The following is a 113,424-nucleotide window of genomic DNA, read 5'->3' as shown; positions in this document are numbered from 1 at the left end:
CGCGGGTCAGGCTGGTGCGGACGTAGGCCCGTGCCTCGGCGGACAGCGGCGCCGGAAGGTCCAGCAGGAAGCTGCTGGAGCGCGGGGTGCGCAGGCCGGCGTCGGCGAGGAAGGCGGGCCAGTCCTCGATGTCGTCGGCCGAGCCGGGCAGCGCCCTGCGCATCTCGGTGAACCACTCCTCGGTGACCGCGTCGAGCCGGGACTGCAGCCCCGGGCGGCCGATGCCGATGTCGCGCGGCAGGTAGCGGGGGGCGAGGCCGCCCTCGGCGATGGCGAGGAGTCCGCCGGGCCGCAGACGGCCGGCGAGGGCGGCGACCGCGGCGCGCTGGTCGCCGACGTGGTGCAGGGCCTTGCTCGACCAGATGAGGTCGGCGCCGCCGAGGGCGTCGAGCCCGTCCGGGAGTTCGGCGAGGTGGGTGTGGATCCGGTCGCCGAGTCCGAGGCGGACGGCGCGGGCGCGGGTGCGTTCCAGGAGCGGCTCGGTCGCATCCACCGCGACCACCTCGGCGTGGGGGAAGGCGCGGGCCAACAGGCCGGTGACGACGCCCGGTCCGCTGCCGATGTCGAGCACCCGGCGCACGCCGTCGGGTCCGGAGCCGGCTGCGCCGGTGAGCAGTTCGCGCAGCCAGGCCGCGGCCTGTTCGTAGAGGGGGGTGTGCAGCTCGGCGCCCTGTTCGAGGAGCGGGCCGAGTTCGGCCCAGTCCAGCTGCGCGCTGTCGTGGGTGTGGTGGCTGTGCCCGTGTCCGGGGCGGTCGTGAGTGGTCATGGATCGAGCCTCCGTCAGCGGTGGCGCGGGGGGCAATCTTTGTTGCGGATCCGGCAACCCCAGCTTCTGGCGGGAGAAGGACGGACCGTAGGGTCGTGGCTTGTGGCTACTCCGGGATGGATGCCGCCGACGGATATCGAGCGGCGGCTGTGCGAAGCGACGGCGCGTGGTGACGTGGACGGACAGGTCGCGGCGATCGCCGGTGAGGATCTGTATCTGGCGGTACCGCAGCAGGGCCCGGACCCGCTGCCCGTTTACGACGACCCGGCGACGGGTGGTAAGTGCATTCCGGTCGTGACGCGCGGGATGCTGCCGCCGTGGCAGCCACAGCAGTTCTTCGACCGGGTGTCGGTCGAGGAGCTGGCGCAGGACTGGCCGAACGACAAGTGGCGGCTCGCGGTCAACCCCGGGACGCCGTGCGCCGCGTATCTGGCCGCGACGCCCGCGCACCGCGCCGGCTGGCTGCGGATCCGCGCCCAGGTCGGAGTGCGGCCCGGCGGGCTGCTGGTCACGCACTTCGGCGGTCCGCTGCACGGCCCCGTCGCACAGGGGCTGGCGTGTGGTGCGCCGCTCGCGGTGCACCACAGCCTGCCGTGGAACGAACTCGGTACGGCCTTCCTCGACCACGCGTCGGACGCGCAGACCCTGCGCGAGCAGTGGTCGGTGGCCGACCCGGCCACTTGGCAGCAGCGCCTGGACCAGCTGCTCGGCGGGCAGTTCGTACCGGCCGATACGGAGTCGGCGCTGCGCGCACGGGCCCGCGGCCGGGACGCGGCGGACAAGGAAGAGGCGCCGGAGGCGGCCGGCTCCGAGGGAGCCGCGGACGCGCCCGCGGTCCCGGAGCTGGTGACCAAGTACGAGGAGCGGTTCCGAACCGACGGTCTGCTGCCCGCGGACGGCCGGGTGGTGTCCCTGGTCGCCCTGGATTACGCGCATGCCGTCGCACTCGTCCGCTGGGGTCTGGGCGCCCGGTTGTGCGCGCCGCAACAGGCCGAGCAGGCCGTGGCGCAGGCCGGCGCGCGGGCCAGGGAGGCGTACGGCTCGTGGGAGGAGTTCGCCGCGGGCTATGCGCTGGGCCGGCTGCTGGCGTCCGACAACGGCTGGTTCGGGCCGCAGTACGCGGAGACCGTGCACCTCCACCGGGTCCTCACCCAGGACCCGGCCTCGCCGTGGCGGGGGCTGCCGTTCGCCTGACGGGCGCGGTGCCACCGTGCGCTCGCGGCGCCCTGGTTCGGTGTAGACGTAGGTCATGGAAGCCGCGATCTGTCTGTTCAGCTCCGATCTCCGGCTGCACGATCAGCCGGTGCTGCATGCCGCGCTGCGCTCCGCGGCGCGCGTGGTGCCGCTGTTCGTGGTCGATTCGGGGATCGCGGACGCCGGATTCATGGTGCCCAACCGGGCCGCGTTCCTGGCCGATGCGCTGGCGGATCTCGACGCGGGACTGCGTGAACGGGGCGGTTCCCTGGTCATCCGTACGGGGGATGTGGTCGCGGAGACCTGCCGGGTGGCGACGGAGACCGGGGCCGGGCAGGTGCATCTCGCGGCCGGGGTGAGCGGCTATGCGCTGCGCAGGGAGCGGCGGTTGGGCGACGGGCTGGCGGCGGCGGGGCGGGCGCTGGTCGTCCACGATGCGGTGATCACGGCGGTGCCGCCGGGCGCGCTGCTGCCCTCCGGCGCGGACAAGGACCACTTCGCGGTCTTCACCCCGTACTTCCGGCGGTGGCAGGCCGAGGGGCCCCGGCCGGTGCTGCCCGCGCCGCGGTCCGTACCGGTTCCGGCGGGGGTGCGTTCCGAGGACGTGCCGTCGGCGGCGGTGCTGTGCCCCGGCGGGAAGACGTCGCCCGTGCTGCCGGAGGGCGGCGAGCGGGCGGGGCGCCGCCGGTTCGGGGCATGGCAGCGGTCGGGGATGGCCGATTACGAGGACCGGCAGGACGATCTGCCGGGCGATGCCACCTCGAGGCTGTCCCCGTATCTGCACTTCGGATGTCTTTCGCCGGTGGAGCTGGTGCACAAGGCGGCCGACCGGCCGGACGCCGGCGCCGAGGCGTTCGTACGGCAGCTGGCCTGGCGGGACTTCCATCACCAGGTGCTGGCCGCCCGCCCGGACGCGGCGCACGCCGACTACCGCACCAGGGGCGACCGCTGGCGGCAGGACAGCGCCGAGGTGGCGGCGTGGAAGGAGGGCCGTACCGGCTTTCCGGTGATCGATGCGGCGATGCGGCAGCTGCTGCACGAGGGGTGGATGCACAACCGGGCCCGGATGCTGGCGGCGAGTTTTCTGACCAAGACGCTGTATGTGGACTGGCGGGTGGGTGCGCGGCACTTCCTGGATCTGCTGGTGGACGGCGATCTGGCCGACAACCAGCTCAACTGGCAGTGGATGGCGGGCACCGGCACCGACACCCGGCCCAACCGGGTGCTCAATCCACTCGTCCAGGCCCGGCGGTTCGATCCGCACGGCGACTATGTGCGGCGCTGGGTGCCGGAGTTGGCAGGCCTCGCGGGCGCGGCGGTACATCAGCCGTGGCGGCTGACGGGGCCGGAGCGCGCGGCGTACGCCTATCCGGAGCCGCTGGTGGACCTGGCGGACGGGCTGGTGCGGTTCCGGCGGGCGCGCGGGCTGGAGTAGCGGACGGGGCCCTGGACGGTCACCGGACGGGGCCGGCCGCGGCCGGGCTCCTGGTCGTCGGCGGTCGCTCCGCCGGGGGATGATGCAGACGGATCGAGCGAGAGGACGGATGCGACATGGGCGGGAGCGATATGCGCCGTGGGCTGGACCGTACGCTGCTGGACCGGGCGCTCGGGGCGGTCGGGCCGAGGCAGCCGGCCGTGCCGACCTGGGCACAGGTCCGCACCGCGCTGCGCCGTACGCCACTGTCCGTGTGGCACGACGATGTGACGGACTGGGCGGCGAGCCTGACGTACTACTCCGTGCTGGCGCTGCTGCCGTCGCTGATCGTCACGGTGTCGCTGATCGGTCTCGCCGACCCGGCGGCCACCGAGCAACTCATCAACCAGATCAGCTCGATCGCCCCGGCCCAGTCGGGCCCGACCGTGCACCGTGCGCTGCTCGGCATGGCGCACCAGCGCACCGCCGCGTGGGTGGTGGTGGGCGGCGCGCTGGTCAGTGCGCTGTGGTCGTCGTGCAGCTATCTGGCCGTGTTCCGCCGGGCGCTGCACGCCATGCACCGTACGAAGGACGACCGGCCGCCGTGGCGGAAGGCGCCGCGCATTCTCGTGACGGCGCTGCTGCTGATGGCGCTGCTGATCAGCAGTGCGGTGGCACTGCTGGTCAGCGGGCCGATCGCGACCGCGCTGGGCCGGGCGGTGGGGCTGGGCGAGGCGGGCGAGGCGACCTGGAATCTGCTGAAGTGGCCGCTGCTGCTGCTCCTGGCCACGGTGCTGGCGATGGTGCTGTTCCGTTCCGGGCCGCCGAGTTCCCGTGGGGTGCGGCGGGCGGCGCCCGGTGGGGTGGTCGCGGTGCTGCTGTGGCTGGTGTCGTCCGCGGGCTTTGCGCTCTACGCCTCGTACGTGGGCACCTTCAACCGGCTGTACGGCTCGCTCGCGGGGCCGGTGGTGTTCTTGATCTGGTTGTGGTTCTCCCATCTGTCGCTGCTGTCCGGTGCCCAGTTCAATGTGGAGCTGGCGCGTGCGGGACGGGTGGTGAAGCCGCGCGTCGGCGACTGATGTCCCCGCCTGGCCGGTGGCGGCTCGCGTGGGGTCAGCGGGCGCCGTGGGCCGGGGCGATGTCCTCGATACGGCGGGCGAGGCCGAAGTCGAGGTGGGTGATCCGGCCGCCGATGCTGTGGGTGTTCACCGCGACGGCGAGCCGGTTGTAGCCCAGGGTCAGGTCGGCGTGGTGCCCCAACTCCTCCTGGATCTGGGCAATATGGATGACCATGGCGGCGGCGGGGAAGTGCCCGTGGAAGGCGTAGCTGCGGCGCAGCAGCTCGCCCTCGGCGGACCAGCCGGGCAGCTCCGCGAGGCGGTCCTCGATCTCCTTGTCGCTGAGCGGTTCCACCTGAGCGTTCATGGCACTGGCCTCTCGCCGTACGTCGACTGCCGGACAGTTCCAGCGTGGCACGCCGAGGACACTTTCGCGCCAATGTACGGACGGTGAGCCGTCGGCCTTCCCTGCGTCGGGCGGCCCTTCTACGCTCCTGCGCCTGACATGCACCGTTACCGACGGTAAGTAGGGGCTCAGGACATGGACAGTACCGGCACAGACGAAGGCAACGGCGCAGGGGCGGGCAGCGGCGAAGGCGCGCACGCAACGGGTGACGCCGGCAGCACACGGCGCGGCTTCGTCCGCGGGGCGGTGGGCGGCGCGCTCGCCCTCGGCGGTACGGGCGCCGGCGGTGCCGCGGCCGCCGCGGCACCCCGCCCCACGACCGCACGGGCCGGACGGACGGGTCGGGCCGCCCGCACCGTCGCCGTCCTCGGCGGCGGGGTCGCCGGCCTCACCGCCGCCCACGAACTGGCCGAACGCGGCTATCAGGTCACCGTCTACGAACGAAAGCCCAAGGGCCTCGGCGGCAAGGCCCGCAGCATGGACGTCCCAGGCAGCGCCCGCGGCGGCCGGAAACCGCTGCCCGGCGAACACGGTTTCCGCTTCATCCCGGGCATCTACCACAACCTCCCCGACACCTTGCGCCGTATCCCCTTCCCCGGCAATGCGCACGGCTGCCACGACAACCTGGTCGCGTCGACCGAGGTGATGCTGGCCCGCACCGGCGGCCGGGAGAACATCCGCTTCCCGTTCTCCTCGCTCGGCACTCCCCCACCCGTGCTGACCCCGGACGCCCTCCTCCGGATGCTGACCGGCCTGCTGGAAACCGTCACCCACCTCCCCGCCCACGAGATCGCCTACTTCGCCAACCGGCTGCTGGTCTTCTTCACCAGCTGCGAGCAGCGCCGCCTCGACGTCTGGGAGCACACACCGTGGTGGCGCTATCTGCGGGCCGACGAGATGTCCGCCGACTACCAGCGGCTGCTGGCCATCGGCATGACCCGCAACATCGTCGCGACCAAGGCCGAGATCGCCTCCACCAAAACGGTCGCCACCTGCGGCGAGGCGTTCCTCTTCAATCTGCTCGGCCGGGGCGCGGACGGCGAGCCCGACCGGGTACTGAACCTGCCCACCAACGAGGCGTGGATCGACCCCTGGGTGGCCCATCTGCGCTCCCTGGGCGTGCAGTTCCGGCTCGGCTGGTCCGTACGCGATCTGGCCCTCGCCGACGGCAGGATCACCGAAGCCGTGGCGACGGACCCGAACGGTGCCCGGAAATCCATCACCGCCGACCACTTCGTCCAGGCGATGCCCGTCGAGCACGCCCGCGCGACCTGGAACGCCTCCGTACGGGCCGCCGACCCCCAACTGGCCCGCTGCGACGCCCTGCAGACGGACTGGATGACGGGCATCCAGTTCTACCTGACCGAGCCCACCCCCATCCTCCACGGGCACATCAACCACATCGACACACCCTGGGCGCTGACCGCGGTCGGCCAGGCCCAGTACTGGAAGAGCCGGGACGTCCCCGCCGACTACGGCGACGGATCGGTCGCCGACTGCCTCTCCGTGGACATCTCCGAATGGAACAACCCCGGGATCCTCTACGGCAAAACCGCCAAAGAGTGCACCAGAGAGGAGGTGGCCCGCGAGGTCTGGGCCCAGATGAAGTCCGGCCTCAACGACACCGGCACCGCCGTACTGCGCGATGCCACCCTCCACTCATGGTTCCTCGACCCGGCCGTGGACGGCCTCGGCACACCGCACCCCACCAACGACGAACAGCTGCTGATCCACCCGACCGGCACCTGGTTCCACCGCCCCTCCTCCCGTACGGCGATCCGCAACCTCTTCCTCGCCGGCGACTACGTGGCCGTGGACATCGACCTGGCGACCATGGAGGGCGCCAACGCCTCGGCCCGCCAGGCGGTCAACGCACTCCTGGAAGCGGACGGTTCGCCCGCCGCCCCCTGCACCCTCCACCGCCTCTACCGCGCCCCGGAGTTCGAGCCCTTCAAAACCGCCGACGCCACCCGCCACCGCCTCGGCCTGCGCAACGTCTTCGACTTCGGCTGAAGCACCTGGCTGGGCACGTCGCCGGCTCGCCGCCCGTACGGGCCGGGGCACGGTCCCCCTCCCGTACGGAAAGCCGACCCCCCATCGACTACCGTCCCTCCCATGACGACTGCTGCGGCGCCCTCGCCGGGAACAACAACGAGTGTGGGCACACTGTTGCGCGAATGGCGCGACCGGCGCCGGATCAGCCAGCTGGAACTGGCGCTGCGCGCCGACTCCTCCGCCCGGCACATCAGCTTCATCGAGACCGGCCGCTCCCGCCCCAGCCAGGAGATGGTGCTACGGCTCGCCGAGCACCTCGACATCCCCGTACGGGAACGCAACGCCCTGCTGATCGCCGCGGGCTACGCCCCCACCTTCCCGGAGACACCGCTGGACGACCCGTCCATGGACGCCCTCCGCTCCGGCATGGAACGGCTCCTGACCGGCTACGAACCGTTCCCCGCCCTGGTGGTGGACGGCATGTACAACGTGCAAGCGGCGAACCGCGGCATCACCATGCTCCTGGAGGGCGTCGCCCCGTCCCTCCTCCAGCAGCCGCTGAACGCCATGCGGATCACCATGCACCCGGAGGGCCTGGCTCCCCGCATCCGCAACTACCTGGAGTGGCGCGCCCACCTCCTCTCCCAAATGGAGCGGCAGTTGGCCCTCCTGCGGTCCTCACCCCTGCGCGCCCTCTACGACGAGGTGAGCGGCTACCCCCTGCCCCCGGGCGGCGACGAGGTGGCGGCCTTCGGCGAACACGCACCGTTCGCGCTCCCCATGATGATCGAGCACCACGACACGGTGCTGTCCTTCATCTCCACCATCGCCACCTTCAACACCCCGATGGACGTGACCGTCTCCGAACTGGCAGTGGAAACCTTCCTCCCCGCCACCCCGGAAACAGCCACCTACCTACGGAACCTGGCCCCGTGACAAACGCACCGGGCCGGCTCACCTCACCGACGCACACCGTCGGTCCACATCGCTGGTCCACATCACCGACTCACAACGCCGGCTCACACACCGGGCACCCGATCCAAAAACCCGAGCACAGACCGGATCCGGCCGTCCTCACCCAGCCGCACCACATCAAAACCGGCCACCGGCGCCGAACCGTCCGCCACACTGACCAGCTCCCACCCGAACCGCGCGATGTCATGGTGCCCGTCCACACCCGGCAACGGCCGGAACACAAACCCGGGGAACTGCGCATGCGCCCCCGCGATCGCGGCCCTCAGCCCCTCGTGCCCCGCGACATCCGCCAACGGGTCGGTATAGGTGGCCTCCTCATCGAACGCCGCGGCAACGGCCTTGCCGAGCGCCCCCTCCTCGGTGGCATTCCACGCCTCGAAGTACCGCGCAACGGCCACCGCATACCGGTCGTCCACCGACGCGCCCTGCTGAACGGCCTGCTCCTGAGCACTCTGCTGCTGATGCTGCGTCATCACATACTCCTCATAAGGTCCGAACGTCACCACCGAAACCGGTCCACGGGCCGGAGTGCGCCGGCCCGTGCACCGACACCCTCACTCTGCCGCGCGGTGAACCAGCGGTCGATTACGCCGGAGGTAATGGCGGAGGGGCCTGCGCACGTGGCTGCGGTGCAGGTCAGGGGGTGACCTGCAGCGCAGCCACGGTTCAAGGGGAGCCGAACAGGGAGTCACGGGCCAGAGAGATCAGGCGTCCAAGCTGGGTCCCGAGGCGCCAGAGCCCTCTACTCCAAAGATGTCGTCGGTCGCTCCGGCTCCCTCCATGATCACAGGAGGCAGCTACCGGCGGGCAGTTCGCTCTGCCCGCGCTCGCGACGGTGCGGGACGACCAGCCCGGTGCCGCGATAGCCGCCGTCAGCAATCACCGTGGTGTCCCCGACGGTGCCCTTGGCGCCGGACAGCTCCCACGCCTTGCAGTCGTTGCGGTTGCCGGGCAGAGGCCGGCCCAACACGACAACGAGGCAGGTGTCGGCGTCGATGACGACCTGGTGACTGGTCGAGTACCGATAGTTCATCGACTTCTCGGCCACAGCGTGGTCACGGGTGGGCACCAAGGTGCCCTCCACAATGAGCACGGAGTCCTTGCGGAACCGCTTGCGGGGCCGCAGCGCCGGCAGAGCTCACGGCACGGGCTCAGCCCGGCGAACGGGGCTGTCCAGGACGGCTCCAACGCCGTGATCACACCAGCCACCCCGAGCTCATTTCACCGTGCCCAGCAGCTACGGGACGGCTGAATGCGGTGTCTCACGACGTTGGTTCCACGGAAGTCGTCGAGGGCGAGCTGAGCCGTCCGATCACTCATGGGCCCGGCCCGCCGCGGCATCGCGCAATAGTTGCCGGACTCCGCGAACAGGTCGGTAACCGAACGCGTTTGCGGCGGCAGTCGAGTCGTACACCCGGTCCGGGCGATCGGGCACTGGCCACCCCTGGTCGCGGAATGCCTGGAAGACGTCCGGAACCCGTTCGGCGAGCACCGCGCCCGCATCGCGGGAAAGGGCAAGGCAGTCTTCTCGGTGAAATGGGTGCGGCCCGGAGATATTGAACCTTCCGGTCACGGTGGAGTGCGTCACGGCCAGGACCCCCACCGCTGCTACGTCGGCCACGTCGACTGCCCGGTGCAGCAGGCGGCAGGCCCGCACAGGCAGTGGCTCCGGAAAGCATCGCGATATGCGCAGCGTGACCGAAGAAACGGCGCAGGCGGCGACCAGCTCCTCTGCAGCCAGTTTGGTCTCGTCGTAGATGTCCCTGGGAAGCGGCGTGAGCTGCTCGTCCACCCAGACCGCACGGTCGGTGGGCACCAGGGCATGTCCGTACACACTCGTACTGCTGATGTAGAGAACCCGCCGGGCGCCGAGGCCGGCAGCATCGTCGAGCAGGCCCGCAGTCGCACCGACGTTCACGGCTCGGAACTCTTCATCGGCCAGGCGCCCGACGTGCGGGGCGTGCAGCGCGGCAGTATGGACCAGGGCATCGGCCGACTGCAATGCGGCGAGCCGCACGGGCCGGTCTCACAGGTCTCCGATGACACTCGTCCAGCGGCCGGGAACCCGGTCCACGCCGCGGACCACCCAGCCAGCTGCGTCGAGTGCCGCAGCCAGGGCCGCTCCGACCAGGCCCGAACTTCCCGTAACCGCAACCAGCCCAGCAGGGGCTCTTTTCGTCGCTCCGTGCACGCGTCCGACTGTACTGCGTGGAACCGATCTCCTGAGATGGCACAACTAAAAGGGAGGACTCAGCTCGCAGTTGCGGTTCGAATCCCCAGGGCGATCAGCACGGCTCCCGCCAGACGGCTCATCCCACATCGGAACCGAGGTGTGTTGATCGTTGTGCGCGCGGCGGCGACCACAGACGTCCAGAACAGCAACCACACCAGCACGACGGCCACATGCGCGGCCGCGAGCGTCGCGATCTGTGGCGCGATGGGGTGGCTGGACGTGAGGAACTGCGGCACCAGGGTGAGATAGACCGACGCCGCCTTCGGATTGAGGACGTTGGACCACAGCCCCTGACCAAAGCCCCCGAGCCGGGCCCACGGCAAGCGCCATCGCCTCGCTGCCGTTGGTTCGACGCTTCGTCGCGTTGAGCGCCACGTAGTCACGCCCAACCAGATGACATAGATGCCGCCCAGAAGCTTCACCGCCGTCAACGCCCGAGCCGACGACATGACCAGAGCCGACAAGCCAACCGCGGCAAACGTTGCGTGCGCCAAGAGTCCACACGCTGAGCCGAATGTGGCGCGCACGCCATCGGACCGCGAACCCGCGATCACCTGCTGCGTGACGAGGGTGAAGCTGGTGCCAGGAATCAATGTGAGGGGTGTGACTGCGGCTACGAAGCCGAGTACCTGATGCCACTGCACACAACGAGCCTACGCAACAGGCACACGCCAAGCCACCGGTTCCCCCGTCCTGTTCGGGGCAGGCCAGATCCGGACCAATCGCGCCCACATCGACTAGAAGATCATTTATGGACAGCCCTTAGTGCCAGAAGTTCGATGCAGTTCGCGTTCCAAGAAACACGCCACGGCCTGCCCAACCAGTCCCTACCATGGGTTCATGGCCAGAGAAACGCGGGCGGAAATCCGTCAGAAGTTCGCGGAAAACGAAGCACAGTACCAGGATCTCAGGACCGAGATCCTTTACTGCCTAAAAAAGGCACTTTCCGCACCTGATTCGGTAAAGATTCATTCAATCACCGCCCGGGTGAAGTCCCTGGACAGCTTTCTTGAGAAGATAGACAGAAAATTATACACATCCCCATTCGATCAGTCCGAAGATCTCGTCGGGGCACGGATTGTCTGCCTCTTCCTGGCCGACTTGTCAAACATACAGCGCATACTTCATGAAACCTTCGAAGTCATTTCAGAGGAGGACAAGGTAAACGAGGGAGACGCATCCTCCTTCGGATACATGTCCCACCATTACATTTGTCGACTTTCATCGACGCACTCGGGCCCTAGATATGACGCCATCAAGAGAATCAGTTTCGAAATCCAGGTCCGCACGATCCTGATGGACGCCTGGGCGAACATCTCCCACTACCTGGCATACAAGAACGAAGAAAGTATTCCGGGCGACCTGGTGCGCGACTTCCACGCCCTGAGCGGTCTGCTTTACGTAGCGGACAGGCAGTTTCAGAGTCTGAACCGAGACGCAGCACATTCGGCAGCCCAGGCGGAGAAGGAAGTTTTTCAGAGCGAAGAGATCCAGAGCTCCGCAATCAACACCGATACGGTGAGTGCCCTGTTTCGGCGGCAATACCCGGACCGCACCCACGTCGGAGAAAAGCAAATTGCCGAATTCATCGCCGAGTTGGCGTGGATCGATCTGTACGACCTTCGAGAGCTGGCAGATATCCTTCGAGATAACCATGCCGGAGCACTCGATTATGAAGAAGAATATCCGCCCGGAAGGGATGCTGACGGCATCTTTGGGGATGTAGGGCTGGCTCGTACCGCTCTGGCAATCCACAGCCCGGCCTACGCGATGCGCAAATACCCTAAGCGTGCGTTTCAGAGGCACTCAAAATTTCGCAAGAACTCTGACGATCAAAAGTAATCTGCTCTGCGAAGAGTGACTGTGACTCATCATCGAGCTCGCCACAACGGTGCATGACGGTTGTCATTTGGCGCAGGACATCGGCATCAAATAGGTGGCACGCCATCAGCCTCAGGCGCCCAGGACATCCTGAGACTGCATCAGGCTGATGGATGGGCTCCCTCATGCGGACAAAGCGCGGCGGTGGGCTACGCCGCGCAGAACATCCGGGTCAATGCCATCGCTCCGGCCGCCACGCTGAGCGAGATGCTGGAGAAGTGGCTGACGACCGACGAGGCCAAGCGGGCGATGGCCGCGCAGACCCCGCTGAACTTCATCGCGCTGCCCGATGACATGGCGCGGGTGGCGCTCTTCCTGCTCTCGGACGAGTCCCGCTGGATCACCGGCACGGTGCTCCCCGTGGACGGCGGCGCGCGGCCGCCTGAGCCCGGAGCGCCTGTGGCGGCGGCTGCGCCTCTTCCACGACGTACCGTCCGGAGGCCAGTTCCTGGTGCAGGTCCTGGCGCCGTTTGACCTGCAACTTGCGGTAGACGCACGTCAGATGCTGCTCGACGGTGCTGACGGCGATGAACAGTTCACCGGCGATTTCACGGTTGGTGCGGCCGCGGCCGGCCAGGACGCACCCTCGGCGTTCGGCCTGCGCACCGCGCAGGGTGCCCTTGCCGGAGAGCACGCGGTTCACCTGCGCGACCGGCATCGACTGTCGGTGAACGCTGTCAACTCGGCGCTTCGGTAAGACTCGTGGAACGTACCGCGATGATCAGGGAAGATCAGCGGGGTGTAGAGATAGGCACCGTCGATGTCCAGAGGTTCCATGGATGTCGTCCTCGGGTTCCCAGCCGGGCGGTGGTGGACGGGGGCCTTGGCAACGTACGGCACCGGACGCTCCCTCCAGTACGCCTATCAGCACCGGAGGGGTGCCCCTACATGGGGCAACGGACCGATTCAGGGGGCGCGGGGTGTCCCGCGGCCGTCGAGGGGCAGGCGTCACCAGACGCGAAAGGGATGACGGGTAAAGATGGCAGCAGAGCGCAACAGCACCTGGACGAGGCGATTCCGGCCGGCGCCGGACGCGCCCTCCCATCTGGTCTGCTTTCCGCACGCGGGCGGATCGGCCGGGTGGTATCTGTCAACCGCCCGGGCGCTGGCCCCCGCCGTGGACGTACTGGCCGTCCAGTACCCCGGCCGGCAGGACCGGCTCCGTGAGGCCCCCATCGGGGACGCCCACGCCCTGGCGGATCGCATCACGGAGGAGCTCCGCGCAGGGTGCGACCGCCCGGTCACCCTGTTCGGGCACAGCCTCGGGGCCACCCTGGCCTTCGAGGTGGCCCTGCGGCTGGAGCGCGCCGGCATCGCACCACTGGGCCTGATCGTTTCCGGCCGGCGTGCCCCGTCCCGCCATCGCCCGGGGCAGATCCACACACTGGACGACGCCGAACTGATCGCCGCCACGGAACAGTTGGGCGGCATGGACACCCGTCTGCTCAACGACCCGGAAATCCTCCGGCTGGTCCTGCCGTCCCTCAGGAGCGACTACCGCGCCGCGGAGACCTACCGCTGGCGGCCGGACACCGCGCTGCGCTGTCCCGTGCTCGCCATGACGGGCGACCACGACCCCCAGGCGCCCACCGAAGACGTGCAAGCCTGGTCGGCGCACACGTCCGGAACGTTCACCCTCAAGACCTTCACCGGAGGCCACTTCTACGTCAACGACCACCTGGAGGCGGTGCACCGGGCCATCATGGCGTTCATCGACAGCCGGGCACCGTCCCGGATCTTCCGGGACGCCTAGGGCACGCTGACACCTGCCCCGGGGCGCTTCGGGGCGGCCGGCGCCACCGGCTCGACCGCCCCTCCCTGACTGTATGTTCGGAGTGATCATCGTCGCGGGGGCGGGATCGCGGAGGACGAGGGGACGCATGGACACGGCTACCGTCACGGCACGGCTGGATCAGGCCCGCACTGCCGACGCGCGCGAGCGCGACCGCCTCTGCGACGAGGTGGTCGCCGAGTTGCTGGCAGCAGGCTCCCCGCCCGCCTTCGAGGTGCGCTCGGCCGACCTCGACTCGGACCCGTACTTCATATGCGCCGACCGCTACTGGCGCCGTCGCTTCCAGGACCGGCCGACGGTCCGTACGGCCCTGGAGTGCGCCCATTGGATGACGGACCATGCGACGGACGGGAGTTGGGGCGCGGTCGCCGAACAGTGGGGGCTCGGCAACGGGTTCCTCAACCGCGGGAGTGTGGAGTCGGCGACCGAGCTCGCGGCGGTGGGCGAGGCGGCCACCGGTGCCGCGGGCGAGCGCATCGCGTTCTTCCTCACCCTCTTCCACGTGGGCAAGCTGCGGGCGAACTTCTGCTTCGACGAGCTGCACACGGTCCTGGCCTCCTCGCCCCTGGCCCTGGCTGCCGGATCCCTCCGCCAGGAGCCCGTCTTCGTGGCGCTCCAGGCCTTCGCCGCGTTCGGCAGCCGGGCACTGACCGTCGGGTACGCCACCGACCTGCTGGAGCGGGCCTGGTCGGCGCCGGGGCGTAGCCGCCACACCGTGGACATCTGCCTCAACGGGCTGGCGTTCGCCGCTCCCTTCGAGGGCCAGGGTGAGCTGCTGCGCATCCACGCGGAGGAGGCGGTGCGGGCTTATCCGCGCGACCATATGTTCCACGCCCGGCTCGCCACCGGGCTGCATATGTGCGGACGGCACGATGCCGCGCTGGAGAGCATCGACACGGCCCTCACGCTGCTGGCGGCGAGCGCCACCGCCAGTCTCGGTGTCCTACAGGACCAGTACCTGACCAGGCGGGATGCGATCCAGGAGGGGCGACTGCGGGCCCTGCGGGACACGGAGCAGCAGCGCCGCTGGGATCAACAGGCCGCTGCCAACGCCCAGTTGGAGCGCTCCTTGCACACCTCGTCCGTGCGTGTCGTCGAGGTCGTCGCCGTCTTCACGGCCGCCATCGCCTTCGCCGTCGGCTCCCTGCAAGTCACCCTGACCGGCACGCTTCCCCTGACCGACCGCCTCTGGCTCCTGGCCGCACAGGGCGCGGGCCTGGCGCTCTTCGCGCTGCTGGTGGTCGGCGGAACATGGCTGATCACCCGGGGCCGCCGCCGGGACGACCGCGGGAGCGGGTGACGGTCGCCCTCGGCGCAGGGCTCCCGGCGTAGGCCTTCGGCGCAGGGCTCCCGGCGCAGGGCTCCCGGCGGCGAGCCGGTGCCAGTGCCGGCACTTCCGCGCGATCGCGTTGCCGCGCCCCCGGGCCGGCGAGCCAATGCCCCGAAAGAAGCGGCCCGGACACCGTCACCCGCGCCCCAGGCCGTCACCCACACCCTGGGTGGTGTGGCCAGCACCCCCACCACCCCCAGATAACCCCCCGGCCGGTTCGGGGGCGGACCGGCTGTCGAGGGCCGGGGCGGGTCACAAGACTCGGTCGTATGACGGTGAGCCTTGAATTTCCTTCTCCGTCCGGGGTTCCGGCAGCAGGCTCCGGCAGTGATTTCGCGCGGCTGTTGCGGCGCATCGTGGCGGCCGGGCTGCTGAAGCGCCGGCCCGGCTACTACGCCGTGCGGCTCTCGCTGGTGACCGCGGCGTTCGCCGGGGGCTGGGCGGCGTTCTTCGTGCTCGGCGACAGCTGGTGGCAGCTGGCGGTGGCCGCCTTCCTGGCCTTCGTCTCCGGGCAGATCGCGCTGGTCACCCATGATGTGGCGCATATGCAGGTGTTCCGTGGGCGTCGCCCGAGTGAGATCGGCGGTCTGCTGTTCGGCAATCTCGGCGTCGGGATGTCGTACGGCTGGTGGATGAACAAGCACACCCGGCATCACGCCAACCCCAACCATGAGGAGCTGGACCCGGACGTCTCGCCCGACATCCTGGTGTGGTCGACGGACCAGGCGCGGGCCGCCACCGGGCTGCCCCGGTTCATCGGCCGCTATCAGGCGCAGCTGTTCTTCCCGCTGCTCACGCTGGAGGGGTTCAACCTCCGGGTGTCGAGCATCCGGGCGCTGCGGTCGCCCACGATGAAGCACTGGGGGGCCGAGGCGGCGCTGCTGCTGGCGCACCTCGTCCTCTATCTCGGTGCCCTGTTCCTGGTGCTGTCGCCCGGCAAGGCGCTGGCGTTCCTGCTCCTCCACCAGGCCGCCTTCGGCGTCTACCTGGGCTGCACCTTCGCGCCCAACCACAAGGGCATGCCGACGCTGACGGGCGACGCCCGGCCGGACTTTCTGCGCCGGCAGGTGCTGACCTCACGCAATGTCCGGGGCGGGCTGCTGACCGACTTCCTGCTCGGTGGGCTCAACTACCAGATTGAGCACCACCTCTTCCCCGGCATGCCGACGCCGCATCTGCGCCGTGCCCAGGTGATCGTGCGCGCCTACTGTGCCGAGCTCGGGGTTCCGTACCACGAGACCGGGCTGGTCAGGTCGTACGCGGAAGCGCTGCGCCATCTTCATCGGGTCGGCGAACCGCTTCGCGCTGCGGGGGCGTCGTAGGCGCGGCCGCAGAGGTCTCCTCCTGACGTCCCGTGCGGCGGGCCGCCATCCAGGCGTAGACGAGGATGCCGGCGAACAGGAACAGCACGCCCTGGTAGATCGCGGCGTAGCCGGCGCCGGCGACGAGCCAGAAGGTGAAGCCGAAGGCGAGCAGGGCGAGGGTCAGATCGCGCACGAAGCGGGCCGGGCGGACCTTGTCACGGCGGCCGGTGAGCAGGAAGTAGACCTGGGCGCCGGCGGCGAGGAGGTAGGGCACGGTCGCCGAGAAGGTGGTGATCAGCACCAGGATCTCGAAGACGCCACCCGCTCCGCTCAGGTAGTTGATCACGGTCAGGGCGCTGGCCAGGACGCCGGCGGCCAGCACACCGAAGGTCGGCACGCCCCGCCGCTTGGTCAGGAACGGCGCCGGGAACAGCCCGTCCTTGGCGGCGGCGTACGGGGACTGGGCGCTCATCAGGGTCCAGCCGTTGAGTGCGCCGATGATCGAGACGACGGCCGCGCCGGCAACGACGGCGCCGCCCCACTGCCCGCCGAACATCGCGTTCACCGCGTCCGAGAACGGCGCCTTGGAGTTCACCAGCTTGTCGTGCGCGACGGTGCCGAAGACGGCGAGGGTGCCCAGGAGGTAGACCACGGCGGCGCCGACGGTGCCGAGGACGGTGGCCCGGCCGACGTTCCGCTCCGGGTCGCGGACCTCGCCCGCGCTCATCGCCGCGGACTCCACGCCGACGTAGCTGTAGAGGAGGATCGCGGCCGCGGAGGACATCCCGCCGAGCGCACTGCCGCTGCCGGCGTTGAACGAGCCGAGGTTGTCCGGGTCGAAGAAGAACAGTCCGACGACGGCGATGAAGAGCAGCGGGATGAACTTGAGGACGGTGGAGACGAGCTGGACGGCGCCGATGTAGCGGGTGCCGGCGAAGTTCGCGAGGGCCGGCAGCCACAGCGCGCCCAGCGCCACCGCAAGATCGGTACCGGCGGAGGCATGACCGGGGAGAAGGACATGGACATAGCCGACGGCGGCGACCGCGAGCGCCGCGTTGCTGACCCAGGTCATGGTCCAGTACGACCATGCGGAGAGGAATCCGGCGAAGTCGCCGAACGCCTCGCGGGCGTAGACATAGGGGCCGCCGGTGTCCGGGTGCCGCTCGGCGAGCCGTCCGAAGACCAGGGCGAGGGCGATGGCGCCGAGGGTCAGTACGCCGAAGGCGACCAGGCTGACGGTGCCGAAGGGGGCCACCGAAGCCGGCAACAGAAAAATACCGCCGCCGATGATGTTGCCCATGACCAGGCAGGTGGCGGTCAGCAAACCCATCCGGAACGGCGGCTTGCCTTGAGTGTGCAGGTCAGAGCCGGTCTCGGGATGCTGAGCGGCAGGGCTGCGGTGCATGGATTGTGCGTCTCTCGTCTTGCCGGGTGCCCGAGGTCGCCGGGCAGAGCACATGGTCACCGCCTGGAGGGCACGCTTCAAAATCGCCGGGAATACTCCGGCCGAAGGCACCTCAGGGCGAAGGATCTCCGGCCCGACAGGCGCAGAGCAGTAAGCCCCGCCCTCCGGGCGAACGACGAGACTGTGCGGACAGGTCCTAGCCGAGCACGTGGCTGATGCCGCCCTGGCCGTCCGTACCGTTCCAGACCGCGGCTGCCAGCCAGAACGGGAACCAGGCCACCTGCTCCGGCAGGAACTGGGCGGTGAGGAGCCAGACGATGGGCAGGGCGGTAAACAGCAGACAGCAGCACAAGCCTCCCCTGCCCTGAGTGGCAGGCTGTGGCGTCGAGTTCGTGGACACCCGGAGAAAGGTAAGCGGCGCGCGCGGCCCGCACATGAGTACCCGTACCTACAGGGTCGCCTGCGCGAGGCGACCGTCGGACGCAGGTTCTCATGGCGGCGCTGGAAGGTAACCTTCCAGCGCCGCCTGTTCTTCCAGGAGTGCGGAGTGCCTGTGTATCCCCCCACCGTGATCATCGGCTTGCACGGGACCCTCAAGCGGAATCCGTGGTTCGACCGGGTTGTGGAGCAGGATCCCGAGGGCACTGTTGAGGAAGATCTGCTCGGTCTTGCGATCGATCGGGCCGGTTCCTACGGCTGGCAAACGCTGAGCAGCCGGCTGAACGAGGGCGGAAAAGTCACGGCACACCATGAGCCCACCTCGTGGGCTCATGAAGAGGTCGGCGGTGACTGGACACAGGATGGCCGGGTCCACCAGCTGGCCTGGCTGCAGGCCGGCGTTCTTACCGATCCGCCGCGTCCTGGTCTTCCCGTCCGCCCGATCGTCCTGGTGCTGTCCGAGACCTTGGCCCGCGTGGGTGCCGTCACGTTCACCGGCCTGCATGCCCTGCTGCCGTTGCAGGCGGCCGAGCGCAACACGGCTTTTCACCAGATCGAGTTGGCGCCGTGGTTCGGCCTGGCCGATCTGGATGCCCGGCACGAGGTGGTGGTGACCGTCTCCTGCCGTCCTGGGGAGGGCGGGGTGGGCGAGGACGATGCGCCGGCCGTGTGCGAGGCGGTGCGGGAGACGGCGCAGGGGGCGGTGAAGGTCTCCACGTCCGTGGCGGAGAGCGGTCTGCCGGGATTGGATCTCGATCTCGGCCGTGTGGTGCATGCCGAGGGGATGCATGAGGTGATGCGGTTCGGCTGCCGTACGCGGGAGTGGTCGCCGGATCTTGCGGTGTGGCTGGTGGAGATGGTCGCCGATGGTTTGCGTGGGGTGGGGCGGTTGGCGCCGGTGGTGGTGACGGCTTCGCTGGCATCCTCGCCGGCGTAGTCTCCGCCGGCACCGGTGGCAGCGGCCGCGGACGCCCCCGAGCCTGCTCATCGGCGGTGATCGACGGCTCGCGCCGCATCAGCGGGCTTTGTGCGGTGGAGCGTGGTCCGGAAGTGAGCGGGTCGGTGCCGACGATGTGGCCCCGGCCGGAGGCGAGTCGTAGCGGCTGTCGTGAGGCCCCGGGCCTGCCGTACGTGCCCCGCGCCGGTCGTCAGCGCTCGGCCAGCACCCGTGACGCCCCGACGGGCAGATCCCAGAGGTCCTCGCGGGGCCGGCCGGTGGCGGCCCAGGCGGCGCGGACCCGGTGCAGCGGCTCCAGGGGCGGCTCGCCGGAGAGCAGAAAGGTCGACCAGTGCATCGGGACCAAGGAACGGGCGCCCAGGTCCTGGCAGGCCCGTACCGCCTCCTCCGGGTCGGTGTGCACCGGCCGCAGCATCCAGCGCGGGTCGTATGCGCCGATGGGCAGCAGCGCCAGGTCGATGCCGGGGTAGCGGCGGCCGATCTCCTCGAACCAGTGGCCGTAGCCGGTGTCCCCCGCGAAGTGGATCCGCCGTCCGTCGGGGCCGGTGAGCACCCAACCGCCCCACAGGGAGCGGCAGGTGTCGGTCAGCGTCCGCTTGCTCCAGTGGTGGGCGGGGACGAAGTCGAAGCGTACGGGGCCGCCGGGGCCGGGCAGTTCGACCGCCTCCCACCAGTCCAGGTCGGTGACGTGGGTGAAGCCGCGCCGGCGGGCCCAGCGCGCCAGTCCGGCGGGGAGCAGCAGCGGGGTGTGGCGCGGCAGCCGCTTCAGGGTCGGGGCGTCGAGATGGTCGTAGTGGTTGTGGCTGATCAGGACGGCGTCGACGGGCGGCAGGTCCTCCCAGCGGACGCCTACGGGAGTGACCCGCGCGGGTGTGCCGAGGATCTTGCGGGACCAGACCGGGTCGGTCAGTACGGTCAGCCCACCCATCCGGATGATCCAACTGGCGTGCCCGGCCCAGGTGAGGGCGACGGTGGTGGTGCCTGCGGCCGGCATCGGGCCGGGCTCGAAGGGCAGTTGCTGGATCTCCAGGAGGGTCTCGGGGGCCGGGCGCAGTTTGCCCTCCCGCGCGATCCGGGCCAGCGCGCGGACTCCGGGCAGGGGCGCGGTCAGCCGGTGGGTGAAGTCCCGTGGCCAGCTGCGGGGTTCGCCCAGGGGGCGCGGTTCGGCCAACGGGGGCGGGGTGGCGTGGGGCAGGACCGGCGTGGCGGCGGTGGCGGTGCTGCTCTCGAAGGGCGGGCCCGGGCTCCGGCCCGCTCCCCCGCCCGGTCCGGCGCCGCCACCGGGCCGGTCGTACGGGAGTCGCTCGGCGTCGGCGGGCTGCTCGGCGAGGGAGCGCTCGGTCTGTTCGGTCATCGAGGGGCTCCATTCGGTGGACAGAACAGGGCGGGTTCGGGAGGGGGGAAGGGGCGGCGGATCAGCCGCCCGTGGCCGTCGTCAGTGCGGCCAGTGCACGCGACAGGGCGGTCAACGCCTCGATGATGTGCGGGAGTTCCAGCGGATCCGGCGCGTCCAGGACGCGTTGTCGCAGCTCCCGGTCGGCGCCGAGCAGCGCCTCGGCGCCCAGCCGTACCCGCAGGGCGGCCGGGTCATCGCCGAAGCGGTGTCCGCCGCGCGCCGCCCAGGGCGCCAACTTCCGTTCCAGCACGGTGGATTCCACGATGCCGTGGGCCACGAGGGGCCGGCGCAGCGGTTCGAGGTCGGCGTAGAGGTGGCTGCCGGAGTGCGGCGGACGGCAGACCGCGCCGGCCTCGGTGACGGTGTGGTGCAGCGCCGCGGTGAGCGTGCCGTACACCCGGGCGAGGGTGGCCGTCCTGGCGCGTACCGCGTCGGGTTCGCCGAGCGCATGGGTGACGGCGCAGCCGATCGGCCCGGGGAGCGGTGTACGCAGTGTGGTGAGGGCGTCCAGCACCGCGGCTCGCAGGACGGCGCCCCGTTCGGTGTCCGGGAAGCGGGCCAGCGCGGCGGGCCAGGCGGCGGGCACGAGCGTGGCCCGCAGGTCGGTCAGCACCACGACCTCGTCGGGCAGCATCTCGGCGGGGCTGAGCAGCACGGTGTCGTGCGGGTCGTGCAGCAGATCGCGGCGTGTCTCGTCGCTGATGATCCAGAGTCCTTCTTCGGCCGCCGCCTCACAGACCTCGTGCAGTTGTTCGGGCGCCGGGCAGGTGCCGGTGGGATCGTCGGCGACGGACAGCACCAGGACGCGCGGTGTGTCGCCGTGCATCCGGGCCCGCCGGACGGTCTCCAGCAGCGCGAACGGGTCGGGCATCCCGCCCGATTCCGCCGGTACGGGCGCGAGGTGCACCGGCCGGCCGAGCAGCCGGGCGGGTGACATGTACGACTCGGAGCAGGGCCGCGGCAGCACCACCGCGCCATCGGCCACCGCGTACAGCGCGAGGAGCAGGGCGGCCGCCCCGGGCGCGGCGAGGACCCGGTCGGGGGCGGTGGCCAGGCCGCGGCGCTCCCAGTAGCCGCAGGCGGCGGTGCGCAGCGGTGCGGCGCCGCCCGGGGGTTCGGCTTCGGTGCGGTCGGCGGCCGCGGAGAGGTGCGCGGCGAGGTCCGGCAGGACCGGCAGGCCCACCGGCGGATCCGGGGCCGGCTCCCGCTGCGGATCCCGGGCGGTCCGCTGCATCCGTACCTCCACTCCACGACGGCGGGTCGATCGTGGGCCCATCACATGATGGGCGGCCCCGACCACCTTTACAGATCGCGGGGGTGGCGACGGGGGGCGACACGTCTGCGGAGGGTGGGAGCGGCGCTCAATGCGCCGGGCGCGCCGCCTGCGCCTCGTAGCGATGCACCGTCACCACCTCCCCCGCGCCCCACTCCTGCCGCTCGGTGGCGCTACGGGTCCAGCCCAGCCGCTCGTAGAGGGCGATGGCCGCGGTGTCGGTGGTCTTCACCTCCAGTACGGGCCGCAGGCCACGGGCCGCCGCGGTGCTCTCGACGGCGCGCAGCAGGCGGCCGCCGAGGCCCGCGCCACGCGCGGCGGGTGCGACATACAGCCGGCTGACCTCGCGGCCGCACAGCGCCGCATGGCCGACGACCGCGCCGGACCACTCGGCGACCCAGGCGGCGGTCAGCCCGTCGGGGGTCAGCCAGCGGGCCGGGTCGTTCGGCCAGTGGTGCGGATAGCCGCTGTGGGTGTGCACCTCGGCCAGGGCGGCCACGCAGGCGTCGAGGTCGGTGTCGTGCCGTCTCCTGATCATCGGGGCATGGAAGCACAGGGGGCGGGCATCCGGCAGCCGGTTCGACGTCCGGCGGACGTGCGCCCGCGCGACACCGCGCGCCGGCGTGGCGGCCCGTTCCGGCCTGTTCCGGGCCGTCCGGGGTACAAGGTGGCCCATGCGATCGCGACTGACCAGCCTCGACCGACGGATCTTCGACCTGATTGCCTCGCGCGAGTGGCCGGGCGCCCAGCGGGTGCTGCCCCGGCTGACCCGCAGCGCCAACCACGGGCTGCTGTGGTTCGGCATCGCGGCCGGCGCGGCCGCACTGGGCGGGCGGCCCACGCGCCGGGCCGCGCTGCGCGGGGCGGCTTCGCTGGCGGTGGCGTCGGCGACGGTGAACACGCTCGGCAAGCGTTCCGTACGACGTACCCGCCCGCTGCTGGATGTGGTGCCGGCCATACGGCGACTGCACCGTCAGCCGTACACCTCCTCCTTCCCGTCCGGGCATGCGGCCTCGGCGGTGGCGTTCGCGACCGGTGTCGCCTTCGAGAACAAGTGGTGGGGTCTGGCGCTGGCGCCGGTCGCCGCTTCGGTGGCGTTCTCCCGCGTCTATACGGGGGTGCACTATCCGGGTGATGTGCTGGCGGGGGCCGCACTGGGGGCCGGCGCGGCGTTCGCGGTCCGCGGCTTCGCGCCGACCCGCGCCCAGCTGGCGCCACCTGCCCGGCCACGCGCGCAGGCGCCCGCGCTGCCCGGTGGCCGCGGTCTGGTCGTGGTGGCGAACCAGGGCTCGGGGCAGCGCTCGGGGCCCCTTCCGGACCGCGCCGAGGAGGTGCACGGAGTGCTGCCGCGCGCCGAGGTGGTGCTGTGCGGCGGGCCGGACGGGCAGCCGCTGGACAAGGCGCTGGAGGACGCCGCGGAGCGGGCCGGGGAGCTGGGCGGTGCGCTGGGGGTGCTCGGCGGTGACGGCACCGTCAATGCCGCGGCGACGGTCGCGGTGCGCTACGGGCTGCCGCTGGCGGTGCTGCCCGGCGGCTCCCTGAACCACTTCGCGTACGACCTGGGGATCGAGACGTACGCGGCGGCGGCGCGGGCCGTGGAGACCGGTGAGGCCGTTGCGGTGGATCTGGCGCGCTTCCGGGTCGCTCCGCATCGGGAGGGGCGGTACTTCCTCAACACCTTCTCGATCGGGGTGTATCCGGAGCTGGTGCGGATCCGGGAGCGGTGGGCGGGCAGGATCGGCGCCTGGCCCGCCGGGGTGCTGGCGGCGTGGGAGGTGCTGCGTACCGCCGAGCCGTTGACGGTGCGGATCAATGGTGTGCGGCGTGCCGTCTGGCTGCTGTTCGTCGGCAACTGCCAGTACCGCGGGCTGGGGTTCGCGCCGGTGCGCCGGCACGACCTGGCGGACGGGGTGCTGGATGTACGGGTGGTGCACGGCGGGCGGCTGGCCCGTACCCGGCTGCTGGCCGCGGCGCTGACGGGCACCCCGCGCAGCTCCCCGGTTCTGGGCGAGGCGCGGTTGCACCAGCTGCGGATCGGCGGTCTCCCGGACGGCGTCACCCTCGCCTTCGACGGTGAAGTCACCGCCGCCTCGGGCGAGTTGACACTGGAGAAGGAGAACGAGGCGCTGACGGTCTATCGCCTGACCGAATAATGAGACCCCACTCTCATCATGCGAGATTCGCGCGTACGGTGTGCTCACCACGCCGAAGCATGCGAAGGAGTCGACCATGCCGCAGGAGTCCGCCGTCTACACCCACGGCCACCACGAGTCCGTACTGCGCTCGCACACCTGGCGCACCGCCGCCAACTCGGCCGGGTACCTGCTGGATTCGCTGCGGCCGCACATGCAGATCCTGGACATCGGCTGCGGCCCCGGCACCATCACCGCCGATCTGGCCGCGCTGGTGCCGGACGGGCAGGTCACCGGTCTGGAGTACGCACCGGACGTGCTGACGCAGGCGCGCGCCACAGCCGCCGGGCGGGGCCTGGAGAACGTCCGCTTCACGGTCGGCGACGTCCACGCGCTGAACTACCCCGACGACACCTTCTGCGTGGTGCACGCCCATCAGGTGCTCCAACATGTGGGCGACCCCGTCCAGGCGCTGCGTGAGATGCGCCGGGTCACCAAGCCCGGCGGGATCGTCGCCGTCCGCGATGCGGACTACTCGGCCATGACCTGGTACCCGGAGGTCGAGGGGATGGCCGACTGGCAGCGGCTGTATCTGCGGGTGGCCCGCGCCAACGGGGGCGAGCCGGACGCCGGACGCCGGCTGCACGCCTGGGCGCGGCAGGCCGGCTTCACCCCGGACGCGATCACCGCCACCACCGGCACGTGGTGCTACCGGACCGCGCAGGAGCGGTCCTGGTGGAGCGAGCTGTGGGCGGACCGCACTGTCAGCTCCTCGTACGCGCGGATCGCGGTGGACGGCGGGCACGCCACGCGGGACGAACTGCACCGGATCGCAGAGGCCTGGCGGGCCTGGGGCGCCGAGGAGGACGGCTGGTTCGCCGTTCTGCACGGCGAGATCCTGTGCCGGGTCTGACCGACGCACCTTCCGCCCCGCCCTCACGCGGACGGCTCCCGCAGGCGTACGAGAAGGTCAACGGAACCTGGGTCGTCCACGGCATGGGCGACCAGCTCGCCGGCCATAAGTTCCACCACGGCGACCGGCCGGACGCCCGCGGCAACCAGAGCTCGATGGCCCGCTTCACCTTCGCCGGGCCGACCGCGCCCGGTAGGCGCCGGACGGTCCGCAAGGCGGAGTTCATACCCCAACTCACTGATGTAGGCAGCGTGTTCAGGGTCGTGAACCTCAATGCGGCGCTCGCCGAGCAGCCCGGACGCGGCGACTGCGCGAAGGCGCGCGACAGCATCCGGGACATCGCGCTGTCACGGGGCGGGGCGAAGGACGGTCTGATGATGGCGAAGTGATCGCGTACCGGCGGTCCCCCCAACTAGGCTTGCCCGTATGGACATTCTGGGGACCTCATTGCGGGTGTGCGTCGGTGATCTCAATGCCGCGATCGACGTCTACGAACGGCTGACCGGCGCCGAGGCGATCCGCTTCCAGCGCGGCGGGGTGGCGGTCGCGGCCGTCGGGTGCTTCTTTCTGATGAGCGGCCCCGAGGCGGAGTTGTCGGTACTGCGGAAGATCACGGCGACCATCGCCGTCAAGGATGTGGACGATGCGCTGGCCGATCTGACGGCGGTCGGCGCGGACATCATCGCCGGTCCGCTGCCGACGCCGATCGGCCGCAATCTGGTGGCCCGCCACCCGGACGGTTCGGTCTTCGAGTACGTCGACCGGAATCAGGATGGGGAGGCCTGAGCCGCCTCCCCATCGGGCCCGTCGGTGAATGCGGACCGGCCCGCCGTCAGGACACCTCCAGGACGATCTTTCCGCGGGTCCGGCCGGCCATGCTCTCCCGGAACGCCTCGGCGGTCCGGGACAACGGGAAGGTCGCGGCGACCGGCACGGTCAGCTTCCCGGCGTCCGCGAGCTCTCCGAGCGCGGTCAGATCGTCGGTGTCCGGGCGCACCCACACCATGTGGCCACCCTTCTCCTTGACCTCGCCGTCCGCGACGGATACCACCCGGCTGCGGTCCTTGAGCAGCTGCTGCGAGACCTCCACGACGCCACCGCCGACGAAGTCGAGGGCCACATCGATGCCTTCGGGCGCCAGCGCGCGCACCCGGTCGGTGAGACCGTCGCCGTAGGTGACCGGCTCGGCGCCCAGGGACCGCAGGAAGTCATGGTTGCGCTCACTGGCCGTGCCGATGACACGGGCACCCTGGGCCACCAGGATCTGTACGGCGAGCGAGCCGACGCCTCCCGCGGCGGCATGCACCAGCGCCGTCTCGCCCGCCTTCGTGCCGACCCGCTTGATCGCCTGATAGGCCGTCAGCCCCGCGAGCGGCAGCCCGGCGGCCTGCTGCCAGCTCAGACCGGCCGGTTTGCGTGCCAAGGTCCGGACCGGCGCGGCGACCAGCTCGGCGAAGGTGCCGTGCTGCACCTCGTCCTTGCGGACATAGCCCATGACCTCGGCGCCGATCTCGTACTCGGGGGCGTCCGCGCCGACCGCCTCGACCACACCCGCCACGTCCCACCCGGGGATGAGCGGGAAGTGAACCTCCATCATCGGGTCCAGATAGCCCGCGAGGATCTTCCAGTCCACCGGATTGACCCCGGCCGCCTTCACCCGGATCAGGACCGAGTCCGGGCCCACCTTCGGGTCGGGCCGGTCGGAATATTCGAGGACCTCGGGTCCGCCGTAGCTCTTCGTGCTGATTGCCTTCATGGCCCGCCACAACGCGTGCCGATCCGGGATCATTCCAGGGCGCGCGGGCGGTCACCGAAACGGCGCAAGCAGGCGTACGAGGCCGCCTCAGCCGGGCTGCGCCCCCAGTGCGCGCAGCAGGAACGGGAGGAGTTCGCGGGCCATCGCCGCTCCGGACGAGGGGGACGAGGGGCCGGCCGGAGCGGCCCGGTGTGCCGCGTCGGGGGTCAGGAAGAGGCGGCTGACCATCGAGCCGACGACCAGGTCGGCCAGCACATGCGCATCCTCCAGGGGCGGGATGTCGCCGCGGTCCACGGCGCGGCGCACCACGGTGGCGGCCCGGTCGCGGACCGGCTGGATGATCGCGTCGTCCAGGACCCGGGCCAGCGCCTCGTTGTGCGCGGCCTCGCCGATGAGTACGTGCAGCAGCCGGCCGCCGGGGCCCTCCAGCGTCTCGGCCTTGTCGCGGAGCAGCGAGGCGAGATCGCCTTCGAGGCTGCCGGTGTCCGGCTGTGGGCCGAGGTCGCTCGCCCAGCGGACGGCGGTGCCCACGACCAGGTCTTCCTTGGAGCGCCAGCGGCGGTAGAGGGTCGCCGTGGAGACCCCCGCCCGTTTGGCGACGGCCGCGGTGGTCAGTCCGCCGTAGCCGCTCTCCTGGAGGACCTGGACGGTGGCTTCCAGCAGGGCCCGGTCGCGTCCGGCGTCCCGTGGCCGGCCGCGGGCGGGCTGCCGCTCGTCGGGTGCGCTCTGGTTGCTCTCGGTGCGTTCGGCCACACCCGGAGTCTACCGGCCGGCCATTACGAAACGAAATATTTTCGTTTCGTGTAGCCTCGGGGCCATGGCATCTCACACCCCCGTCACCGACACCGACACCGACCTGGACGCCGCCGCCGTCGTCGGCCGGCTCCGCGCCACCTTCGCCACCCGTCGCACCGCCTCCCCCGCCTGGCGGCGCGCCCAGCTCGAAGCCCTGCGTACGCTGCTCACCGACCACAGCGACGAGCTCGTCGCCGCACTCGCCGCCGACCTCGGCAAGGGCCCCGAGGAGGCCTATCGCACCGAGATCGGCTTCACCCTCAACGAGATCGGCCACACCCTGGACCGTCTCGACGACTGGCTGGCGCCGCGGCCCGCGGAGCTTCCCGAGCGGCTGCTCCCGGCGACCGCGCAGGTCGTCCGCGAACCGCTCGGCGTCGTCCTGGTGATCGCCCCGTGGAACTACCCGCTACAGCTGGCGCTCGCCCCGCTCGTCGGCGCGCTGGCCGCGGGCAACTGCGCCGTCGTCAAGCCCAGCGAACTCGCCCCCGCGACCTCGGCCGCCATGGCCCGGCTGCTGCCGCGCCATCTGGACGCCGACGCGGTGGCCGTCGTCGAGGGCGCCGTCCCCGAGACCACCGCCCTGCTGGCGCAGCGCTTCGACCACATCTTCTACACCGGCAACGGCGCCGTCGGCCGGATCGTGATGGCGGCTGCCGCCCGGCATCTGACGCCGGTCACCCTGGAGCTCGGCGGCAAGAGCCCGGTCGTGCTCGACCCGGGCGCGGATCTGGCCGCGGCGGCCCGGCGGATCGTGACCGGCAAGTTCCTCAACGCCGGCCAGACCTGTGTCGCGCCCGACTACGTCCTGGCCATCGGCGACACCGCCCGGGCCATCGAGCCGTACCTCGCCGAGGCGGTACGCGACACCTACGGAGCCGACCCGTCCGGCGCCGGCGAATACGGACGGATCGTCAACGAGCGGCACTTCGACCGGCTGACCGCCCTCCTGGGCAGCGGCCGCACCGTCGTCGGCGGCGCGTACGACCGCGCCACGCGCTATCTGGCGCCCACCGTCCTCGCCGACGTCTCCCCCGACGCACCGGTGATGCAGGAGGAGATCTTCGGCCCGATCCTGCCGATCGTGCCGGTGCCCGACCTGGACGCGGCGATCGCCTTCATCAACGAGCGCGACAAGCCGCTGGCGCTGTACGCCTTCACCGACTCGGCCGGGACCAAGCAGCGGCTGCTCACCGAGACCTCCTCCGGCGCGCTCACCTTCGGGCTGCCGGTCGCCCATCTCACCGCACCCGACCTGCCGTTCGGCGGGGTCGGCGAGAGCGGGATGGGCCGCTACCACGGCGAGTACTCGCTCGACACCTTCAGCCACACCAAGGCGGTGCTGGACAAGCCGCTGGTGTGACGGGGCGTTGTCGCCGGTGCCGTCCGCCGGGGGCGCCGCGGCCGCACCGGCCGGCGGCCGCGGCTACACCGGCCGCATCCGGTACTCGTAGCGTTCCGGCAGCGGATGCCCGGTCCGGGCCCGGCCGCGTACGTCCTCGGTGACCGGCCCGCCGTCCGCGATCAGCCGCTCGGCGATGGCGTACCAGGTGTCGCTGAGCGTCTCGTCGCCCTCCCGCAGATCGGCGATCTCGAAGCCCGCGTCGAAGATCGCGCGGGCCGCGGCCGGCTCTCCCCGGGCGAGCAGGACCTGTGCGGTCAACAACCGGAAGCGGCCGTCGGCCTGTTGGGGCTGCGGCAGCCCGGCCAGCAGCTGCGCGGCCTCCGCGGCCCGGCCGGCCGCGAGCAGCGCGGGCACCGCCTCCCGGGCGAGCGCGGGCAGCACCGCACGCCAGGCGCGCGCCGCCGGGTCGTCCGCCGATGATGCTCCGGCGGCGGAGGTGGCCGCCGCGGCGTATGCCTCCGCGTAACGGTCGGCGGCGCGTGCCGTCTCGCCCGCCACGGACTCGGCGACGGCCAGGCAGTACAGCGGCAGCGCGTCGCCGCCGTGCCCCAGCGCCCGCTCCCAACTGCGGACGGCCTGGGCGCGGTCACCGGCATGCCACTGGGCGAGGCCCAGGTGGTGGTCGGTGGCCGGGCCCGGCTGTGCGGACTCCAGCAGATCGCGCCAGGCCGACGCGACCGGTGCCGCTCCCGGTACGGGACCGGCGGCCGGCAGGTCACCGGTCCCGAGCAGCGTCAGCCATGGCTCCTGCTCCGGGCCGAGGGTGGCCGCGTCGAACGGCGTACCGGGCAGATCCAGGCCCGCGCGGGCGACCTCCAGCGCGCCCCATCCGGAGCCGGTGGCCAGCGACTCCTTCGGTTCCCGGTCGGCGTACGGCAGCCAGGCGGCGTACGCGGCATCGACATCCGCCCGCGGCAGGGCGGCCGCCAGCCGGGCCTCGACCTCGCCGCGGGCCGCGCCCCAATCCGCACCGTGCACCGTCGCGGGGTCGGCGGCCAGCGGCCCGTAGGCCTCCAGCCAGGTGAACTCACCGCCGGCATCGAGCGGTACATGCTCCAGCTGGGTACGGGCCAGCCCGGCCTGGATCTCGGCATAGCCGCCGGTGCCCGGCTCGGTGAGCCACTGCTGCCAGCGCCGCCCGGCCCGCCCCGCGCCCCACAGGAAGAGCTTGCGTCCGCGCAGCGTGTCGGTGGAGGTCTGCACCAGGCCGCGCCCGTCCTCGTCCAGGGACGTGACCCAGCGGCGGGCGCCATCGGGCACGTCGTAGAAGTAGTCGGCGGGGAACTCGCTGCGCAGCGGATAGCTGCGGTCGGCGCCGTCGGAGTCGGGGACCGGCACCCGGCGCAGGGTCCGTTCGTAGCCGAAGTGCCAGGCCCGGTCGGCGGGGGCCAGCACGCGGGTGCCCTCGCCTTCGGGGACCGCGATGTTGGACCACCAGTAGACCGGCACGGTGTGGTGGTGCGGATTGCGGATCCGTACGCCCACGTGGAGGAAGTCGGAGCCCTCGGGCAGCCACAGGTCCACCTGGAAGGGCAGATCGCGCAGTCGCTCCCACTCCCACAGCCGCAGCATCTCTCCTCCCCCACTGCCTTGACGGCGTGGGAGGTACCCCCAGTCCGGGGCCGGGACGCGGGCGGCGTGCAGCGGGGCGCAGGACAGGGCGGTGTGGCCGGTGGCGCCGATGTTCCACTCGATGCCGCCGGAGAACCAGGCGCCGTTGAGGGCGAAGGCCGCGGGCTGCAACACCGGGTTGCGGTAGAGCAGTTCGCGGTCGGTGGGCTTGTGGTACAGGGAGTACACCCGGCCGCCGAGGCCGGGCAGGACGGTGGCGCGCAGCCGGTCGTTCTCGATGACCAGCGCGTCGAGGTCGGTGGCGCGGCGGGCGCGCCCGTATCCGTCGCGCATCCGGGTCGGCAGGATCGAGCGCAGCGGCCGGTAGCCGATCTGCCGCGCCATGTCGGCGGGCAGGCCGGCGTCCCGGGGGATCTCGATGCGGTGCAGGCCCTGGCCGCCGCGAAGGGAGGGGAGGGGGTTGTCCGGGCCGAGGGGGGCGGCGGGAAGGGTCAGGGTGGTGCGTCGCACAGTCGTGGCCACGGCTGCCTCGCAATGCTGGACCGGGCCACCTCGGCTGCGGCGGCCTCCTGTTGACCATGGAACCGCGTCATCGCCGGTCTGAACAGGGCTTCTTGCGGCCAGGTGGGGTCAGGGTTGCGCAAAGACGTCCTCAAGGAGATCGGCGAGCAGCACCGCGCCGGTCCCTTCGGGGTCACGGTCCGGGTCGTAGATGGTGACGTTGATACCGACGCAGCGCGGCGAGGCGGCCAACGGGCCGAGCAGCGCGCGGAGTTCGTCGGTCAGCAGACCGTCCGGGTCGGGGCTGTCGACGGCCGGCATGACGGACGGGTCGAGGACATCCGCGTCGAGATGGATCCAGAAGCCGTCCAGCGGCGGGGTATGGAGGTGGCCGAGCACCTCACGGGCCACCGCGTCCGGGCCGCGCCGCCGGATCTCGCCGACCCGGGTGTGGCTGATGCCGAGCCCGGTCAGCTCCTCCTGGTCCTCGTCCGCGTCGCGGATACCCAGCAGGCTCACATCCTCGTCACGGATGTACGGCCGCAGCCCGTCGATGTCCGTGAGTTCGGCCGGCCCCCGCCCGGTGATCTGGGCCACGCCCTCTCCGGCCACGGCGCCGACCGGACCGGACACCGCCACATTGCCCGGGTGCCGGAAGTCGCCGTGCCCGTCCAGATAGGCCACGCCGTACCGCCCCACCCGCCGCAGTGCGAGCACCGCACCGAGCAGAATGCTGCAGTCCCCGCCCAGCACCACGGGGAAGTCGCCACTGCGGACGTGTCCCTCGACGCGGTGCGCCAACTTGGCGGTGTAGCCGGCGATGGCGGCGGCGTGGAAGTCACCGTCGCCCTCCTGCCACTCCCCCAGGTCGTAGCGCGGCGGCACCACCACTCCGCCTTCCAGCGCGCCGAGCCGCCGCAGCAGCCCCTGTTCGCGCAGGGCACCGGCGAGCTTGTAGCAGCCGGGGACGGCGCCCGGCACGGGCGGTCGCAGTCCGAGGTTGGAGGGGGCATCGATCAGTATCGTCCGGCGCATACGGTGATCGTCACACATACGTACGGGAAAAAGAGTGGGCTCCGGAAGATCCGGCGAAATACCCTGTCACTTCGGCAGATTCGACGAACAGCAGAACGGAATTGCGGACCATGGCAACGCAGCACACCTACCGGGTGATCGTCCGCGGTAAGTGGGACGGTCTGACGGCCGATTCCCGGGCGAAGCTGCTCGCCGAGGTGGACGACCACGGCCTGGCGCAGCTGCAGTTCACCCCGGAGGGCTCACTCGCCTACGACGCCGCGCTGCACTCCTTCTCCTACCGCTATGTCATCGTCTCCGACGCGGCGGACGGCGAGGAGATGGCGGCCGCGCTCGCCGAGGACAAGGCGGAGACCGCACTGAAGGCGGCCGGTCTCGGCTATCGGGAGCTGCGGTCCACGGCCACCGACATGGACACCATGAAGATCAACCGGAAGGGCAGGCAGGGCCGGTAGGGCCGGCGCCGTCCGGGTGCGGCTCGTTGAGGCGCAGCCGGTTGCCGAACGGGTCGGTCAGGGTGAGGCAGGTCCCGATCTCGTCCTGCTCCAGACCGGGCCGCAGATACGGGTAGTCCTTGCCGGCCAGCTCGGCGTGCAGCTCACGCACGCCGCTCAGCTCCGTGTAGACCGTGGAGCCGGGCGTCGCGTCGCCGTGGTGTTCCGACAGATGCAGGACCAGATCGCCGCGTGAGACCTGGGTGTAGAGCGGCATCCCGGGCTCGAAGCGGTGCTCCCAGTCGACGGTGCAGCCGAGGTAATCGACGTAGAACTCATGGGCCTTGGCCACGTCGAAGATCCGGAAGACCGGTACGGTGCGGCGGAAGACGATGTCCATGGCGGCCATCGAATCACGCCGTGCCGTCGGTGACCATCTCGCTGGTGATCGCCCAGCGTTCGTGGTCGCGCCAGGCCCCGTCGATGAAGAGGAAGTCCGGGGAGAACCCCTCCAGCCGGAAGCCGGCCCGCTTGACCAGGGCGATCGACAGCTCGTTGGCCGGCTGGATGTTGACCTCCAGCCGGTGCAGGCCCAGCTCTCCGAAGGCATGGTGCAGTACGAGCCGCAGCCCCTCGCTCATCAGCCCGCGCCCGGCGGCGTGCGCGAAGGCGCCGTAGCCGATCGCGCCGCAGCGGAAGGCCCCGTGCACGATGTTGTTGATCGTGAGGTAGCCCGCGATCCGGCCGCTGGCGAGCTCGCAGATCAAGAACCCTTCGCGCAGCGGCTCCTGCAGCTTCAGCAGATAGGTGTCGTACGCGGCGTCGGTGTCCGGCGGGAAGAGCCAGGGGCGGTGCAGCTGGGCGCTCTGACGCGCCAGCGTGGTGAACTCTTCCCGGTCGGCGGCGGTGAAGGGCCGGATGCCCACGCGTGGACCTCGTGCGAGGTAGCGGTCGTTGATCGTCACCGGCAGATCGTACGGAGCGGGGGCGGCGGTCGGCCAGCCTGTTCCGGCGGGGTCAGCGCCACACCGGCGCGTCCGTTCCGCAGCGGCCGGGCGGGGTCGCCCAGGTGGCCGGCGCGCCGTCGAAGGACACGGGCGGGAGCGCATGGCGGATCCGGCCGATGGGGCTGTCGGTGTCCCGGAGGTGGCGCGCGGGGTCGTACGCGACGGTGTCGGACGACTCCGGCTGCCCGCGGCCGTCCCGCCCGGCGCCGTCGGGCAGCTCGTGCACCAGCCATCGGGCCGTACGGGCCAGGGCGAGCGTGGCGAGGGACGAGCCGCCGGTGCGGGTCTGCCGGGTCAGCGCGCGGAGCACCGCCGCGGCCAGCAGATAGCCGGTGCCGTGGTCCAGTGCCTGGGCCGGCAGGGCGCCGGGCGTGCCGCCGCGTTTCGCTGCGCCGCCGCTCTCTTTCGAGTCCTCGGATGCAGAGTCCGGGTCCGCTTCGAGGGCGGCGATCCCGGTGGCCACCTGCACCAGGCTGTCGAAGCCGCGCCGGCCGCCCCACGGCCCGTCGTCGCCCCAGGCGGAGAGCCGGGCCACGACCAGCCCCGGGCGGCGGGCGACCAGCGCCTCGGGGGTGAGTCCGAAGCGGTCGAGTGCGCCCGGGCGGTAGCCGGTCACCACCACATCGGCGTGGGCCAGCAGCTCTTCGAAGGTCGCGCGGCCGGTGCGCGAGCCGAGGTCCAGGTTGGCGGACCGCTTGCCGAAACCGGTGTCGCTGTGGGCGTCCTGACTCTCCGGCAGCTGGGGGGCGTCGATCCGCAGTACGTCCGCGCCGAGCAGGGCGAGCGTGCGGGTGGCGACCGGTCCGGCGATCACCCGGGTCAGGTCGAGCACCCGCAGCCCGGCGGCCGGCAGCGTCGGGTCGCCGGCGAGCGGGGGCAGCGGGCGGGGCGGGGCGCCGTCGCCGAGGGGGTCGAGGGTCAGCAGCGGATGCGCGGCCACCGCCTTGCCCTGTGGGTGGGCGGCCCAGTCCTCGGGGGTGCGGGCGGCGACGGCCAGCCCGCCGTACTCGTGGACCGTCTCCTGGATCTCCTCGGCCCGGCGGCCGGCCAGCTCGGCGGCGGCCTCGGGCACCCCGGCCGTCCGGGGAAGGCCGAGGGCATGGAGCAACCGGGCGCGGTGGTGCGGGTAGTTGGCGTGGGTGCGTACCCAGCCGTCGGTGGTGCGCCAGAAGCGGGAGAGCGGCGCGAAGCTCGACGGGGCGCGGCCGTCGATGCGCAGATGGCGTTCGCTGACGAAGGCGGTGGCGACCGCACCGTCGTCGACCCGTACGGCGGGTACCGGCCCGCCCTCGCGCTGCGCGGCCAGTTCCGCCGCGGCGAGCGCGCAGACCGCGACGGCGGCGCGGGCCAGCGGCAGCACCGGAAGCCTGGCCGGCAGCAGCCCGGGCGACCCGCCGTACACGATCCGCTCCGTCAGGGCCGGGTCGCCGCCGAGCGCCGCCCAGGCCAGATCCGTACCGCTGTTACGCCAGCCGCCATGTAGTTGCCCCATACAGGCAGTGTGGCACGCGCCCCGTGTCAGACACGGTGCGCCTCCCGCTCCGCCGCGCTCGGTACGGCGAGCGCCAGCCGGCGGTGGATGCGGCGCAGCATCATGCGGGCCATGAAGGGGTGGACCAGGCGTACGACGGCGAAGTAGAGCCGGCCGGCGGTGTTGTGGAGGCGGGCGACGGTGCCGAGCGTGACCCGGCCGTCCGCGACGAGGATCGAGGCGCGGAAGTCCAGATGCCGGGCGTCCTTGCCGAGCAGGATCTCTCCGTCCGCGCGCCCGACGACCGGGAAGGACGCGCCGCGCAGCACGCCCTCCCAGGCCTCCGGCTCCTGCGGCATGCCGGGCAGCAGCTCCATCTGCCAGGCGTCCTGGAAGTCGGTGCGGGGGAAGGCTCCGTGCGCCAGCCGGGCCGCGGCGGGGAGGTCGACGGCCCGGGGCCGGTCCCAGAGCAGACGGTTGAGCAGGCGGACGCGAGGGCTCCGGCGGACCGGGGTCAGGGCCCGCCCGGTGGCGGCGCGCTCGATGTTGTCGAAGAGCTCCTCGACGACCGCGCCGTGCACGGGGCGGATCGCCAGTGACCACAACAGGCGCCGTGCGAACGGCAGTTGGCTCTCCAGTACGTGCTCCACCCGGCAGCTGTCCGGGCCCAGGGGCCGCACGGTGACCTCGTGCCAGCCGCCCCCTTCGTCGGTGAAGTCGAAGCGGATCCGGCGGCCCGGCTCGTACGCGCCGACGCGGTAGCGGACGAAGCCGTGCCCGCCGTCGGCGCCGACGCCCAGCGGGCGGTCGAAGCGCATGGGGGGCCAGGCGGGCGCCGGGAAGAGCGGATCGCTCGCGCTGCCGAGCCGGTCGAGCAGGGCCCCGACGGTCTCGGCCGGGGCCGGAACGGTGCGGGCATGGACGTCTCGGACGGTACGCACAGGGCACCTCCATACGGTGGCGTATGTTTGACCATACGGTACCGTATGGATATGGCACTACAGCGAGCGAGGGGCCCCCGCGGCAGCGGTGCACGGCAACGACTGACCGCCCAGGACTGGGCCGATGCCGCCCTGGCCGCCATCGGCGAGGGCGGGCTCGCGGCGGTGGCCGTCGAGCCGCTGGCCGCCAGGCTGGGCACCACCAAGGGCAGCTTCTACTGGCACTTCGCCAACCGGGACGCGCTGATCGAGGCCGCGCTGGCGCGCTGGGAGGAGCTCGGCACGGAGGCCGTGATCACCGAGATGGAGACCGAGCCCGACCCCGGGAAGCGGCTGCGCCGCCTGCTCCTGCGGTCCACGAGCCAGGCCGCCGAGGACCCCCTGGAGGTCTCCCTGCTGGCGACCGCCGGGCAGCCGCGGGTGGCCGCCGCACTCGCCCGGGTGACCGACCGGCGGATCGGCTATGTCGCCCGGCTCTTCACGGAGCTGGGCTTCGCCGAGGACGAGGCGCGGCGCCGCGGTCTGCTCGCGTACACCGCCTACCTCGGGCACACCCAGCTGGGGCACGCCGTCCCGCAGAGCCTGCCGGCCGGTGCGGCCCGCGACCACTATCTGAACGGGGTGATCGACACGCTGGTGCGCCCGGGATGAGAGCCCCAGGAGAGAGAATCGGACCGAAAGTGACCGAACCTGAACTAAGTTGGCCGAACTGCGCGTAGACGTGCCCGGTGTACGAGGCATGAAGTGGAGATCAGCACGGCCAACTCGGCGCGCTTCAGCGTTGACAACTCACACTCGAGCCGCTCGAAGCCCCTTCGAGCCCCTCGTACGGGAGGCATTCCGTGACCGAAGCGATCTCCTACTTCCAGGACCGTACGTGTCCCTACCACCCGCCCAGCAGCTACCAGCCGCTCCGTGAGGCGGGGCCGCTGACACATGTCACCTTCTACGACGGCCGGAAGGTATGGGCGGTGACCGGCCATACCGAGGCCCGGGCGCTGCTGAGCGACCAGCGGCTCTCGTCCGACCGGCAGAACCCGGCCTTCCCGATTCCGATCGAACGCTTCGCCGCGCTCCGCCGGGTCAGAACACCGCTGATCGGCGTGGACGACCCGGAGCACAACACCCAGCGCCGGATGCTGATCCCCAGCTTCAGCGTCAAGCGGACCGCCGCGCTGCGGCCGGAGATCCAGCGGATCGTCGACGGACTGCTCGACCGGATGGTGGAACAGGGCCCGCCCGCCGAGCTGGTCTCCGCGTTCGCGCTGCCGGTCCCCTCGATGGTGATCTGCTCGCTGCTCGGCGTCCCGTACGCCGACCACGAGTTCTTCGAGGAGGGGTCCCGCCGTCTCCTGCGCAGCCGTACGGCCGAGGAGGCGGAGGACGCCCGCATCGAGCTGGAGGACTACTTCGGCGAGCTGATCGCCCACAAGGAGAAGAACCCGGGCGACGGGCTGCTGGACGAGCTGATCGAGGAACGGCTGCGGGCCGGTGCCCTTGAACGCGAGGAGCTGGTCCGGCTCGCCATGATCCTGCTGGTGGCCGGCCATGAGACCACCGCCAACATGATCTCGCTCGGCACCTTCACCCTGCTCGAACACCCCGAGCAGCTCGCCCGGCTGAAGGCCGAGGAGGGCCTGATGCCGGCGGCGATCGAGGAGCTGCTGCGGTTCCTGTCCATCGCCGACGGCATGCTGCGGGTGGCGACGGAGGACATCGAGATCGGCGGACAGCTCATCCGCGCCGACGACGGGGTGCTGTTCCCCACGTCCCTGATCAACCGGGACGACGCCACCTACCCGTCGCCGGACGAGCTGGACTTCGGCCGTTCCGCCCGTCACCACGTGGCGTTCGGCTTCGGGATTCACCAGTGCCTGGGCCAGAACCTCGCCCGCGCGGAGATGGAGATCGCGCTGCGTTCGCTGTTCACCAGGATCCCGGATCTGCGACTCGCCGTGCCGGCTGCCGAAATTCCCTTCAAACCGGGGGACACTCTGCAAGGCATGATCGAATTGCCGCTGGCCTGGTAGCAGCCATGACGGCAGACGAACGAAAGGGGTCCGGGATGCGGATCACCATCGACCAGGACGTCTGTATCGGCGCCGGACAGTGCGCCCTGACCGCACCGGAGGTGTTCACCCAGGACGACGACGGGTTCAGCGCGCTGCTGCCCGGCCGCGAGGACGGCGCGGGCGACCCGCTGGTGCGGGAGGCCGCCCGCGCCTGCCCCGTACAGGCCATCACGGTCGCGGACGACTGACCACCACCTCGCGGACGACTCGGCCGACGCGCACGGCCCCCGGCTGACACCGGCACCCCCAGCGCGCACGACACGTACCGCCCTCCTACTTGTTCCTACGGCATCCACCTCATCCGCTACCGCAACACCCCTTGGGTGACGGGCAGTTCGAGCACACCGGTGTCCTCGGGCGTGCTGGTGACCGTCACCGGCCTCACCCCGCGATTGCCCGCATAAGCGGAGTCGCTCGCGGCGATGACGAAGCGCAGTCGGTGCCCCGGCTCGTAACGGTGCACGATGGCCGGCAGTTCCACGGTGAACCTGCGGGTCACATCGGCCACCCGGGCCGGGGCCACCAACCGGTGCACCAGCGTCTTCCTGCCGTCCGGCGCGACATCGTAGAGCTTGGCGAAGAGCACCAGCCTGTCGGCCGCGTCCGCGGAGTTCTGCACCTGCTGGGTCGCCGGCGAGGCGACCTTCAGCGTCACCCTGGGCGCGCCCACCACGTCCACCGGTCCGCCCGCCACCGGCGCCGACGTCCAGTCCAGGTAGGTGCCCCGGGCGTCGTACGGCGCGGGGTCCGGCACGCCGAGCATGCCGGCCAGTGAGTCCTCCGAATGGCTGGTGGCGAACCGCAGATTGCGGAACTCCCGGCTGCCGCGCGCCACCTTGCCACGGTTGCCGACGAGCTTGCCGTCGCCGGAGAGGTACAGCCGCTGACCGCCGCCCGCCGGGACGGTGGGCGAGGTGGCGTAGGTGGGGCCGTCGGTCACCCAGTCCCGGTAGTACGCGAAGGCCGGCCCGGTGTCGGTCGCCGTCCGGTGGTGCAGATAGCGGCCGAACCAGGCGAGGATCCGCCGGCCCACGTAACTGGTCTCCAAGTTGCCCTGGGCGAGGTTGAGTTCACCCTTCGCCGGATTCTTCATCCCGCCGCTGTGTCCCCATGCCTGCCAGATCATTTTGGTCGGGGTGCCCTGGGCGGCGAGGGTCCGGTAGCTGGCGGTGGCCTCGTTCAGGTTGAACAGACTGTCGGCCTGTCCCTGGACGAGCAGTGTCGGTGCCTTGACCGACTTCAGATAGGAGACCGGGGAGACGCTGCGCGCGTAGTGGAGCATGGCCTCGGTCTTCTCGGCCGGGTACTTACCGGAATCCAGCAGCCGCTTGGTGTCACAGGCCCGCCCGACGAAGTGCAGACAGCCGGCGCCGCCGGTCCGCGACGGGTCCAGGTTCGGGTGGACCAGCCCCTGCGCCTCACCGATCAGGAAGAACCCGTTGGTCCACTGCCATTTGTACGCTCCGGGCAGCGCTCCGCCGGCGCCCCGCGCGCGGCCGGCGTTGTCGGGGTCGAGGGAGTAGGAGAGGTCGTTCCAGGTGATGAGCGGGACCAGCGCATCGACGCGGCGGTCGACCGAGGCGGTGGCCAGCTGGATCGCCCCGCCGTAGGACCCGCCGATCATGCCGACGCGCGGATCGCTCGCACCGTCCTTGGCGACGTAGTCCAGGCGGGTGCCGTTGTCGGCCGTACGGGTGCCGGCCAGCAGGTCGACCAGCCGGCTCGCCGCCCGGCCGTCGATCGCGGGGTCGTCCAGGGAGATCGGGCAGCCGGTCTTGCCGAACCCGAGCCCGGAGTAGGCCAGCGCCACATAGCCGCGGGCGGCGAAGGCCTTGGCGAGGGCGTCGGTCGCGCCGTCCGCCTTGCTGCCGCCGAAGCCGTTGGTGGTCAGCACGGCGGGCGCCGGGTGCGCGGCGTCGACACCGGCCGGGCGGTAGACGTCCGCATCCAGGGTGCAACGGCGCTCGCCGGCCCGGACGGTGACCTTCAGTGCGGTGACGGTGTACGGGTCGGTGGCGGCCGCGGCGGGGGCGGCCGGGGCGGTCAGAACGAGGGGCGCGGCGAGGGCGGTGCCGGTCAGCAGGGCGAGGGACCTGCGGAGTGCTGGGCGGGACACGGCTCGGGACACGCTGGGCACGTAGACCTCCACAAAACACGTCGTACCAACCAGTCGGTAACGGCGCGATCATGCTGTGACACGAGTAACGGACAAGTCAACGTCCCTGACGCGTTTCGCAGTTAGGACGTCAGTTCAGGCCCGCCGCGGCCCCGGTTCACACCAGTGCCGGATGCGCAAAGCTCAGCGTGCCGGCCGTCGCGTCCAGCTCGGCGGGGACGCCCAGCGGCAGCGTCAGCGCAGAGTCACCGTGCCCGAAGCCGAACTCCTCGGCCACCGGCACCCCGAGGCCGCCCAGGCGGTCCACCAGCACCTCCCGCACCCGCTCGTACGGCCCGCAGCGGGCCCAGGAGCCGAGGACGATCCCGTTGACCCCGTCCAGCCAGCCGGCGCGCAGCAGCTGGGTGAGCGCCCGGTCGATGCGGTACGGCGGTTCCCCGACATCCTCCAGCAGGAGCAGACCGCCGGCCGCGCCGCGCCTGGCCCACGGGGTACCCAACTCGGTCGCGAGCATGGCCAGACAGCCGCCGACGGTGACCCCACGGGCCCGTCCCGGCACCAGCGGCCGGGCGGTTGCCGAGGTCAGCGTACGGACGGAATCCGGCGCGAAGAGCGTGCGGCGCAGCTGTTCGCGGGTGGCGTCGTCCTTGAGGAAGACCTCGCCCGCGACGGCCGGACCGTGCAGCGTGGACACCCCCGCGCGCACCGCGAACGCCTCGTGCAGCACCGTCACATCGCTGAAGCCGATCAGCGGCTTGGCGGCCGCGGATCGGAGGGCGGACCAGTCCAGCAGGTCGACCATCCGCTGGGCACCGTAGCCACCGCGCGCGGTGAACACCGCCTTGACGGACGGATCGCACCACGCGTTCTGGAGGTCGCGGGCCCGGTCCTCGTCGGACGCCGCGAGATGGCCCAATGTGCCGTGGGTGCCGCGGACATGGGGCGCGGCGACCGGGTCGAGGTCCCAGCCGCGCAGCACGTCCAGTCCACAGTCCAGCCGCTCCGCCACGATCGGGCCGCTGGGTGCGACCACGGCCACCCGGTCGCCGGGGTGCAGCCGCGGCGGCCGGCGCAGCTCCGCCGCCGTCATCCGCGCAGCCGCGGCGGCCGGCGCAGCTCCGCCGCCGTCATCCGCGCAGCTCCAGCACCGGGACATCGCTCCGCGGGATGCCGAAGGTCTGGGCGTAGAGGGAGAGTTCGGCCTCCACGGCGCGCATGATGGTCTCCGCCCGGCGGAAGCCGTGGCCCTCGCCCGCGAACGGCAGATAGGCGTGCGGTATGCCGCGGCCGGCGACCTCGGCGAGGAACCGTTCGCACTGCGCGGGCGGGCAGATCACATCGTCCAGGCCTTGGAGCAGCAGGAACGGTGCGGTGATCCGGTCCGCTCGGTGCAGCGGTGAGCGCTCGCGGTAGCGGTCGGGGACCTCGGCGAACGGGCCGACCAGCGACTCCAGATACCGTGACTCGAAGTCATGGGTCTCGCCGGTCGCCCAGCCGGCCAGGTCCAGGATCGGGTAGCTGATGGTGCCGCAGGCGTAGAGGTCGGTGGCGGTCAGCGAGGCGGCGGTGGTCCAGCCGCCGGCGCTGCCGCCGCGGATGGCCAGCCGGGCGCGGTCGGCGCTGCCCTCGTCGGCCAGCGCCCGGGCGACGGCCGCGCAGTCCTCGACGTCCACCACGCCCCACTGGCCGCGCAGCCGCTCGCGGTACTCGCGGCCGTATCCGGTCGAGCCGCCGTAGTTGACCTCGGCGACGCCGATGCCCCGGGAGGTGAAGTAGGCGATCTCCAGGTCGAGCACCAGCGGGGCACGGCCGGTGGGGCCACCGTGCGCCCACACCACGAAGGGCGGCAGCTCGCCTTCGGGGGCGGTGTGGTCGGGGTGGTGCGGCGGATGGATATGGGCGTGGACGTCGCGCCCGCCGGGACCGGTGAAGGTACGGCTCTGCGGCCGCGGGTAGTAGGCCGGGTCCAGGATGTCGGCATGCCGGCAGGCGATCACCCGGGAGCGTCCGGTGCAGGTGTCCAGCTCGACGATCTCGTACGAGCTGTGCGGGCCGGCGGCGATGCCGACCACCCGGCTGCCGTGCACCGCGAGGTGGGGCGCCCATTCGGTCCAGGGGCCCGCCGAGTCGACCAGTTCGCCGCTGACCGGGTCGAGGATGCCGAGGGAGGTGGCGCCGCGGCCGTGGATGACCGCGAGGGTGCCGTTGTCCAGGGGCAGGAACCAGCGCTGGCCGATGTTCCACAGGGGGCCGCCGAACTCTTCCTCCCTGGCGGGGCACAGCCCGCGGCTCGCCACCACGTCGTCGTCCTCCCCCGGTCTCGGCTTCCCCCGACCGGGGGGACCCCCACCGTCGGGGTCGATGCGCTGCACCTCCCACCAGCCGCTGAGGTCCGAGACGAACAGCAGCGCGCCGTCGGCGGCCCACTCGATCTGTGCGACGGACTCGCCGCTCCCGCCGCCGTCCGGCGTGGTGGGTCCGAGGTCACCGACGAGCGGCCGGATCTCCTCGAACACGCCCCCGGCGGTGATCCGGGCGAGCATCACCAGCGTGCCGTCCCAGGGCATATGGGGGTGGTCCCAGGCGATCCAGGCCGCCCGCCGACCGTCCGGCGAGATCCGCGGACCGGTGACGAAGCGGTGCCGGTCGTCGCTCAACTCCCGTACGGCATCGCGGTGTTCGGCGGCCGAGCCATCGAGCGGCACGGCGGCGATCACCCGCCGCACATCCGTCGGCCGGTCGCCGGTGAACTCCTCCAGGACGCACCAGACCTCGCCGAGCTCCGGGCGCAGCACCGGATCGACCCAGCGCAGTCCGTCACCCACGCCGGAGAGCGGGGTGAGCGGGCACGGGGCCTCGTCGTGCTCCGGTGCGTAGGCGTACAGGCGCTGGTCGGCGAAGTTGCTGAAGACCACCAGCGGCCCGCGCTCGGTGACCGTGCCGGCCCAGGGCTGGCCGCCGTACTCCAGCACCCGGCTGCGGACGTTCCAGGGCGCGGGCAGCACCGACTCCTCGGTGCCGTCCGGCCGTCGGCGGATCAGTGCCCGCCGGCCGCCCTCGGCGGGCCGCGGCTCGGTCCACCACACCTCGTCGCCGACCACGCCGACGAAGGCCGGGCGGCCGTCGTGTGCGGCGACCATCCGGGCATCCACCGGGGACGGCCAAGTGCCGTAGGGAGCCGTGGTCACCATGGGGCGGGTCCTCTCGTTCGCCGGTCGGGCAAGGTGTCGGCCGTTCAGGCCACGCGCAGGAAGTGATCGAGCACCCGGACACCGAAGTGCAGACCCTCGACCGGTACGCACTCGTCCACCCCGTGGAAGAGCGCCTGGTAGTCGAAGCCCTCGGGAAGCTTGAGCGGCGAGAAGCCATAGCCGGTGATGCCCAGCCGGGAGAACTGTTTGGCGTCCGTGCCGCCGGACATGCAGTACGGGACGACATGGCCGTCCGGGTCGAAGCGCTCGATCGCGGCCCGCATCGCGGCGTACGTCGGGGAGTCGACCGGGGCCTGCAGCGCGACCTCGCGGTGGTGGTAGTCCCAGCTCACCTCCGGCCCGGTGAGCTCGTCCATGGTCGTACGGAACTCCGCCTCGCCGCCGGGCACCACCCGGCCGTCCACATAGGCGACGGCGGACCCGGGGATCACATTGACCTTGTAACCGGCCGTCAGCATCGTCGGGTTGGCGCTGTTGCGGACCGTCGGTTCGACCAGCTTCGCGGACGGGCCGAGCTTGCCGAGCAGCGCGTCGACGTCGAAGTGGGGCGAGGCGACATCGACCTCGATGGCGTGCAGCGCGGCGAGTTCGCGGAGCGCGGCCCGTACGGTCGGGGTGAGCCGGACCGGCCATTCGTGCGCGCCGATCCGGGCCACGGCGCCGGCCAGCCGGCTGACGGCGTTGTCGGGGTTGACCTTCGAACCGTGCCCCGCCCGGCCGCGGGCGGTCAGCTTCAGCCAGGCCGTACCGCGCTCCCCCGCCGCGATCGGGTACAGCTGCATCCCGCCGCCCGCGTGGAAGGTGAACGCGCCGGACTCGCTGATGCCTTCGGTGCAGCCCTCGAAGAGCTCGGGGTGCCGGTCGGCCAGGAAGCCCGAGCCGTCCTCGGCGCTGGCCTCCTCGTCGGCCGTGAAGGCCAGCACGATGTCCCGCCGCGGCCGCACTCCGGTGCGCGCCCAGAGCCGGACCGCGGCGAGCACCATGGCGTCCATGTTCTTCATGTCGATGGCGCCCCGGCCCCAGACCACGCCGTCGCGGACCTCCCCGGAGAAGGGGTGCGCGCTCCAGTCGGCGGGCTCGGCGGGCACCACGTCCAGATGGCCGTGCACCAGCAGGGCGTCGGCCGCGGGGTCGGTGCCCTCGATCCGGGCGACGACATTGGTCCGGCCCTTGCTGCGCTCCAGCAGCGTCGGCTCGATGCCGGCCTCGGCCAGCCGCTCGGCGACGTATTCGGCGGCCGGGCGCTCCTGGCAGGTGCCGTCACCGGAGTTGCTGGTATCGATCCGGATCAGATCGGAGGTGAAGCGCACCACCTCGTCGAGCGCCTGCTGGTTCACGCTGAAAGCGTGCTCTTCCTCAGCCATATTGTTCCTCCACGGCTGACGACACGACGGTGGTGACCGCCTTGAAGCACCGGATGGCTTCGTACATGTTCTGACTGGTATACGCGACCCGGCGCTCCCCGCTGCGCTCCACGCCGGGCACACAGGTCGCCGCGCCCACCAAATGCTCGGCGTCGAACTCCAACTCGAACCGGAACGGCCCGCCCCGGGCCGGTTCGTGACGGACCGCGAGCGCCGCACCCTTGCGGGCCGCGGCCCGGATGTCGGCCGCCGTACGGGCCGGTGGCCGGCAGACCGCCGCATAGCGCGACACATAGTCCTTGACCGCCACACCGGGCGCCTGCGGGGCGTACCCCAGCGCGTCCTGGCAGGTGCGGTCGTCGCCGGTGACCAGCACCACCGGCACGCCGTATTCGGCGACCACAAGGGAGTTCAGGAAGCCCTCGCTCGCACGGGTGCCGTCGACCCAGACACCGGTGAGCGTGTTGGCGAGGTATGTGTGCGCGAGGACGCCTTCGGTGCCCGCGCCGGTGTGGTAGCCGACGAAGGCGATGCCGTCGACATCGCCGTGCTGCACGCCCTCGACCATGCTCAGCGACTTGTGCCGCCCGGTGAGCATCTGCGCACGCTCGTCGAGCTGTTCCAGCAGCAGATTGCGCATCGTCCAGTGCGCCTCGTTGACGAGCACCTCATCGGCTCCGCCGTCGAAGAATCCGGCAATCGCCGCATTCACGTCGGAGGTGAACATATGGCGGCAACGCTCCCACTGGGGCGTGCCGGGCAGCACGTCGGCGGGCCAGGTCACGCCGGTGGCGCCCTCCATGTCCGCGGAGATGAGGATCTTCACATTCACCAGTCCTATCGCAGCTAGGAGGCGGTACGCACGATTCCTGACATCACTCGTTCACAACGGTTTCGAGGCGCCGAACGGCTTCCCCACCCTAACCAGGGCCTCCGGTGTGACGCCCCGTCCAGCACCTTCCAGGACCGCCCGGTTGACCGCAACACCCCGACCGGCACGACGGGGAGCCTCCGAACGCTCGTGTGGCGCCGTAACTCACACAGTTTCTGCCGCAAAGCGGAACGACTTCCGACGGTAATGCGACGGTCTTTCGGAGGACTTCTGTCAGCTGCCAAAGGCACTTGCCCCATGGGGTAGAACATGCCGGACCAGCTTCCCACGTGATGAAGCAGAGGCAGAACTGTGAGCGAAGCACTCAACGGCCCCCGGTTACCGCAGTCCGGTGCCACGCGGGCCGACATCAAGAGCGACCAACTCTCCCGGCTGACCGAACTGATCGCACAATCGCTTTGCGATCGCAATCCAGGCTTCCGGAAAATCCTTGAGCACGGCGGCCGCACGCAGGTCACCCAGCTGATCGAGGAGGTCTTGCGCACCGGCCACCCGCTGCCCGACACGGTGCGGGCGGTCATGCTGCGGACCGCCACCGACATCCACCTCGTGGCGTCCGCACTGGGCGACTGCCTCGTCAGCGCACCGGGCGAGGCACCGGGCCTGCTGATCCCCGGCGCGCTCGCCGAGGGCAGGGACGGCCGCGCCAAGCTGAAGGGCGTGCTGCGCCATCGCGCCGCGGCGGTCGGCCATGCGGTGCCGGCGCAGGACGCCGCGGCCTCCATACGCTCCGCGTCCCGGCTGCTCGACCTCACCTCACCGCACGACGGCCCCGACGCCGGGGTGGTCTTCGTCGACGACCACCTCTCCGCCCTTCTTCTCCTCCAGGACGAGTCGCTGGCCCACACCCTCATCGCCCGCCGCCTTCGCCCGCTCGCGGGGCTGACACCGGAGCGGTGCGAGCGCCTGGAAGCCACCCTGCTGGCCTGGCTGGGCGGGATGGGGGCCCCAGAGGTGGCCAAGGCGCTCAGTATTCATCCGCAGACGGTGCGTTACCGGATGCGCCAGCTGGAGAAGCTGTTCGGCGCACGGCTCCGTGACCCGCGAGCCCGGTTCGAGATCGAGATGGCACTCCGCAGTCGCCAGCTGATGGCGGGCGCCCGCCGACGCCGGGCGGCCGTCGGCCGCCGCCCGCGGGCCGCCACCAGGCTCCGCAGGCCCGTGCCGCGCCTCTAGAGACACCCCCCGCATTTGGCGAATGTCACACCCAAGCCGACCTCCCAAATACGGACATTCCACCTCATTTCTCTAAGGTGTCCACACCCCGGCGCCGTATCGTCTCCGTGACCCATGAACGGGGACGCAACCCGGCACACGGCTGCCAGGACCGGCTCACCGCCGGTCGCACGAGGCCGACCGCCCAGGGGCGGGACCTCCGGTACACAGCGGGACAGGACACCACCTTCATGCACGGATCACGCATATCGACCTGCACGCGCCGCGGGCTGGCCGCGCTCGTGGCCGCCGGATCGCTGCTCACGGTGCTCACCACGGCGACCTCGGCCGCGGCCAGTACCGCCAGCACCCCGGTGGGCGACTCCAAGGTCGTATGCACGTCGAAGAAGCCGGGCCTGGCCCCCGCGCTGTCCCAGGACATCGCCGACGCCCTCCACGGGCGTCAGGGCGCGTCGGCGCTGGCGATCTACGACCGGCGCACCCGGACCCACTGCGAGTTCAAGGCCGGTACGCACTTCGACTCGGCGAGTGTGGTGAAGGTCACCGTGCTCGGGGCCCTGCTCCGCCAGACCGAGGAGGCGCATCGCAAGCTGACGCCCCGCGAGGTCAAGCTGACCACCGCAATGATCACCAAGTCGGACAACGCCTCGACCAACGCGCTGTGGCACCAGATAGGCCCCGCCGGCGTCAAGCGCTTCCTCAACCTCGCCGCCATGCGGCACACCGTCCCGGGGCGGGGCGGCGCCTGGGGCCTCACCCAGGTCACCGCCGGCGACCAGCTCACGCTGATGCAGCTGCTGACGACCGACAACGCGGTGCTCACCCCGGCCTCCCGCGGCTACGCGCTCGACCTGATGCACCGGGTCGCCGCCGACCAGCGCTGGGGAGTTCCCGCCGGCGCGCCCGCCACGGCGACCGTGCACGTCAAGAACGGCTGGCTGCCCCGCAAGACCGACGGCTGGCGGGTGAACAGCGTCGGCACCTTCACCGGCGGCGGCCACGACTACGGCATGGCCGTCCTCTCCACCGGAAACCACACCATGGACTACGGCGTGGCCACCATCGAGGCAGCCGCCCGCGTCATCCACCGCGACCTGACGCGCTGAGTCCGGCGCCGCGGCGTCCGCACCGCCCTACCTCCGGTTGGGATAGATCCGCTTCCCCGGCAACTGCAGACGGGTGCAGCCCCGCCGCTCCGCCTGGTCACGGGCGAACGCGACCAGCAGCGGCCGCAGTTCGCGTGCCGGCAGGCTCCGGGCCTGATCGACCGGATATGCGCTCGCCTCGTAGTGCGCGGACTCTCCGTCGCAGTGGGCCGCCGCGGTCCCGAAGTGCTCGCTCATCAAGGGACCTGTTCCCTCGAAATCGCCTGGAAGAGCGACATTGGCGCCGATCAGCGTCGCGAAGGACTTGTCGGTCCAGTTCCCGTACCAGCCGCTGAAGTCGGCGTACGGCTGCCCGCTCGCGGCGTCCACCAGCTGGCAGCTGGTGATCGGCGTACGGGCCTCGGTGGACACGACCCGCCACGGCTTGCCGGACGGGTTCTTCGGCAGCCGCACCCGGCCCAGCCAGCCGCAGTTGGCGCCGCCCGCCGCCGGCGCCACCGCCTTCTCCTCGACCACGGCCCGCTTCGGCAGCGGCAGCTCCGGCGCCCCGCAACCCAGCTTCCGGGACACGCCGTTGGCGAGGGAGACCGCGACCCGCAAGGTGGCGGGCGTGCCGTTCTTCTCGTCCCAGGCGCCGATCACCCGTGTGACCAGCCGCCGCTTGCGCCCGGAGGAGTCCCGTCGCAGATCCGGGCAGTCCTGAACGATGTAGTGCCCCAGGTCGCTCTGGAAGCCGGGGATCCCCGACGGAAAGACGAACCGCGGCCGGGTGGGAATGGTGAATTCGCCGGTGAGCTCGCGATCCACCTCGTCGGGGTCGGACTCGACGTCCACGGCCAGCGAGAAGTGACCGTCGTCCGTGTCCACCCCGCACTTCAGCCGGCCGTGGGCGAGATCCGCCTCCTCCTTGCCGGCCTGTAGTTGCTTGTCGGGGAGTACGTCGGCCAGGTCGTCCGCCGACAGCAGTCCGTCGCAGATGGTCCCCGCGTACCACCACGGCTGCCACAGCGGCTTCGAGACGTACCCACCGCCCACGAGCACCACCAGGACCACCGCGATGACGGCCGCCACCTCACGGCTCGGCACACACTTCCGCCAGCCCGCTGCTGCCACAACTCCCCCGTTCCCCCATGGTTCCGCGGCGCAAAACCCTACGCGCCACGCCGGGTTGGCCCGTCGGCGGGGGCGCGCCGCCCCGATGTCTGCGGTACGACTATGCACTCCCCAGGGTGACCGGCGCCCCGATCGCCCTCGCGGGTGACGCGACCAGCGGTATCAACGCCGCATGATCGAGGAAGCACATCCGGCGAGCCAGAAGGCAGCATCATCGCCGCCGGCCCGCCGCCCCACACCACTCTCCGGGAGGAACTCGGTGGCAGGCCGCGTCAAGGCAGACCTCAAGGGAGTTCCCCAAACGGCGTTGTGGACGCTCTATCACCGCGCCACCGAGGCCGCCCGCCCCGACACCGTGCTGCCCGATCCACGCGCCGTACAGCTGGTCGCGGAGGTGGACTTCCCCTTCCGGGAACGGCTGGGCGCCGCCCGCCCCTGGGTGGCGCAGGCCATTGCGCTGCGCGCCCTCGGCTTCGACGGCGTGGTGCGCGAATTCCTCGCCGCCCACCCGGACGGCACCGTGATCGCTCTCGGCGAGGGACTGGAGACGCAGTTCTGGCGGGTGGACAACGGCCGGGCCCAGTGGGTCACCGTCGATCTGACCGACCCGTTGGCGCTGCGCCGGCGCGTACTGCCGCACGGCACGCGGCAACGGCTGGTGGCCTGCGACGCCCGCGACAGCCAATGGATGACGGGCATCGACGGCTCGCGCGGCGTCCTGGTGACCGCCCAGGGCCTGATGATGTATCTGCAGCCCGCGCAGGTGACCCATCTGATCGCCACCTGCGCCGGCGCGTTCCCCGGCGGCACGATGGTGTTCGACACCGTGTCGCGACGCTTCAGCGCCCGCACCCGCGCCGGCGCCAAGGGGCCCGGCGGCCATTGCCTGCCCCCGATGCCCTGGGGCATGGACGCTGCCGACCGGGCCCAGCTGCGCTCGGTCCATCCGGCCGTCACCGATGTGGCCGACGTCCCGCTCCCCGCGGGCCGCGGCTTCCTCGGCTATCTCGCGCCTCGCGCCGCCGCCCTGCCCCTGCTTCGCAGGGACCGCCCGCTCATCACCCGCCTGCGCTTCGCCGCGGCCCCCGCCGTCGCCCCCGTGCCCGGTCAGCCCTGACGGTTCTGCGGGACCCCGGCGAGAAACGCGTCCACGCGCTCAGCCGCACCTTCCCGAACGCGGTCTGCACCGTCCGCTGCCCATGGGGGCTCGGGCAGTCCGCCCATCGCTGCGACTTCTTGACGCTTCGTCACCTACGCACGACATAGCGCCTACGCATGCCCTCAACCACCCGCGCGACCGGCCACCACCCAGTTCGTCGGCAGCTCGATCCGGCTGCCGTCCACCCCGTACTCCGTGGTCGCCAACGGCAGCTGCCCCGCCGCGGCGGCCTCCAGACCGTGGGTCGTCAGCAGTTCGGGAACCACGGAGTCGGCCATTTCGCCGGGCGAGATGCCGTGCGAGAGGACCGCCGGCAGCTTCGCGGGCGGTCCGTCGGGGCGCTGTGCAAGCGACAGCAGGATCTCCCGGGACGACTCGGCCGGCTCGACGGCGAAGAGCCGGCCGCGGGCGCCGAGGAGCGCGGCGCTGTTCGCCACGATCCGCGCGCGGTCCTCGGGCGTGCACTGGTGCAGCACTCCCCGCAGATAGATATTGACGTCGCCCAGTTCGCCGTGCAGCGCAGCGGCCGCCTTCTCGTCGGTGGCGTCCACCGGTCGGAATACGGCCACGGACCGTACGTCGTCGGACCGTGCACGGTCGATCGCCGCCGTGGAGAGGTCGATGCCGAGGGTGCGCGCGTAGTGGCCCGCCAGGTAACGGGTCTGGGTTCCGTTGCCGCAGCCCAGGTCCACGAGCGGCAGTCCGGCGTCGAAGTGCTCCCGGAAGAGCGGCAGATGGAGCTGCGCGGTCACGGACGGATCGGCGTCCCAGAAGACCTGGCCCTCGCCGGCCGGCGCATCGCGCCAGAAGGCTTCCCATGCCTGCGGAGTGTGGCTCGCGGCGGTCATGGCCCCATTGCTATGCCCGCGGTGATCGGCCCGCAAGAGTGGTGACGGCGCTTTCACCCGGTGTTCGAGGGCCGGGGGCGCGAGGCGTTCGGCAGCGACTGCTCGAACCACACGGTCTTGCCGGTGGGCGTACGGCTGGTCCCCCACTCCCGTGCCAGCCGGCTGACCACCCGCAGCCCGCGCCCGAAGGTGTCTTCGGCGCCGGCGCTCAGCAGTTGGGGCAGCGCGGCGAGTTCGGTGCCGGTGACCCGGTCCATGTCGTTGAATTCCGTACGCTCCGGGTGCCGCAGCAGGATCATGAAGCCGAGCACGACATTGCGCGCCTTGAGCGGGACGACCAGCAGCGACCGGCGGTTGATCAGCGGGCTGATGTCCCGCTTCTCGAACTGTGCCGCGATGGCGTGGCCCATCTCGTCGCTGATCCGCGGCACCAGGACCGGCTGTCCGGTGGTCATGCACCGGAAGAACGGTGTGTGGACGGGGAACGGCATCGACTCGCCGACCGGGACGACATCGTCCCAGCGCCCCGGCTCGTCGTTGTGCTCGACCGCGACCCGGTGCCACATCGTCGTGGCGTCCGGCGGCCCGTCGGGGAAGCCCTCGCCGGCGAGGACCTGTTCGCGCAGATAGGTGCCGGCGACATCGGTGAAGTGCGGGACGACGGCCGCGCTGACCTCCTGGATCGTGCGGGCCAGGTCGAGCGAGGTGCCGATGCGCCCGCTGACCTCGTTGAGGAACTCCAGCCGCTCGCGCACCGCGGCATATTCGAGGTCGGACGCCAGCTCGGCGGCGGCCGCCGCGGCGGCCCGCGGATCGTCCGCCACGGCGTTCGCCGTCCGCAGCAGCCGGCTCCGCCGCTCGACGCGGCGCGGTACGCCCCGGTCCGGGGTCACCGGGAAGCGCTCGTGCCGGCCGATCTCCAGCACCGGATAGCCCAGCTCCAGCACCTGGGAGACGATCCGGGCGCTCTCCTGTGGGCTCATGCTCGGCAGGATCTCCGGCAGCCGGCGGGCCAGCTCCTCGGCGCCGGGGAAGTCGGTGTGCAGCGCGAAGGCGGGCGCGAACCGCTCGCGCCCGCCGCCGCCCTTGCTCCGCTCACCGGGTAACCGGGCGGCGTCCGCGGCGAGTACGAGGATCCGCTCGGTGCCGGGGCCGACCAGGGGGTACGCCCACCACACCAGGTCCACCGGGGCCGAGCCGGCGACCATGCGGGCCCGCCCGGCGGTGGGGTAGAGCGTGCCGCCGTCCAGCGAGGCCTCCAGATCGGCCCCGTCGCCCTCCCCGGGGGCGTCCGGCCCCTCGTCCCACTCCTTGTCGCCGAGCGCGCCGGTGACCGGCAGCAGATCGACGGCGGGGGCGCCCACCGCCTCCTCGCGGGTGGGGCCGAAGAGCCTGCGGGCACCGCTGCTCCGGTGGGAGATCCGGCCGTCCGCGTCCACCACCACGACCGCAAGCGGAATCCGTCCGGGCGCCGCATCCCGGGGCGCGGGCACCCGGGGGGCCGCGCCGTTCGTGTCGGCGCCGTGCGACGAGCCACGCTCCATGGGCGGTTGCTCCTTCGTACACCGACCGTGCGCCATCGCTTCCACGGTACGGCCGAGGAGCGGTGCGGCGGGCGGCATTGCCCGAAGCGGACGTATGCCCGCCCATCGGGCACACCGTCCGCCGCACCGTGGCGGGCGGTCAGTCCTCGTGCCCCAACTGGAGGTCGCGTTCGGTGCGGCCGCCGCCCGCCACCTGGAGCACGGTGGCCACCGGCGGGTATCCGGCGGCGATCACGGTGTATTCACCGGCCGACAGATCCACGAAGCGGAACAGCCCGTCGGCTCCCGTGGTCGCGGTGTCGACGACATTGCCGGCGGCGTCCAGGAGGGTGACCCTGGCGTCCTCGACGGGCCGGCCGCCACCGGCACGTACGGTGCCGCGCAGCACCGCGCCGCCGGCGAGTTCGATGTCCTGGCGGGTCTCGCGGGACGCCTGGACGGTGACCGGGAGGGCGGCCGGACGGTACGCCGGGGCGCTGGAGGCGAGGGTGTACTCGCCGGCCACCAACTCCCCGATGACATAGCCGCCTTCGCGCCCACTGCGGGTGGTCGCGACGACCTCGCCACGGACATCGGTGAGGGTGACCATGGCATCGCGTACGGGTGTGCCGTCGGCGGTGGTGACGGTGCCCGCGAGGCGCCCCGCGCCGCCGAGCACCACATCCAGTTCGACCGGCCGCTCGCCGACGGTGACGGTCACCGCCTGCGGCTGGTGTCCGCCGGCGGCCGCGATCAGCACGTACGAGCCGGAGCCCGGCGTGCTGAGCGCGTACCGCCCGTCCTCGCCGGTGGCGCCGCGGCCGATCTGCCGGCCGGCGACGTCGATGAGGGTGAGCGCGGCGCGCGGCACGATGGAGCCGTCGTGGTGCCGTACGGAGCCGCACACGGGCAGGCCGGCCGCGAGGTGCGCGGTGCCGCCGTAGCCGTTCGACCGGGAGTACGTGGCGCCGGAGCCACGGGAGTCGGTGGCGGGCGGGTCCGCGGCGGAGCGTGCCTGCGGCACGGCTGAGGTGTCGGCCGGGTCGCCGTACGACGCATGCGGGGTCGGGGTGGCCTGCGGGGCAGGAGAGACGTGGGACACCAGGGGTTTCTCTTTCAGGAAGAAGGCGAGCACAAGGCCCAGGACGAGCACCGGCACGAGGTAGAAGAAGATCCCCGGCATGGCATGCGCGTACGCGGCGATATAGCTGTCGCGCAGCGAGGCGGGCAGCGCGCGCACCAGTTGCGGGGTGATCGACTCCGGGTCGGGCAGCTGCGTCGACTTCGGCAGCCGGTCGCCGAGTTGGCGGGCCAGCCGGTCGGCGAAGAGGGTGCCGAAGATGGCCGCGCCGACACTGCCGCCGATCTGCCGGAAGTAGTTGTTGGCACTGGTCGCGGTGCCGAGATCACAGGTGCGTACGGAGTTCTGCACGGCGAGCACCAGCACCGGCATGACGAAGCCGATACCGAGGCCGAGGACGCCCATCCAGAGGCTGTAGACCTCGCGCGGGGTGTCCTGCTGCATCCGCGACAGCAGCCACATCCCCCCTGCGGCCACCGCGCAGCCCAGGACGGGGAAGATCTTGTAGTGCCCGGTGCGGCTGATGAGCCGGCCGGAGAGGACGGAGGCGAGGACGATGCCGCCCATCATGGGCAGCATCAGCAGTCCGGACTCGGTGGCCGAGGCGCCGTCGACCATCTGCAGGAAGGTCGGCAGATAGCTGGCGGCGCCGAAGAGCGCGATGCCGACGACGGCGCCGATGAGGCCGGTGACATTGAAGATCGAGTCGCGGAACAGCCGCAGCGGGATCAGCGGTTCGGCGGCGAAGTGCTCGACGGCGAGGAAGAGCAGGGCGGTGCCGAGCGCGCCGGCGCCGAGGCCGAGGATGACCCGCGAGTTCCAGGCGTACTCGGTGCCGCCCCAACTGGTCAGCAGCACCAGGCAGGTGGAGAAGGCGGCGAGCAGCAGCGCCCCGGCGACGTCCAGCCTGGGGCGGCCGGCGCGCCGGGGCAGCTTGAGGACGAAGGTGATGACGAGGAGCGTCAGCACACCGAACGGGACGTTGAGGTAGAAGCACCAGCGCCAGGAGGCATGGTCGGTGCAGAAACCGCCGATCAGCGGGCCGGCCACGGAGGCGAGGCCGAAGGCGGCGCCGATCAGGCCCATGTAGCGGCCGCGGGCCCGTGGCGGTACGACATCGGCGATGATCGCCTGGACGCCGATCATGAGCCCGCCACCACCGACGCCCTGCACGGCCCGGAAGATGATCAGTTCGTCCATGGTGCGCGACCAGCCGGCCAGCGCCGAGCCGGCGGTGAAGACGAGGATCGCGAAGAGGAAGACGGGCTTGCGGCCGAAAAGGTCGCCGAGCTTGCCGTAGAGCGGCAGGCCGATGGTCGACGCGAGGAGGTAGGAGGTCACCGCCCAGGACATCGCGCCCAGGCCGTGCAGCTCACCGACGATCTTCGGGAGCGCGGTGGCGACGATGGTCTGGTCGAGGGCCGCGAGCAGCAGCGCCAGCATCAGGCCGAGGAAGACCATGCGGACGCGGCGGGGGCTGAGGGGCACCGGCGCACCGCCGGGGCCGGGGTTCCCGGTTCTGCGTGCGGCGGCCGGAGCCGTTGCCGCGCCGGGTGTGGGCGGATCGGTCCACTCGATCCGCTCGCTCAGGGTGGTCCCGCCCACGTGCTGCTCCCCTCGTCACGCCTGTTGCCGCCCAAGTTCTCGCATTGGGCGACAACACCGATCAAGCGCGGCGAATGGGTACGTGCGGGGCGGGAGCGGACGTCAAGTACGTTGCTCCGGGCGCCCATTGGGCTCCCATCAGGGCTTTCCGTACGGAAGGGCCCCGGCGGGACCGACACTTCGGCCCACCGGAAACCACCCGAACCGGTGAGCGTGACGGAATCTACTCAGGGTGACCGGAGTGACGACCGATCACTTCTCCACTTCCTTGGCGAGGTTGGCGAGGAGGGCGTCGTAGATCCGGCCGAGCCCCTTGGGCGCGAAGGTCCGTTCGAAGAAACCGCCGATACCGCCGGCGCCCTGCCAGGTGGTGGTGACGACGACATTGGCGCGGCCCTCGCCGGCCGGGGTGACGATCCAGGTGGTCACCATGGAGGAGTTGCGGTCCTTCTCCACGAGCTGCCCGTCGGTCGGCTCGTCGACCTCCAGCAGACAGTCGCGCACCCGCTTGCTCGTGGCCTGGAGCTTCCAGTGGACGAGGGTGCCCTTGCCGTCGCCGCCCTCGCGGACCTCGTACTCACTGAAGTGCTCGGGCAGCAGCTTCCGGCGCGTGCCGGTGTAGTCGGCGAGCGCGTCGAACACGTCCTCCGGGTCCGCCGCGATCTCGCGCTGCGTGGTGGCCTCGACCTGACCCATGTGTGTCTTCCTCCAGTAGTCGGCTGCCGGTCCTGCGGTGCGCCGCCAAGCCAACCACCCCTCGGCGGCGCACCCAAATTCAGGGCCACCAAGCCACAAGGGAACATGTGTTCTATTATTGCGAACGGGGGGCTCGGCAGGATCCGAAGGAGGCCCGATGCGCTGGGACAATCTGGGCGAAAGCCCATCCGCCCTGTTCGGCGCGGACGTCGTCAGCCGGACGATCGACACCCCCGAATTCCGCGGGATCACCTTCCACGAGGTGCGCGCCCGCTCGATCGTGAACCGTGTCCCGGGCGCCTCGCGCATGCCGTTCGAATGGACCGTGAACCCCTACCGCGGCTGCAGCCACGCCTGTGTGTACTGCTTCGCGCGCAAGACGCACAGCTATCTCGACCTGGACACCGGGCAGGGCTTCGACTCGCAGATCGTGGTCAAGGTCAACGCCCCCGACCTGCTGCGCCGCGAGCTGGCCGGGCGCCGCTGGCGCGGTGACCACATAGCGATGGGCACGAACGTCGACTGCTATCAGCGCGCCGAGGGCCGCTACCGCCTGATGCCCGGCATCATCGCGGCGCTGCGCGACCACGCCAACCCCTTCTCCATCCTCACCAAGGGCACGCTGATCCTGCGCGACCTGGAGCTGCTGCGGCAGGCCGCCGAGGTCACCGACGTCGGCATCTCGGTCTCCGTCGGCTTCCTGGACCGCGAGCTGTGGCGCACCGTCGAGCCCGGCACCCCCGCCCCGGAGCGCCGGCTGGACGTGGTGCGTACGCTCACCGCGCACGGCATCCCGTGCGGGGTGCTGATGGCCCCGGTGATCCCGTTCCTCGGGGACGCTCCGGAGCAGCTGCGGGCCACGGTCCGGGCCGTCGCGGAGGCCGGCGCCGGCTCCGTCACCCCACTCGTCCTGCATCTGCGGCCCGGCGCCCGCGAATGGTTCATGGCGTGGCTGGGCCACCACCACCCGCATCTGGTGCGGCGCTACGAGACGATGTACGCCGACGGCGCCTACGCCCCCACGTGGTACCAGCGCCGGATCACCCGTCAGGTCCATGAACTCGCCGCGGAGTACGGCATCGGGCCGGCCCGGCCCGGTGAGGCCCGCCGGATCCCGCCGCCGTCCGCGGATCCCGGCAGCGACCCGGCCGAGGCCCCCGACACCTCCGCGGAACCGACCCAGTTGACCCTGCTCTGACCGCGCGAGGGTCAGGGCAGGGCCTTCGGATCAGCACGAGGGGGCCGGAGCCGCCTCCAGGGCCCGTGCCAGACGGTTGCGCGCCTCCGTCTGGGCGGCGATCCGCTCGTCGATGACGGCGAGCCGCTCACGGGCGATCCGCAGCCCCTCCGGTGACGGCGGGGCGGTGGTCATGTCGCCGTCCAGACAGTCGCTGAAACAGTAGACATCGGCGAGCGTGAGCCCGGCCGCCAGGAGGTGGCGGATATTGGCGACCCGTACGGCCGCGCCGGCGTCGTAGACGCGATAGCCGTTCGCCGCCCGCTCCGAGACGATCAGCCCCTCGCGTTCGTAGTTGCGCAGCGCGCGCGGCGACGCCCCCGTGGTCTGCGCCAGCTCCCCGATCCGCACCGGGCCACCTCCCCGTCCGTGCACCGTTCTACCAGGGCGGGGTGGGCGGGCGCGGCCCGGCCCGCCCCCGCACGGGCCGCCCCTCGGCCCCCTCGTCATCCGACGACCGCTCCCCCGTCGACCGGAAGGACCACCCCGGTCACGAACGACGCGTCCGGCGCGGCGAGCCGGGTCACGGCCCAGGCCACCTCCTCGGGACGGCCGACCCGCCCCATGGGCGTGTGCTCGATCTGCCACTTCCGGATGGCCGCCCGCTGCTCCAGGGACCAGCCCTGGTGCAGCGCGATCGGGGTCTCGATCGCACCGGGAGCCACCGCGACCACCCGTACGCCGCGCGGCGCGAGCTCCACCGCCCAGCTGCGGGTGAGGAGTTCGAGCCCGGTCTTCGTCGCGGCGTAGACCGAGTTGCCCGGCCAGCCCCGCTGGCCGACCGAGGTGCTGATGTTGACCACCACTCCGCCGGTCCGCTCCAGGTGCGGCACGGCCTCCTGTGTCAGCAGTACCGGCGCCACGAGGTTCGTCGCCAGCTGTGGGGCCATCCCCTCCTTGGTGAAGCTGCCCAGCGCCCCGCTGCCCACCACCGCGGCGTTGTTGACCAGCACATCCAGTCGTCCGTACGTCTCGACCACGTGGCGTACGAGGTCCTCGGGCACGCCGTCAGCGGTGATATCGGCGGCGTACGGCACGATCTCGCCGTCCCCGGTGGCGGCCCCCGCCACCGTCTCCGCCAGCGGTCCGGGTCTGCGGCCCACCGCCAGTACCCGTGCCCCTTCCGCCGCGAAGGCGTGGGCGGTGGCCCGCCCGATCCCGGTCCCGGCGCCGGTGACGATCACGACCCTGCTGTCCGTCCCGGGCTCGACCGGCCCGGTGTGCGTTGTGCGTTCCATACCGGGAGTCTCGAACCCTGACGCCAGGGGCAAGGTCAAGCGGCTCCCGGACTTCCGTCCGGGGAAACCCTCTTGACGGGCCGCCTAACCTCTCCGGCATGGATGGGACTGTTGAGCGCGCCCCCGCGCGGCCGTCACACCCCGTACGGATACGGGAGATGACCGAAGCCGATATCGAAGCGGTCTCCGCGGTGCGGGTCCACGGCTGGCAGAAGGCCTACCGCGGGCTGATGCCACAGGCGTATCTGGACGCGATGAGCGTGGCGGCGGATGCCGAGCAGCGGCGGTCGTGGTTCGGGCGCCGGTCGCCGGAGGTGTCGGACCTGGTGGCCGAGCGGGACGGCGAAGTCGTCGGCTGGGCGTGTGTCGGCCCGGCCCGCGACCCCGATATCGCCCCGGCAGCCGGGGAGTTGCCCGCGCCCCGCCCGACCGCGGGCGAACTGCTCGCCCTCTACGTGGCACCCGGCCTGATCGGCACCGGCATCGGACGCGCCCTGCTGTCCGCCGGCACCGCCCGCGCCCGGGCGAGCGGCTTCCACACGCTGTACCTGTGGGTGGTACGCGGTAACTCCCGCGCCCAGCGCTTCTACGAGCGGGCCGGTTTCGTACCGGACGGTGCCGAGGAGGCGTCCGAGGTGGGCGGCAGCAGCGTCCCGGAACTGCGCTACCGGCGCTCTCTGGCCTAGGGGTGTCCGACGTCGGAGGCCGCGTCGATCCAGGTCCTGGGCGAGGCCGACGCCCACTCCGACATCGAGGCGTACCTCTACATCCAGGACGACCGTCTCGCCGCCTTCGACGACGAACTGCACGACCGCATCAGCGGCCTCCTGGAGAACCACCGCTGAATACCGTCTCTGGGGCCGCCGGACCATCCGGCCCGTGGGCCCCACCCGACCCGTCGCCCCCGGGCCGGTGCGCCCCTGGTCCGTCGGCCTTGGCCCGGCCGGCTAGCCGGACAGCCCCTGGCCCCCGCCCGGCCCCGCGCCCCGCTCCGGGCCGGGGCCCCGGCCGGCTCCGCGGGCCGCGGGGCCGTGTGCCCCGCCGTCCGGCCCGTCCGGCGTCTCGGGGTCGGCCGCCGCAGGAACGTCCTCGTGCACCCCCAGCCGCGCCAGTGACGCAGCCGCGGCGGCCGCCAGCCGTGGATGGGCGACGGCGGCGGTGAGGCTGGGGACGGCCCGCCGGTCGCCCAGTGCGCCCAGGCCCTCGACGCAGGCGAGCGCCACCCGCCAGTAGGGGTTGTGCGGGGTCAGCAGCCGTTCCAGGGTCGCGATCAGCGCAGGTACGGACTGCGGTGCGCGCAGTTCGGCGAGCAGCCGGACCGGGTGCAGGGCGTAGGCGGTGCGCAGCGGGTTGGTGGCGAGCGCGGCCGCGGCACGGGCGGTGCGCGGGTCGCCGAGCCGGCCCAGGGCGTGCGCGGCGGTGGCGCAGCGCACCGGGTCGCGGTAGTTCAGCAGCAGCACGAGGGGCTCGAAGGCCCGCTTGTCGCCGGCGCAGCCCAGGATGAAGGCGGCGATCTCCCGGGCCCACAGGGGGCGTTCGACGGCGACCAGCATCCGGGCGAGTTCCTCGCGCCCGGCCGGGGTGTTCTTACGGGCCAGCCCCAGCAACCGCTCGTAAGCGACCAGATCCTGTGGGGAGCGGAGTTCGGCCCGCACCCGGTCCGTCAACTCGTGGAATTCGTCTTCCATTTGCCGCTTCCCTCCCACCGGGCCGCCCCGGTTCCTGCGACGTGGTCTGCACCACAGCCTAATGACCCGCGCTACCCCTGGCGCTCTGGTTACCCACCGGTTAACCTGCTGGAACGAGCAGCACCACTGCTCGGGCGGCCTGGTGACGCAGCCGCCACAGAGTGAAGTCGGTTCGGCACCACACAGCACGACACCTGTACGGAGAACACGGCACGGCCCCGGGACAGGGCCCGCCGCATCTCCCCACCGCCGGCGCTGCCAGCAGCGCTGCGGCTCCTCGCGGCTCACCGCCGCGGGTTCCGCCGCCGCGTCTTCGCTGCTCCTCGCGTCCGCGCGGTTACCCCTCAGTCGTCACTTCTCCCCTGCCCTCAGGGGAACACCCTCAGGAGTCTCGCGATGGGCCCTCAGTCCACCCCTGATCTCTCAACCGAAGTCTCCCCTCTGTCCCTTTCGACCGTGGCCGTCGTCGGCCTGGGCACCATGGGCACCGGCATCGCCGAGGTCCTGACCCGCGCCGGCCGCGAGGTCATCGGTATCGACACCGACGAAGCCGCGGCCCGCAATGCCGTCGCCACCCTCGAAGGCGCCACCGCCCACGCCATGCGGCGCGAGCGGATCACCGAGCAGGAGCGGCAGGACATCCTGGCCCGCTTCCGCACCTTCACCGATCTGCAGGCCGCCGCGGACGCCGATCTCGTCATCGAGGTGGTGCCGGAGGACTACGAGCTCAAGCGGCAGGTCTTCGCCGAGCTGGACGCCGTGGTGCGCCCGGACACCATCCTTGCCACCGGCACCAACGCACTGTCCGTGACGCGCCTCGCCGCCGACTCACAGCGCCCCGAGCGGGTGCTCGGCGTGCACTTCTTCAACCCCGCGCCGGCCATGAAGCTGGTCGAGGTGGTCTCCTCGGTGCTCACCGCGCCGACCGCGGTCGCGGCCGTCACCGAGCTGGCCCGCGACCTGGGCAAGGACCCGATCGCCGTCGGTGACCGGCCCGGTTTCGTCGCCGACGGCCTGCTGTTCGGCTATCTGAACCAGGCCGCCGCGATGTACGAGTCCAAGTACGCGACCCGTGAGGACATCGACGCCGCGATGCGGCTCGGCTGCGGCCTGCCCATGGGCCCGCTCGCGCTGCTCGACCTGATCGGCGTGGACACCGCCCGTACGGTCCTGGAGGCGATGTACGCCGAGTCGAACGACCGGCTGCACGCCCCCGCGCCGATCCTGGGCCAGCTGGCCGAGGCGGGGCTGACCGGCCGCAAGGCGGGCCGCGGCTTCTACACGTACGACGCCCCTGGCAGCGCCACGGTGGTGCCGGACGCGAAGAGCCCGGCGGCCGCCGACGGAACCGCCGCCGGCCGTACCGTCACCGGCGTCGGCGTGGCCGGTTCCGGGACGATGGCGAGCGGGATCGCCGAGGTCTTCGCCAAGGCGGGCTACAAGGTCGTGCTGGCCGCGCGCAGCCTGGAGAAGGCGGAGCTGGCCAAGGCCAGGATCGCCAAGTCGCTGGGGCGCTCCGTGGACAAGGGCCGGCTGACGGCCGAGGCCCGGGATGCCGCGCTGGCGGCGATCACCCCGGCCGGGTCGCTGGACGCGTTCGCGGACGTGGACCTGGCGGTCGAGGCGGTGGCCGAGGACCTGACGGTCAAGCAGGAGCTCTTCAAGACACTGGACAAGGTCTGCAAGCCCGGCGCCGTCCTGGCCACCACGACCTCCTCGCTGCCGGTCGTGGCCTGCGCCCGCGCCACCTCGCGCCCGCAGGACGTCATCGGCATGCACTTCTTCAACCCGGCACCCGCCATGAAGCTGGTGGAGATCGTTCGTACGGTCCTGACGGCCGACGATGTGCACGCCACGGTGCGGGCGGTGTGCGCCAAGGTCCGCAAGCACCCGGTGGACTGCGGCGACCGGGCCGGTTTCATCGTGAACGCGCTGCTGTTCCCTTACCTGAACAACGCGATCAAGATGGTCGAGGAGCACTACGCGACCCTGGACGACATCGACGCCGCGATGAAGCTCGGCGGCGGCTACCCGATGGGCCCGTTCGAACTCCTCGATGTGGTCGGCCTGGATGTCTCGCTGGCCATCGAGAAGGTGCTGCACGCCGAGTTCCGCGACCCCGGGCTTGCCCCGTCGCCGCTGCTCGAGCACCTTGTCGCGGCGGGCTGCCTCGGCCGCAAGACCGGCCGCGGCTTCCGTGAGTACGCCCGGCGCTGACGCGTGGTGGCGCCCCCGCCCGACCGGGGGAGGCTGGGGTGGACTGCTGGAACCCGACGGCGGTCCACCCCCGCTGACAAGGGCGGAGGCGGCACCTCATGCCGCAGGCCGGGTAAATATGCAGTACCGTCCCCACATGTCCCAGCCCGCTCGCCCGCAGCCGTCCGACGCCCCCGACACCAGCACTCCCGGCACCCGCCGGGCGGCCGCGCAACGACTCAAAATGCGCCGCGAATTGTCGGCGGCGGCCATGGAGTTGTTCGCGACCAAGGGCTACGAGGCGACGACGGTCGACGAGATCGCGGCCGCGGCGGGCGTCGCCCGGCGCACCTTCTTCCGCCACTTCCGCTCCAAGGAAGAGGCGATCTTCCCCGACCACGACGACACCTTGGTCCGCGCCGAGGCCGTCCTGGACGCCGCCCCGCCGCACGAGAACCCTCTCGACACGGTGTGCCGCGGCATCAAGGAGGTCATGCGGATGTATGCGGCCTCCCCCGCCGTATCGGTGGCCCGCTACCGGCTGACCCGCGAGGTACCCACCCTGCGCGAGGCCGAGATCGCCTCGGTGGCCCGCTACGAGCGGCTGTTCACCCGCTATCTCCTGGGCCACTTCGACGAGGGCGCCCACCGCGAGGGCGACGACGACCCGCTGCTCGCCGAGGTCGCCGCGTCCGCCGTGGTCACCGCGCACAACCACGTGCTGCGGCGCTGGCTGCGGGCCGGCGCGGAGGGCGATGTCGAGGCCCAGCTCGACCATGCCTTCGAGATCGTCCGGGAGACCTTCGGCGCCGGCATCGGCGCGGGCCGCACGGACACCGGGGAGCGCCCCCCGGCGGCCGTCTCGCGGGAGGGCGAGGTGCTGGTCGCGGTGGCCCGCACGGACGCGCCGCTGGACGAGGTCATGCGCACCATCCGCAAGGCGATCAAAGACCGGAAGTGAACCGCTGACCGACCGACCCGGCTCGCTCGCACCGCCCACGGCGACATGGCGGATGCGGGCGGGCCGGACCGGCTCCGGCCGCACCCCGGCGCCGACCGGGCCGCGACACGGATGGCCTAATCCGATCCCCGCGTACGCTGCGTACACGGGGATTTTCTTTGTGTCACCTCCAGGCCTCCCATCGGGGCATCTGTTGCTCATGCGTGCCCCCTGGATGACATCTGAGAGAAATTCTTGGCACTCAGTGTCTTGCTGCATGGCACGCGGTGTCATACGTTGAAGGTGTCCGGGCGGCCGGCGCGCAGAGAACCAACGCGCGCCGGCTGTCCCACCAGCCATACGTGGCTGCCCGCCCGGACGCCTGCGTCACAGGCAACCTCCCAGCTACGGCTGGGCTCCGTGCTCGCTTTGCTTCCAAAGCCCTTGTCACGAGCAAAGGCGAAGCGAAGCCGGCGCTGCCAGGCCCCGTGTCCGACGCCTCTGCGACAACAGCAGAGGCGGCGGACACGGAGCCACCCCGGCCGAACCGACGGCACCACCTCCGCACCACCCCCGACGTTCCCTCAAGCCGTTTCCCTCAACGCGCTTCGCCGGAGGCACACCGTGAACGAAATCCTGGACGCAATCCTTGCGCCTGACAGCACCCGCGACGACTTCGCCGCGCTGCCCATACCCGAGTCCTACCGCGCGGTGACCGTGCACAAGGACGAGGCCGAGATGTTCGCCGGCCTCACCACCAAGGAGAAGGACCCCCGCAAGTCGCTGCACGTCGAGGACGTGCCGGTGCCCGAGCTCGGGCCCGGTGAGGCGCTGGTGGCCGTGATGGCCTCCTCCGTGAACTACAACTCCGTGTGGACCTCGATCTTCGAGCCGATGTCCACGTTCGGATTCCTGGAGCGCTACGGCAAGCTCTCCCCGCTCACCAAGCGCCACGACCTGCCGTACCACGTCATCGGCTCCGACCTGGCCGGCGTGGTGCTGCGCACCGGGCCCGGCGTCAACGCCTGGGGCCCCGGCGACGAGGTCGTCGCGCACTGCCTGTCCGTCGAGCTGGAGTCCTCCGACGGCCACAACGACACCATGCTCGACCCCGAGCAGCGCATCTGGGGCTTCGAGACCAACTTCGGCGGTCTGGCCGAGATCGCGCTGGTCAAGTCCAACCAGCTGATGCCCAAGCCCAAGCATCTGAGCTGGGAGGAGGCGGCGGCACCCGGCCTGGTCAACTCGACCGCGTACCGCCAGCTGGTGTCCCGCAACGGCGCCGGGATGAAGCAGGGCGACAACGTCCTGATCTGGGGCGCGAGCGGCGGCCTCGGCTCGTACGCCACCCAGTTCGCGCTGGCCGGCGGCGCCAACCCGATCTGCGTGGTCTCCTCCGACCAGAAGGCGGAGATCTGCCGGAAGATGGGCGCCGAGGCGATCATCGACCGCAACGCCGAGGACTACCGGTTCTGGAAGGACGAGCACCACCAGGACCCCAAGGAGTGGAAGCGCTTCGGCAAGCGCATCCGCGAGCTCACCGGCGGCGAGGACGTGGACATCGTCTTCGAGCACCCGGGCCGGGAGACCTTCGGCGCGTCCGTGTACGTGACCCGCAAGGGCGGCACCATCGTCACCTGCGCCTCGACCTCGGGCTACAACCATGAGTACGACAACCGCTACCTGTGGATGTCGCTGAAGCGGATCGTCGGCTCGCACTTCGCCAACTACCGCGAGGCGTGGGAGGCCAACCGCCTGATCGCCAAGGGGAAGATCCACCCGACCCTGTCGCGGACCTACACCCTGGAAGAGACCGGGCAGGCGGCGTACGACGTGCACCGCAATCTGCACCAGGGCAAGGTCGGCGTGCTGGCGCTGGCGCCCGAGGAGGGCATGGGCGTGCGCGACGAGGAGATGCGCGCCAAGCACCTCGACGCCATCAACCTGTTCCGTAACGCGTAGGCGGAGCGGGCCCACAGGCACAGTCGGAACGTCTGAGGCACTGCAGACGTTTGAAACACGAAGATGCGAGCCTGATATGACAGAGCGTCAGAAGGATCGTCCGTGGCTGATGCGGACATACGCCGGGCACTCCACCGCCGAGGCGTCCAATGAGCTGTACCGGCGCAACCTCGCCAAGGGGCAGACCGGCCTGTCGGTCGCGTTCGACCTCCCGACGCAGACCGGTTACGACCCCGACCACGTCCTCGCCCGCGGCGAGGTCGGCCGGGTCGGGGTCCCGGTGTCCCATCTCGGTGATATGCGGCGGCTGTTCCAGGACATCCCGCTGGACCAGATGAACACCTCGATGACCATCAACGCGACCGCCATGTGGCTGCTCGCGATGTACCAGGTGGTCGCCGAGGAGCAGGGCGCCGACATCACCCAGCTGTCGGGGACGACGCAGAACGACATCGTGAAGGAGTATCTGTCGCGCGGGACGCATGTCTTCCCGCCGGGGCCGAGCCTGCGGCTGACCACCGACATGATCACGTACACGGTGGCCAACATCCCCAAGTGGAACCCGATCAACATCTGCAGCTACCACCTGCAAGAGGCCGGGGCCACACCGGTCCAGGAGATCGCGTACGCCATGTCCACCGCGATCGCGGTGCTGGACGCGGTGCGCGACTCCGGGCAGGTGCCGCCGGAGAAGTTCGGCGATGTCGTCGCCCGTATCTCGTTCTTCGTGAACGCCGGCGTCCGGTTCATCGAGGAGATGTGCAAGATGCGCGCCTTCGGCCGCATCTGGGACAAGATCACGCAGGAGCGCTACGGCATCGAGAACCCCAAGCAGCGGCGCTTCCGGTACGGCGTGCAGGTCAACTCGCTCGGTCTGACCGAGGCGCAGCCGGAGAACAACGTCCAGCGGATCGTGCTGGAGATGCTGGCCGTCACGCTCTCCAAGGACGCCCGCGCCCGTGCCGTCCAACTCCCCGCCTGGAACGAGGCGTTGGGGCTGCCGCGGCCCTGGGACCAGCAGTGGTCGCTGCGTATCCAGCAGGTCCTGGCACACGAGAGCGATCTGCTGGAGTACGAGGACATCTTCGCCGGTTCGCATGTCATCGAGGCCAAGGTGGACGCGCTGGTCACCGACTGCCTGGCCGAGATCGAGCGGATCCAGGAGATGGGCGGCGCGATGGCCGCGGTGGAGTCCGGCTACCTCAAGTCGCAGCTGGTCTCCGCGCACGCCGAGCGGCGGGCCAGGATCGAGGCCGGCGAGGAGAAGATCGTCGGCGTCAACTGCTTCGAGGGCACCGAGCCCAACCCGCTCACCGCGGACCTCGACACGGCCATCATGACCGTCGACCCGGCCAACGAGGCACGTGTCGTCCAGGCACTGCACGAATGGCGGGACAACCGCGACGAGGGGCGCGCCCAGGAGTCGCTGTCGGTGCTGAAGAAGACCGCGGCGGGCGACGGCAACCTCTTCGCGGCCACCCTGGAGTGCGCGCGTGCCGGTGTGACGACCGGTGAGTGGGCCTGGGCACTACGGGATGTCTTCGGCGAGTTCCGGGCACCCACGGGCGTCTCCAGCGCTCCGCTGGCGGTCGCCGCCGAGGAGGGCAGCCCGCTCGCCGCGGTCCGCGAGAAGGTCGCCAAGACCGCGGCCGAGCTCGGCAGCGGCAAGCTGCGGCTGCTGGTCGGCAAGCCCGGCCTGGACGGGCACAGCAACGGCGCCGAGCAGATCGCCGTACGGGCCAGGGATGCCGGCTTCGAGGTGATCTACCAGGGCATCCGGCTGACCCCGGAGCAGATCGTCTCGGCGGCGGTCGCCGAGGACGTGCACTGCGTGGGTCTGTCGATCCTGTCCGGCTCGCACGCCGAGCTGGTGCCGGACGTACTGGCCCGGCTGCGCCGCACCGGCGTCGACGACATGCCCGTCATCGTCGGCGGAATCATTCCGTCCGCCGATGCGACCGCGCTCCGGGAGGCCGGAGTGGCGGCCGTGTTCACCCCCAAGGACTTCGGTATTACGGAGATCATCGGCCGTATCGTCGACGAGATCCGGAAAGCGAACCAGCTCGACCCTCTGGAGGTCCCTGCATGAGCCAGGCCCACCCGTCGCCTGTCAATCGCCTGCGCCCGCGGCGCTCCTGCCTGGCCGTCCCCGGCAGCAACCCGCGCTTTCTGGAGAAGGCCCAGGGCCTCCCGGCCGACCAGGTCTTCCTGGACCTGGAGGACGCCTGCGCGCCGCTCGCCAAGGAAGGCGCCCGGCACAACATCGTCGACGCGCTGAACGGCGGCGACTGGACCGGCAAGACCCGGGTCGTGCGGGTCAACGACTGGACGACCCACTGGACGTACCGGGACGTCATCACGGTCGTCGAGGGCGCGGGCCCCAACCTCGACTGCATCATGCTGCCGAAGGTGCAGGACGCCCAGCAGGTCGTGGCGCTGGATCTGCTGCTGACGCAGATCGAGAAGACCATGGGCTTCGAGGTCGGCAGGATCGGCATCGAGGCGCAGATCGAGAACGCCAAGGGCCTGGTGAACGTCGATGAGATCGCCGGCGCCTCACCGCGCCTGGAGACCATCATCTTCGGCCCGGCCGACTTCATGGCGTCCATCAACATGAAGTCCCTGGTGGTCGGCGAGCAGCCGCCCGGCTATGGCGCGGATGCCTACCACTACATTCTGATGCGCATTCTGATGGCGGCCCGCACCTACGATCTGCAGGCCATCGACGGTCCGTACCTTCAGATCAAGAATGTTGACGGCTATCGCGAGGTCGCCGGCCGCGCCGCCGCCCTCGGCTTCGACGGCAAGTGGGTGCTGCACCCCGGTCAGGTCGAGGCCGCCAACGAGGTGTTCTCCCCCTCCCAGGAGGACTACGACCACGCCGAGCTGATCCTGGACGCCTACGAGTGGTGCACCTCGGAGGCCGGCGGCAAGAAGGGTTCGGCGATGCTCGGCGACGAGATGATCGACGAGGCGAGCCGGAAGATGGCGCTGGTCATCGCCGGCAAGGGCCGGGCCGCCGGCATGACCCGTACATCCAAGTTCGAGGCCCCGGAGGCTTAAGCGCGATGCAGTTCGGCCGTACCTACGAAGAGTTCACCGTCGGCGATGTCTACAAGCACTGGCCGGGGAAAACCGTCACCGAATACGACGACCACCTCTTCTGTCTGCTCACGATGAATCATCACCCGCTGCACATGGACAGCAACTACGCGGAGCAGACCACCGACTTCGGAAAGAATGTCGTCGTCGGTAACTACATCTACTCGCTGCTGCTGGGCATGTCGGTGCCCGATGTCTCCGGAAAGGCCATCGCCAATCTGGAAATCGAGTCGCTGAAGCATGTGGCGCCGACCTTCCACGGCGACACGCTCTACGGCGAGACGACGGTGCTGGACAAGACGCCGTCCCGCTCGAAGACGGACCGCGGCATCGTGTACGTCGAGACCAAGGGCTACAAGCAGGACGGCACCCTGGTCTGCGTCTTCCGGCGCAAGGTCATGGTCCCCACGGCCACCTACATCAAGGAGCGCGGCGGCGAGCAGCCCGGCCGCCCGGAGCTGCAGGCCCCTCCGGCCAAGAAGGAGAAGTAGCCATGACCCGTCTCGCGCAGACCGAGGGCCTGACCGACATTCAGCGGGAAATCCTCTCCACCGTCCGCGACTTCGTGGACAAGGAGATCCTGCCGGTCGCCACGGAGCTGGAACACCGCGACGAATACCCGGCACAGATCGTCGAGGGCCTCAAGGAACTCGGCGTCTTCGGCCTGATGATTCCCGAGGAGTACGGCGGCCTGGGTGAGTCTCTTCTCACGTACGCGCTGACCGTCGAGGAGATCGCCCGCGGCTGGATGAGCGTCTCGGGCATCATCAACACCCACTTCATCGTGGCGTACATGCTCAAGCAGCACGGCACGCAGGAGCAGAAGGACTATTTCCTGCCGAAGATGGCGGCCGGTGAAATCCGGGGCGCCTTCTCGATGTCGGAGCCGGCGCTGGGATCCGACGTTTCGGCCATCTCCTCCAAGGGCGTGCGGGACGGTGACGATTACGTCCTCAACGGCCAGAAGATGTGGCTCACCAACGGTGGCACCTCCACGCTCGTCGCGGTGCTGTGCCGTACGGACGAGGGCCACCCGGAGGGCACCGCTCCGCACAAGTCGATGACGACCTTCCTGGTGGAGAAGGAGGCCGGCTTCGGTGAGGTGCGGCCAGGACTGACCATCCCGGGCAAGATCGACAAGATGGGCTACAAGGGCGTCGACACCACCGAACTGATCATGGACGGGCTTCGGATCCCGGCCGATCGGGTACTCGGCGGCGAGACCGGACGTGGCTTCTATCACATGATGGACGGCGTCGAGGTCGGCCGGGTGAATGTGGCCGCGCGCGGCTGCGGTGTCGCCCAGCGCGCCTTCGAGCTGGGCGTTTCGTACGCACAGCAGCGACACACCTTCGGCAAGCCGATCGCCCAGCACCAGGCCATCCAGTTCAAATTGGCGGAAATGGCGACAAAGGTCGAAGCGGCCCATGCGATGATGGTTAATGCCGCTCGCAAAAAGGACTCGGGCCAGCGAAACGACCTCGAGGCGGGCATGGCGAAGTACCTGGCCTCCGAGTACTGCAAGGAGGTAGTGGAAGACGCGTTCCGTATCCACGGTGGCTACGGCTTCTCCAAGGAGTACGAGATCGAGCGCCTCTACCGCGAGGCCCCGATGCTCCTGATCGGTGAAGGTACCGCCGAGATCCAGAAAATGATCATTGGGCGACGGCTACTCGAGGAGTACCGGATCCAGGGGTGAAAGTCCCGTTTGGACCACTTTGGTCTAGACGAAGATCACACCCCGTCATCGTTCTTCGGCCACGGATTGGCTCTGGCTCTTGGCCAGTTGCCGCTCGCAACCGATAGCATCCCCGGAAAGCCGCCGTCCCCCGTATCCATACGCGGCATCCTCCGCTACGAAGGTCATCCATGCCCCACAGCCAATCCTCTGCACAACGCGGTCGCGTCCGCCTCGCGCGCGGAGCGTCGCCGTGGCTCCTGCCGACCGTTGCCACGGCAGCGGTCAGCCTCGCCCGCTCCCGCCGGTCGGGTCGCTGGGCCGCCGTTGCCGTGCCCACCACCGCTCTGGCGGCGGGCATGCTGTGGTTTTTCCGCGACCCCGAGCGGGAGATCGCTCAGGGTCGTGTCATCTCTCCGGCCGACGGCGTGGTGCAGAGCATCATGCCGTGGAAGGACGGACGTACCCGCGTCGCGATCTTCATGAGCCCGCTGAACGTACACGTCAACCGCGCGCCGCTGGCCGGCACCGTGACGTCCGTGGAGCACATCCCCGGCGGATTCGTTCCGGCGTTCAACAAGGAGAGCGAGAACAACGAGCGGGTTGTCTGGCACTTCGACACCGAGCTCGGCGACATCGAGATGGTGCAGATCGCCGGCGCGGTGGCCCGCCGCATCGTCCCCTACGTGCCCGAGGGCACCAAGGTCGAGCAGGGCGAGCGGATCGGGCTGATCCGCTTCGGGTCGCGCGTCGACGTCTACCTCCCGGAGGGCGTCGAGGTGGCGGTCGAGGTCGGCCAGGCGACCACAGCGGGGGTGACTCGCCTTGACCGTGATTGATCCCGAGACACAGGCGGGCTGGGCACCCGAGACCGATGAGGACGAGGACGACATGCCGCTGTCCACGCGGCTGTCAATAGCGGACACCCTCACCCTCGGCAACGCGATCTGTGGCTTCATGGCGGTGTACTTCACCACCACCGGCGTGCTCATCCCGCATCTGACGGGCACCGAGGACGGCGGTATGGCCCGGCACAGCGCCGCGATGGCCGTGATCCTGATGCTGCTCGCATCGGTCTTCGACCTGTTCGACGGGCTGGTCGCGCGCAAGCTGCGGGCCTCGGCGATGGGGGCCGAGCTCGACAACCTCTCGGACCTGATCAGCTTCGGTCTGGCGCCCGCGTACTTCGTCGTGACCTGGGGCATGGTCGCCCTCCAGAACGCGCACCAGCGGGTGTCCCTGGTGGCCGCGGTCGTCGTGCTGCTGGCGGTCGTGCTCCGGCTCGCGCGGTTCTCCTGCGTCACGATCCGTGACGGCATCTTCCAGGGCATGCCGAGCCCCTTCGGCGCCCTGACCGTCGTCGCCATCGTGCTGCTGGAGCTGCCGTTCCTGCCGACGCTGCTGGCGATCATCGGAGTGGCCTGGCTGATGGTGAGCCGGGTCGAGTACCCCAAGCCGCGGGGCCGGCTCGCGGTGGCGATGCTCAGCTGGATCGTGCTCAGCATGGGCATGCTCGCGGCCTGGGCCCTGGACGCCCCGGGCGGCCAGCTGCTGCTGCAGACCGGCTGCTCCCTCCAGGTGGTCCTGGGCGCGATGATCCCGCTGTTCGCGACGGCCCGGAGGGTCAACACCTTCCGCGACAACCGCCGCGAGTCGCGCGCCGAGTCGCGCGCCGCACAGCTCCCCTAGCAAGACCGAGAACCACGCCGAGAGCCCCGAGCGAAGAATTCGCCCGGGGCTCTCGGCATTGTGGTGGGTGCGGCCCGCGCCGGGCCGCACCGCGGCCTCAGACCAGGAAGTCGCGCGCCAGACTCTCCGCCGCACGCTCCAGCAGCGGGCCCGCCTCGGCCATACAGCGGGCCGGGTCGGACTCCAGATCCGTCAGGGCGTACGCACGCTGGATACCGGCCGCACCGAGGGCCTCCTGCGTCAGCTGGAGCCGGCCGCAGACCGCGACCACGTCCAGGCCGGCCGCCCGGGCCGCGGCGGCGACGCCGGCCGGGGCCTTGCCGTGCAGGGTCTGCTCGTCGAGCGAACCCTCGCCGGTGATGACGAAGGTGGCCCTGGCCAGCGCCGGGGCGAAGCCCAGGACGTCGAGCATCACGTCGATGCCCGGCCGGAACGCCGCGTCCAGGCCGACCAGCGCGCCATAGCCGATGCCGCCCGCCGCGCCCGCGCCGGGCGCCAGGGCGTGCTCGGCGGCCTTGGGGCCCACCGCGCGTTCCAGGACCTCGGCATAGTGCGCCAGGGCGGCGTCCAGCGTGGCGACATCGTCCTCGTCGGCGCCCTTCTGCGGCCCGTAGACCGCCGGGGCGCCCTTCGGGCCCGTGAGCGGGTTGTCGACGTCGCTGGCGAGCACGATCGCGGTCTTGGCCAGCCGGAGGTCCAGGCCGGACAGATCGGCCGTGGCCAGCTCGCGCAGCGGGCCGCCGCCGGGGGCGACCGGCGCACCGTCCGCGTCCAGGAACCGGGCGCCGAGCGCCGCGAGCATGCCCGCGCCGCCGTCGGTCGTGGCGCTGCCGCCGACGCCGAAGACGATCGAGGTCGCGCCCGCGTCCAGGGCCGCGAGCAGCAGCTCTCCGGTGCCGTACGTGGTGGCCGTCAGGGGCGCGAAGACGCCTCCCGGGAGGTGCTGGAGCCCGGAGGCCTCCGCCATCTCCACCACCGCGGTGCCGTCCGCACGCAGTGCGAAGGTGGCCGTCACCGGTTCGCCGGTGGGGCCGGTGACCCGCGCCTCGTGCCGGGTGAAGCCGGCTGCGAGGGCGGCCGCGACCGTGCCGTCGCCGCCGTCCGCGACCGGGACGGCCGCCACGTCCAGATCGGGAATCACGCGCCGCAGACCGGTCGTGACATGCTCGGCGACCTCGACGGCCGTGAGCGAGCCCTTGAATTTGTCCGCGGCGATCAGCACATGTGCTGTGTTTGTCCTTGCTGCGTCCGCCACCGTGTTTCCCCTTGCTTTCGAGCTGGCAGTCGCGCCGCTGCGACCTTATCCGGCCGGCGGCCCCGCGAACAGGGCACTTGGGTCCGAAGCGAGCCACGCGCCTTCTCGCGCGCCCTCGAAGATCCACCGGGCAGGCTCTAGGCTCGCGCCGTGACGACCATGGACTACGCCACCTATATCGCCGGCCTGCCTCGTGTGCTCGCGGGCGCGGGCGCCATCTTCCGTGACGCGGAGGGCCGCATCCTGCTCGTGGAGCCCAACTACCGCGACACCTGGATCCTGCCCGGCGGCACCGTCGAGTCGGACGCCGGTGAATCGCCCCGCCAGGCCGCCCGTCGCGAGACCGCCGAGGAGATCGGCCTGGACGTCGAGCTGGGCCCGCTGCTCGCCGTCGACTGGGTACGCGGGGAGAGCCGGCCGCCGCTGGTGTCGTATCTCTACGACGGCGGGGTGCTGGACGCGGCCTGGTTCGCCGCGATCCGGCTGCAGGAAGAGGAGCTGCTGTCCTGGCGCCTGGTGCACTGGGAAGAGGCCCGGACGCTGGTGAACCGGGAGATGGCACTGCGCATCGGCGCCGCCCTCAAGGCCCTCGCGGACGGCCGCGGACCGGCGGAGCTGGAGGACGGTCTGCCGCCGGCCGGAAGCTGACGGTCCGTCGGTGTGCGGCGGGAACCGTCACCGACGCAGGTGGATGCGTGCCGGGTCGGCGTACGTTCTGGGTGCCCAGGGACCGCCGGGTGGTGGGGGCCCGATGCGGCTGCCGCCGGTGCCGGCGCGCCGCGTCGGCCGAACGGGCGGAGGATGACGCGGCGCCCATTGCCGGGTCTCCTCCGCGGGAACGGCAAGGGCATGAGCCACTCACACGGGTCCGCCGCCGGATACAACGGTGTCGTTGGGCTCTCCTCGCACTCCCCGCATCGAGCGGCAGGTGATCACACGTGAGAGCTTTTGTTCTCCGGAAGGTCGGTGAGGTCGGCGTCATCGAGAAGCCGGTCCCCGAACCCGGCCCCAATGACGCGGTCGTGCGCACCACCGCGGCCATGGTGTGCACAACCGATGTGCACACCATGAGGGGCGCGATTCCGGTCGCTCCGGATGTGACATTGGGGCATGAGGCGGTCGGTGTCGTCCATGCGCTCGGCTCGGCCGTCGAGGGACTGGCCGAAGGCCAGCGCGTCGCGGTGGCCGGGGTCACGCCCTGCTTCCAGTGCGATTCCTGTCAGCGCGGGTTCTCCTCGCAATGCCTCGGGCGGATGCTGGGAGGCGCCCGATTCACCAACCGGCGGGACGGCAACATGGCCCAGTACTTTCTCGTCAACAACGCCCAGGCCAACCTCGCACCGATTCCCGAAGGGCTCTCCGACCACAAGGCGTTGTACGCCACCGACATGCTCTCCACCGGGTTCGTCGCCGCCGAACACGCGGAACTCGCCCTGGGCGAAACCGTCGCGATCTTCGCCCAGGGCGCGGTGGGGCTGTCGGCGACGATCGGCTGCCGGCTGCGCGGCGCGGGCCTGATCATCGCCGTCGAGTCGGTTCCCGCCCGTCAGGATCTGGCCCGCCGCTTCGGCGCCGATCTGGTCGTCGACCACACACGGTGCGATCCGGTCGCGCGGATCCTGGAGCTGACGGACGGCCAGGGGGTCGACGCAGCCATCGAGGCGCTCGGCACCCCTCAGACCTGGGAGGCAACCTTTCGGGTCACGAAGCCGGGAGGGCGCATTTCCAACGTCGGGTACCACGGAGAGGTGCCCGAGCCGTTGAAGATCCCCCTGGAACCGTTCGGATACGGCATGTCCGACAAGCAGGTCTACGGCGGGTTCAACCGCGGAGGCCGCGGGTGGCTTCGGCGGATCTTCCGGTTGATGGAGACCGGGAAGGTCGATCCCACGCCCATGACCACGCACGAATTCGGCTTCGACGAGATCGAGCGGGCATTCCGGATGATGGCATCGAAAGAGGGGGGAATCATCAAGCCGCTGATTCACTTCGACGCGGACAGCGCGTAGGCGTGGGGAGCTGCTGTCCTGGTGGACGGTCTGACGCCTTCGGGGGGCTGACGGCATGTCGGCGTGAGGCCGGCCGCGGGCCCCGCGAAAACCGTTCCCGCTCTGCAGGGGCCGCGTCCTAGGGTGTCCGTCATGGAAGCCATCGACGCCATTGCCGCCAAGGTCGCTCAAGTACCGGGAGTGGTCGGGGTGATGCTCGGGGGCAGCCGGGCGCGCGGCACCCACCGCGCGGACTCCGACTGGGATCTGGGCGTCTACTACCGGGGCGAACCGGATCTGCCCGCGCTGGAGGCGCTCGCCGCGGAGGTGACCGGCGGCCCGGTCGAGGTGTACGGGCCGGGGGCCTGGGGCGCGTGGGTCAACGGCGGGGCGTGGCTCGAACTGCCCGACGGCAGCCATGTGGACTGGATCCTGCGGGACGCCGACCGGGTGCGGCGGGTGTGGGACGACTGCCGCGCGGGCCGCTTCGAGACCGGCGTCCAGGCCGGTCATCCGCACGGCTTCTGGTCGCCCGCCTACCCGGGCGAGGTGGCGCTGGGCCGGGTGCTCGCCGACACCGACGGGGAGCTGGCCCGCCTCAAGGACGAGGCCCGGGCCTACCCGGAGGCGCTGCGGAAGGCGCTGGCCGGCGCCGCGGTCTGGGACGCGGGGTTCTCGGTGGCGATGGCGGGCAAGTCGTACACCGCCCAGGACGTACTGCATGCCGCCCTGTGCCTGTCCCGGGCCGTCGGCAACCTCGTCCAGGCCCTGCACGCGCACCACCGCACCTGGTGCCTCAACGAGAAGGGCGCCCTCGCGGCGGCCGCCGCCATGCCCCACACGCCGCCCGGGTTCGGCGCCCGCGCCACCGCCCTGCTCGGCCAACTCGGGCGGACGGAGGAGGAGTTGCGGCAGTCACTGACGGAGGCGGAGCGCCTGGTGGCGGAGGTACGGGGCGTGGTCGGCGCGGAGAGCCCGGCCTAGGTCCTGTCGTCAAACTCCCGCCGTCCGCACGGAGGGCGGGCGGGAGTTTGACGCCAGGGCCTAGGCCGGGTCCGTACCCCTCCCCTGTAGGACGGGTCCGCACCCCTCCCCTGAGCCGCCGGCATTGCGCGGCGGTGTCAGCGGCTGATGCCTACCGCATGGCCGTAGGTCTGCGGGTCGTCGACGAAATCGAGCATGGCGCGGGCCACATCGGCGCGGGCGAGGGTGGCGCCGGCCGGGCCGGCCTCGACGGCGTGGCGGTAGCGGCCCTCGCCGGGCTTGTCGAGCAGGCGGGGCGGGCGGACCGCCGTCCAGTCGAGGTCGCTGTCGCGCAGTACGGCCTCCATCCGCTCCAGGTCGGTGTAGAGCTCCTTGAGGACCGCCCACAGGAGAGGGCTGAACACCCTGCGGGTGAGGAACGACTGGCCGGCGCCGGTGCGGTTGAGCGGGGCCGCGCTGACCACGACGAGGCGCCGTACGCCGGCCGCGGTCATCGCCTCGACCACCGCGCGGGCCGAGGTGGAGGCGGGCCGCAGCGGGTCGTGCCGGCCGGCCTGGCCGATGCCGGAGAGCACCGCGTCGGCGCCGTCGATCACCGTCTTGACGGAGGCGGCGTCGAGCGCGTCCGCGCGGGCAACGGTCAGACGCTCGTGCCGCACGGTCAGCTTCTGTGGGCTGCGCAGCGCGGCGGTCACCTCGTGCCCGTCGGCCAGGGCCTGCGTGACGAGCTGGCGGCCGACGCCGCCCGATGCACCGAGAACGGTGAGTTTCATGGCCTCTCCCAAGAGGGGGTAATGGGGGGAGCGAAGGGGTGAGTGAACACTTACCCACCAGTGTGGGTAAGTGTTCACTCACCTGTCAAGGTAAGCTCCTGCCATGACCCCAGACGCCGCCGCTCCCCTGACCGGAGGCGCCCTGACGCGCTCCCGCATCCTCGACGCCGCCGCCGCGCTGATGACGACCGTGGGCCTGACGCGTACGACGACGAAGCAGATCGCCCGGGAGGCGGGATGCTCGGAAGCGGCGCTCTACAAGCACTTCCGCAACAAGGAAGAGATCTTCGTCCGGGTGCTGCACGAGCGCGCACCCCGGTTCTCGGACGCGATGGAGCAGCTGCCGCGCAGGGCGGGCGACGACCGCGGACCGGCCGTACACCTCAAGGAGGTGGCGCTGGCCGCCGTCCGCTTCTACCGCCGCTCCTTCCCGATCGCCGCGTCACTCTTCGCCAGCCCGGAGCTGCTGGCGACGCACCGCCGCAAGCTGGACGAGCTGGGCACCGCCGGTCCGCAGAATGCCACCCAGCATCTGGCCGCGTATCTGACGGCCGAGCAGAAGCTGGGCCGGGTCTCGACCGGCATCGACCCGCACGCGGCGGCCACCCTGCTGATCGGGGCCTGCTTCCACCGCGCCTTCCTCGACCTGTTCTTCGGCAGCGAGGCGCCGGCCGGTGCCCTGCGGCCCGAGGGCGAGGAGGAGTTCGCGGCGGAGACCGCACGGGCGCTGCTGGACGGCCTGACGCCGCGGGGCGGGTCCACCACGGCCACGCCGTAGCCGCCGGCCCTCCCCAACTGCCGGCCCTCCCCAACTGCCGGCTCTCCTCAACTGCCGACTCTCCTCAACTGCCGGCCCTCCTCGGTCGCCGGCACGCCTCGGTCGCCGGCACGCCTCGGTCGCCGGCTCCCGTCAGCCGCAGGCCTCCGCCGGGAACAGGGCGTGGTCCGTCCGCTCGAAGGCGAGCAGCCGGCGCTTGCGGTCGAGGCCGCCGCCGTAGCCGGTGAGGCTGCCGTCGGCGCCGACGACGCGGTGACAGGGCACGATGATGCCGACCGGGTTGCGCCCGTTGGCCAGGCCGACCGCGCGGGCCGCGGACGGGGTGCCGAGCTGTTCGGCGAGCTGCCCGTACGAGAGCGTCTCACCGTAGGGGATCGTGCACAGCGCCGCCCAGACGCGGCACTGGAAGGGCGTGCCGCGCAGCGCGAGCGGCAGGTCGAAGGTGGTCAACTCGCCGCGGAAATAGGCCCGGAGCTGGGCGATGGTCGCGGTGAACGGCGGCTCGTCGGGGTCCGCCGGGTCGCCGAAGGTCTCCTGGGGCGGGCGGTGGCGCTGGTCGGTCATGTAGAGCCCGGTGAGGGCATCGCCGGCGGCGACGAGGGTGAGCGGGCCCACCGGGGTGTCGTCCAGGACGGTGTGGGTGAGGGGCGCGTCGGGCGCGGGTGCGTGCACGGTCATGGCTGCGGACTCAGTTCGTCGGGAGGTGGTTGATGGGGTGGTCGTCGGTCGCCCAGAGGTACTGGACGGCGTAGGCGCGCCAGGGGCGCCAGATCGCGGAGTGCCGGATCAGGGCCGCCGGGGTGTGCGGCAGGCCGAGCCCGGCGGCCGCACGGCGCAGACCGAGGTCGGTCGGGGTGAAGGCGTCCGGGTCGCCGAGTGCGCGCATGGCGATGCATTCGACGGTCCAGGGGCCGACCCCCGGCAGCGCCGAGAGCCGCGCGCGGGCCTCGTCCCGGTCGCTGCCGACGCCCAGTTGCAGCGCGCCGGAGCCGAGGGCGGCGATGACGCCGGTGAGCGTGGCCCGGCGGGTGCGGGGCATCGCCAGCGACTCCGGGTCCAGTTCGGCGAGTGCGGCGGCGGACGGGAAGAGGTGGCTGAGGCCGCCGCCCGGGTCGTCGACCCGCTCGCCGTGCGCATGGACCAGCCGTCCGGCGTGGGTGCGGGCGGCCGCGGTGGAGACCTGCTGGCCGAGGACGGCGCGGACCGCGAATTCATCGGCGTCGACGGTACGGGGGACACGACGGCCGGGTGCCTTGTCGACGAGCGGTGCCAGCCGCGGGTCCTCGCGGAGCAGTCCGTCGACGGCCTCCGGGTCCGCGTCGAGGTCGAGCATCCGGCGGCAGCGGGCGATGGCGCCGGCCAGATCACGCAGATCGGTGAGGGCGAGCCGGCAGTCGATGTGGTCGGGGCGGGGCGCCAGGGCGACGATGCCGTGCCCGTACGGGAGGCGGAGGGTGCGGCGGTAGGCACCGTCGCGCCACTCCTCGACACCGGGGACCGCGGTGGCGGCGAGGTGCCCGAAGAGGTTGTCGGGGTTCAGTGGCTGCCGGAAGGGCAGCCGCAGCGCGAGCGCGCCGGGCACCACAGCGCGCGGGCCGGGCCTGGCGCGCTGCCGCAGTTCGGTCGGGGACAGCGCGAAGACCTCCCGCACCGTCTCGTTGAACGTACGGATGCTGGCGAACCCGGCGGCGAAGGCGACATCGGCCATCGGCAGTGCGGTGGTCTCCACGAGCAGCCGGGCGGTCTGCGCGCGCTGGGCGCGGGCCAGGGCGAGCGGCCCCGCGCCCAGCTCGGCCAGCAGCTGGCGCTCGATCTGCCGGGTGCTGTAGCCGAGGCGCGCCGCGAGGCCGGGGACGCCCTCGCGGTCGACGATGCCGTCGGCGACCAGCCGCATGGCGCGGGCGACCAGGTCGGCCCGCTCGTCCCACTGCGGCGAGCCCGGGCTGGCGTCCGGGCGGCACCGCTTGCAGGCCCGGAATCCGGCCTGCTGGGCGGCGGCCGCGCTCGGGTAGAAGCGCATGTTCTCGGGCTTGGGCGGCACCACGGGGCAGCTGGGCCGGCAGTAGATACGGGTGGTGAGCACCGCCGTGTAGAACCAGCCGTCGAAGCGGGCGTCCTTGGACTGCACGGCGCGCAGACAGCGCTCGGTGTCGGTGTGCATGACCTCAAGGATTCCTCAGTCGGCGGGTCCCGGCTGGCGAGAATCCGACATCAACATCGGGCCACCAGGGACGGCGCGGGTGACACCTGATCACCTCCCGGCGAACCGGTCGAGCGCACCGAGCACCTCCGCACGCGTCGCGGCGCTCCCCTTGTGCCCCGCGTCAGGGATGACGATCAGCCGGGCGTCGGGCCAGGCGCGGGCCAGCTCCCAGGCGGTGTGCAGCGGCCCTCCCATGTCCTGCCGGCCGTGGATGAGCACCCCGGGGATGCCCGCCAGCCGGCCGGCGTCACGCAGCAGGGCGCCCTCCTCCAGCCATGCGCCGTGCGAGAAGTAGCGCGAGCAGATCCGCACCAGGGCCAGCCGGGCCTTCGAGGGCCGGTCACCGAACGGGTTGGGGCTCCCGTACGACTCCAGGGAGAGCACCGCGTCCTCCCAGGCGCACCAGTCGGCGGTGGCCCGCTCGCGTACCGCCGGGTCGGGGTCCTCCATCAGACGGGCATACGCCCCGACGATGTCGCCGTCCCGGCCCACCCCGGGGGCACCGGCGAGAAAGCGGTCCCACTCCTCCGGGAAGAACCGGCCGACGCCCCGGTAGAGCCAGTCGGTCTCCGAACGCCGGGTCGTGGTGACGCTGGGGATGACGATCTCCGTCACCCGCTCGGGGTGGCGTTCCGCGTACGCCAGGATCAGCGTCGAACCCCACGATCCGCCGAACAGCAGCCAGCGCTCGATGCCCAGGTGCGTACGCAACTGCTCCATGTCCGCGAGCAGATGGTCCGTCGTGTTGTGCCGCATATCGGTGGCCGGATCGCTGGCGTGCGGGGTACTGCGGCCGCAGCCGCGCTGGTCGAAGAGGACGACCCGATAGCGCTCCGGGTCGAAGTACCGGCGCGCCCCGGCAGTGCACCCCGACCCCGGCCCACCGTGCACGACCAGCGCGGGCTTCCCTTCCGGGTTGCCACACACCTCCCAATACACGAGGTTGCCGTCGCCGACGTCGAGCATGCCGGTGTCGTAGGGCTCGATCGGCGGATAGGGCTCGATTACGGGGCGCTCAGGGACCGTTGACGCATTTAGATCGACCACAGCGTCATAGTGCCAGCCGGCCGACGATGACGGGGCATCAGTCGTCCGGGGACCGCCCTCACTCGGATGCCGCGCGGCCCTTCCGCCGTACGCAGGGAGGCCGGCATGACGCCGTTGACCGTGACCGGCCGACGGCAGACGGCAGACGGCAGCGCGCCCCGGCGCCGTACGTGCGGCCGACCAGCCAGCCCTGGACGTTACGCCGGATTGCGAGTATTTGTCCGCATATTTACGCTGCAAAGGCCAAATACATACGAGGTCAAGGACAGAGCCATGGGAAACCGCACGATCACTCCCGGCCGGGAGCTTCCCCGCTTCGAGGAGGCCGAGGGCCTGGGTCCCCAGGACAGTCAGTTCGTCCGTGAGTTGGTGGCCGTGCTGGAAAGGCACGGAAACCTCGACCGCTTCGGCCTGTGTCTGCTGCACGACCACTTCCCCGTCTCCTCCGACGAGGTCCTGGTCGAAACCCACGATCTCGCGGCGCGGACGCTGCGCATCCACGTCGAAAAGGCAGCGACGACGGGCCACACCCAGCCTTCCCAGTGGCGCTTCGTCAAGACCGGCGGCAGCGGTGACGGCGTAGATGCCGAGAGCCTGGTGTGCCAGGTGATTCTGCAGTGCACTCATATCAGCGGATGCCCGACAAGCACCGGTGCAGCGCCGTGAGAGTGCGCTGCGGCCCGCGTCGCAGAGGCCGGGGTGGGTGGGCGGGGCAGGCGCCCGCGCCGCCGTGACGGGTGGCGCGCGGGTGAGACGGGCGCGACAGGCAGGGGGTTCCGGCAGCCACGGCTTGCGGGGCATGGGGCTGCGCTGTGCCGCTGTGCTGCTCGTCGGGTTGGTGTTCTGGGGCTGGTGGCCCGCCCGGTCGGACGCGATGGGCACCTCGTCGGCCGATGACTGCCACGCGGCGCAGCTGACCGCAGCCCGCACGGACGTCGAGCTGCGCCTGACGAACCATGACCGCACCGTCCCCGAAGCCAACGGCACAATGACGGTCCGGGTGCCGACCAGCTGGCCGTTCGCCGATGACCTGCTGCTGAGCGAGAACTCCGAGCTCTACCGGCGTGCGATGCGCTGCCTGCTGCGGGAACGGCAGTCCATGAAGCGCCCCGAGGAGTGGCGCAAGGACAGCCCACGGGTCAAGGCGGGGGCGTCCTGGGTCGAGGTCCGCTACGAGACGCTGTTCCAGTTCCACAACGGTGGGAACTGGAATGTCGGCCCGTGGGAGATGGACGTCCTCAAGGGGGACTGGGCACTGAAGCTCGTCCCGCCCCAGGCGCTCAGAGGCGCCCACTGGAACCGTGTAGAGATCGATCTGGGAGGACTGGGCGCCTCCAAGGTCAGCCCCAGGCCCTCGACGGCCAACAACGGGCACCTGGTGTGGACCGGGCTCGGAAAGCCCGCCGCGCGAGACCCCATGGTCACGGTGGAGGTGTCTCCCCCCTGGCGGCGGGCCTGGGCGGCCGGGGGTCGGGATGATACCGAACCGCTGCTGGTCACCAACGCCGCCGGGGTGACCACCTGGTGGGTGGGGGCCTCGATCGTCATCGTACTGGCCGCCCTGCGCGCCCGCCGTCAGCCCGCCAGCCCCCAGCTCACCGAGCTGGAAAAGAGCAGCAGTACCGCCCTGTGGCGGTGGGGCCTGATCCAAGCCGCCCTCGGCGTGCTGCTCCTGCTGCTGTACAAGGCGATCGAGAATATTGCCGAGGCGGTCACCGACCACCCACCAACCTGGGTGGGCTACGGCTACCGCTGGCCGGTGCTGATCGGCATCCTGGCAGGCTGGCTCCTGGTCGTCTCCGCCCGACCGAGGAAGTCCGTACTGCTGGCCGCCTCACTCGTGGCCGCGGGCGCGGGGCTGGTAGCCGCGGTGCCGTCCTTGTTCGGGCTTCCCCCGCAACTGGCCAAGCCCGCCGGCCTGACCGACGCCGACTTCTCCGTGCTGGTGGCGCTGGCCGCGGCCATGCAGTGGCTGTGGCTGGCCGGCTTCGCCCTCTGGGCCTGGATGCTCGCCCACGAAGGCGGACTGCTCAGGCCGACGGCGGCCCCCTGGCGGCTGCGCCGGTTCGGCCCCGCACTCGCCGCCGTCACCGTCCTGCTCCTGGGATGGGCGGTATGGGCCATCGAGCACAAGTGGCAGCGGGTCAGCTGGCTGACCGACCGCTCCACCCCCGCCTACCACGTCCTGCACGTGGCCTTCCTGAGCCAGGAACTGACCTCCTTCGCCTACCAGGTCCCGACCTGGTACTACGCCCATGCATGGGTACTGACCGGCCTCGCGATCGTCGCCCTGCTACGGGCCAGAGACCTGGCACCCACCGTGCCGTATGCGAGCCCGACATCGCTGGACCGCCTCCTGCTCGCCGTGTTCTTCGCCGTCGTGGTCGCCTGGCGCCAGAACTCCTACGCCGGCAGCCAGGCCATCGCCGTCCTCTGGCTCGTCCTCGACATCGCCGCGCTCTACGGCCTGCTGGCAGTCGGCCAGCGCTGGTCAGTACTGACCCAGCACCTTGAGGGAGGCGAAGGCTCCCCGCAACTGTCCGAATCGATCACCGAAGCCGAGCGCAGCGACTTGATCGCACGCGCGCGCCGCTACCGTGAACTGACCGCCGCCCTGCGCAGCATGGAGCACGGAGGCGGCGAAGGCCCACTCAGCCGGCACGCGGTGGAGAAGGAACTGAGCCGGCTGCACCGCTGGCGGCCGGTGACCGGAGGGGGCGGCGCTCCACGACCCTGGCTGCCGGTCGAGATCACCGTCGTCGACGTCGCCCTCAGTTGGGGACCACACGCCAAATGGTGGGACAACGCGCGCCGCGCCGCCGCTCTGGCGGCCGCATTCGGCCTTCCGGGCAGCATTCTGATGGTCAAGATGGACTACTCGCCACCCTTCGCATGGATGCGCCGAGGGCTGTACATCTTCGGAGCACCCGACGTGGTGTGGTCGTTCATCAGGTGGGAGCTCGTCTGGGCAGGTGCCGGCCTGGTCTTGGGGGCGCTGTGGCGCCTGCTGCCCGGCCGCCGTGGCCCGGCCCGCGCTCTGGGGCTGGTGGTCGCCTACGCCCTGCTGATCGGTCTGGGCCTCCTCGGCAACCTCATCACCGATCAGGAAATCGGCAACATCGCCGTCGGCGGCTCTCTGATGCTGCTGATCCTGACCCTGACCAGCCTCGCCATGGACGTCTACACGTTCCGCTCCGAACGGCGCTTTTGGCCCAACCGCGTCGGGCAGCTGCTGGCGATCTACCAGATCCGCGGCTTCTCCGCACAAGTCGCCTACGTCCTGGTGCAGGTGATCGCGGTCCTGACCATCTTCCGCTTCTTCGCCAGCCCCGACACCCGGCTCAAATGACGGCCGGAAAGGCAGGGAACCGGCCGGACCACGCCGCGGTCAGCTCACTTGGGCGAACGCCGCGTACGCCCGCTCGTCGAAGAGGACGAACCGCACCTCGTCCACGGCCGTGTCCGCAGAGCGCACCGTCTCGATGGCGATACGGGCGGCATCCTCCATGGGCCAGCGGTAGACCCCGGTGGAGATGGCCGGGAAGGCGACCGTTCGCGCGCCCAGTTCGTCGGCGATGCGCAGGGATTCGCGGTAGCAGGAGGCCAGCAGTGCGCTGCGGTCCTCGCTCTCGGAGTACACGGGCCCGACGGTGTGAATGACCCAGCGGGCGGGCAGCCGGCCCGCGGTGGTGGCGACGGCCTGGCCGGTGGGTAGGCCGCGGCCGTACTGCGCGGCACGCAGGGAGCGGCACTCTGCCAGGATTTCCGGGCCGCCGCGGCGGTGGATCGCCCCGTCCACTCCCCCGCCGCCGAGGAGCGAGGAGTTGGCGGCGTTGACCACGGCGTCCACGGCCTGTTCGGTGATGTCGCCCTGGACGAGGGTGAGGGTGGGGCGGGAGGTGCTCATGTTCCCTGAGCGTAAGCAGGGTCCGGTGGTGCGGCCAGTTGATTTAGCGGTGGTGCGTGTGATTGACGGCGGTGCTTGTGGTTGACGGTGGCGCGTGTGGTCAGTGGCGGTGCGCGCGGAGTCGGCGCCAGACCGCCTTGGCGGCGTAATGGCCGGACATGCCGTGGACGCCGGGGCCGGGCGGGGTGGCCTGGGAGCAGAGGAAGACGGCGGGGTGGGCGGTTTCGTAGGGGATGCGGGCGAGCTTGGGGCGGATGAGCAGGCGCAGACCGGCCGCGGAGCCGGTGGCGGTGTCGCCGCCGACGTAGTTGGCGTTACGGGCGGCGAGTTGCGGCGGACCGGCGACCGCGCGGGCCAGGACCAGATCGCGGAAGCCGGGGGCGAACCGCTCGATCTGCCGCTCGACGACGTCGGTGGCGTCGCCCTCCCAGCCGTTGGGGACATGGCCGTACGCCCAGAAGGTGTGCTTGCCCTCGGGGGCGCGGGTCGCGTCGATCAGGCTGGGCTGAGCGGTGATCAGGAAGGGGACGGACGGGTCCCGGCCGTGGGTGGCGGCGTTCAGCGCGGCGGCGATCTCGCCGCTGGTGGGGCCGATGTGGACGGTGCCGGCGCGGTGCGCGGCCTTGGCCGTCCAGGGCACCGGGCCGGACAGCGCGTAATCGATCTTGAAGACGCCGGGGCCGTACTTCACATCGCGGTAGGCGTGCCCCAGGCCCGCGATCCGGGCCAGCGCGGTCGGTGACGTATCGAAGACATACGCACGGGCCGGCGGCAGGTCGTCCAGCCGCTTGACCTCGAAATCGGTGTGCACCACTCCGCCATGGGCGCGCAGCAGGCCGGCGAGCGCGTCGGAGATGGCCTGGGAGCCGCCGCGCGCCACCGGCCAGCCCTTGGCGTGCGCGGCGAGCGCGAACATCAGGGCGATGCCGGAGGTGCCGATGCCGCCGAGCGGGGCGATGGCGTGCGCCGCGAGCCCGGCCATCAGGCCGCGGGCCTTCTCGTCATGGAAGCGGCGGCTGAGGAGGGTGACCGGCTGCATCGCGACCAGGCCGAAGCGGGCGTAGGTCAGCGGGTCGTGGGGCGGGCCGAGCCACTGGGTGCGCAGGAAATCGCGGGCCATCGCCTCCCACCTGCCGATGAACGGCGCGACCAGCCTGCGGTACGTGCCGGCGTCGCGCGGTCCGAAGGACATCGCGGTCTCGCCGACGGAGTGGGCGAGCACGGCGGCCGTGCCGTCCGGGAACGGATGGGCCATGGGGAGGTCGGGGTGCAGCCATTCGAGGCCGTACCGCTCCAGCGGCATTCTGGCGAAGGCGGGCGAGCCCACGCCGGTGGGGTGCACCGCCGAGCAGGGGTCGTGGCGGAAACCGGGGAGGGTCAGCTCCTCGGTGCGGGCGCCGCCGCCGATGGTGTCGCGGGCCTCGAAGACCTCCACGGACATGCCGCGGCGGGCCAGTTCGACGGCAGCCGTCAAGCCGTTGGGCCCCGCCCCGATCACCACGGCATCGAGCATCGTCGGCACCTGCGCCACTCCCCTCACGTCCGACCCTCGCCGTCGAGGATCAGTTGGCGGCCGCCAGCAGTCCGAGGATACGCCGCGCCGTTTCGGCGTCCCGCGCCGCCGTGAACGGCAGCGCATTGCCGCCTTCGATGCGGAACGGCTGCCCGGCGACCGTGCCGCTCGCGCCGCCCGCCTCATGGACCAGCAGCAGACCCGCGGCGTGGTCCCAGGCGTTTTCCCAGCTGAAGGCCGTGGCGTCGATCTCGCCGCGGGCGATGTGCAGATACTCCAGGCCCGCCGAGCCACAGGGGCGGGGGGCGATACCGCCGGTCTCCAGGGCGGCCAGCACCCGCTTCTGGTCGTCGTTCGTGAAGTCGTGGTGGGAGGTGGCGACGTCGAGGACGGCGTCTGGGTCCGGGGTGCCGGTGTGCAGCGGTACGCCGTTCAGCTCGGCGCCGGCGCCGCGGCGGGCGATGGCCATCAGGCCGAGCGCGGGGGCGTACGTCCAGGAGGCCAGCACCTCACCGCGGTGGGCGAGCGCGACGAGCGTGGCGAAGCCGGGGTCACCGTGCACGAACTGGCGGGTGCCGTCGACCGGGTCGACGATCCAGACGGGTGCGTCGCCGTGCAGCGCGTCGAGCACGGTGGGGTCGGCGTGCACCGCCTCCTCGCCGACCACCCGGGAGCCGGGCAGCAGGGCCGTGAGCGCGGCGGTGAGGTGCTCCTCGGCGAGCCGGTCGGCGACCGTGACGAGGTCGTGCGGCCCGTTCTTCTCGACGATGTCCTCGGCGGCGAGCTGCCGGAAGCGCGGCATGATCTCGTCGGCCGCGGCGCGGCGCACGGCGGCCTCGACGGCGGCCAGGTCCAGCGACGAGAGGTCGAGTCCAGGGGCGTCGACGGCCGCGGCGCCGGGGGCGGCGGCCGCGGTGGCGCCTTCCGGGGCGATCGGGGTGGTCGGGGCGATCGGGGTGGTCGAGATAATCGCGGTATCTCCCGAATCTTGGGTACGAAGTGCTTCGAGCATGTATCCATCGAACCATGAGCCACTGACACGACACCTGGACTCCAGGTGAACTCCGGATGCCGCGGAGGGCACGGCGGGGGTGGCGCGGCCCGCGGTCCCGCCGTGCCGGACCGGCTCAGCGCCCGACCGCGTACCCCTGCATCCCCCGCGGATTCGCCGCCGCGGACAGCACCCCGGTCTCCGGATCCCGGGCCACGGCGCACAGCCGACCCTCGGACCAGGCGTCACCCACCGTGACGTGATGCCCACGCCGGCGCAGCCCGTCGATCACCCCGTCGCCGATCCGGGACTCCACGGTCACGCTCCCCGGCCGCATCCCGCGCGGGAAGAAGGATCCGGGGAAGGAGTCGTTGTGCCAGTTCGGCGCGTCGACGGCGCCCTGCAGGTCGAGCGCGCCGCGGACCGGCGGGCGCAGCGCCACGGCGAGGAAGAAGTGGACCTGCCACTGGTCCTGCTGATCGCCACCCGGTGTGCCGAAGGCCATCACCGGGACCCCGTCGCGCAGCGCGAGGGAGGGGGTGAGGGTGGTGCGGGGGCGGCGCCCCGGGGTGAGGGAGTTGGGCAGGCCCTCCTCCAGCCAGGCCATCTGCAGCCGGGTGCCGAGCGGGAAGCCGAGGGCCGGGACGACGGGGTTGGACTGCAGCCAGCCGCCGGAGGGGGTGGCGGAGACCAGGTTGCCCCAGCGGTCGACGACGTCGATATGGCAGGTGTCGCCCCGGGTGGCACCGTTGCGGTCGGTCTCCGGCGCGGCATCCGCGGACAACCGCGCGACGGTGGGCTCGCCCGCACCACTGCCGGCGCTGCCCCTCGCGTCGAAGCCCTCCTCGCCGGCCGCGACCGCCGCCGCATGCTTGCTCAGCCGCGGAGTGCGGCCGTCCGGGCTGCCGGGCCGCAGCTCGTAGGAGGCCTGCTCACCGATGAGGGCCCGGCGGGCGGCGTTGTACCCGTCGCCGAGGAGGGTGTCGAGGGGGACCTCGTCGGCGTCGCCGTACCAGGCCTCGCGGTCGGCCATCGCCAGCTTGCAGCCCTCGATGAGCAGATGGACGTACTCGGGGCTGCCGTATGCGGGCAACTCCTCGGGCAGCAGGGCGAGTTGTTGGAGGAAGGCGGGGCCCTGGGACCAGCCGCCCGCCTTGGCGACGGTCCAGCCGTGCCAGTCGTAGGTGACCGGTGCCTCGTACGTGGCCGAGAAGGCGGCCAGGTCGTCGCCGGTGAGGGTGCCCGGGTGGCGTTCGCCTGAGGTGTCCATGGCCGGGCGGGCCGCGAACTCGGCGAGTGCCTCGCCGATGAAGCCCTCGCGCCAGATCCGGCGGGCGGCCTCGATCTGCGCCTCGCGGCCGGCCGACGCGGCCTCCGCCTCGGCGATCAGCCGCCGCCAGGTGGCCGCCAGCGGCCGGTTCATGAGCAGGCCGCCAGGGGCGACGGACCTGCCGCCCGGGAGGTAGATCTCGGCGGAGGACGTCCACTCCGTCTCGAAGAGTTCACGGACCGTCTCGACGGTCTCGCCGATCCGCTCGACGGCGGGGTGGCCGTGCTCGGCGTAGCCGATGGCGTACCGCAGCACCTCGGCGAGTGACCTGCTGCCGTGGTCGCGCAGCAGCAGCATCCAGGCGTCGAAGGCGCCGGGTACGGCGGCGGCGAGCGGCCCGGTGCCGGGTACCAGGTCGAGGCCGAGCGAGGTGTAGTGCGCCACGCTCGCGCCGGCCGGTGCCGGGCCCTGGCCGCACAGCACCCGCACGGGCCCGTCCGCGGGCGCCAGGATGATCGGCACCTCGCCCGCCGGTCCGTTCAGATGCGGCTCGACGACATGCAGCACGAACCCGGCGGCGACGGCCGCGTCATAGGCGTTGCCGCCGTCCTCCAGGACCGCCATCGCGGACTGCGACGCCAGCCAGTGCGTGGTGGAGGCCATGCCGAAGGTGCCCTGGAGGGTCGGACGGGTGGTGAACACGGGTGTGGGCTCCTCGATCGTCGTTGACTGTCCGGCACATCGCCGGGCCGGAGTTGGCACGTATCTCACATACCGGCGACCGGCAAAAGGGCGTTTCGGATCTTGGACGTACCCTCTCACCGTGCCCCTGCAGCAAACCCCCCTCCCCCGCTCCGCCACCGGCGTCCGCCGGGACGGGCCGGCGCCGGCCGTCGACGGACCGGACCGCCCGTCGTTGCGGGTCGACGTCGCGGACGGGCGGCGGCCGGTGCTCTTCCAGGGGGAGCACGTCGTACTGCTGGCACGGCAGCGCGCAACGCGCTCCGCGGGGTGCACTACGTCCGCACGGGCCGGTACGACTCGCCGCTGCCCCCGCTCCGCGCCGATGCCGCCCGGGCGCGCCGGGAAACGCACCCGGACGACACCGACGCCTGGTTCGCCGGCTGGGCCCAGCGCTTCGCGAGCGAGCGGCACACCAGCCTCAACAGGCCCCTGCACAGCGGCAATTGGCAGCTGACACCCGGTCTGCCCCGGCACTGGGACATCGCGGCGAACTGGGCACGGCTGCCGCACCACGACCCGCCCATCGGCCACATCACCTGGTTCGGCCACGGCGATCCCGAGGAGGACGCCCGCGACATCCTGCCGCTGCGCCCGCTGTCCGCACCCGACGCGGCGCGCGTGCAGGCCTACCGCTGGACGGCCATGACCGCTCGGCGGCCGCACTCGCCGAGAACGGCCGACCCGCCGTCCTGGCCCTCGCCCGTGAACCACCGGACCGGTGGGCCACGCGCTACGCCCAGCCGCTGATCAGCGAATACGAGCACCGCGCCGCCCAGTTGGCAGACGCACACGCCGAGGGCGACCCGCTCGCCGCACTCCGCGCCCGCACGGCGAGCGGTCGACTGGGACAGCAGCTGCACGAGTTGGTCACCGCCCAGGCCCCGACCTGGTCCTGGCCCCTGCCCGGCAGCGCGGCCGCCTGGGACGAACTCGCCCGCCGGCACGCGCCCGGCCGGCGGCCCGACGCCGAAAACTGACGGGACGGCCGGCCTGCGTTCTGCGTACGCTCGCCCCATGACCGGCACCGACGCGTCCCCCGACCAGCCGCCCCGCCGCCCCCTCGTCGCGATCCTCACCGGAGCGGGAATCTCCACCGACTCCGGGATCCCCGACTACCGTGGACCGAACGGGCTGTGGCGGCGGGACCCGGAGGCGGAGAAGCTCGTCACCTACGACGCGTACATGGGCGATCCGGAGATCCGGCGGCGCTCGTGGCGGATGCGGCAGGAGAGCCCCGCCTTCCGGGCGCAGCCCAATGCCGCGCACGAGGCGGTGGCCCGGCTGGAGCGGTCCGGGACACCGGTGCGGGTGATCACACAGAACGTGGACGGACTGCATCAGCTCGCGGGGATGCCCGAGCGCAAGGTGCTGGAGCTGCACGGCACCGTGCGGGCGGTGACCTGTACCCGCTGCCATGCCGGGTCGTCGATGCAGGACGCGCTGGCGAGGGTGGCCGCGGGCGAGCCCGATCCCGCCTGTCTGGTGTGCGGCGGGATCCTGAAGTCGGCGACGGTGATGTTCGGGGAGCGGCTGGATCCGCAGGTGCTCGGTACGGCGCTGGGCGTGGCGAAGGCCGCCGAGATCTTCCTGGCCGTGGGCACGACGTTGCAGGTGCAGCCGGCCGCCTCGCTCGCGGGGGTGGCCGCCGAGCACGGCGCGCGGCTGATCATCGTCAATGCCGAACCGACGCCGTACGACACGCTTGCCTCCGAAGTGATCCGCGAGCCGATCGGCAGTGCCCTGCCCCGCCTGTTGGAGAAGCTGACGGCGCGTGGGTGAGGCGCGGACCACGGGGAGACCTCGGGGAGAGGAGAACACCGTGCACCACGGTGAGTACAAGGTCCCGGGCGGCAAGCTCGTGGTCGTCGATCTGGAGGTGACGGACGGGGCGCTGCGCGGGGTCCGGGTGGCCGGCGACTTCTTCCTGGAGCCGGACGAGGCGCTGGATGCGATCAACGGGGCGTTGGAGGGTGCGCCGGCGGACACCGATGCGCGGGGGCTGGCGGCGCGGATCGATGCGGCGCTGCCGGCCGGCGCGGTGCTGTTCGGGTTCAGCAGCGAGGCGGTGGGGGTCGCGGTCCGGCGGGCCGTGGCGGACGCCGCGGAGTGGACCGACTTCGACTGGCGGATCATTCATGAGGGGCCGCAGCCGCCCGCGCTGCACATGGCGTTGGACGAGGTACTGACGCATGAGGTCGCGGCGGGGCGGCGGCCGCCGACCCTGCGGGTGTGGGAGTGGGACCGGCCGGCGGTGATCATCGGCAGCTTTCAGTCGCTGCGTAACGAGGTCGACGAGCGGGGCGCCGAGCGCCATGGCGTAACGGTGGTACGGCGGATCAGCGGTGGCGGGGCGATGTTCGTCGAGCCGGGCAACACCATCACCTATTCGCTGTGTGTGCCGCAGTCCCTGGTGCAGGGGCTCACCTTCGCCGAGAGCTATGCGTATCTGGACGACTGGGTGCTGGCGGCGCTGGGCGATATGGGGATCAAGGCCTGGTACAAGCCGCTCAATGACATCGCGACGGACGCCGGGAAGGTTGCGGGGGCGGCGCAGAAGCGCGTTATCTCAATTCCGGAAGGGGCAACGCGCAGCGTTTCGGCTCGGGGCGGTGGCGGGCGACGGGCGGGCGGGGCCGTGCTGCATCACGTGACGATGTCGTACGACATCGATGCGGCGAAGATGGTCGAGGTACTGCGGATCGGCCGGGAGAAGGTGTCGGACAAGGGCATCGCCAGCGCCGAGAAGCGGGTGGATCCGCTGCGGCGGCAGACCGGGCTGCCCCGCGCCGAGGTCATCGAGCGGATGATCGCGTCGTTCCGGGCGCGCTACGGCGGGGCGGACGACGTGGTGTCGGACGCGGAGCTGGCGCGGGCGCAGGAGCTGGCGGCGGGCAAGTTCAGTTCGGCGGAGTGGCTCGGCCGGGTGCCGTAGCCATCAGCGCCGCGTAGAGCGTCAGTGCGGTGCCGAGGCCCACCGCCCAGCCGTAGTCGGCGAGTGGCTTGAGGAACGGGATCAGACCGTCGGCGGGGAAGGGGCCCTTTCCGGGCTGTGAGTACGAGCCGCCCACCGCGAGCAGTCCGCCGACGACGAACGAGAGGACCGCCCGCCAGTTCCAGCCGGCCGTGTACCAGTAGCGGCCGCCGGGACGGTAGAGATCTGCGAGGTCCAGGACGGTGCGGCGGATGATCCAGTAGTCGGCGATGAGGACGCCGGCGACCGTGCCGAGCAGCCCGCCGACCACACCGAGCCAGGTGAAGATGTAGAGCTCGGGTGTGGCGGTGAGCTTCCACGGCAGGATGATCACGCCGACCACGCCCGTGATCAGCGCGCCCGTACGGAAGTTGATGAACTTCGGTGCCAGATGGGCCAGGTCGTAGGCGGGCGAGACCACGTTGGCGGCGATATTGACCGAGATCGTCGCGATCAGCACGGTGACCAGGGCGAAGAGCAGACCGAAGACATTGTCGGACTTGCCGGCCAGCGCGACGGGGTCCCAGATCGGCGCCCCGTACACGGCCTGCGAGCCGGAGGTGACGAGCACGGAGAGCAGCGCGAACGCCGTCATCGTGGTCGGCAGCCCCAGGGTCTGCCCCCAGACCTGCGCCCGCTGGCCGGCCCCGAACCGGGTGAAGTCGGGGATGTTCAGGGACAGCGTCGCCCAGAAACCGATCATCCCCATCAGGGACGGGAAGAAGACGGGCCAGAAGTCGTGGCCCCAGCCCAGCGTGCTCGGCTGGTCCAGCAGCGGACCGAACCCGCCCGCCTTGACGGCCATCCAGACGAGCAGCGCCACCGCGCCGACCAGGACGAAGGGCGCGGCCCAGTTCTCGAAGCGGCGCAGGGTCTGCATACCGCGGTGGATGATGGCCAGTTCGGCGGCCCAGAAGGCGAGGAAGCAGAGCCAGAGGGTCCAGGGGTAGCCGCCGATGGACGCGGCCCCGGCCCAGTCGCCGCCGAAGATCTTGCCGAGCAGGATGTAGATGCCCTGGCCGCCGATCCAGGTCTGGATGCCGAACCAGCAGCAAGCCACGGCGGCGCGCACCAGCGCGGGCAGGTTCGCGCCGCGCAGCCCGAAGGAGGCCCGGGCCAGGACGGGGAAGGGGATGCCGTACTTGGGGCCGGCGTGCCCGGTGAGCAGCATCGGGACGAGGACCACGAGGTTCGCCAGGGCGATGGTGAGGACCGCCTGTTTCCAGTCCATGCCGAGGGCGACCAGGCCCGAAGCCAGCGTCCAGGAAGGGATGTTGTGGGCCATGCCGATCCACAGGGCGGTGAAGTTGTAGGTGGTCCAGCGGCGTTCGGCCAGGGGTACGGGGCACAGATCGGCGTTGACGTACCGGCCGTGCGGTGCGATCGCGCCCGGTGCCGGTTCGATGCGGCCGTCCGGGGCGGTGCGCTGTCCTGGTGGTGTTATGGGGAGTTCCGGCGGCACGGAGGGGGAGGTCGCGGGCATGCGGGGACCTTTCGTCCGGGGGCGGGCCGCCGGCCGCCGGTTGCCGCACAGCCGTGTGGGCGGCAACCGGCCCCGTACCAGGGCCCGTTCAGTCGGCGAACGCGGGAATGATCTCTGCTCCGTAGGCGTCGATGGTGGATTCCTTGGCGTCGTGCATGGCGTAGAGCGCGAACTGGTCCACGCCCAGCTCCTTGAGCTGGTGCAGTCTGTCGAGGTGCGCGGCGGCCGGGCCCAGCAGACAGAAGCGGTCGACGATGGAGTCCGGCACGAAGGCGGTGTCCGGGTTGTCGGCCCGGCCGTGGTGGGAGTAGTCGTAGCCTTTGCGGGCCTTGATGTAGTCGGTGAGCTCGTCCGGCACCATGCCGGAGTGCTCGCCGTAGCGGGTGACCAGATCGGCGACGTGGTTGCCGACCATGCCGCCGAACCAGCGGCACTGCTCGCGGGCGTGGTCGAGGTCGTCGCCCACATATGCGGGGGCGGCGACGCAGACCGTGACCTCGGCCGGGTCGCGTCCGGCGTCCACCGCGGCCTGCCGTACCGCCTTGATCATCCACTCGGTGAGGAAGGGGTCGGCGAGCTGGAGGATGAAGCCGTCGGCCAGCCGACCCGCCATGGCGAGGGCCTTGGGCCCGTAGGCGGCCATCCAGACCGGCAGTGCGCCGCCCTTGATCCAGGGGATCCGGACCCGGTGGCCGCCGCCGAGGTCCGCCTCGCGGCCCTCGGCCAGGTCGCGGATGGTGCCGATCGCCTCGCCGAGGCGGGCCAAGGTGTTGGGCGGCCGCCCGGCCACCCGCATCGCGGAGTCGCCGCGGCCGATGCCGCAGACGGTGCGGTTGCCGTACATCTCGTTGAGGGTGGCGAAGGTGGAGGCGGTGACTTCGGGGGTGCGGGTGGAGGGGTTCGTGACCATCGGGCCGACGATCAGCCGGTCGGTGTGTTCCAGGATGCGGCTGTAGATGACGAACGGTTCCTGCCACAGGACGGCCGAGTCGAAGGTCCAGCCGTAGCGGAAGCCGTTGCGTTCGGCGCGGCGCATCAGGGACACGACGGCGGAAGCGGGCGGGTCGGCCTGCAGGACAACTCCGAAGTCCACAGCGGCGCTCCTTAAATGAGGTACTGACATGTGCCACGCGGGATGTACTGGCCATGGCCCGCACGCCCGGTGAACTTCCGCCGGTCGATGACGAGTTCGCCGCGCGAGAGCACCGTTTCGACCTGCCCGGTGAGCCGTTTGCCCTCGTACGCCGAGTAGTCGACGTTCATGTGGTGGGTCTCGGCGGAGACCGTCTGCTCGGCCGTGGGGTCGTAGACGACGAGGTCGGCGTCGGCGCCGGGGGCGATGGTGCCCTTCTTCGGGTAGAGGCCGAACATCCGGGCCGGGGAGGCGCAGGCGATCTCGATCCAGCGCCGGCGGCTGATCCGGCCCTCCACAACGCCCTGGTGGAGGAGGTCCATCCGGTTCTCGATGCCAGGCATCCCGTTGGGGATCTTGGAGAAGTCGCCGCGGCCGAGCTCCTTCTGTCCCTGGAAGCAGAAGGGGCAGTGGTCGGTGGAGACGACCTGGAGGTCGTTGGTGCGCAGCCCGCGCCAGAGCGCCGCCTGGTGTTCGCGGGGCCGCAGAGGTGTGGAGCAGACGTACTTGGCGCCCTCGAAGTCCGGCTCGGCGAGATTGTCGGTGGACAGGAACAGATACTGCGGACAGGTCTCGCCGAAGACATTGAGCCCCTTGTCGCGCGCCTGGGCGATCTCGGCGACGGCTTCCTCGGCGGAGACATGGACGACGTAGAGCGGTGCGCCGGCGACCCGGGCCAGCTGGATGGTGCGATGGGTGGCCTCGGCCTCCAGGAGGACATGGCGGACCTCACCGTGGTAGCGCGGGTCGGTCCGGCCCTCGGCCAGCGCCTGTTCGACGAGGACGTCGATGGCGATGCCGTTCTCGGCGTGCATCATCACCAGCCCGCCGTTGTCGGCGGAGCGTTGCATCGCGCGCAGGATCTGTCCGTCGTCGCTGTAGAAGACCCCGGGGTAGGCGGTGAACAGCTTGAAGGAGGTGACGCCCTCCGCGACCAGGAGGTCCATCTCCTTGAGGGTGTGCTCGTTGACATCCGAGAGGATCATGTGGAACGCGTAGTCGATGGCGCACTGGGCGTCGGACTTGGCGTGCCAGGTGTCCAGGCCCGCCCGCAGCGACTTGCCGCGGGACTGGACCGCGAAGTCGACGAGGGTGGTGGTGCCGCCCCAGGCCGCGGCGCGGGTGCCGGTCTCGAAGTTGTCGGAGGAGAACGTCCCGCCGAAGGGGAAGTCCAGGTGGGTGTGGGCATCGACGCCGCCCGGGATGACGTATTTGCCGGTGGCGTCGATGGTGTGGTCGGCGGACCCGCCCCAGCTGTCCGCCGAGGGGCTGCCGTGCGCGGCGAGGGCGGCGACCCGGCCGTCCTCGACCAGGACATCGGCGTGCATCTCCTCGGCGGCGGTGATGACCAGTCCGCCCCGGACGACCGTACGGCTCACGATCTCAACTCCCTGCCTGACGCCACGTCACCACTGGTCTACACCCGTAGATTCCGGTCGAGAAGGAGACACCGTAGAAGCATGTCACCCACCGTGGCAATACCGTGACCGTTGATCAGCAGGGACATCCGTGTTGCGCCGACGATCATCCGGCCGGTTCAACGCGCGGGCCGCCGGCACCGGTGGGGCCCGCCCCGGAGGGGTGCGGGGGTGGCCCGATGGGCAGATATCCGCCGACGCCGGCGGGCGATCCTCGCAGGCGGCAGAACGTCATGACGGACGACGCAGAAAGGCGACAGGTCATGGAACACAGCACACCGTGGGAGTTCTCCGACGACCGGGGACGCCTGGCGGTGGCCGGGGACCGGCCGGTACGGATCGTCGCGTACATACAGGCGGGGGCGACGCTGTGGGATCACGGCATACGTCCCGTGGGGCTCTTCGGGTCCCAGCACGACGGCGCCGCCCCCGACCCCGCCAAGAGCGGCGAGCTGCCGCTCACGGAGATCCCGTACCTCGGTTCGGGTGGCTCGCTGCACCCGGACACCCTGCTGGAGGCGGAACCGGACCTCGTGGTGGCCGTGACCTATGACGGCGAGCAGGTCTACGGGCTGGAGCAGAAGACCGCCCTGGAGCTGGAGGCGCATGTGCCGGTCGCCACCGTCGCGGTGGGCCCCGGCCGGAGCCTGGCCGAGGTGCGCGAACGGTTCGCGGCGCTCGCCGGATCGCTGGGCCGGGGCGAACCCCTGGGCTCGGCACGGGGGTTGGACGCGGCGGAGGACGCCCTGCGGCAGGCGACCGGCGGGGCGGGGCGGCCGCGGGTGGTGGCGCTGTCACCCGGCGGACCGGAGCGGGTGCATCTGGCCCGGCCCGGCGCCTGGCCGGATCTGCGGGCGCTGGCCGAGCACGGCGTCGGACTGGTGGAGCCGGCCGCCGGATCCGGTGCGAACTGGTCGACGGTCGGCTGGGCGGAGGCCGCGGCGATGGCCCCGGACATCGTGCTCATGGACGTACGGGCCAATGCCGCCCGGCCCGAGGAGCTCCGGGCCGACGAGCACTGGCGGGCACTGGAGGCCCGCGCCCGGCTGCTGCCGTGGAACCCGGAGGCCCCGTGCAGCCGGCGCACCCACACCCGGTTCTTCACGCTGGTCGCCGACACGGTGCGCGCTTCGGCGGCGGAGAGCCCCTGACGGAGACCGGAAGCACATCCGACTTTCGCTCCCGCTCCCACCCCCCACGTTCGGGAGTTAGTCCTGAAGCACCCTCAACGCCCCTCGCACGAAGGGGCGTTGCTCTCGCTGCCGGGGCACGGACGGGGCACCGCGGAGCCGCCCCGCCCGTGGTGAGTCCGCCGGCTACGACCCGCCCAGGAACCGCTGCGCCGCGTGCAGCGCATCGGCGAGCAGATCGGCGCCCTGTTCCGCCTCGGCGACGGTCAGCGTCATCGGGGGCGCGATGCGGAGCGAGGCGCCGCCCTGGCCGCCCTTGCCCAGCAGCAGGCCGCGCTCCCGGGCCGCCTCCACGACCAGCGACGCGGCCTCCGGCGAGGGCTCGTCGGTGCCGGGGCGGACCAGTTCGATGCCGATCATCAGGCCGCGGCCGCGCACTTCCCGTACGACATCGAGGCCGGCCGTGACCGCCCGCAGTCGCTCGATGAGCAGCCCGCCGACCCGCCGGGCGTTGCCCTGGAGGTCGTGTTCGAGGAGATAGTTGAGGTTGGCCAGGCCGGCGGCCATGGTGACCGGGCTGCCGCCGAAGGTGGAGATGGAGTTCGCGGAGAGCGAGTTCATCACCTCGGCGCGGGCCACCACCCCGCCGATGGACATCCCGTTGCCGATGCCCTTGGCGAAGGTGAGCAGGTCCGGCGGGCCGTTGTCGGCGTGTGCCTGCCAGCCCCAGAAGTGGTCGCCGGTGCGGCCCCAGCCGGTCTGCACCTCGTCGCTGATCCACAGGATGCCGTGCCGGGCGAGCACCTCGCGGAACGCGGCGTACAGGCCGTCCGGCGGCATGGTGAACCCGCCGACGCCCTGGATCGGTTCGGCGATCAGCGCGGCGACGCCGCCCGCGGTCTGTTGGAGCATGTCCTCCAGGTCGGCGACGCAGGCCGCGATGTAGGCGCGGTCGCTCAGCTCGGCGTACGGGCCGCGGCTGCGCACCCCGCCGTGCACATAGAGCGTCTGCAACGGCGAGAGGCTGGTCGGCGACCAGCTCTGGTTGCCGGTGATGCCGACCGTGGAGAAGGACCGGCCGTGGTAGCTGTTGCGCATCGCCAGGATCTGGTTGGAGCGGCGGTGCGTGGTGGCCAGCAGCAGGGCCGCGTCATTGGCCTCCGTACCGGAGGTGGTGAAGAAGACCCGGGCGTCGGGGATGCCGGAGAGCGCCACGATCCGCTCCGCCAGGTCGACCATGGGGCGGGAGAGATAGAGCGTCGAGGTGTGGATGATGCGGCCGGCCTGTTCACCGACGGCCTTGGTCACCTCGGGCAGCGCATGGGCCGTCATGGTGGTGAGGATGCCGCCGAAGAAGTCGAGATAGCGGTTTCCCTCGGCGTCCCAGACATGGCGGCCCTCACCGTGGGTGAGTTCGATGGGCCGGTCGTAGTAGAGGCTGAGCCAGGAGGGCAGGACGGCCTGATGGCGGGCGTGCAGGTCCGCCGCGTCATGGGGGGTCTGGGTCACGGCCGCACCAGCCCCTCGTACGCGTCGGGGCGGCGGTCCCGGTAGAACGCCCACTGCTGGCGCACCTCGTCGATCAGCCCGAAGTCGAGGTCACGGATGACCAGTTCCTCCTTGGAGTCGCTGGCGAGGTCCCCGACGAACTGGCCGCGGGGGTCGACGAAGTAGCTGGTGCCGTAGAAGTCGTTGTCGCCGTACTCCTCGACGCCGACCCGGTTGATCGCCGCGATGAAGTACTCGTTGGCGACGGCGGCGGCGGGCTGCTCCAGCTGCCACAGATAGGCGGACAGACCGCGGGAGGTGGCGGAGGGGTTGTAGACCAGCTGGGCGCCGTTGAGTCCCAACTGCCGCCAGCCCTCCGGGAAGTGGCGGTCGTAGCAGATATAGACACCGATCTTGCCGACGGCGGTGTCGAAGACCGGCCAGCCGACGTTCCCCGGCTTGAAGTAGTACTTCTCCCAGAAGCCCTTGACCTGCGGAATGTGGTGCTTGCGGTAGGTGCCGAGGACCGTGCCGTCGGCGTCGATGACGGCCGCGGTGTTGTAGTAGAAGCCGGACTGCTCGATCTCGAAGACCGGCACCACGATCACCATGCCGGTCTCCCGGGCGAGGTCCTGCATCCGCCGTACGGTCGGCCCGTCCGGTACCGGCTCGGCCCAGCGGTAGTGCTCCGGCTCCTGGACCTGGCAGAAGTACGGAGCGTTGAAGACCTCCTGGAAGCCGATCACCTTCGCGCCCTGCGCGGCCGCCGCTCTGGCGTACTCCTCGTGCTTCGCGATCATCGATTCGGTGTCGCCGGTCCAGGTCGCCTGAACCAGTGCGGCACGCACAACATCGGCCATGAGCTGCTCCTTTGTCGATGCGTCTGCCTGCAGCCCACGCGGGGATCTACGCGTGTGGAGGTGACCGTAAGCCCCGTCACGCACCGTGGCAAGACCATCTCTCACGCGGCGCGCCCAGGAACCCGGGGCGGAAACAACAGGCGAACTTGCAAGTTCGCCTGTTCATCTCCTATGCTCGAAGCATGCCGGAAAAGGACCAGGAGCGCCTGGCGACGGATCTCGGCGCGACCGTCGCCCAACTCATGCGACATCTGCGCGCCGCCTCCCCACAGGGCGAGCTCACCCCGACCCAGCGCTCGGTGATCTCCCGGATCGACACCGACGGGCCGGCCACCATCGCGGCACTGGCCCGCGCCGAGCTGGTCCGTCCGCAGTCCATGCGGCTGACCGTCGGCGCGCTGGAGGAGCGCGGCATCCTCGCCCGCAGCCCGCATCCGACGGACGGACGCCAGGTCGTCTTCTCCCTCACCGAGGAGGGCCGTCGGATGCTCACCGCCGTACGACAGGCCAAGCAGAACTGGCTGGCGGTGGCCATCGACGACCGGCTGACCGCGGAGGAGCAGCGCACCCTGGCGACGGCGGCCGAACTGATGCGGCGGCTGATGCGGGAATGAGAGAGCCCCCCGGCGCGGAACCGGCCACGGCCCGAGAGAGCGCCGCCGGCCCCGCCCCCTCCGGCCCCGCCTCCTCCGGTCCCGGTCCGGCAGCCGACCGCGCCTTCGGCGCCCGGCTGATGACGCCGCTGCTGCTCGGCTCGCTGCTGAACCCCGTCAACTCGACGATGATCGCCACCGCCCTGGTGGCCATCGGCCAGGACTTCCACGTCGGCGCCGCCGACACCGCCTGGCTCATCTCCGCGATGTATCTCTCCAGCGCGGTGGGCCAGCGGTCGATGGGACGGCTCGCCGACCGGGTCGGACCGCGCCGGGTCTTCGTCGCCGGTGCGCTGACCGTCTGCGCCGCCGGTCTCATCGGGGCGCTCGCCCCCACCTTCACCCTGCTGATCGTCTCCCGGGTCGTCCTCGGCATCGGCACCGCGGCCGCCTACCCCGCCGCGATGGCGATGCTGCGCGCCGAGTCGCGGCGGGTGGGGCGGCCCACGCCCCGGTATGTGCTCGGGCGGCTCTCGCTCGCCGCGCTGGGCAGCGCCGCCCTCGGCCCCGCGCTCGGCGGGCTGCTCGCCGCGACCGCGGGCTGGCGCGCGGTGTTCGCCGTCAACATCCCGCTGGCGCTGCTCGCGCTGATCGGGGCGTTCGCCTGGCTCCCGGCCGACCGGAAGCATGCGCACACCGCGCGCACCGAGCCGGGCTCCGGCTCCCTCGATCCGCTGGGCATCGCCCTGTTCGCCGCGACGCTGACCTGCGCGATGTTCTTCCTGCTGCGCCTTGCGGCCCCACCGTGGCCGCTGCTCGCGCCGGCCGGCGGGCTCGCCGCCGTCCTGGTGTGGTGGCAGCTGCGCCACCCGGAGCCCTTCATCGACCTGCGGATGCTCGCCCGTAACCGCGCGCTGGTGCTCACCTACCTCCGGCACGGACTGACGTATCTCGTCATCTACTGCGTGCTCTACGGCTTCAGCCAGTGGCTGGAGGAGGCGCACGGCTACTCGTCCTTCCACGCCGGCCTGATCATGCTGCCGATGTCCGGCGCCGCCGCCTTCTGCTCGATCGCCGGCGCCCGGACCAAGGGCATCCGCGCCCCGCTGACCGTCGCCGCGGCCTGTCTCGCCGTCGGCAGCGCGGTCTTCCTGCTGCTCCAGAGCACCGGCCCGCTGATCGTCCTGCTGTGTGCCGGGGCGCTCTTCGGCATCCCGCAGGGCCTGGCGTCCACCGGCAATCAGGCCGCCGTCTACGCCCAGGCCCCGGCCGACGGCGTGGGTGCGGCCGCCGGGCTCCAGCGCACCGCCCAGTACCTCGGCGCGATCACCGCGTCCGGCCTCATCGGGCTGCTGTACGGGCAGCGCGCCTCGGACTCCGGGCTGCACGAGATCGCCCTGATCGGCGTCGTGCTCGGCCTGCCGCTGCTCGTCCTGACCCTCGCCGACCGCACGTTGCGGGCGGGCGGCTGAAACCGGCCACCGATCCACCGGATCAACCACCCCGACCGCACGAGCGTCTTTCCCACCCTCGTCCCCGTGTCACCGCTGTCACCTCTTGTCACCTCACAAGGAGGCCACCGTGCCCGTCACCACTCTCGACGCCCGCACCGCCCTCGTCCTGATCGATCTGCAGAAGGGGATCGCCGGTCTGCCCACCGGCCCGCTGCCCGCCGCCGAGGTCGTGGAGCGCGGCGCCCGGCTGGCCGCCGCGTTCCGCGAGCGTGGGCTGCCCGTCGTCCTGGTGAACGTCACGGGCGGCGCGCCGGGCCGTACGGAGTCCGCGATGCGCGGCGGCACCCCGCCCGCCGACTGGGCGGAGCTGGTGCCCGAGCTCGACCGGCAGCCCGGCGACCTCACCGTCACCAAGCAGCAGTGGGGCGCCTTCCACGGGACGAACCTGGATCTGGAGCTGCGCCGCCGCGGCGTGACCCAGGTCGTCCTCGGCGGCATCGCCACCAGCATCGGCGTGGAGTCCAGCGCCCGCGCCGCACACGAGCACGGCTACCACGTCACCATCGCCACCGACGCGGTGACCGACCTCGACCCGGAGGCGCACCGCAACAGCCTGGAGAAGATCTTCCCTCGGCTGGGCGAGACCGGCACCACCGAGGCGATCCTCACGCTCCTCGGCCGACGCGGGTGACGTCGGGCGGCGCCGGATGACCGGACGGCCGCCGCTCGTGCCAGCGCAGATCGTCCTGGAGCTGGGCAGCCAGCGAGATCAGCCGGGGCTCGCCGTGGGCCGGGCCGAGCAGCTGGGCGCCCAGCGGCAGGCCGTCCGCGCTGAAGCCGGCGGGGACGCTCACGCCCGGCCAGCCCAGGACGTTCCACGGCCAGGCGTACGGGCAGGCGGCGATCATGGCCTGATCCGTACGCCAGCCGCTGAGCTTGGCGAGGGTGCCGATGCGCGGCGGCGGGGTGGCGGTGGTCGGCGTCAGCAGGACGTCGTAGGGGCCGAACAGCGCGCCGATACGCCGCTGTTGACGCCTCTCGACGGCGCGCGCCCGGCGCAGTACGGGCCCACCGAGCAGCCGCCCCAGCCGCGCCGCCTCCCGCGTACGGCGGTCCAGCAGGGAGCGGTCGGGGACCCGCTCCGCCCACTCCCCCACCCCGGCCGTGGCGCGCGGGACGAAGGCCAGCCCGACCAGCCCGTAGTCCGGCTCCGCCTCTTCGACGAAGTGGCCGAGGCGGACCAGTGTGCGGGCCACCCCGGTCACCGCGGCCCGGACATCGGGGTGCAGCGGCTTGCGGGTGAAGGTGAGGGCCGGCTTCCAGGACAGCGCGATCCGCAGCCGCCCCGGGTCGCGGCCGGCCGCCTCACGGGCCGCGATGGCGGGCGGCCGGTGCAGATCGCCGTCGTGGTTGCCGCTGGCCACGTCCAGCAGCAGCGCCGCGTCCTCGACCGTACGGGCGAGCGGGCCGATCCCGGTGATCCCCTGGAAGGCCTCGGGGTCCGGCCAGGTGGAGATCCGGCCACGCTGGGGTTTGATGCCGACGAGATGGGACCAGGCGGCGGGGATCCGGACCGAGCCGGCGCCGTCGGTGCCGAGCGCCGCGGGCACCAGTCCTGCCGCGACCGCGGCGGCCGAGCCGCCGGACGATCCGCCCGGGGTGTGCGCGAGGTTCCACGGGTTGCAGGTGTTGCCGAAGGCCGGTCCTTCGGTGAACGGCCACTGCCCCAGTTCGCAGGCGTTGGTCTTGCCGACGATGATCGCGCCGGCCGCGCGCAGCCGCCGGACGACCTCGGCGTCGCGCTCCTTGGGCGGGAACTCGCCGGCGCAGCCGAACGCGGTCGGCTCGCCCGCCACATCGGTGTCGTCCTTCACCGCGACCGGCACCCCGAGCAGCGGCAGCCGCTCCCCGGCGGCCAGTCTGCGGTCGGCCTTCGCGGCCTCCGCCATCGCCGCCTCGGCCCGTACCCGCCGGAAGGCGTTGACGGTGCCCTGAGTGGCCTCGATCCGCTCCAGCGACCGCCGTACCAGCGCGGTCGAGGTGACCCGCCCTTCGGCCAGTGCCTGCGCCTGTTCGGCGAGGCCCTCCAACTCCCCGACCGCCGCACCGATGTGCCGTGCCGGGGCCCCGGTCTCACTGTCCTGGCTCTCGTCAACGCTCACGCTGCGTGCCCTCCCTGGGACCGCCCATTCGAACGAACGGTCCCAGGAGGCTAATCGTCCCGGCCATGACCATCAACGACGCCGCGCGGCGCGGCACATCGACGACACACGGACGGCACACAGCGCCCCGGGGTGTAGCGGTGACGTTACGTCCGGCACCCGTGCGGGGCGCCCGTCACGACCGGTGGACCACCATGGCCGAGCCGCCGCCGCGCCGTACCTTCTCGGCCGCGGCCAGCCAGCGGCCGTCCGGCAGCCGTTGGACGCCGGTCGCCGCCCCGATCTCCGGATTCTGCTTGAAGGCATGTCCGATCGCTTCGAGTTGTCCCCGGACCGGGCTGTTCCACAGACCGGGTTCGAGCTCGGTGGCCGCCGCGTTGCGCTGGCTGGCGCGTGGCGCGGCGATGGCGTCGACCAGCGGCATTCCGCGGTCGAGATGGTTCACCAGGGTCTGCAGCACGGTGGTGATGATGGTCGCGCCGCCCGGCGAGCCGAGCGCCACCACCGGCCGGCCGTCGCGCAGCACGATCGTCGGCGAGATGGACGAGCGCGGGCGCTTGCCGGGGCCCGGCAGGTTCGGGTCGTGCACTGCCGGGTTGGCCGGGGCGAAGGAGAAGTCCGTCAGCTCGTTGTTGAGCAGGAAGCCGCGTCCCGGTACGACGATGCCGCTGCCGCCGGTCTGCTCGATGGTCAGGGTGTAGGCGACGACATTGCCCCACTTGTCGGCGACGGTCAGATGGGTGGTGTTCTCCCCCTCGTACGTCGTCGGGGCGGCCTTGTCCGCGGCGGCGCAGCGCTCGGGGTGGCGCGGGTCGCCGGGCGCGAGCGGGCTGGTCAGCGCCTTGTTGTCGTGGATGAGGCAGGCCCGCGAGTCGGCGAACCGCTGCGAGGTGAGTCCCTTGGTCGGGACGTCCTCCTGCGCCGGGTCGCCGACCCAGCGGCCGCGGTCGGCGAAGGCGATCCGGCTGGCCTCGATGTAGCGGTGCAGATACTGCTTCTCGCTCAGCCGGGAGACATCGCTCTTCTCCAGGATGTTGAGCGCCTCGGCGACGCTGGTGCCGCCCGACGAGGACGGACCGATGCCGTAGACATCGAGGCCGCGGTAGGTGGTGTGGGTCGGCGCCTGGCTGAGGGCATGGTAGCTCCGCAGGTCGTCCGCGGTCAGATCGCCGGGCCGTACCTTGCGGGTCGATCCGGGGCGCACCTGCGGCTCGCGGACCGTGCGGACGATGTCCCGGCTCAGCTCGCCCTTGTAGAGCGCGCCGACGCCCTTCTTCGCCAACTCCCCGTACGTACGGGCCAGATCGGGGTTCTTCATCGTCGAGCCGACCACCGGCAGCTTGCCGCCGGGCAGGTAGAGGTCGGCGGTCGCCGGGAAGTCCCGGAAGCGCGCCTCGTTGTCCGCGGTCTGCCGGCGGAAGGTCGCATCGACGGTGAAGCCGTGCGCGGCCAGCTTCCGGGCGGGGCGCAGTACCTGGCCCAGGGACCGGGTGCCCCAATTGTTCAGGGCGGTGTCCCAGGTGGCGGGGGTGCCCGGGGTGCCGACGCCCAGCCCGCTGGTGACGGCTTCGTCGAACGGGATCGGCTTGCCGTTCTCCAGGAAGAGGTCCTTGCCGGCGGAGCGCGGGGCGGTCTCGCGGCCGTCGAGGGTGCGTACGACCTTGGACTTGGCGTCGTAGTAGACGAAGTAGCCGCCGCCACCGATGCCGGCGGAGTAGGGCTCGGTGACACCGAGGGCGGCGGCGGTGGCGACCGCCGCGTCGACGGCGTTGCCGCCCTTCTTGAGCACGGAGATACCGGCGGCCGAGGCGTCCGGGTCGACGCTGGAGACCGCCCCGCCGGAGCCGACGGCGACCGGGGTCTTCTCCGGGGTGGCGGTGGCGGCGCCGTCCTGGGCCGAGGGGGCCGGCCGCGGTGGTGCGGACAGAGCGGCGGCCGGGACCGCCACCAAGGAGCCGGTCAGCGCGGCGGCCGCTCCCAGGACGGTGAGACGTCGGACTGTGGTCATACCGGGGTTTCCTCCAAGGGCGTGCGCGAGGGGCGGCAGAGGCCGGAGCCTACTCGGGTGAACAGCGCGCCGACAGAGGGCGTTTCGGGTACCGGCCCCATGACGGCACCGAGCAGGGGCCGTGTCCCTACGGATCAGACGGGTCCGTTTCCATACGGATCAGGAGGGTCCGTTTCCGTAGAGATCAGATATGCCCATACGGACCAGGACAAGCCGTCCCAGCCACCCGCCCCGCCCTCGAACACACACCCGGAGTGCCGGTACGCTCCCCGGCCATGGATGACACCCTGCTGCTTCTGACCGTGGCGGCCGCGGCCCTCGTCGTGGGCCTGGCGGCCGGCTGGGCCGTGCTATCGGCGGCGGCCCGCCGGAAGCTCACCCGCGAACAGAGCTTCTTCGGGCTGCCGGACGGTTCGGAGTGCGTTCTGGTCACCCACCGGGACAGCTCCTCGGCGCACTGGAGCATCCCGCGCCATGACGCGCTGGCGCTGCTGGGTCTGGCCGCGGTGATCGAGAACTGTGGTGCGCACCCCGAGGTCGCCCCGCATGACACCGGCCTCCAGGGCTTCGGGGCGCGCACCGAATTCTGCGTCGGCGATCCGACCGCGCACCGCCGGCTGGCGGCCCATCTGGCCAATCTGCTGCCGGGCGTCGCGGTGCACCCGGGCGACGACGCCGGCGTGGGGCGCGGCACCTTCACCATCGGCGGCTCGACGTACCGGATGGAGCCCGGCGCGGCGGAGTATGTCCTGCTGGCCCGGCTGACGGCCGGTGAGGGCGACCGCCCGGTGTTCCTGGCGGCCGGTCAGCGTCCGGTCACCCACCGGGCCGCGGTCCGCCATCTCGTCCGCAACCGGGGCCGGCTGGCCCGTAAGCACGGCGCGGACGGCCAGTTCTGTCTGCTGCTGAAGGTGGTCAACTCACAGGCGTACGGGCCCGATGTCGTCGAACTGGTCGCCGATGTCACCAAGGCCGCCTTGACCGTCGCCGAGCCGAAGGGCCATCGGGCGGCGGCCTGAGACCGGCGCACCGACGGGCAGCCGGCCGGCTGATCTGCCAGGCTCGTCGGCATGATCGCCAGTCTCCGTTCGACCGTGCCGCACTGGACCGGTGCGCTGCCGGTGCTGGCGGTGGTGCTGCTGGCCCTGACGTGGGGGCGGTCGCTGCCGGTCGCCGTGGTCGCCCTTGTGTCGTGTTTGCTGGCCGGGGCGGTGCTGGCCGCGGTGCATCACGCGGAGGTGATCGCGCACCGGGTGGGTGAGCCGTTCGGGTCGCTGGTGCTGGCGGTCGCGGTGACCGTCATCGAGGTGGCGCTGATCGTCACGCTGATGGCCGACGGCGGCGACAAGAGCGCCGCGCTGGCCCGGGACACCGTCTTCGCGGCGGTGATGATCACCTGTAACGGCATCGTCGGGCTGTGTCTGCTGGTCGGCTCGCTCAAGCGCAAGGTGGCCGTCTTCAACCCCGAGGGCACGGGTGCGGCGCTGGCGGCGGTCGCGACGGTGGCCGGGCTGAGCCTGGTGCTGCCGACGTTCACCACCACCACGCCGGGGCCGCAGTTCTCCACCCCGCAGCTGGTCTTCGCCGCCCTGGCCGCGCTGATCCTCTACGGCATGTTCGTGACCACCCAGACCGTCCGGCACCGGGACTACTTCCTGCCGGTGACCTCGTCCGGCGAGGTGATCGACACCGAGGACCATGCCGAACCGCCGTCGGCGCGGGCCGCGCTGAGCAGCCTGGGGCTGCTGGCGCTGGCGTTGATCGCGGTGGTCGGTCTGGCCAAGGCGGTGTCGCCGGCCATCGAGTCCGGTGTGGCCGCGGCCGGTCTGCCGTCGTCCGTCGTCGGCATCGTGATCGCGCTGCTGGTGCTGCTGCCGGAGACCATCGCGGCCCTGCGCGCGGCCCACCGCGACCGCGTGCAGACGAGCCTGAACCTCGGCCTCGGCTCGGCGATGGCCAGCATCGGCCTGACCATCCCCGCGGTCGCGCTGGCCACCGTCTGGCTGCCGGGCCCGCTGATCCTGGGCCTCGGTGCCAGCCATATGGTGCTGCTCGCGCTGACCGTGATCGTCGGCACCCTGACGGTGATCCCCGGCCGCGCCACCCCGTTGCAGGGCGGCGTCCATCTCGCCCTGCTGGCCGCGTACATCGTGCTGGCCGTCAGTCCCTGAGCGGCGAACGGGCCCCGGCCGCGTAGGGAGGGGACGGCTCGCGGACCGGGGGTCCTCCCGGCCGCGCCCCGCCGATGCCAGCCGATCGGGTACGGAACCCACCCTCCCCGGTGTCGCTCCCGCTCTCACCGAAGACCGCATGAGAGCACGTGAAGGGTGAAATCGGATAAGCGCACAAATACCCGGCGGAAGTTCCTTCAGGCCGCCGTCGTGCTGGGCGCGCTCTCCGTCGGCCGCGTCCTGTTCGCCGCGGACACCGAGGCACCGGAGACACGGACCGCGCAACGGGCCCGGGCCCGCCCGAGGGACCCGCACACCGCGGCCGGACCGCCGCCGTCCGCCGATCACGCCGGCACGGCGAACGCCCCGGAGCATCGTCTGCACCCGATGGCCGGCGAGACCGCCTTCTCCGGCCCGGGCGCCTCACCGCCCCACCCCGATGTCGCCTACACACTGTCCACCGACAGCCGGGACATCTTCCTCACCTTCGACGACGGGCCGCACCCCCACCACACCCCGGACATCCTGCGGATCCTGCACCGCCACGACGCCCAGGCCACCTTCTTCGTCGTCGGCCAGAACGCCGTGGCATTCCCGGGCCTGCTGCGCGACATCGCCGACGAGGGCCACGCCGTCGCCAACCACACCTGGTCCCATCCGCAGCTCCCCATGCTGCCGCCGGGCGCCGTACGCAGCGAACTCGGCCGCACCAGCAGCCTGATCGAGGATGTCCTCGGCACCGCCCCCAACCTGGCCCGCGCCCCGTACGGCGCCTGGGACGATCCCTCGCTGAGCATCTGCAACGAACTGGGCATGTCCCCCGTCGGCTGGGCGATCGACTCGGAGGACTGGACCGGCCCGGGGGCGGAGATCATCGCGGACACGGTCATGAACGAGATCCGCCCCGGTGCGATCGTGCTCTCGCACGACGGGGGCGGCGAGCGCTCGCAGACCGTCGACGCCCTGGAGTGGTATCTGCCGCGCCTGCTGGACGAGGGTTACCGTCCGATCCGTATCGAGCCCTGACGAGGATCCCGCGATGACCGAGGCGGCCGGCGCCCGCCCGACCGGCACCGATGCTTGCCTGGTGGCGCAACTGCTTGCCTGGTGGCGCAAGCCTCCGGTGGGGCAAACGGGTACCAAAGGGTGAGACCGGTCACTCGGCGCCCTGAAACCGCACCCCATGGTTTATCGTTCAATTGGAAGCGGGTGCCGGCATCACGACGGCGCCTGAGGGCCCTCCCCGAGGGAGCCGGCCCCACCGCCGTACGGCAGCCACCCCACCGGCCACCGCCGTCACCACCCGCGCCCCCGAGCCGCCCCGGCCGAATTCCCCCGTTCGGCCGGGGCTTCCCCGTCTCCGCTCAAGTACGACGCGTCTCTCAGGTACGACGCATCTCTCAGGCGCCACGCGTCTCACAGGTCCGACGCGTCCTCACCGCAGATGCGACGCCCCGTTGACGTCCAGCACCGCCCCGGAGGACCAGAGCGCCTCCGGCGAGGCGAGATGGCGGACGGCGGACGCCACATCCCGCGGCGAGGCGACCCGGCCGAACGGGCTCTGCTCCCGCACCTCCTCCGTGAGGCGTCCGGCGACCCGCTCGGTCGCCACGAACCCGGGCGCCACGGACGCGACCCCGATCCCGTACGGCGCCAGATGAACCGCCAGCGACTGCCCCATCGCATGCAACGCCGCCTTGGACGCGCCGTAGGCCGGATGATCCGGCTCGCCGCGGTACGCGCCCCGCGACCCGATATTGATGATCCGCCCCTCGACCTCCCGCTCGATCATGTTCCGCGCCGCGCAGTAACTCATATGTGCCGCCCCCAGCAGATTCACGTCCACCACCTGCCGCCAGGCGCTCTGCCAATCCTCGAACGACGTACGGTCCAACGGGTGCGCCACATTCGCGGCGGCATTGTTGACGAGTACATCGACGCCGCCCAGCCCGTCCACGGCCGCCTCGACGATCGCCGCCGCGCCCTCCGGGGTGCTCACATCCCCCTGCACCAGCACATGCCCGCTCCCCGCCAGCCCCGCGAACGCGGCCTCCGCCGCCTCCCGCCGCGACGCGTAATGCAGCGCGACCCGGTCCCCCTCCGCGGCGAACAGCTCGGCCACCGCCCGGCCGATCCCCCGCGAGGCCCCGGTCACCAACACCGCCCGGCTCACCGGACACCCTCCGACCACAGCTGACTCATCAACAGCCCCATGCCCTCGCTCGACGATCTCTCCATCAGTGATCGTAAAGAACCCGTGGGAGAGTCGGGCCATACCGTTCGCTCACAACGACCACTATCACCGTCTGCTGTGACGGCAGGTGCCACAGAACTGTGGTGCGGCGCTCGATGTCGGCTGCGGGACCGGCCGGTTCGCACGCCGGCCGGCCGCGCGGGGGATCGAGGTGCATGCCGTCGATCCCTCGGCGGAAGCCCTTGCGGAGGCTCGTGCCAAAACGACGGGCGGCGGACGGCTGCCCCGCTTCGAGCACGCGGACGTCACCGGGCTCGAACTGCCCGCTCGGCACTACGACTTCATCTCGTGCCTGGCGAGCATCCACCACATGCCGTTCGACACCGTCCCCGGCGCGCACAACGAGGACGCCGGTATCGCGGCCGGGCAACGTCCTGTCCGAGCGGGAGTTGCCCACCGCCGTACTCGCCGGAAACGACCAGGACGCGGTCCGGACGGCCGAGCACGCGGTGCGGTTCGCGATCGAGCGCCTCGACGACAGCACCCTCGCCCCCCGCGCCTGCGTTCTGGACCCCAAATTCGTCGTCCGCGGCACCAGCGGCCCACCACGGGACACGGACCGGCCCGCATGACCGGAACGGCGGCCCCGGATCCGGCCCCGGCCCCGATCTGCGGAGGCCCCCGCCTCGCCCGATCATCGAACTATGGCCCCGACCGCCGAGCCCGGCTCGGCCTCCTCCTACCCCGTGATCCGGCCGATGCTGGCCACGGTCGGCCCGCTGCCCGCCGAGCACGAGGAGGCGGCCTGGGCGTTCGAGGCCAAATGGGACGGCGCGCGCTGCATCGTCAACACCCCCGGTGACGGCACGATCCGGCTGATCACCCGGGCCGGCAACGACGCGACCACGACGTACCCGGAGCTCGCGCCCCTCGGCGAGCAACTGCGGGGCCGGCCCGCGGTGCTCGACGGCGAAGTGGTGGTGCTGGACGCCCGCCGGCGGCCCGATTTCGGGCTGTTGCAGCGCCGGATGGGCGTGCTGAACCCGCGCCGCACGGCCCGTCTGGCCATGGAGTACCCCGTACACCTCGTCCTCTTCGACATCATGTACCTGGGCGGATCGCTGCTCGGTTCGCCGTATTACGAGCGCCGGTCCGTCCTGTCGGGGCTGGGCCTGCGCGGCCCGAACTGGTCGGCGCCCGCGTATGTGGAGGGGCACGGGCAGCAGGCGTGGCAGGCCTCCCTCCAGGGTGGCCTCGAAGGCGTGGTGGCGAAGCGGCTGACCTCGGCGTATCTGCCGGGCGTCCGGTCACCCGAGTGGCGCAAGACGAAGCATCTGCAGACCCTCGACGTGATCATCGGCGGCTGGACGGAGGGCCATGGCGGGCTCACCGGGCTCCCCGGTGCCGTCCTGGCGGGTGTGGCGGAACCGTCCGGGCTGCGGTACGTCGGTTCCGTCGGCTCGGGCCTGTCCGACCGCGAACGCCAGGAGCTCGCCCAGTATCTGGGGGTGATCCCGCTCGACCGCTCCCCCTTCATCAACCCCGTGGACGCATCGGGCGCCCACTGGGCCGAACCCCGGCTCGTCGCCGAGATCACGCTCGCCGGCTGGACGGCGGCCGGCCGGCTGCGGCACCCGATCTGGCATCGGCTGCGGCCCGATCTGACGCACCTGGGCTGAGGCAGGACCGGCCGCGGCCCGGACCGATGCCGGACCCGGCAGGGAGCCGGATGCCGGCACCCGGCAGTGCGCCGGGCGGCTGACGCGCGGGGATACCCGCGCCGGTCCGGGAAGGCTCGCCCTGAGGACTCCGAGCATCCGCAGACGGAAGGAGTCGGTGATGCCCCACCCCACCGACAGCGACACCGGCGGCACCACGACCGGTACGACGGCACGTACGACGGAAGGCAACACCGAGTACGGCAGACGGCCCTTCAAGCGCTCCAAGAGCCACTTCGCCGACCGCATCACGGCGGACGGCCGGGACGGCTGGCCCGTCGAGACCGGCCGCTACCGGCTCGTGGCCAGCCGCGCCTGCCCCTGGGCGAGCCGCGCCGTCGTCTCACGACGGCTGCTCGGCCTGGAGGACGCGATCTCGCTCGCCATCCCCGATCCGCTCCAGGACGACCGCAGCTGGCGCTTCACCCTGGATCCGGACGGCCGCGACCCCGTACTCGGCATCCGCTACCTCAGCGAGGCCTACAACGCCCGCGAGAAGGGCTACCCCGGCGGGGTCAGCGTCCCCGCCGTCGTCGACGTACCCAGCGGGAAGCTCGTCACCAACGACTTCCAGCAGATCACCCTGGACTTCGCGACGGAATGGAAGGCGCTGCACCGGCCCGGCGCGCCCGATCTGTATCCGCAGCGCTGGCGCGAGGAGATCGATGTGGTCATGGCCGGCGTCTACCGGGACGTCAACAACGGTGTGTACCGGGCCGGTTTCGCCACCGGGCAGAGCGAGTACGAGGCCGCCTTCCATGATCTGTTCCGGCGCCTGGACCTGCTGTCCGAGCGACTGTCGAACCAGCGCTACCTCGTGGGCGACACCATCACGGAGGCCGACATCCGGCTGTTCACGACGCTGGTCCGGTTCGATCCCGTCTACCACGGACACTTCAAGTGCAACCAGTTCAAGCTGGCCGAGGACCCCGTGCTGTGGGCCTACGCCAAGGACCTCTACCAGACGCCGGGCTTCGGCGACACCGTCGACTTCCACCACATCAAGCAGCACTACTACCGGGTACACACGGGCATCAACCCGACCGGCATCGTCCCCGTCGGACCGGACCTCTCGGGCTGGCTGACGCCGCACCACCGCGAGGAGTTGGGCGGTCGGCCGTTCGGTGACGGCACACCGCCGGGTCCGGTACCGCCGGGCGAGGAAGTCCCTCCCAGCGGCCGCCCCACGGCCCTCTTGACCGGCTCTTGACCGGGCCCCGACCGGCCCCCGGCGAGATCGCCGCACCCCTGACCCCCGCGCCCGTAGCGTGAGACCCTAAGAACAAAGAGGCTCATACAGGACAATCAGGGACACGCGAGGGGTGAACCCGATGAGGATGGTCCTCAAGGCCCAGATACCGACCGACGCAGGCAATGAAGTGATCAAAGACGGCACCCTGTCGAAGATCATGGAGACGGCCATCGCCGCCCTGCAGCCCGAGGCGGCCTACTTCACGCTCGAAGGCGGCGACCGCACCGCCTTCTTCTATTTCGACATGCAGCAGTCCTCACAGATGCCGGGCCTCCTCGAATCGTTCTTCATGGATCTGAACGCCAAGGTCTCGCTCCAGCCCGTGATGAACGTGCAGGACCTGCGCACCGGACTCGCGGAGATGATGAGCGGCACCTGAGCGGCGCACGGAAGGCCGGGACGCCGCGCTCACTCCGGCCCGGTGTCCTCCGGCGTGCCCTGCGCCAGCTCGGCCAGGACGCCGA

102 protein-coding genes and 5 pseudogenes (2 of these 107 only partly in view) are annotated in these 113,424 nt (G+C 71.5%); 56 read left to right on the top strand and 51 right to left on the bottom strand.

Translation table 11 applies throughout. The features are described from left to right. Window positions 1-766 carry the 5' portion of a class I SAM-dependent methyltransferase gene (locus tag KI385_RS36050; RefSeq protein ID WP_238576236.1) on the bottom strand. It extends 149 nt beyond the left edge of the window, so the window shows 766 of its 915 coding nt (coding positions 1-766); it begins with the start codon at window positions 764-766; the stop codon falls past the left edge of the window. A gap of 120 nt (window positions 767-886) precedes the next feature. Here KI385_RS36050 and KI385_RS36045 point away from each other — a divergent pair, with 120 nt between their 5' ends. The 3 genes from KI385_RS36045 to KI385_RS36035 all read left to right on the top strand — a co-directional run bounded on the left by KI385_RS36045 (window position 887) and on the right by KI385_RS36035 (window position 4,453). After that, complete coding sequence (locus KI385_RS36045) at window positions 887-1,960, top strand: DUF1266 domain-containing protein (protein WP_238576235.1); 1,074 nt, start codon at window positions 887-889, stop codon at window positions 1,958-1,960. 55 nt (window positions 1,961-2,015) lie between these two features. Next, window positions 2,016-3,395, top strand: a complete 1,380-nt coding sequence (locus KI385_RS36040) for a cryptochrome/photolyase family protein (RefSeq protein WP_238576234.1) — start codon at window positions 2,016-2,018, stop codon at window positions 3,393-3,395. A gap of 116 nt (window positions 3,396-3,511) precedes the next feature. Then, entirely contained in the window at window positions 3,512-4,453 is a 942-nt protein-coding gene (locus tag KI385_RS36035) for a YihY/virulence factor BrkB family protein (RefSeq protein ID WP_238576233.1), read from the top strand. Between the two features lie 34 nt (window positions 4,454-4,487). On the opposite strand, the gene KI385_RS36030 is transcribed toward KI385_RS36035, so the two are convergent. After that, complete coding sequence (locus tag KI385_RS36030; RefSeq protein WP_128511752.1) at window positions 4,488-4,799, bottom strand: 4a-hydroxytetrahydrobiopterin dehydratase; 312 nt, start codon at window positions 4,797-4,799, stop codon at window positions 4,488-4,490. Window positions 4,800-4,973: 174 nt separating this feature from the next. Here KI385_RS36030 and KI385_RS36025 point away from each other — a divergent pair, with 174 nt between their 5' ends. Then, a complete protein-coding gene (locus KI385_RS36025; protein ID WP_238576232.1) occupies window positions 4,974-6,851 on the top strand; it encodes a hydroxysqualene dehydroxylase in 1,878 nt (625 codons plus the stop codon). 102 nt (window positions 6,852-6,953) lie between these two features. Beyond that, entirely contained in the window at window positions 6,954-7,769 is an 816-nt protein-coding gene (locus tag KI385_RS36020) for a helix-turn-helix domain-containing protein (RefSeq protein WP_238576231.1), read from the top strand. An 83-nt stretch (window positions 7,770-7,852) separates the two neighbouring features. Here KI385_RS36020 and KI385_RS36015 read toward each other — a convergent pair whose 3' ends face one another. The 4 genes and pseudogenes from KI385_RS36015 to KI385_RS36000 form a co-directional block, all read right to left on the bottom strand. Beyond that, window positions 7,853-8,281 carry a nuclear transport factor 2 family protein gene (locus KI385_RS36015; RefSeq protein ID WP_238576230.1) on the bottom strand — a complete coding sequence of 143 codons (429 nt, stop codon included), beginning with the start codon at window positions 8,279-8,281 and terminating at the stop codon, window positions 7,853-7,855. A gap of 332 nt (window positions 8,282-8,613) precedes the next feature. Then, window positions 8,614-8,943 (bottom strand): annotated as a pseudogene (locus KI385_RS36010) (transposase); the annotation flags it as partial. Window positions 8,944-9,120: 177 nt separating this feature from the next. Next, window positions 9,121-9,825 carry an NAD-dependent epimerase/dehydratase family protein gene (locus KI385_RS36005; protein WP_238576229.1) on the bottom strand — a complete coding sequence of 235 codons (705 nt, stop codon included), beginning with the start codon at window positions 9,823-9,825 and terminating at the stop codon, window positions 9,121-9,123. A 233-nt stretch (window positions 9,826-10,058) separates the two neighbouring features. After that, the gene (locus KI385_RS36000; protein WP_238576228.1) at window positions 10,059-10,685 is read right to left on the bottom strand and encodes a LysE family translocator; all 627 of its coding nucleotides are present in this window, start codon (window positions 10,683-10,685) and stop codon (window positions 10,059-10,061) included. 196 nt (window positions 10,686-10,881) lie between these two features. On the opposite strand from KI385_RS36000, the gene KI385_RS35995 reads away from it, so the two are divergent. Next, entirely contained in the window at window positions 10,882-11,883 is a 1,002-nt protein-coding gene (locus tag KI385_RS35995) for a GTP pyrophosphokinase (protein ID WP_238576227.1), read from the top strand. A gap of 183 nt (window positions 11,884-12,066) precedes the next feature. Next, window positions 12,067-12,237 (top strand): annotated as a pseudogene (locus KI385_RS44725) (SDR family oxidoreductase); the annotation flags it as partial. A 25-nt stretch (window positions 12,238-12,262) separates the two neighbouring features. On the opposite strand, the gene KI385_RS35985 reads toward KI385_RS44725, so the two are convergent. Further along, window positions 12,263-12,580 carry a helix-turn-helix domain-containing protein gene (locus KI385_RS35985; protein WP_425357016.1) on the bottom strand — a complete coding sequence of 106 codons (318 nt, stop codon included), beginning with the start codon at window positions 12,578-12,580 and terminating at the stop codon, window positions 12,263-12,265. Between the two features lie 321 nt (window positions 12,581-12,901). On the opposite strand from KI385_RS35985, the gene KI385_RS35980 reads away from it, so the two are divergent. The 3 genes from KI385_RS35980 to KI385_RS35970 all read left to right on the top strand — a co-directional run bounded on the left by KI385_RS35980 (window position 12,902) and on the right by KI385_RS35970 (window position 16,366). Further along, window positions 12,902-13,675 carry a thioesterase II family protein gene (locus KI385_RS35980; RefSeq protein ID WP_238576225.1) on the top strand — a complete coding sequence of 258 codons (774 nt, stop codon included), beginning with the start codon at window positions 12,902-12,904 and terminating at the stop codon, window positions 13,673-13,675. Between the two features lie 127 nt (window positions 13,676-13,802). Further along, the gene (locus KI385_RS35975; protein ID WP_238576224.1) at window positions 13,803-15,014 is read left to right on the top strand and encodes a hypothetical protein; all 1,212 of its coding nucleotides are present in this window, start codon (window positions 13,803-13,805) and stop codon (window positions 15,012-15,014) included. Between the two features lie 299 nt (window positions 15,015-15,313). Continuing rightward, a complete protein-coding gene (locus tag KI385_RS35970) occupies window positions 15,314-16,366 on the top strand; it encodes a fatty acid desaturase family protein (protein ID WP_238576223.1) in 1,053 nt (350 codons plus the stop codon). Here the strand turns inward: KI385_RS35970 and KI385_RS35965 are convergent. Continuing rightward, on the bottom strand, window positions 16,293-17,678 hold the full coding sequence (locus KI385_RS35965; RefSeq protein ID WP_238577999.1) for an amino acid permease: 1,386 nt from the start codon (window positions 17,676-17,678) through the stop codon (window positions 16,293-16,295). The two genes, KI385_RS35970 and KI385_RS35965, sit on opposite strands and share 74 nt — an antisense overlap. A 271-nt stretch (window positions 17,679-17,949) precedes the next feature. Beyond that, the gene (locus tag KI385_RS35960) at window positions 17,950-18,153 is read right to left on the bottom strand and encodes a hypothetical protein (protein ID WP_238576222.1); all 204 of its coding nucleotides are present in this window, start codon (window positions 18,151-18,153) and stop codon (window positions 17,950-17,952) included. A gap of 168 nt (window positions 18,154-18,321) precedes the next feature. Here KI385_RS35960 and KI385_RS35955 point away from each other — a divergent pair, with 168 nt between their 5' ends. Beyond that, window positions 18,322-19,128, top strand: a complete 807-nt coding sequence (locus KI385_RS35955; protein ID WP_238576221.1) for a hypothetical protein — start codon at window positions 18,322-18,324, stop codon at window positions 19,126-19,128. Window positions 19,129-19,339: 211 nt separating this feature from the next. Here KI385_RS35955 and KI385_RS35950 read toward each other — a convergent pair whose 3' ends face one another. The 3 genes from KI385_RS35950 to KI385_RS35940 all read right to left on the bottom strand — a co-directional run bounded on the left by KI385_RS35950 (window position 19,340) and on the right by KI385_RS35940 (window position 22,356). Next, on the bottom strand, window positions 19,340-20,503 hold the full coding sequence (locus KI385_RS35950) for an MBL fold metallo-hydrolase (RefSeq protein WP_238576220.1): 1,164 nt from the start codon (window positions 20,501-20,503) through the stop codon (window positions 19,340-19,342). Window positions 20,504-20,564: 61 nt separating this feature from the next. Further along, window positions 20,565-21,779 (bottom strand): aminotransferase class I/II-fold pyridoxal phosphate-dependent enzyme, encoded by a 1,215-nt coding sequence (locus KI385_RS35945; RefSeq protein WP_238576219.1) that lies wholly within the window; start codon window positions 21,777-21,779, stop codon window positions 20,565-20,567. A 127-nt stretch (window positions 21,780-21,906) separates the two neighbouring features. Continuing rightward, window positions 21,907-22,356 carry a GNAT family N-acetyltransferase gene (locus tag KI385_RS35940; protein WP_238576218.1) on the bottom strand — a complete coding sequence of 150 codons (450 nt, stop codon included), beginning with the start codon at window positions 22,354-22,356 and terminating at the stop codon, window positions 21,907-21,909. Between the two features lie 136 nt (window positions 22,357-22,492). Between KI385_RS35940 and KI385_RS35935 the strand changes: the two genes are divergently transcribed. The 4 genes from KI385_RS35935 to KI385_RS35920 all read left to right on the top strand — a co-directional run bounded on the left by KI385_RS35935 (window position 22,493) and on the right by KI385_RS35920 (window position 25,649). Beyond that, entirely contained in the window at window positions 22,493-23,971 is a 1,479-nt protein-coding gene (locus tag KI385_RS35935; RefSeq protein WP_238576217.1) for a bifunctional phosphatase PAP2/diacylglycerol kinase family protein, read from the top strand. 76 nt (window positions 23,972-24,047) lie between these two features. Then, a complete protein-coding gene (locus tag KI385_RS35930; RefSeq protein ID WP_238576216.1) occupies window positions 24,048-24,863 on the top strand; it encodes a class I SAM-dependent methyltransferase in 816 nt (271 codons plus the stop codon). Then, complete coding sequence (locus KI385_RS35925) at window positions 24,851-25,252, top strand: hypothetical protein (protein ID WP_342593491.1); 402 nt, start codon at window positions 24,851-24,853, stop codon at window positions 25,250-25,252. The genes KI385_RS35930 and KI385_RS35925 overlap by 13 nt, the downstream gene beginning before the upstream one ends. A 37-nt stretch (window positions 25,253-25,289) precedes the next feature. Beyond that, on the top strand, window positions 25,290-25,649 hold the full coding sequence (locus KI385_RS35920; RefSeq protein ID WP_238576215.1) for a VOC family protein: 360 nt from the start codon (window positions 25,290-25,292) through the stop codon (window positions 25,647-25,649). Window positions 25,650-25,695: 46 nt separating this feature from the next. Here the strand turns inward: KI385_RS35920 and KI385_RS35915 are convergent, their stop codons facing one another. Both KI385_RS35915 and KI385_RS35910 read right to left on the bottom strand, forming a co-directional pair. Next, the gene (locus KI385_RS35915) at window positions 25,696-26,619 is read right to left on the bottom strand and encodes an NADP-dependent oxidoreductase (protein WP_238576214.1); all 924 of its coding nucleotides are present in this window, start codon (window positions 26,617-26,619) and stop codon (window positions 25,696-25,698) included. A gap of 87 nt (window positions 26,620-26,706) precedes the next feature. Beyond that, on the bottom strand, window positions 26,707-27,372 hold the full coding sequence (locus tag KI385_RS35910) for a TetR/AcrR family transcriptional regulator (protein ID WP_238576213.1): 666 nt from the start codon (window positions 27,370-27,372) through the stop codon (window positions 26,707-26,709). 64 nt (window positions 27,373-27,436) lie between these two features. Here KI385_RS35910 and KI385_RS35905 point away from each other — a divergent pair, with 64 nt between their 5' ends. After that, window positions 27,437-28,777 (top strand): aldehyde dehydrogenase family protein, encoded by a 1,341-nt coding sequence (locus KI385_RS35905; protein ID WP_238576212.1) that lies wholly within the window; start codon window positions 27,437-27,439, stop codon window positions 28,775-28,777. Window positions 28,778-28,840: 63 nt separating this feature from the next. On the opposite strand, the gene KI385_RS35900 is transcribed toward KI385_RS35905, so the two are convergent. After that, complete coding sequence (locus KI385_RS35900; protein ID WP_238576211.1) at window positions 28,841-30,913, bottom strand: DUF5107 domain-containing protein; 2,073 nt, start codon at window positions 30,911-30,913, stop codon at window positions 28,841-28,843. Window positions 30,914-31,021: 108 nt separating this feature from the next. After that, entirely contained in the window at window positions 31,022-31,927 is a 906-nt protein-coding gene (locus KI385_RS35895) for an arginase family protein (protein WP_238576210.1), read from the bottom strand. A 110-nt stretch (window positions 31,928-32,037) separates the two neighbouring features. Between KI385_RS35895 and KI385_RS35890 the strand changes: the two genes are divergently transcribed. After that, entirely contained in the window at window positions 32,038-32,382 is a 345-nt protein-coding gene (locus KI385_RS35890; protein ID WP_238576209.1) for a DUF6204 family protein, read from the top strand. On the opposite strand, the gene KI385_RS35885 is transcribed toward KI385_RS35890, so the two are convergent. From KI385_RS35885 to KI385_RS35870, 4 genes are read right to left on the bottom strand one after another with little or no spacing between them, the layout of a single operon-like run. Further along, window positions 32,354-32,761: a glyoxalase superfamily protein gene (locus tag KI385_RS35885; RefSeq protein WP_238576208.1), complete on the bottom strand. Its 408-nt coding sequence runs from the start codon at window positions 32,759-32,761 to the stop codon at window positions 32,354-32,356. The two genes, KI385_RS35890 and KI385_RS35885, sit on opposite strands and share 29 nt — an antisense overlap. Before the next feature lie 13 nt (window positions 32,762-32,774). Continuing rightward, window positions 32,775-33,326, bottom strand: coding sequence for a GNAT family N-acetyltransferase (locus tag KI385_RS35880; RefSeq protein ID WP_238576207.1), 552 nt, complete (start codon window positions 33,324-33,326; stop codon window positions 32,775-32,777). A 52-nt stretch (window positions 33,327-33,378) separates the two neighbouring features. Next, the gene (locus tag KI385_RS35875) at window positions 33,379-34,860 is read right to left on the bottom strand and encodes a CoA transferase (protein ID WP_238576206.1); all 1,482 of its coding nucleotides are present in this window, start codon (window positions 34,858-34,860) and stop codon (window positions 33,379-33,381) included. Window positions 34,861-34,886: 26 nt separating this feature from the next. After that, window positions 34,887-35,780 carry a DUF2867 domain-containing protein gene (locus tag KI385_RS35870; protein ID WP_238576205.1) on the bottom strand — a complete coding sequence of 298 codons (894 nt, stop codon included), beginning with the start codon at window positions 35,778-35,780 and terminating at the stop codon, window positions 34,887-34,889. A gap of 45 nt (window positions 35,781-35,825) precedes the next feature. On the opposite strand from KI385_RS35870, the gene KI385_RS35865 reads away from it, so the two are divergent. The 3 genes from KI385_RS35865 to KI385_RS35855 all read left to right on the top strand — a co-directional run bounded on the left by KI385_RS35865 (window position 35,826) and on the right by KI385_RS35855 (window position 38,040). Continuing rightward, window positions 35,826-36,431 (top strand): TetR/AcrR family transcriptional regulator, encoded by a 606-nt coding sequence (locus tag KI385_RS35865; RefSeq protein WP_425357015.1) that lies wholly within the window; start codon window positions 35,826-35,828, stop codon window positions 36,429-36,431. A 191-nt stretch (window positions 36,432-36,622) separates the two neighbouring features. Continuing rightward, entirely contained in the window at window positions 36,623-37,810 is a 1,188-nt protein-coding gene (locus KI385_RS35860; RefSeq protein WP_238576203.1) for a cytochrome P450, read from the top strand. 35 nt (window positions 37,811-37,845) lie between these two features. Next, window positions 37,846-38,040 carry a ferredoxin gene (locus KI385_RS35855; protein WP_238576202.1) on the top strand — a complete coding sequence of 65 codons (195 nt, stop codon included), beginning with the start codon at window positions 37,846-37,848 and terminating at the stop codon, window positions 38,038-38,040. 116 nt (window positions 38,041-38,156) lie between these two features. Here the strand turns inward: KI385_RS35855 and KI385_RS35850 are convergent, their stop codons facing one another. The 5 genes from KI385_RS35850 to KI385_RS35830 form a co-directional block, all read right to left on the bottom strand. Continuing rightward, window positions 38,157-39,980 carry a CocE/NonD family hydrolase gene (locus KI385_RS35850; protein ID WP_238577998.1) on the bottom strand — a complete coding sequence of 608 codons (1,824 nt, stop codon included), beginning with the start codon at window positions 39,978-39,980 and terminating at the stop codon, window positions 38,157-38,159. A gap of 145 nt (window positions 39,981-40,125) precedes the next feature. Further along, a complete protein-coding gene (locus tag KI385_RS35845) occupies window positions 40,126-41,058 on the bottom strand; it encodes a S66 peptidase family protein (RefSeq protein ID WP_238576201.1) in 933 nt (310 codons plus the stop codon). Between the two features lie 37 nt (window positions 41,059-41,095). Further along, on the bottom strand, window positions 41,096-43,159 hold the full coding sequence (locus KI385_RS35840) for a S9 family peptidase (protein ID WP_238576200.1): 2,064 nt from the start codon (window positions 43,157-43,159) through the stop codon (window positions 41,096-41,098). Between the two features lie 44 nt (window positions 43,160-43,203). Continuing rightward, a complete protein-coding gene (locus KI385_RS35835) occupies window positions 43,204-44,544 on the bottom strand; it encodes a M20/M25/M40 family metallo-hydrolase (protein ID WP_238576199.1) in 1,341 nt (446 codons plus the stop codon). Then, window positions 44,537-45,370: a M55 family metallopeptidase gene (locus KI385_RS35830; RefSeq protein ID WP_238577997.1), complete on the bottom strand. Its 834-nt coding sequence runs from the start codon at window positions 45,368-45,370 to the stop codon at window positions 44,537-44,539. Before KI385_RS35830 ends, KI385_RS35835 begins: the two co-directional genes overlap by 8 nt. 357 nt (window positions 45,371-45,727) lie before the next feature. On the opposite strand from KI385_RS35830, the gene KI385_RS35825 reads away from it, so the two are divergent. Next, the gene (locus tag KI385_RS35825; protein ID WP_238576198.1) at window positions 45,728-46,612 is read left to right on the top strand and encodes a PucR family transcriptional regulator; all 885 of its coding nucleotides are present in this window, start codon (window positions 45,728-45,730) and stop codon (window positions 46,610-46,612) included. 230 nt (window positions 46,613-46,842) lie between these two features. Next, window positions 46,843-47,718: a serine hydrolase gene (locus KI385_RS35820; protein WP_238576197.1), complete on the top strand. Its 876-nt coding sequence runs from the start codon at window positions 46,843-46,845 to the stop codon at window positions 47,716-47,718. A 27-nt stretch (window positions 47,719-47,745) separates the two neighbouring features. Here the strand turns inward: KI385_RS35820 and KI385_RS35815 are convergent, their stop codons facing one another. Next, window positions 47,746-48,804 carry a hypothetical protein gene (locus KI385_RS35815; RefSeq protein WP_238576196.1) on the bottom strand — a complete coding sequence of 353 codons (1,059 nt, stop codon included), beginning with the start codon at window positions 48,802-48,804 and terminating at the stop codon, window positions 47,746-47,748. A 199-nt stretch (window positions 48,805-49,003) separates the two neighbouring features. Between KI385_RS35815 and KI385_RS35810 the strand changes: the two genes are divergently transcribed. Next, window positions 49,004-49,948 (top strand): class I SAM-dependent methyltransferase, encoded by a 945-nt coding sequence (locus KI385_RS35810; protein ID WP_238576195.1) that lies wholly within the window; start codon window positions 49,004-49,006, stop codon window positions 49,946-49,948. Between the two features lie 164 nt (window positions 49,949-50,112). On the opposite strand, the gene KI385_RS35805 is transcribed toward KI385_RS35810, so the two are convergent. The 4 genes and pseudogenes from KI385_RS35805 to KI385_RS35790 form a co-directional block, all read right to left on the bottom strand. Then, the gene (locus KI385_RS35805) at window positions 50,113-50,838 is read right to left on the bottom strand and encodes a class I SAM-dependent methyltransferase (protein WP_238576194.1); all 726 of its coding nucleotides are present in this window, start codon (window positions 50,836-50,838) and stop codon (window positions 50,113-50,115) included. Window positions 50,839-51,062: 224 nt separating this feature from the next. After that, a pseudogene (locus KI385_RS35800) lies at window positions 51,063-52,382 on the bottom strand (PAS domain-containing protein); the annotation flags it as partial. 139 nt (window positions 52,383-52,521) lie between these two features. Further along, a complete protein-coding gene (locus KI385_RS35795) occupies window positions 52,522-55,047 on the bottom strand; it encodes an MFS transporter (protein ID WP_281066936.1) in 2,526 nt (841 codons plus the stop codon). Between the two features lie 252 nt (window positions 55,048-55,299). Beyond that, complete coding sequence (locus KI385_RS35790) at window positions 55,300-55,743, bottom strand: SRPBCC family protein (protein WP_238576193.1); 444 nt, start codon at window positions 55,741-55,743, stop codon at window positions 55,300-55,302. A gap of 157 nt (window positions 55,744-55,900) precedes the next feature. On the opposite strand from KI385_RS35790, the gene KI385_RS35785 reads away from it, so the two are divergent. After that, window positions 55,901-56,941, top strand: coding sequence for an Rv2578c family radical SAM protein (locus KI385_RS35785; protein WP_238576192.1), 1,041 nt, complete (start codon window positions 55,901-55,903; stop codon window positions 56,939-56,941). Between the two features lie 30 nt (window positions 56,942-56,971). Here the strand turns inward: KI385_RS35785 and KI385_RS35780 are convergent, their stop codons facing one another. Together KI385_RS35780 and KI385_RS35775 are read right to left on the bottom strand one after the other, a co-directional pair. Beyond that, window positions 56,972-57,331, bottom strand: coding sequence for a MerR family transcriptional regulator (locus KI385_RS35780; RefSeq protein ID WP_238576191.1), 360 nt, complete (start codon window positions 57,329-57,331; stop codon window positions 56,972-56,974). A gap of 95 nt (window positions 57,332-57,426) precedes the next feature. After that, window positions 57,427-58,218: an SDR family NAD(P)-dependent oxidoreductase gene (locus KI385_RS35775; protein WP_238576190.1), complete on the bottom strand. Its 792-nt coding sequence runs from the start codon at window positions 58,216-58,218 to the stop codon at window positions 57,427-57,429. Between the two features lie 158 nt (window positions 58,219-58,376). Between KI385_RS35775 and KI385_RS35770 the strand changes: the two genes are divergently transcribed. Beyond that, window positions 58,377-58,904 carry a GNAT family N-acetyltransferase gene (locus tag KI385_RS35770; protein WP_238577995.1) on the top strand — a complete coding sequence of 176 codons (528 nt, stop codon included), beginning with the start codon at window positions 58,377-58,379 and terminating at the stop codon, window positions 58,902-58,904. Window positions 58,905-59,165: 261 nt separating this feature from the next. Here the strand turns inward: KI385_RS35770 and KI385_RS35765 are convergent, their stop codons facing one another. Then, window positions 59,166-59,906 (bottom strand): HEAT repeat domain-containing protein, encoded by a 741-nt coding sequence (locus KI385_RS35765; RefSeq protein ID WP_238576189.1) that lies wholly within the window; start codon window positions 59,904-59,906, stop codon window positions 59,166-59,168. 396 nt (window positions 59,907-60,302) lie between these two features. On the opposite strand from KI385_RS35765, the gene KI385_RS35760 reads away from it, so the two are divergent. From KI385_RS35760 to pssA, 9 genes are all read left to right on the top strand, one after another. Next, window positions 60,303-62,123 carry a 3-hydroxyacyl-CoA dehydrogenase family protein gene (locus KI385_RS35760; protein ID WP_238576188.1) on the top strand — a complete coding sequence of 607 codons (1,821 nt, stop codon included), beginning with the start codon at window positions 60,303-60,305 and terminating at the stop codon, window positions 62,121-62,123. A gap of 136 nt (window positions 62,124-62,259) precedes the next feature. Next, on the top strand, window positions 62,260-63,063 hold the full coding sequence (locus KI385_RS35755; protein WP_238576187.1) for a TetR family transcriptional regulator: 804 nt from the start codon (window positions 62,260-62,262) through the stop codon (window positions 63,061-63,063). 603 nt (window positions 63,064-63,666) lie between these two features. Next, window positions 63,667-65,004 (top strand): crotonyl-CoA carboxylase/reductase, encoded by a 1,338-nt coding sequence (gene ccrA, locus KI385_RS35750; protein ID WP_238576186.1) that lies wholly within the window; start codon window positions 63,667-63,669, stop codon window positions 65,002-65,004. Between the two features lie 76 nt (window positions 65,005-65,080). Further along, window positions 65,081-67,093 (top strand): protein meaA, encoded by a 2,013-nt coding sequence (locus tag KI385_RS35745; RefSeq protein ID WP_238576185.1) that lies wholly within the window; start codon window positions 65,081-65,083, stop codon window positions 67,091-67,093. Then, complete coding sequence (locus KI385_RS35740; protein WP_238576184.1) at window positions 67,090-68,067, top strand: HpcH/HpaI aldolase/citrate lyase family protein; 978 nt, start codon at window positions 67,090-67,092, stop codon at window positions 68,065-68,067. Before KI385_RS35745 ends, KI385_RS35740 begins: the two co-directional genes overlap by 4 nt. A gap of 5 nt (window positions 68,068-68,072) precedes the next feature. Further along, window positions 68,073-68,597, top strand: a complete 525-nt coding sequence (locus KI385_RS35735) for a MaoC family dehydratase (RefSeq protein WP_238576183.1) — start codon at window positions 68,073-68,075, stop codon at window positions 68,595-68,597. Between the two features lie 2 nt (window positions 68,598-68,599). Further along, window positions 68,600-69,805 carry an acyl-CoA dehydrogenase family protein gene (locus tag KI385_RS35730; protein WP_128502426.1) on the top strand — a complete coding sequence of 402 codons (1,206 nt, stop codon included), beginning with the start codon at window positions 68,600-68,602 and terminating at the stop codon, window positions 69,803-69,805. 170 nt (window positions 69,806-69,975) lie between these two features. Continuing rightward, window positions 69,976-70,623 (top strand): phosphatidylserine decarboxylase, encoded by a 648-nt coding sequence (locus tag KI385_RS35725; RefSeq protein ID WP_030079423.1) that lies wholly within the window; start codon window positions 69,976-69,978, stop codon window positions 70,621-70,623. Next, complete coding sequence (gene pssA, locus KI385_RS35720) at window positions 70,610-71,473, top strand: CDP-diacylglycerol--serine O-phosphatidyltransferase (protein WP_238576182.1); 864 nt, start codon at window positions 70,610-70,612, stop codon at window positions 71,471-71,473. The genes KI385_RS35725 and pssA overlap by 14 nt, the downstream gene beginning before the upstream one ends. A gap of 97 nt (window positions 71,474-71,570) precedes the next feature. On the opposite strand, the gene KI385_RS35715 is transcribed toward pssA, so the two are convergent. Further along, window positions 71,571-72,695, bottom strand: a complete 1,125-nt coding sequence (locus KI385_RS35715; RefSeq protein WP_238576181.1) for a glycerate kinase — start codon at window positions 72,693-72,695, stop codon at window positions 71,571-71,573. 192 nt (window positions 72,696-72,887) lie between these two features. Between KI385_RS35715 and KI385_RS35710 the strand changes: the two genes are divergently transcribed. The 3 genes from KI385_RS35710 to KI385_RS35700 all read left to right on the top strand — a co-directional run bounded on the left by KI385_RS35710 (window position 72,888) and on the right by KI385_RS35700 (window position 75,700). Then, complete coding sequence (locus KI385_RS35710) at window positions 72,888-73,376, top strand: NUDIX domain-containing protein (RefSeq protein ID WP_238577994.1); 489 nt, start codon at window positions 72,888-72,890, stop codon at window positions 73,374-73,376. A 290-nt stretch (window positions 73,377-73,666) separates the two neighbouring features. Continuing rightward, on the top strand, window positions 73,667-74,737 hold the full coding sequence (locus KI385_RS35705) for an NAD(P)-dependent alcohol dehydrogenase (RefSeq protein ID WP_238576180.1): 1,071 nt from the start codon (window positions 73,667-73,669) through the stop codon (window positions 74,735-74,737). 132 nt (window positions 74,738-74,869) lie between these two features. Then, complete coding sequence (locus tag KI385_RS35700; protein WP_238576179.1) at window positions 74,870-75,700, top strand: DUF4037 domain-containing protein; 831 nt, start codon at window positions 74,870-74,872, stop codon at window positions 75,698-75,700. A 137-nt stretch (window positions 75,701-75,837) separates the two neighbouring features. On the opposite strand, the gene KI385_RS35695 is transcribed toward KI385_RS35700, so the two are convergent. Beyond that, window positions 75,838-76,473 (bottom strand): NAD(P)-dependent oxidoreductase, encoded by a 636-nt coding sequence (locus KI385_RS35695; protein ID WP_238576178.1) that lies wholly within the window; start codon window positions 76,471-76,473, stop codon window positions 75,838-75,840. Window positions 76,474-76,576: 103 nt separating this feature from the next. Here KI385_RS35695 and KI385_RS35690 point away from each other — a divergent pair, with 103 nt between their 5' ends. After that, entirely contained in the window at window positions 76,577-77,251 is a 675-nt protein-coding gene (locus KI385_RS35690; protein ID WP_238576177.1) for a TetR/AcrR family transcriptional regulator, read from the top strand. Between the two features lie 132 nt (window positions 77,252-77,383). On the opposite strand, the gene KI385_RS35685 is transcribed toward KI385_RS35690, so the two are convergent. The 3 genes from KI385_RS35685 to pip form a co-directional block, all read right to left on the bottom strand. After that, window positions 77,384-77,929 (bottom strand): methylated-DNA--[protein]-cysteine S-methyltransferase, encoded by a 546-nt coding sequence (locus KI385_RS35685; RefSeq protein WP_238576176.1) that lies wholly within the window; start codon window positions 77,927-77,929, stop codon window positions 77,384-77,386. A gap of 10 nt (window positions 77,930-77,939) precedes the next feature. Continuing rightward, window positions 77,940-79,412 carry a DNA-3-methyladenine glycosylase 2 gene (locus tag KI385_RS35680; RefSeq protein ID WP_238576175.1) on the bottom strand — a complete coding sequence of 491 codons (1,473 nt, stop codon included), beginning with the start codon at window positions 79,410-79,412 and terminating at the stop codon, window positions 77,940-77,942. 90 nt (window positions 79,413-79,502) lie between these two features. Then, the gene (gene pip, locus KI385_RS35675) at window positions 79,503-80,501 is read right to left on the bottom strand and encodes a prolyl aminopeptidase (protein ID WP_281066935.1); all 999 of its coding nucleotides are present in this window, start codon (window positions 80,499-80,501) and stop codon (window positions 79,503-79,505) included. Window positions 80,502-80,774: 273 nt separating this feature from the next. Between pip and KI385_RS35670 the strand changes: the two genes are divergently transcribed. Both KI385_RS35670 and KI385_RS35665 read left to right on the top strand, forming a co-directional pair. Continuing rightward, window positions 80,775-81,167: a hypothetical protein gene (locus KI385_RS35670; RefSeq protein ID WP_238576174.1), complete on the top strand. Its 393-nt coding sequence runs from the start codon at window positions 80,775-80,777 to the stop codon at window positions 81,165-81,167. A 133-nt stretch (window positions 81,168-81,300) separates the two neighbouring features. Further along, window positions 81,301-83,850 (top strand): DUF6185 family protein, encoded by a 2,550-nt coding sequence (locus KI385_RS35665; protein ID WP_238576173.1) that lies wholly within the window; start codon window positions 81,301-81,303, stop codon window positions 83,848-83,850. 39 nt (window positions 83,851-83,889) lie between these two features. Here KI385_RS35665 and KI385_RS35660 read toward each other — a convergent pair whose 3' ends face one another. From KI385_RS35660 to KI385_RS35645, 4 genes are all read right to left on the bottom strand, one after another. After that, on the bottom strand, window positions 83,890-84,408 hold the full coding sequence (locus KI385_RS35660) for an O-acetyl-ADP-ribose deacetylase (RefSeq protein WP_238576172.1): 519 nt from the start codon (window positions 84,406-84,408) through the stop codon (window positions 83,890-83,892). 100 nt (window positions 84,409-84,508) lie between these two features. Continuing rightward, window positions 84,509-85,921: a phytoene desaturase family protein gene (locus KI385_RS35655; RefSeq protein WP_238577992.1), complete on the bottom strand. Its 1,413-nt coding sequence runs from the start codon at window positions 85,919-85,921 to the stop codon at window positions 84,509-84,511. A gap of 49 nt (window positions 85,922-85,970) precedes the next feature. Then, entirely contained in the window at window positions 85,971-86,933 is a 963-nt protein-coding gene (locus KI385_RS35650) for an inositol monophosphatase family protein (protein ID WP_238576171.1), read from the bottom strand. 115 nt (window positions 86,934-87,048) lie between these two features. Further along, on the bottom strand, window positions 87,049-88,884 hold the full coding sequence (locus KI385_RS35645) for a gamma-glutamyltransferase family protein (RefSeq protein WP_238576170.1): 1,836 nt from the start codon (window positions 88,882-88,884) through the stop codon (window positions 87,049-87,051). A 309-nt stretch (window positions 88,885-89,193) separates the two neighbouring features. On the opposite strand from KI385_RS35645, the gene KI385_RS35640 reads away from it, so the two are divergent. Genes KI385_RS35640 through lplAB form a run of 4 tightly spaced genes read left to right on the top strand, consistent with a single transcriptional unit; the run spans window position 89,194 to window position 91,858 of the window. Continuing rightward, window positions 89,194-89,673, top strand: coding sequence for a hypothetical protein (locus tag KI385_RS35640; protein WP_238576169.1), 480 nt, complete (start codon window positions 89,194-89,196; stop codon window positions 89,671-89,673). Window positions 89,674-89,702: 29 nt separating this feature from the next. Further along, window positions 89,703-89,903: a hypothetical protein gene (locus KI385_RS35635; RefSeq protein WP_238576168.1), complete on the top strand. Its 201-nt coding sequence runs from the start codon at window positions 89,703-89,705 to the stop codon at window positions 89,901-89,903. Window positions 89,904-89,940: 37 nt separating this feature from the next. Next, the gene (locus tag KI385_RS35630; protein ID WP_238576167.1) at window positions 89,941-90,705 is read left to right on the top strand and encodes an SIR2 family NAD-dependent protein deacylase; all 765 of its coding nucleotides are present in this window, start codon (window positions 89,941-89,943) and stop codon (window positions 90,703-90,705) included. A 40-nt stretch (window positions 90,706-90,745) separates the two neighbouring features. Then, the gene (gene lplAB / locus KI385_RS35625) at window positions 90,746-91,858 is read left to right on the top strand and encodes a lipoate-protein ligase LplAB (RefSeq protein WP_238576166.1); all 1,113 of its coding nucleotides are present in this window, start codon (window positions 90,746-90,748) and stop codon (window positions 91,856-91,858) included. On the opposite strand, the gene KI385_RS35620 is transcribed toward lplAB, so the two are convergent. The 3 genes from KI385_RS35620 to hydA form a co-directional block, all read right to left on the bottom strand. Next, window positions 91,824-93,380 carry an NCS1 family nucleobase:cation symporter-1 gene (locus tag KI385_RS35620; protein WP_238576165.1) on the bottom strand — a complete coding sequence of 519 codons (1,557 nt, stop codon included), beginning with the start codon at window positions 93,378-93,380 and terminating at the stop codon, window positions 91,824-91,826. The genes lplAB and KI385_RS35620 overlap by 35 nt on opposite strands. Window positions 93,381-93,468: 88 nt before the next feature. Beyond that, a complete protein-coding gene (locus KI385_RS35615) occupies window positions 93,469-94,473 on the bottom strand; it encodes a TIGR03842 family LLM class F420-dependent oxidoreductase (protein ID WP_238576164.1) in 1,005 nt (334 codons plus the stop codon). Between the two features lie 11 nt (window positions 94,474-94,484). Then, window positions 94,485-95,891, bottom strand: a complete 1,407-nt coding sequence (gene hydA, locus KI385_RS35610) for a dihydropyrimidinase (protein WP_425357014.1) — start codon at window positions 95,889-95,891, stop codon at window positions 94,485-94,487. 302 nt (window positions 95,892-96,193) lie between these two features. Between hydA and KI385_RS35605 the strand changes: the two genes are divergently transcribed. Beyond that, window positions 96,194-97,081: an ABC transporter substrate-binding protein gene (locus KI385_RS35605; RefSeq protein WP_238576163.1), complete on the top strand. Its 888-nt coding sequence runs from the start codon at window positions 96,194-96,196 to the stop codon at window positions 97,079-97,081. Window positions 97,082-97,246: 165 nt separating this feature from the next. Here KI385_RS35605 and KI385_RS35600 read toward each other — a convergent pair whose 3' ends face one another. Next, window positions 97,247-98,569 (bottom strand): aspartate aminotransferase family protein, encoded by a 1,323-nt coding sequence (locus KI385_RS35600; protein WP_238576162.1) that lies wholly within the window; start codon window positions 98,567-98,569, stop codon window positions 97,247-97,249. Continuing rightward, complete coding sequence (locus KI385_RS35595; RefSeq protein WP_238576161.1) at window positions 98,566-99,408, bottom strand: nitrilase-related carbon-nitrogen hydrolase; 843 nt, start codon at window positions 99,406-99,408, stop codon at window positions 98,566-98,568. The genes KI385_RS35600 and KI385_RS35595 overlap by 4 nt, the downstream gene beginning before the upstream one ends. Window positions 99,409-99,590: 182 nt before the next feature. On the opposite strand from KI385_RS35595, the gene KI385_RS35590 reads away from it, so the two are divergent. From KI385_RS35590 to KI385_RS35580, 3 genes are all read left to right on the top strand, one after another. Further along, entirely contained in the window at window positions 99,591-100,022 is a 432-nt protein-coding gene (locus KI385_RS35590; RefSeq protein ID WP_238576160.1) for a MarR family winged helix-turn-helix transcriptional regulator, read from the top strand. Continuing rightward, complete coding sequence (locus KI385_RS35585; protein ID WP_238576159.1) at window positions 100,019-101,473, top strand: MFS transporter; 1,455 nt, start codon at window positions 100,019-100,021, stop codon at window positions 101,471-101,473. Before KI385_RS35590 ends, KI385_RS35585 begins: the two co-directional genes overlap by 4 nt. 109 nt (window positions 101,474-101,582) lie before the next feature. Continuing rightward, window positions 101,583-102,146 (top strand): isochorismatase family protein, encoded by a 564-nt coding sequence (locus tag KI385_RS35580; RefSeq protein WP_238576158.1) that lies wholly within the window; start codon window positions 101,583-101,585, stop codon window positions 102,144-102,146. Here the strand turns inward: KI385_RS35580 and KI385_RS35575 are convergent. Both KI385_RS35575 and ggt read right to left on the bottom strand, forming a co-directional pair. Next, on the bottom strand, window positions 102,121-103,617 hold the full coding sequence (locus tag KI385_RS35575; protein ID WP_425357013.1) for an amidase: 1,497 nt from the start codon (window positions 103,615-103,617) through the stop codon (window positions 102,121-102,123). The two genes, KI385_RS35580 and KI385_RS35575, sit on opposite strands and share 26 nt — an antisense overlap. A gap of 175 nt (window positions 103,618-103,792) precedes the next feature. Then, window positions 103,793-105,625 carry a gamma-glutamyltransferase gene (ggt, locus tag KI385_RS35570; protein ID WP_238576157.1) on the bottom strand — a complete coding sequence of 611 codons (1,833 nt, stop codon included), beginning with the start codon at window positions 105,623-105,625 and terminating at the stop codon, window positions 103,793-103,795. Between the two features lie 275 nt (window positions 105,626-105,900). On the opposite strand from ggt, the gene KI385_RS35565 reads away from it, so the two are divergent. From KI385_RS35565 to KI385_RS35555, 3 genes are all read left to right on the top strand, one after another. Further along, window positions 105,901-106,644 carry a hypothetical protein gene (locus KI385_RS35565; protein ID WP_238576156.1) on the top strand — a complete coding sequence of 248 codons (744 nt, stop codon included), beginning with the start codon at window positions 105,901-105,903 and terminating at the stop codon, window positions 106,642-106,644. A gap of 51 nt (window positions 106,645-106,695) precedes the next feature. Continuing rightward, window positions 106,696-107,796 carry a calcium:cation antiporter gene (locus KI385_RS35560; RefSeq protein WP_238576155.1) on the top strand — a complete coding sequence of 367 codons (1,101 nt, stop codon included), beginning with the start codon at window positions 106,696-106,698 and terminating at the stop codon, window positions 107,794-107,796. 156 nt (window positions 107,797-107,952) lie between these two features. Beyond that, window positions 107,953-108,822 (top strand): polysaccharide deacetylase family protein, encoded by an 870-nt coding sequence (locus KI385_RS35555; protein ID WP_238576154.1) that lies wholly within the window; start codon window positions 107,953-107,955, stop codon window positions 108,820-108,822. Window positions 108,823-109,231: 409 nt separating this feature from the next. On the opposite strand, the gene KI385_RS35550 is transcribed toward KI385_RS35555, so the two are convergent. Beyond that, entirely contained in the window at window positions 109,232-109,969 is a 738-nt protein-coding gene (locus tag KI385_RS35550; RefSeq protein WP_238576153.1) for an SDR family NAD(P)-dependent oxidoreductase, read from the bottom strand. A gap of 148 nt (window positions 109,970-110,117) precedes the next feature. Between KI385_RS35550 and KI385_RS35545 the strand changes: the two are divergent. The 5 genes and pseudogenes from KI385_RS35545 to KI385_RS35525 all read left to right on the top strand — a co-directional run. Further along, a pseudogene (locus tag KI385_RS35545) lies at window positions 110,118-110,321 on the top strand (class I SAM-dependent methyltransferase); the annotation flags it as partial. A 54-nt stretch (window positions 110,322-110,375) separates the two neighbouring features. After that, a pseudogene (locus KI385_RS35540) lies at window positions 110,376-110,622 on the top strand (LacI family DNA-binding transcriptional regulator); the annotation flags it as partial. Between the two features lie 72 nt (window positions 110,623-110,694). Further along, window positions 110,695-111,669, top strand: coding sequence for a non-homologous end-joining DNA ligase (gene ligD / locus KI385_RS35535; protein WP_238576152.1), 975 nt, complete (start codon window positions 110,695-110,697; stop codon window positions 111,667-111,669). A gap of 160 nt (window positions 111,670-111,829) precedes the next feature. Beyond that, on the top strand, window positions 111,830-112,918 hold the full coding sequence (locus KI385_RS35530; RefSeq protein WP_238576151.1) for a glutathione S-transferase family protein: 1,089 nt from the start codon (window positions 111,830-111,832) through the stop codon (window positions 112,916-112,918). 121 nt (window positions 112,919-113,039) lie between these two features. Continuing rightward, the gene (locus KI385_RS35525; RefSeq protein ID WP_128502391.1) at window positions 113,040-113,339 is read left to right on the top strand and encodes a hypothetical protein; all 300 of its coding nucleotides are present in this window, start codon (window positions 113,040-113,042) and stop codon (window positions 113,337-113,339) included. A 29-nt stretch (window positions 113,340-113,368) separates the two neighbouring features. Here the strand turns inward: KI385_RS35525 and KI385_RS35520 are convergent, their stop codons facing one another. After that, on the bottom strand, window positions 113,369-113,424 hold the final stretch of the coding sequence (locus KI385_RS35520; protein WP_238576150.1) for an aminotransferase-like domain-containing protein. The gene runs 1,273 nt beyond the window's last position; the window shows 56 of its 1,329 coding nt (coding positions 1,274-1,329); its start codon lies beyond the right edge, outside the window; its stop codon occupies window positions 113,369-113,371.

The sequence above is a fragment of the Streptomyces inhibens genome (assembly GCF_022221585.1).
Lineage (GTDB): Bacteria > Actinomycetota > Actinomycetes > Streptomycetales > Streptomycetaceae > Streptomyces > Streptomyces inhibens.
The sequence above is the reverse complement of the archived record's forward strand: the minus strand, read 5'-3'. Positions and strand labels throughout refer to the sequence as shown.

Coding starts and splice junctions, on each gene's coding strand:
- KI385_RS36045 (WP_238576235.1), top strand. CDS start 887: ATGCCGCCGACGGATATCGAGCGGCGGCTGTGCGAAGCGACGGCGCGT.
- KI385_RS36040 (WP_238576234.1), top strand. CDS start 2,016: ATGGAAGCCGCGATCTGTCTGTTCAGCTCCGATCTCCGGCTGCACGAT.
- KI385_RS36035 (WP_238576233.1), top strand. CDS start 3,512: ATGGGCGGGAGCGATATGCGCCGTGGGCTGGACCGTACGCTGCTGGAC.
- KI385_RS36030 (WP_128511752.1), bottom strand. CDS start 4,799: ATGAACGCTCAGGTGGAACCGCTCAGCGACAAGGAGATCGAGGACCGC.
- KI385_RS36025 (WP_238576232.1), top strand. CDS start 4,974: ATGGACAGTACCGGCACAGACGAAGGCAACGGCGCAGGGGCGGGCAGC.
- KI385_RS36020 (WP_238576231.1), top strand. CDS start 6,954: ATGACGACTGCTGCGGCGCCCTCGCCGGGAACAACAACGAGTGTGGGC.
- KI385_RS36015 (WP_238576230.1), bottom strand. CDS start 8,281: ATGACGCAGCATCAGCAGCAGAGTGCTCAGGAGCAGGCCGTTCAGCAG.
- KI385_RS35995 (WP_238576227.1), top strand. CDS start 10,882: ATGGCCAGAGAAACGCGGGCGGAAATCCGTCAGAAGTTCGCGGAAAAC.
- KI385_RS35985 (WP_425357016.1), bottom strand. CDS start 12,580: ATGCCGGTCGCGCAGGTGAACCGCGTGCTCTCCGGCAAGGGCACCCTG.
- KI385_RS35980 (WP_238576225.1), top strand. CDS start 12,902: ATGGCAGCAGAGCGCAACAGCACCTGGACGAGGCGATTCCGGCCGGCG.
- KI385_RS35975 (WP_238576224.1), top strand. CDS start 13,803: ATGGACACGGCTACCGTCACGGCACGGCTGGATCAGGCCCGCACTGCC.
- KI385_RS35970 (WP_238576223.1), top strand. CDS start 15,314: ATGACGGTGAGCCTTGAATTTCCTTCTCCGTCCGGGGTTCCGGCAGCA.
- KI385_RS35965 (WP_238577999.1), bottom strand. CDS start 17,678: ATGGGTTTGCTGACCGCCACCTGCCTGGTCATGGGCAACATCATCGGC.
- KI385_RS35950 (WP_238576220.1), bottom strand. CDS start 20,503: ATGACCGAACAGACCGAGCGCTCCCTCGCCGAGCAGCCCGCCGACGCC.
- KI385_RS35945 (WP_238576219.1), bottom strand. CDS start 21,779: ATGCAGCGGACCGCCCGGGATCCGCAGCGGGAGCCGGCCCCGGATCCG.
- KI385_RS35940 (WP_238576218.1), bottom strand. CDS start 22,356: ATGATCAGGAGACGGCACGACACCGACCTCGACGCCTGCGTGGCCGCC.
- KI385_RS35935 (WP_238576217.1), top strand. CDS start 22,493: ATGCGATCGCGACTGACCAGCCTCGACCGACGGATCTTCGACCTGATT.
- KI385_RS35930 (WP_238576216.1), top strand. CDS start 24,048: ATGCCGCAGGAGTCCGCCGTCTACACCCACGGCCACCACGAGTCCGTA.
- KI385_RS35920 (WP_238576215.1), top strand. CDS start 25,290: ATGGACATTCTGGGGACCTCATTGCGGGTGTGCGTCGGTGATCTCAAT.
- KI385_RS35915 (WP_238576214.1), bottom strand. CDS start 26,619: ATGAAGGCAATCAGCACGAAGAGCTACGGCGGACCCGAGGTCCTCGAA.
- KI385_RS35905 (WP_238576212.1), top strand. CDS start 27,437: ATGGCATCTCACACCCCCGTCACCGACACCGACACCGACCTGGACGCC.
- KI385_RS35895 (WP_238576210.1), bottom strand. CDS start 31,927: ATGCGCCGGACGATACTGATCGATGCCCCCTCCAACCTCGGACTGCGA.
- KI385_RS35890 (WP_238576209.1), top strand. CDS start 32,038: ATGGCAACGCAGCACACCTACCGGGTGATCGTCCGCGGTAAGTGGGAC.
- KI385_RS35885 (WP_238576208.1), bottom strand. CDS start 32,761: ATGGACATCGTCTTCCGCCGCACCGTACCGGTCTTCCGGATCTTCGAC.
- KI385_RS35875 (WP_238576206.1), bottom strand. CDS start 34,860: ATGGGGCAACTACATGGCGGCTGGCGTAACAGCGGTACGGATCTGGCC.
- KI385_RS35865 (WP_425357015.1), top strand. CDS start 35,826: ATGGATATGGCACTACAGCGAGCGAGGGGCCCCCGCGGCAGCGGTGCA.
- KI385_RS35855 (WP_238576202.1), top strand. CDS start 37,846: ATGCGGATCACCATCGACCAGGACGTCTGTATCGGCGCCGGACAGTGC.
- KI385_RS35845 (WP_238576201.1), bottom strand. CDS start 41,058: ATGACGGCGGCGGAGCTGCGCCGGCCGCCGCGGCTGCACCCCGGCGAC.
- KI385_RS35840 (WP_238576200.1), bottom strand. CDS start 43,159: ATGGTGACCACGGCTCCCTACGGCACTTGGCCGTCCCCGGTGGATGCC.
- KI385_RS35835 (WP_238576199.1), bottom strand. CDS start 44,544: ATGGCTGAGGAAGAGCACGCTTTCAGCGTGAACCAGCAGGCGCTCGAC.
- KI385_RS35820 (WP_238576197.1), top strand. CDS start 46,843: ATGCACGGATCACGCATATCGACCTGCACGCGCCGCGGGCTGGCCGCG.
- KI385_RS35810 (WP_238576195.1), top strand. CDS start 49,004: ATGATCGAGGAAGCACATCCGGCGAGCCAGAAGGCAGCATCATCGCCG.
- KI385_RS35805 (WP_238576194.1), bottom strand. CDS start 50,838: ATGACCGCCGCGAGCCACACTCCGCAGGCATGGGAAGCCTTCTGGCGC.
- KI385_RS35790 (WP_238576193.1), bottom strand. CDS start 55,743: ATGGGTCAGGTCGAGGCCACCACGCAGCGCGAGATCGCGGCGGACCCG.
- KI385_RS35785 (WP_238576192.1), top strand. CDS start 55,901: ATGCGCTGGGACAATCTGGGCGAAAGCCCATCCGCCCTGTTCGGCGCG.
- KI385_RS35775 (WP_238576190.1), bottom strand. CDS start 58,218: ATGGAACGCACAACGCACACCGGGCCGGTCGAGCCCGGGACGGACAGC.
- KI385_RS35770 (WP_238577995.1), top strand. CDS start 58,377: ATGACCGAAGCCGATATCGAAGCGGTCTCCGCGGTGCGGGTCCACGGC.
- KI385_RS35765 (WP_238576189.1), bottom strand. CDS start 59,906: ATGGAAGACGAATTCCACGAGTTGACGGACCGGGTGCGGGCCGAACTC.
- KI385_RS35760 (WP_238576188.1), top strand. CDS start 60,303: ATGGGCCCTCAGTCCACCCCTGATCTCTCAACCGAAGTCTCCCCTCTG.
- KI385_RS35755 (WP_238576187.1), top strand. CDS start 62,260: ATGTCCCAGCCCGCTCGCCCGCAGCCGTCCGACGCCCCCGACACCAGC.
- KI385_RS35745 (WP_238576185.1), top strand. CDS start 65,081: ATGACAGAGCGTCAGAAGGATCGTCCGTGGCTGATGCGGACATACGCC.
- KI385_RS35740 (WP_238576184.1), top strand. CDS start 67,090: ATGAGCCAGGCCCACCCGTCGCCTGTCAATCGCCTGCGCCCGCGGCGC.
- KI385_RS35735 (WP_238576183.1), top strand. CDS start 68,073: ATGCAGTTCGGCCGTACCTACGAAGAGTTCACCGTCGGCGATGTCTAC.
- KI385_RS35730 (WP_128502426.1), top strand. CDS start 68,600: ATGACCCGTCTCGCGCAGACCGAGGGCCTGACCGACATTCAGCGGGAA.
- KI385_RS35725 (WP_030079423.1), top strand. CDS start 69,976: ATGCCCCACAGCCAATCCTCTGCACAACGCGGTCGCGTCCGCCTCGCG.
- KI385_RS35710 (WP_238577994.1), top strand. CDS start 72,888: ATGGACTACGCCACCTATATCGCCGGCCTGCCTCGTGTGCTCGCGGGC.
- KI385_RS35700 (WP_238576179.1), top strand. CDS start 74,870: ATGGAAGCCATCGACGCCATTGCCGCCAAGGTCGCTCAAGTACCGGGA.
- KI385_RS35695 (WP_238576178.1), bottom strand. CDS start 76,473: ATGAAACTCACCGTTCTCGGTGCATCGGGCGGCGTCGGCCGCCAGCTC.
- KI385_RS35690 (WP_238576177.1), top strand. CDS start 76,577: ATGACCCCAGACGCCGCCGCTCCCCTGACCGGAGGCGCCCTGACGCGC.
- KI385_RS35685 (WP_238576176.1), bottom strand. CDS start 77,929: ATGACCGTGCACGCACCCGCGCCCGACGCGCCCCTCACCCACACCGTC.
- KI385_RS35680 (WP_238576175.1), bottom strand. CDS start 79,412: ATGCACACCGACACCGAGCGCTGTCTGCGCGCCGTGCAGTCCAAGGAC.
- KI385_RS35670 (WP_238576174.1), top strand. CDS start 80,775: ATGGGAAACCGCACGATCACTCCCGGCCGGGAGCTTCCCCGCTTCGAG.
- KI385_RS35665 (WP_238576173.1), top strand. CDS start 81,301: ATGGGGCTGCGCTGTGCCGCTGTGCTGCTCGTCGGGTTGGTGTTCTGG.
- KI385_RS35660 (WP_238576172.1), bottom strand. CDS start 84,408: ATGAGCACCTCCCGCCCCACCCTCACCCTCGTCCAGGGCGACATCACC.
- KI385_RS35655 (WP_238577992.1), bottom strand. CDS start 85,921: ATGCTCGATGCCGTGGTGATCGGGGCGGGGCCCAACGGCTTGACGGCT.
- KI385_RS35650 (WP_238576171.1), bottom strand. CDS start 86,933: ATGCTCGAAGCACTTCGTACCCAAGATTCGGGAGATACCGCGATTATC.
- KI385_RS35630 (WP_238576167.1), top strand. CDS start 89,941: ATGACCGGCACCGACGCGTCCCCCGACCAGCCGCCCCGCCGCCCCCTC.
- KI385_RS35620 (WP_238576165.1), bottom strand. CDS start 93,380: ATGCCCGCGACCTCCCCCTCCGTGCCGCCGGAACTCCCCATAACACCA.
- KI385_RS35605 (WP_238576163.1), top strand. CDS start 96,194: ATGGAACACAGCACACCGTGGGAGTTCTCCGACGACCGGGGACGCCTG.
- KI385_RS35595 (WP_238576161.1), bottom strand. CDS start 99,408: ATGGCCGATGTTGTGCGTGCCGCACTGGTTCAGGCGACCTGGACCGGC.
- KI385_RS35590 (WP_238576160.1), top strand. CDS start 99,591: ATGCCGGAAAAGGACCAGGAGCGCCTGGCGACGGATCTCGGCGCGACC.
- KI385_RS35585 (WP_238576159.1), top strand. CDS start 100,019: ATGAGAGAGCCCCCCGGCGCGGAACCGGCCACGGCCCGAGAGAGCGCC.
- ggt (WP_238576157.1), bottom strand. CDS start 105,625: ATGACCACAGTCCGACGTCTCACCGTCCTGGGAGCGGCCGCCGCGCTG.
- KI385_RS35565 (WP_238576156.1), top strand. CDS start 105,901: ATGGATGACACCCTGCTGCTTCTGACCGTGGCGGCCGCGGCCCTCGTC.
- KI385_RS35560 (WP_238576155.1), top strand. CDS start 106,696: ATGATCGCCAGTCTCCGTTCGACCGTGCCGCACTGGACCGGTGCGCTG.
- ligD (WP_238576152.1), top strand. CDS start 110,695: ATGGCCCCGACCGCCGAGCCCGGCTCGGCCTCCTCCTACCCCGTGATC.
- KI385_RS35530 (WP_238576151.1), top strand. CDS start 111,830: ATGCCCCACCCCACCGACAGCGACACCGGCGGCACCACGACCGGTACG.
- KI385_RS35525 (WP_128502391.1), top strand. CDS start 113,040: ATGAGGATGGTCCTCAAGGCCCAGATACCGACCGACGCAGGCAATGAA.